The sequence below is a fragment of the Sinomicrobium soli genome, from assembly GCF_003285545.1.
Classification (GTDB): Bacteria; Bacteroidota; Bacteroidia; order Flavobacteriales; family Flavobacteriaceae; genus Sinomicrobium.
Window position 1 is genome coordinate 1 of sequence record NZ_QLNV01000003.1, and the last position, 115,343, is coordinate 115,343.

Annotated in this window: 87 protein-coding genes, 1 tRNA gene, 1 other RNA gene and 1 pseudogene (1 of these 90 running past the window's edge); 46 read left to right on the forward strand and 44 right to left on the reverse strand. The window is 48.4% G+C overall.

Annotated elements, in window-relative coordinates; translation table 11 throughout:
• The 7 genes and pseudogenes from DN748_RS03915 to DN748_RS03955 form a co-directional block, all read right to left on the reverse strand.
• Positions 1 to 1,172: pseudogene (locus DN748_RS03915) on the reverse strand (hypothetical protein); the annotation flags it as partial.
• A 541-nt stretch (positions 1,173 to 1,713) separates the two neighbouring features.
• Positions 1,714 to 2,793, reverse strand: a complete 1,080-nt coding sequence (locus tag DN748_RS03930) for an efflux RND transporter periplasmic adaptor subunit (protein ID WP_112370481.1) — start codon at positions 2,791 to 2,793, stop codon at positions 1,714 to 1,716.
• A 32-nt stretch (positions 2,794 to 2,825) separates the two neighbouring features.
• On the reverse strand, positions 2,826 to 6,068 hold the full coding sequence (locus DN748_RS03935; RefSeq protein WP_112370482.1) for an efflux RND transporter permease subunit: 3,243 nt from the start codon (positions 6,066 to 6,068) through the stop codon (positions 2,826 to 2,828).
• Between the two features lie 9 nt (positions 6,069 to 6,077).
• Positions 6,078 to 7,463, reverse strand: coding sequence for a TolC family protein (locus DN748_RS03940; RefSeq protein ID WP_112370483.1), 1,386 nt, complete (start codon positions 7,461 to 7,463; stop codon positions 6,078 to 6,080).
• A 113-nt stretch (positions 7,464 to 7,576) separates the two neighbouring features.
• Positions 7,577 to 7,990: a hypothetical protein gene (locus DN748_RS03945; protein WP_112370484.1), complete on the reverse strand. Its 414-nt coding sequence runs from the start codon at positions 7,988 to 7,990 to the stop codon at positions 7,577 to 7,579.
• A 173-nt stretch (positions 7,991 to 8,163) separates the two neighbouring features.
• Positions 8,164 to 9,501, reverse strand: coding sequence for an MBL fold metallo-hydrolase (locus DN748_RS03950; RefSeq protein WP_112370485.1), 1,338 nt, complete (start codon positions 9,499 to 9,501; stop codon positions 8,164 to 8,166).
• Between the two features lie 128 nt (positions 9,502 to 9,629).
• Positions 9,630 to 9,980 carry a 4Fe-4S dicluster domain-containing protein gene (locus tag DN748_RS03955; protein ID WP_112370486.1) on the reverse strand — a complete coding sequence of 117 codons (351 nt, stop codon included), beginning with the start codon at positions 9,978 to 9,980 and terminating at the stop codon, positions 9,630 to 9,632.
• 223 nt (positions 9,981 to 10,203) lie between these two features.
• On the opposite strand from DN748_RS03955, the gene DN748_RS03960 reads away from it, so the two are divergent.
• From DN748_RS03960 to DN748_RS03990, 6 genes are all read left to right on the forward strand, one after another.
• Positions 10,204 to 11,265, forward strand: a complete 1,062-nt coding sequence (locus DN748_RS03960; protein WP_112370487.1) for an acyl-CoA reductase — start codon at positions 10,204 to 10,206, stop codon at positions 11,263 to 11,265.
• 92 nt (positions 11,266 to 11,357) lie between these two features.
• Positions 11,358 to 12,425, forward strand: a complete 1,068-nt coding sequence (serC, locus tag DN748_RS03965; protein WP_112370488.1) for a 3-phosphoserine/phosphohydroxythreonine transaminase — start codon at positions 11,358 to 11,360, stop codon at positions 12,423 to 12,425.
• A gap of 61 nt (positions 12,426 to 12,486) precedes the next feature.
• Positions 12,487 to 13,440: a D-2-hydroxyacid dehydrogenase gene (locus DN748_RS03970; RefSeq protein WP_112370489.1), complete on the forward strand. Its 954-nt coding sequence runs from the start codon at positions 12,487 to 12,489 to the stop codon at positions 13,438 to 13,440.
• A 106-nt stretch (positions 13,441 to 13,546) separates the two neighbouring features.
• A complete protein-coding gene (locus tag DN748_RS03975; protein WP_112370490.1) occupies positions 13,547 to 14,176 on the forward strand; it encodes a DUF937 domain-containing protein in 630 nt (209 codons plus the stop codon).
• Between the two features lie 147 nt (positions 14,177 to 14,323).
• On the forward strand, positions 14,324 to 15,028 hold the full coding sequence (locus tag DN748_RS03980; RefSeq protein ID WP_112370491.1) for an SDR family oxidoreductase: 705 nt from the start codon (positions 14,324 to 14,326) through the stop codon (positions 15,026 to 15,028).
• 944 nt (positions 15,029 to 15,972) lie between these two features.
• On the forward strand, positions 15,973 to 17,187 hold the full coding sequence (locus tag DN748_RS03990; RefSeq protein WP_112370493.1) for an RsmB/NOP family class I SAM-dependent RNA methyltransferase: 1,215 nt from the start codon (positions 15,973 to 15,975) through the stop codon (positions 17,185 to 17,187).
• A 33-nt stretch (positions 17,188 to 17,220) separates the two neighbouring features.
• On the opposite strand, the gene DN748_RS03995 is transcribed toward DN748_RS03990, so the two are convergent.
• Positions 17,221 to 17,619, reverse strand: a complete 399-nt coding sequence (locus DN748_RS03995; protein ID WP_112370494.1) for an acyl-CoA thioesterase — start codon at positions 17,617 to 17,619, stop codon at positions 17,221 to 17,223.
• Positions 17,620 to 17,824: 205 nt separating this feature from the next.
• Between DN748_RS03995 and dnaA the strand changes: the two genes are divergently transcribed.
• From dnaA to DN748_RS04010, 3 genes are all read left to right on the forward strand, one after another.
• A complete protein-coding gene (gene dnaA, locus DN748_RS04000) occupies positions 17,825 to 19,252 on the forward strand; it encodes a chromosomal replication initiator protein DnaA (RefSeq protein WP_112370495.1) in 1,428 nt (475 codons plus the stop codon).
• A 73-nt stretch (positions 19,253 to 19,325) separates the two neighbouring features.
• Positions 19,326 to 19,781 (forward strand): low molecular weight protein-tyrosine-phosphatase, encoded by a 456-nt coding sequence (locus DN748_RS04005; protein ID WP_112370496.1) that lies wholly within the window; start codon positions 19,326 to 19,328, stop codon positions 19,779 to 19,781.
• A 28-nt stretch (positions 19,782 to 19,809) separates the two neighbouring features.
• A complete protein-coding gene (locus DN748_RS04010; RefSeq protein WP_112370497.1) occupies positions 19,810 to 20,538 on the forward strand; it encodes an SAM-dependent methyltransferase in 729 nt (242 codons plus the stop codon).
• A 192-nt stretch (positions 20,539 to 20,730) separates the two neighbouring features.
• Here the strand turns inward: DN748_RS04010 and DN748_RS04015 are convergent, their stop codons facing one another.
• The 4 genes from DN748_RS04015 to dapF form a co-directional block, all read right to left on the reverse strand.
• Entirely contained in the window at positions 20,731 to 21,357 is a 627-nt protein-coding gene (locus DN748_RS04015) for a hypothetical protein (RefSeq protein WP_112370498.1), read from the reverse strand.
• Positions 21,358 to 21,514: 157 nt separating this feature from the next.
• Positions 21,515 to 22,558 (reverse strand): endolytic transglycosylase MltG, encoded by a 1,044-nt coding sequence (gene mltG, locus DN748_RS04020; RefSeq protein WP_112370499.1) that lies wholly within the window; start codon positions 22,556 to 22,558, stop codon positions 21,515 to 21,517.
• Positions 22,559 to 22,703: 145 nt separating this feature from the next.
• The gene (locus DN748_RS04025) at positions 22,704 to 23,228 is read right to left on the reverse strand and encodes a GNAT family N-acetyltransferase (protein ID WP_112370500.1); all 525 of its coding nucleotides are present in this window, start codon (positions 23,226 to 23,228) and stop codon (positions 22,704 to 22,706) included.
• Between the two features lie 50 nt (positions 23,229 to 23,278).
• Complete coding sequence (gene dapF / locus DN748_RS04030; protein ID WP_112370501.1) at positions 23,279 to 24,058, reverse strand: diaminopimelate epimerase; 780 nt, start codon at positions 24,056 to 24,058, stop codon at positions 23,279 to 23,281.
• Between the two features lie 537 nt (positions 24,059 to 24,595).
• Between dapF and DN748_RS04040 the strand changes: the two genes are divergently transcribed.
• Complete coding sequence (locus DN748_RS04040) at positions 24,596 to 25,981, forward strand: trypsin-like peptidase domain-containing protein (RefSeq protein ID WP_112370503.1); 1,386 nt, start codon at positions 24,596 to 24,598, stop codon at positions 25,979 to 25,981.
• Positions 25,982 to 26,213: 232 nt separating this feature from the next.
• On the opposite strand, the gene DN748_RS04045 is transcribed toward DN748_RS04040, so the two are convergent.
• Positions 26,214 to 28,544 (reverse strand): ATP-dependent helicase, encoded by a 2,331-nt coding sequence (locus DN748_RS04045; RefSeq protein WP_112370798.1) that lies wholly within the window; start codon positions 28,542 to 28,544, stop codon positions 26,214 to 26,216.
• Positions 28,545 to 28,694: 150 nt separating this feature from the next.
• Here DN748_RS04045 and DN748_RS04050 point away from each other — a divergent pair, with 150 nt between their 5' ends.
• Positions 28,695 to 29,942, forward strand: coding sequence for a M48 family metallopeptidase (locus DN748_RS04050; protein ID WP_112370504.1), 1,248 nt, complete (start codon positions 28,695 to 28,697; stop codon positions 29,940 to 29,942).
• A 52-nt stretch (positions 29,943 to 29,994) separates the two neighbouring features.
• On the opposite strand, the gene DN748_RS04055 is transcribed toward DN748_RS04050, so the two are convergent.
• The 3 genes from DN748_RS04055 to DN748_RS04065 form a co-directional block, all read right to left on the reverse strand.
• Complete coding sequence (locus DN748_RS04055; RefSeq protein ID WP_112370505.1) at positions 29,995 to 32,385, reverse strand: TonB-dependent siderophore receptor; 2,391 nt, start codon at positions 32,383 to 32,385, stop codon at positions 29,995 to 29,997.
• A 104-nt stretch (positions 32,386 to 32,489) separates the two neighbouring features.
• Positions 32,490 to 33,089 carry a response regulator transcription factor gene (locus tag DN748_RS04060; protein ID WP_112370506.1) on the reverse strand — a complete coding sequence of 200 codons (600 nt, stop codon included), beginning with the start codon at positions 33,087 to 33,089 and terminating at the stop codon, positions 32,490 to 32,492.
• Entirely contained in the window at positions 33,058 to 36,135 is a 3,078-nt protein-coding gene (locus DN748_RS04065) for a ligand-binding sensor domain-containing protein (RefSeq protein WP_112370507.1), read from the reverse strand. Before DN748_RS04065 ends, DN748_RS04060 begins: the two co-directional genes overlap by 32 nt.
• A 501-nt stretch (positions 36,136 to 36,636) precedes the next feature.
• Here DN748_RS04065 and DN748_RS04070 point away from each other — a divergent pair.
• The 11 genes from DN748_RS04070 to DN748_RS04120 all read left to right on the forward strand — a co-directional run bounded on the left by DN748_RS04070 (position 36,637) and on the right by DN748_RS04120 (position 52,053).
• Positions 36,637 to 38,850, forward strand: coding sequence for a RelA/SpoT family protein (locus DN748_RS04070; RefSeq protein ID WP_112370508.1), 2,214 nt, complete (start codon positions 36,637 to 36,639; stop codon positions 38,848 to 38,850).
• A gap of 299 nt (positions 38,851 to 39,149) precedes the next feature.
• On the forward strand, positions 39,150 to 39,608 hold the full coding sequence (locus DN748_RS04075; RefSeq protein WP_112370799.1) for a Fur family transcriptional regulator: 459 nt from the start codon (positions 39,150 to 39,152) through the stop codon (positions 39,606 to 39,608).
• 132 nt (positions 39,609 to 39,740) lie between these two features.
• Complete coding sequence (locus DN748_RS04080; protein WP_112370509.1) at positions 39,741 to 41,012, forward strand: adenylosuccinate synthase; 1,272 nt, start codon at positions 39,741 to 39,743, stop codon at positions 41,010 to 41,012.
• A 222-nt stretch (positions 41,013 to 41,234) separates the two neighbouring features.
• On the forward strand, positions 41,235 to 43,226 hold the full coding sequence (locus DN748_RS04085) for an OstA-like protein (protein WP_112370800.1): 1,992 nt from the start codon (positions 41,235 to 41,237) through the stop codon (positions 43,224 to 43,226).
• Between the two features lie 156 nt (positions 43,227 to 43,382).
• Positions 43,383 to 44,564: an aspartate aminotransferase family protein gene (locus DN748_RS04090; protein ID WP_112370510.1), complete on the forward strand. Its 1,182-nt coding sequence runs from the start codon at positions 43,383 to 43,385 to the stop codon at positions 44,562 to 44,564.
• A 97-nt stretch (positions 44,565 to 44,661) separates the two neighbouring features.
• Positions 44,662 to 46,062 (forward strand): tetratricopeptide repeat protein, encoded by a 1,401-nt coding sequence (locus tag DN748_RS04095; protein WP_112370511.1) that lies wholly within the window; start codon positions 44,662 to 44,664, stop codon positions 46,060 to 46,062.
• Between the two features lie 24 nt (positions 46,063 to 46,086).
• On the forward strand, positions 46,087 to 47,082 hold the full coding sequence (locus DN748_RS04100; protein ID WP_317047401.1) for a DUF368 domain-containing protein: 996 nt from the start codon (positions 46,087 to 46,089) through the stop codon (positions 47,080 to 47,082).
• A complete protein-coding gene (locus DN748_RS04105; protein WP_112370512.1) occupies positions 47,075 to 48,091 on the forward strand; it encodes a DUF368 domain-containing protein in 1,017 nt (338 codons plus the stop codon). Before DN748_RS04100 ends, DN748_RS04105 begins: the two co-directional genes overlap by 8 nt.
• A 45-nt stretch (positions 48,092 to 48,136) precedes the next feature.
• Complete coding sequence (locus tag DN748_RS04110) at positions 48,137 to 48,886, forward strand: shikimate dehydrogenase family protein (protein ID WP_112370513.1); 750 nt, start codon at positions 48,137 to 48,139, stop codon at positions 48,884 to 48,886.
• Between the two features lie 221 nt (positions 48,887 to 49,107).
• The gene (locus DN748_RS04115; protein ID WP_112370514.1) at positions 49,108 to 51,096 is read left to right on the forward strand and encodes a DUF349 domain-containing protein; all 1,989 of its coding nucleotides are present in this window, start codon (positions 49,108 to 49,110) and stop codon (positions 51,094 to 51,096) included.
• Between the two features lie 258 nt (positions 51,097 to 51,354).
• Entirely contained in the window at positions 51,355 to 52,053 is a 699-nt protein-coding gene (locus DN748_RS04120; RefSeq protein ID WP_112370515.1) for a DUF2490 domain-containing protein, read from the forward strand.
• A 69-nt stretch (positions 52,054 to 52,122) separates the two neighbouring features.
• Here the strand turns inward: DN748_RS04120 and DN748_RS04125 are convergent, their stop codons facing one another.
• The 13 genes from DN748_RS04125 to DN748_RS04185 all read right to left on the reverse strand — a co-directional run bounded on the left by DN748_RS04125 (position 52,123) and on the right by DN748_RS04185 (position 71,488).
• Positions 52,123 to 53,853, reverse strand: a complete 1,731-nt coding sequence (locus tag DN748_RS04125) for a RagB/SusD family nutrient uptake outer membrane protein (RefSeq protein ID WP_112370516.1) — start codon at positions 53,851 to 53,853, stop codon at positions 52,123 to 52,125.
• Between the two features lie 19 nt (positions 53,854 to 53,872).
• Positions 53,873 to 57,097, reverse strand: a complete 3,225-nt coding sequence (locus DN748_RS04130) for a SusC/RagA family TonB-linked outer membrane protein (RefSeq protein ID WP_236636782.1) — start codon at positions 57,095 to 57,097, stop codon at positions 53,873 to 53,875.
• Between the two features lie 207 nt (positions 57,098 to 57,304).
• Complete coding sequence (locus tag DN748_RS04135) at positions 57,305 to 58,261, reverse strand: FecR family protein (RefSeq protein WP_112370518.1); 957 nt, start codon at positions 58,259 to 58,261, stop codon at positions 57,305 to 57,307.
• Positions 58,262 to 58,382: 121 nt separating this feature from the next.
• Complete coding sequence (locus DN748_RS04140) at positions 58,383 to 58,925, reverse strand: sigma-70 family RNA polymerase sigma factor (RefSeq protein WP_112370519.1); 543 nt, start codon at positions 58,923 to 58,925, stop codon at positions 58,383 to 58,385.
• Positions 58,926 to 59,137: 212 nt separating this feature from the next.
• Positions 59,138 to 60,700, reverse strand: coding sequence for a ribonuclease Y (rny, locus tag DN748_RS04145; RefSeq protein WP_112370520.1), 1,563 nt, complete (start codon positions 60,698 to 60,700; stop codon positions 59,138 to 59,140).
• A 50-nt stretch (positions 60,701 to 60,750) separates the two neighbouring features.
• A non-coding RNA gene (gene ssrS / locus DN748_RS04150) (6S RNA) lies at positions 60,751 to 60,871 on the reverse strand.
• 61 nt (positions 60,872 to 60,932) lie between these two features.
• Entirely contained in the window at positions 60,933 to 61,226 is a 294-nt protein-coding gene (locus DN748_RS04155) for a cell division protein ZapA (protein WP_112370521.1), read from the reverse strand.
• A gap of 17 nt (positions 61,227 to 61,243) precedes the next feature.
• Positions 61,244 to 61,534, reverse strand: a complete 291-nt coding sequence (locus DN748_RS04160) for a hypothetical protein (RefSeq protein WP_112370802.1) — start codon at positions 61,532 to 61,534, stop codon at positions 61,244 to 61,246.
• Positions 61,535 to 61,681: 147 nt separating this feature from the next.
• Positions 61,682 to 62,575, reverse strand: coding sequence for a DUF72 domain-containing protein (locus tag DN748_RS04165; protein ID WP_112370522.1), 894 nt, complete (start codon positions 62,573 to 62,575; stop codon positions 61,682 to 61,684).
• Between the two features lie 219 nt (positions 62,576 to 62,794).
• Positions 62,795 to 65,140: a S9 family peptidase gene (locus DN748_RS04170; RefSeq protein WP_236636783.1), complete on the reverse strand. Its 2,346-nt coding sequence runs from the start codon at positions 65,138 to 65,140 to the stop codon at positions 62,795 to 62,797.
• Between the two features lie 406 nt (positions 65,141 to 65,546).
• Complete coding sequence (locus DN748_RS04175) at positions 65,547 to 67,295, reverse strand: ABC transporter ATP-binding protein (protein WP_236636784.1); 1,749 nt, start codon at positions 67,293 to 67,295, stop codon at positions 65,547 to 65,549.
• Positions 67,296 to 67,313: 18 nt separating this feature from the next.
• Positions 67,314 to 69,056: an ABC transporter ATP-binding protein gene (locus DN748_RS04180; protein ID WP_112370525.1), complete on the reverse strand. Its 1,743-nt coding sequence runs from the start codon at positions 69,054 to 69,056 to the stop codon at positions 67,314 to 67,316.
• Positions 69,057 to 69,064: 8 nt separating this feature from the next.
• On the reverse strand, positions 69,065 to 71,488 hold the full coding sequence (locus tag DN748_RS04185) for a TonB-dependent receptor (protein ID WP_112370526.1): 2,424 nt from the start codon (positions 71,486 to 71,488) through the stop codon (positions 69,065 to 69,067).
• A 157-nt stretch (positions 71,489 to 71,645) separates the two neighbouring features.
• Between DN748_RS04185 and DN748_RS04190 the strand changes: the two genes are divergently transcribed.
• A complete protein-coding gene (locus tag DN748_RS04190) occupies positions 71,646 to 72,626 on the forward strand; it encodes a helix-turn-helix domain-containing protein (RefSeq protein WP_112370527.1) in 981 nt (326 codons plus the stop codon).
• Positions 72,627 to 73,072: 446 nt separating this feature from the next.
• On the opposite strand, the gene DN748_RS04195 is transcribed toward DN748_RS04190, so the two are convergent.
• The 5 genes from DN748_RS04195 to DN748_RS04215 all read right to left on the reverse strand — a co-directional run bounded on the left by DN748_RS04195 (position 73,073) and on the right by DN748_RS04215 (position 82,130).
• Positions 73,073 to 73,146 (reverse strand) — tRNA-Arg (locus tag DN748_RS04195).
• A gap of 190 nt (positions 73,147 to 73,336) precedes the next feature.
• Entirely contained in the window at positions 73,337 to 76,669 is a 3,333-nt protein-coding gene (locus DN748_RS04200) for a DUF5107 domain-containing protein (protein ID WP_112370528.1), read from the reverse strand.
• Positions 76,656 to 78,086 carry a sugar porter family MFS transporter gene (locus DN748_RS04205; protein ID WP_236636785.1) on the reverse strand — a complete coding sequence of 477 codons (1,431 nt, stop codon included), beginning with the start codon at positions 78,084 to 78,086 and terminating at the stop codon, positions 76,656 to 76,658. Before DN748_RS04205 ends, DN748_RS04200 begins: the two co-directional genes overlap by 14 nt.
• A gap of 104 nt (positions 78,087 to 78,190) precedes the next feature.
• A complete protein-coding gene (locus DN748_RS04210; RefSeq protein WP_112370529.1) occupies positions 78,191 to 81,004 on the reverse strand; it encodes a glycoside hydrolase family 2 protein in 2,814 nt (937 codons plus the stop codon).
• Positions 81,005 to 81,209: 205 nt separating this feature from the next.
• The gene (locus DN748_RS04215) at positions 81,210 to 82,130 is read right to left on the reverse strand and encodes an AraC family transcriptional regulator (protein ID WP_112370530.1); all 921 of its coding nucleotides are present in this window, start codon (positions 82,128 to 82,130) and stop codon (positions 81,210 to 81,212) included.
• Between the two features lie 387 nt (positions 82,131 to 82,517).
• Here DN748_RS04215 and DN748_RS04220 point away from each other — a divergent pair, with 387 nt between their 5' ends.
• Positions 82,518 to 83,450 (forward strand): ketopantoate reductase family protein, encoded by a 933-nt coding sequence (locus tag DN748_RS04220; protein WP_112370531.1) that lies wholly within the window; start codon positions 82,518 to 82,520, stop codon positions 83,448 to 83,450.
• A gap of 19 nt (positions 83,451 to 83,469) precedes the next feature.
• On the opposite strand, the gene DN748_RS04225 is transcribed toward DN748_RS04220, so the two are convergent.
• The 8 genes from DN748_RS04225 to DN748_RS04260 form a co-directional block, all read right to left on the reverse strand.
• Positions 83,470 to 84,753: a chloride channel protein gene (locus tag DN748_RS04225; RefSeq protein ID WP_112370532.1), complete on the reverse strand. Its 1,284-nt coding sequence runs from the start codon at positions 84,751 to 84,753 to the stop codon at positions 83,470 to 83,472.
• Between the two features lie 135 nt (positions 84,754 to 84,888).
• On the reverse strand, positions 84,889 to 85,044 hold the full coding sequence (locus tag DN748_RS19040; RefSeq protein WP_161554464.1) for a hypothetical protein: 156 nt from the start codon (positions 85,042 to 85,044) through the stop codon (positions 84,889 to 84,891).
• A 2-nt stretch (positions 85,045 to 85,046) separates the two neighbouring features.
• Positions 85,047 to 85,769, reverse strand: a complete 723-nt coding sequence (gene ric / locus DN748_RS04230; RefSeq protein ID WP_201741420.1) for an iron-sulfur cluster repair di-iron protein — start codon at positions 85,767 to 85,769, stop codon at positions 85,047 to 85,049.
• Between the two features lie 21 nt (positions 85,770 to 85,790).
• The gene (locus DN748_RS04235; RefSeq protein WP_201741421.1) at positions 85,791 to 88,025 is read right to left on the reverse strand and encodes a nitric-oxide reductase large subunit; all 2,235 of its coding nucleotides are present in this window, start codon (positions 88,023 to 88,025) and stop codon (positions 85,791 to 85,793) included.
• 195 nt (positions 88,026 to 88,220) lie between these two features.
• Positions 88,221 to 88,931, reverse strand: coding sequence for an anaerobic ribonucleoside-triphosphate reductase activating protein (locus DN748_RS04240; RefSeq protein ID WP_236636786.1), 711 nt, complete (start codon positions 88,929 to 88,931; stop codon positions 88,221 to 88,223).
• Positions 88,891 to 89,043, reverse strand: coding sequence for an anaerobic ribonucleoside-triphosphate reductase (gene nrdD / locus DN748_RS04245; protein WP_112370534.1), 153 nt, complete (start codon positions 89,041 to 89,043; stop codon positions 88,891 to 88,893). The genes DN748_RS04240 and nrdD overlap by 41 nt, the downstream gene beginning before the upstream one ends.
• 631 nt (positions 89,044 to 89,674) lie before the next feature.
• Positions 89,675 to 91,801 (reverse strand): ribonucleoside triphosphate reductase, encoded by a 2,127-nt coding sequence (locus DN748_RS04255; protein WP_112370536.1) that lies wholly within the window; start codon positions 91,799 to 91,801, stop codon positions 89,675 to 89,677.
• The gene (locus DN748_RS04260) at positions 91,798 to 92,439 is read right to left on the reverse strand and encodes a thioredoxin family protein (RefSeq protein ID WP_112370537.1); all 642 of its coding nucleotides are present in this window, start codon (positions 92,437 to 92,439) and stop codon (positions 91,798 to 91,800) included. The genes DN748_RS04255 and DN748_RS04260 overlap by 4 nt, the downstream gene beginning before the upstream one ends.
• 235 nt (positions 92,440 to 92,674) lie before the next feature.
• On the opposite strand from DN748_RS04260, the gene DN748_RS04265 reads away from it, so the two are divergent.
• From DN748_RS04265 to DN748_RS04315, 10 genes are all read left to right on the forward strand, one after another.
• The gene (locus DN748_RS04265) at positions 92,675 to 93,178 is read left to right on the forward strand and encodes a c-type cytochrome (protein ID WP_112370538.1); all 504 of its coding nucleotides are present in this window, start codon (positions 92,675 to 92,677) and stop codon (positions 93,176 to 93,178) included.
• Between the two features lie 34 nt (positions 93,179 to 93,212).
• The gene (gene nosZ / locus DN748_RS04270; RefSeq protein ID WP_112370539.1) at positions 93,213 to 95,174 is read left to right on the forward strand and encodes a Sec-dependent nitrous-oxide reductase; all 1,962 of its coding nucleotides are present in this window, start codon (positions 93,213 to 93,215) and stop codon (positions 95,172 to 95,174) included.
• Positions 95,175 to 95,378: 204 nt separating this feature from the next.
• On the forward strand, positions 95,379 to 96,011 hold the full coding sequence (locus DN748_RS04280; RefSeq protein ID WP_112370541.1) for a hypothetical protein: 633 nt from the start codon (positions 95,379 to 95,381) through the stop codon (positions 96,009 to 96,011).
• Between the two features lie 88 nt (positions 96,012 to 96,099).
• On the forward strand, positions 96,100 to 96,588 hold the full coding sequence (locus DN748_RS04285; protein WP_112370542.1) for a nitrous oxide reductase accessory protein NosL: 489 nt from the start codon (positions 96,100 to 96,102) through the stop codon (positions 96,586 to 96,588).
• Between the two features lie 58 nt (positions 96,589 to 96,646).
• On the forward strand, positions 96,647 to 97,858 hold the full coding sequence (locus DN748_RS04290; protein WP_236636787.1) for a nitrous oxide reductase family maturation protein NosD: 1,212 nt from the start codon (positions 96,647 to 96,649) through the stop codon (positions 97,856 to 97,858).
• Positions 97,852 to 98,565, forward strand: coding sequence for an ABC transporter ATP-binding protein (locus DN748_RS04295; RefSeq protein WP_112370544.1), 714 nt, complete (start codon positions 97,852 to 97,854; stop codon positions 98,563 to 98,565). The genes DN748_RS04290 and DN748_RS04295 overlap by 7 nt, the downstream gene beginning before the upstream one ends.
• A 16-nt stretch (positions 98,566 to 98,581) precedes the next feature.
• Complete coding sequence (locus DN748_RS04300) at positions 98,582 to 99,364, forward strand: ABC transporter permease (protein ID WP_112370545.1); 783 nt, start codon at positions 98,582 to 98,584, stop codon at positions 99,362 to 99,364.
• A gap of 66 nt (positions 99,365 to 99,430) precedes the next feature.
• Positions 99,431 to 100,366 (forward strand): quinolinate synthase NadA, encoded by a 936-nt coding sequence (gene nadA, locus DN748_RS04305; protein WP_112370546.1) that lies wholly within the window; start codon positions 99,431 to 99,433, stop codon positions 100,364 to 100,366.
• Entirely contained in the window at positions 100,363 to 101,835 is a 1,473-nt protein-coding gene (locus DN748_RS04310; protein WP_161554465.1) for an L-aspartate oxidase, read from the forward strand. Before nadA ends, DN748_RS04310 begins: the two co-directional genes overlap by 4 nt.
• Positions 101,832 to 103,052: a hypothetical protein gene (locus DN748_RS04315; protein WP_112370548.1), complete on the forward strand. Its 1,221-nt coding sequence runs from the start codon at positions 101,832 to 101,834 to the stop codon at positions 103,050 to 103,052. Before DN748_RS04310 ends, DN748_RS04315 begins: the two co-directional genes overlap by 4 nt.
• Here the strand turns inward: DN748_RS04315 and DN748_RS04320 are convergent.
• Positions 103,043 to 103,639, reverse strand: coding sequence for a Crp/Fnr family transcriptional regulator (locus DN748_RS04320; RefSeq protein ID WP_112370806.1), 597 nt, complete (start codon positions 103,637 to 103,639; stop codon positions 103,043 to 103,045). The genes DN748_RS04315 and DN748_RS04320 overlap by 10 nt on opposite strands.
• Positions 103,640 to 103,855: 216 nt before the next feature.
• Here DN748_RS04320 and DN748_RS04325 point away from each other — a divergent pair, with 216 nt between their 5' ends.
• Together DN748_RS04325 and DN748_RS04330 are read left to right on the forward strand one after the other, a co-directional pair.
• Positions 103,856 to 104,140: a hypothetical protein gene (locus tag DN748_RS04325; protein WP_112370549.1), complete on the forward strand. Its 285-nt coding sequence runs from the start codon at positions 103,856 to 103,858 to the stop codon at positions 104,138 to 104,140.
• A gap of 86 nt (positions 104,141 to 104,226) precedes the next feature.
• Positions 104,227 to 104,586, forward strand: a complete 360-nt coding sequence (locus DN748_RS04330; protein ID WP_112370550.1) for a DUF488 domain-containing protein — start codon at positions 104,227 to 104,229, stop codon at positions 104,584 to 104,586.
• A gap of 113 nt (positions 104,587 to 104,699) precedes the next feature.
• Here DN748_RS04330 and rpsA read toward each other — a convergent pair whose 3' ends face one another.
• On the reverse strand, positions 104,700 to 106,472 hold the full coding sequence (rpsA, locus tag DN748_RS04335) for a 30S ribosomal protein S1 (RefSeq protein ID WP_112370551.1): 1,773 nt from the start codon (positions 106,470 to 106,472) through the stop codon (positions 104,700 to 104,702).
• A gap of 354 nt (positions 106,473 to 106,826) precedes the next feature.
• Between rpsA and aroB the strand changes: the two genes are divergently transcribed.
• The 10 genes from aroB to galK all read left to right on the forward strand — a co-directional run.
• Positions 106,827 to 107,912, forward strand: coding sequence for a 3-dehydroquinate synthase (gene aroB / locus DN748_RS04345; protein WP_112370553.1), 1,086 nt, complete (start codon positions 106,827 to 106,829; stop codon positions 107,910 to 107,912).
• A 292-nt stretch (positions 107,913 to 108,204) separates the two neighbouring features.
• Positions 108,205 to 109,653 (forward strand): glyceraldehyde-3-phosphate dehydrogenase, encoded by a 1,449-nt coding sequence (locus DN748_RS04350; RefSeq protein WP_112370554.1) that lies wholly within the window; start codon positions 108,205 to 108,207, stop codon positions 109,651 to 109,653.
• A 260-nt stretch (positions 109,654 to 109,913) separates the two neighbouring features.
• Complete coding sequence (locus tag DN748_RS04355; RefSeq protein ID WP_112370555.1) at positions 109,914 to 110,225, forward strand: nucleotidyltransferase family protein; 312 nt, start codon at positions 109,914 to 109,916, stop codon at positions 110,223 to 110,225.
• Positions 110,215 to 110,550, forward strand: coding sequence for a HepT-like ribonuclease domain-containing protein (locus tag DN748_RS04360; protein ID WP_112370556.1), 336 nt, complete (start codon positions 110,215 to 110,217; stop codon positions 110,548 to 110,550). Before DN748_RS04355 ends, DN748_RS04360 begins: the two co-directional genes overlap by 11 nt.
• Before the next feature lie 215 nt (positions 110,551 to 110,765).
• On the forward strand, positions 110,766 to 111,404 hold the full coding sequence (locus DN748_RS04365) for a tRNA (guanine-N1)-methyltransferase (protein ID WP_236636788.1): 639 nt from the start codon (positions 110,766 to 110,768) through the stop codon (positions 111,402 to 111,404).
• Positions 111,405 to 111,416: 12 nt separating this feature from the next.
• Positions 111,417 to 112,094, forward strand: a complete 678-nt coding sequence (gene trmD, locus DN748_RS04370) for a tRNA (guanosine(37)-N1)-methyltransferase TrmD (protein ID WP_112370557.1) — start codon at positions 111,417 to 111,419, stop codon at positions 112,092 to 112,094.
• A gap of 113 nt (positions 112,095 to 112,207) precedes the next feature.
• On the forward strand, positions 112,208 to 113,125 hold the full coding sequence (locus DN748_RS04375; RefSeq protein WP_112370558.1) for a bifunctional metallophosphatase/5'-nucleotidase: 918 nt from the start codon (positions 112,208 to 112,210) through the stop codon (positions 113,123 to 113,125).
• A gap of 76 nt (positions 113,126 to 113,201) precedes the next feature.
• Positions 113,202 to 113,789 (forward strand): superoxide dismutase family protein, encoded by a 588-nt coding sequence (locus DN748_RS04380; RefSeq protein ID WP_112370559.1) that lies wholly within the window; start codon positions 113,202 to 113,204, stop codon positions 113,787 to 113,789.
• A 54-nt stretch (positions 113,790 to 113,843) separates the two neighbouring features.
• A complete protein-coding gene (locus tag DN748_RS04385; protein ID WP_112370560.1) occupies positions 113,844 to 115,034 on the forward strand; it encodes an LETM1-related biofilm-associated protein in 1,191 nt (396 codons plus the stop codon).
• 302 nt (positions 115,035 to 115,336) lie between these two features.
• Positions 115,337 to 115,343: the start of a galactokinase gene (galK, locus tag DN748_RS04390; protein WP_112370561.1), read on the forward strand. Its footprint extends 1,181 nt past the window's final position; only the first 7 of its 1,188 coding nucleotides appear in the window; the start codon lies at positions 115,337 to 115,339; the stop codon falls past the right edge of the window.

A 115,343-nucleotide genomic window follows, 5' to 3' on the forward strand; every position in this document is an offset into this window, starting at 1 on the left:
TAACCACTTGCTCCAGCATTGGTGTCGATGGTTGTGATCGTGTTGCCGGCGGCATCCGTAAAGGTATATACCCCGTCGATTTCCGTAACACTGGTCGTGTTCGCATCAATCGTAATTACTGTACCATCTACGGAAGTATGGGTATAGGTACCGTTGCCATTATCCACTAAAATATCGGACCCGGCATTTAAGATATTGACGATCTCATTATAGATATCGCCCTGGTTGACGATATTGTCTGCAACTTCCTGTACCGGGTTAACCGTTACGGTATCGCCATTCTTATTGATAAAGGTATAAGTGCCATCACCGTTGTCTGTAAAATTTCCGGTATTGGCATCAAAAAGGGTTCCGGTGGCCCCCGGTTTCAGGTTTCCTTCGGCATCGTAATCCTCTTCATTGTAATAAGTAAAAGTACCATCGCCATTATCTACGAGAGTAGTCACGGTTTCATTTGCCTCTACAATTTCCCTGATGGTGACTTCCCTGTTTTCTCCGGTTTCGGTAACATAGGTAAATGTATCACCATCATAATATACATTTCCCCCGATATAGGAGTTGTTTATGGTCTCGAAAAGTTCGTTCCTGACTTCTTCGTTGTTGATGATTTCCTCAAACTGATTGACTACGCTTGCGGGAATATCGATCACTACACCACTACCCGGAACAGGATTACCGGCCTCATCAAAAGCCGCTTCATTGTAATAGGTATAGGTACCATCGGCATTCTCTGTCAACCGGGTTACGGTCTCTGCTTCCCTTACCAGGTCCTCAAAACCGATGGTTACCTGGTCTCCTGATTCATTAATATAGTTAAACTGATTGGTCACCGGGTTATACACCACGATATTGTCCACTACATTTCCCCCGGAAATATCCTGCGGGGTAACCACGCGGTGCCAGCTGTTGTCTAACCAGTAGTAGTAACCGGGTTTTATATCGCCGGCAGTTGCCGTATTAAAGACCAGCAGGCTTTCTACGTTACCACTTGTTATGGTCATCACGTCTTTGGTGCCGGTCAGCGCTACCCGGGGGATCAAGATCCCCTTGTCCTGTGCGACTATATCGAGCTGTGCCGAGTTGTCGGGCATGGGGGTCCCGATACCTACCTGCGCATAGCCGGAATAAACCATTGTCAGAAAAAATACTAAAGCGTATAATTTTTTCATCATACATCGATTAAGTTAGTTAGCAATCTTTTATCCGCGAGTTTCCCCGCAGCCCTTATAAAAACTATATTTGAATGAATGTTTTTGCCTTAAAAACAGGCAATAAAGAAGAGGGGCATTACTTCCGGTCGCGTAGTAACACCTCAAACTTATTCGGTATGAAAAAATGTGAATTAAGTAGTTCTCTCCCCTATATGCTATTTTTCAACAAACTTAGACACGGCAATTTCCTGCAATGGTGGGGTACCTCCTACTTTCGACAAAGTGCATTTTTATCCGATAAAATGTGTCAGTATGAGGTAGGGTGTAAACAAAAAATGTCATTTTGAAATGTGGAAAAACAAAGTGGTATGTTATTTTTGGAAACCGGCCTGGAAAGCCCTCTCCCTACTCCTCACTTATTCTGTTTATTGCTGTAAAAAACCGGGAGAAGAAGGGACAGGCACAACAACAGGGCAGAACACGAGACCCCCTCAGCGGGGGGTCGTGTATCTGCTTTTTATTAAGTTATATAGTTATATCGTCGTATTCCCGGATTATCCCGTTACCTGATTTCTTCAGACGGATTGCTCAGCACCTGCTCTCCGGGTGAAATATCTCCGAAGACCTCTACAATACTGTCCAGGCGTATGCCCTCTTTTACGGGAATACGTTTGATCCCGTTGCCGTTCAATACCATCACAAAAACACCCGACTGCGTGTTCAGTACACTTTGCAGGGGTACCCAATACGAAGGGTCTTTACGCTGCAATTTTAAGCTCACCTGTGCATAATCCCCGCCTTGTAATACTCCGGAAGAATTGTCGATATCAAATTCCAGTTTAAGCGCACGGTCCCGCTGGTCGAGCAATCCCGAACTCCGGGAAAGCCGGGCATTAAAAATCTTCCCCGGCTGCGAACTGACCGTGAATTCTGCCTGCATTTCCTGTTTTACCGAAGCCGCGTGTTTTTCCGGAAGGGATAATGTCAGACGCAACCTGTTCTCCTGCGCCATCTCAAACAACGGCAGCTTGTCTCCCGTACCCGTCAACGCTCCTACCGAAACGTTCCGCCGGGTGATCACGCCGTCAAAAGGTGCAGTAATACGGAGGTATCGCTGCAATTGCAAGGTCCGGGCAGTACCTGCTTGAGATGCTTCATAGGCAGACCTGGCACTTTCCAGGGCACTTCTGGCCCGGTCCAGTTCGAGTTCTGCCACTGCCCCGGTTGTTTTGGAGGCTTCTGCCAATCGCTCATACGCCTGCCTGGCATAGCGGTAATCGCTGTGTACTTTTTGCTCGGTAGATTTATCAGACAGGTATTGCTGTTCCATTTCCGGAGCTTCCAGAACCGCCAGGAGCTGCCCTTTGCGCACATAATCGCCACGGTCTGCCTCCAGGCGTTTTACAAATCCGGAAACCCTGGCATATACCGAAACCTGTTCATAAGGTTTCAGTTCTGCCGGCACCGAGATCTCATATTCGGGGTTACCTGATCTCACGGCTGTCGTGGGATAGGTAACCGGCCCTGTTATTTGATCCGGTTGCTGTTCTTTTTTCTTTTCCTGTTGCGAACAGGACGCAAAAGTCAAAACCAATACGGAAGCTATTACCGATGTTATATTTTTTGAAATACGATGATTCATCTGTTCTTTTTTTAATTGAATAAATATTGGTGCTACGCTTTTTGTCCGGAAAAATACCTGCTCTCTTTATCATAGGGGTCCAGTGACGGGCTCACGATACCCGACCTTGACATCACGGACGAAAAGAAGTGTGGTAGCAGCAGGAGGATGGTTATCGTAGAGGCTATAAGCCCCCCGATCACCGCCCTGCCCAGGGGAGCTACCTGTTCGGCGCCATCCCCTATTCCCATGGCCATGGGCAACATTCCGGCAAACATGGCCCCGGCGGTCATCAATACCGGCCTGAACCGGGACGACGCGGCCAGTCTTGCCGAATTGACCGGTTTCAGGGCGAGTTTTTTCCGGTAATATTCTGCCTGGTTTACCAGTAATACGGCATTCGATACCGATACCCCGAGCGACATGATGATCCCCATATACGACTGGAGGTTAAGCGTGCTTCCCGTCAGGAACAACACTATAAGGCTTCCGGCAATTACGGCCGGCAACACCGATAAAATGACCAGGGGTACCCTGAACGATTGGTAATAGGCCGACAACATCAGGAAAATCACTGCAATGGCAACCCCCAGCCCGGTCAAAAGACTGTCCAACGTCTCGTCCAGCAGGTTCAATGTGCCTTCAGTCCATACTGTAGTCCCCCGTGGCGGTTCTCCCGCATCGGCAATGGCTTGTTTTACTGCCACGGAAGCCGTTCCCAGGTCTTTTCCGTACAGATTGGCTACCACGGTTACATAACGGTTGGGGCCTTTCAGGTTTACCTGTGCGGGGGAAGTCACCCTGCGTACACTCGCCACATCTTCCAGAACAGGGCGCATACTTCCTTTTTTCAGCGGAAGTGACCGCAGTTTTTCTTCCGAAGCCATTACGTGTTCCGGTATTTGTACCTGCACCTGGAATACACGCCCCGACTTCGGGTCTTTCCACAGGTTTTTGTTCGTATACCGGGTAGATGAAGTAGCAGTGACCAGGCTCCGTGAGATATCCTGCATGGTGAGTCCGAACTGCCCGGCAAGGTCACGGTCTACCTCTATTTCCAGGGTCGGGTAATCTATGGGCTCGGCAATACGGACATCCCGAAAATAGGGCACTTCTTTCAGCTTGTCCTCAATTTTTGAGGCATGGGCAAAAGCATTTTTAAGCTGTCCCGATCCTACTTTTATTTCAACAGGCGTCATGGCTCCCTGTCCCATAATTTTTTCGGTCAGCTCCATCGGTTCAAAATTGAACGTAGCCCCGGGATGTTTTTCGGCCATCATTGTCCGGATATCTTCCTTTAAATTTTCCATAGACCCGGTAAAGACCTCCCGGTTTACCGAAATCTGTAAAACCGCTTCGTGCGGTGCATTGGTAAAAAGAAAAATGTAATTGATGGGCGATCCGGGAGGGTGCATCCCCACAAAAGCCGAAGTCAGGGAAATACCATTCTCCGGAAGCTGCATTTTTATATCTTCGGTGATCTCCCTGACGAGTTGCTCGGTTTTTTCCAGCCTGCTCCCCTGTGGCGCCTGAATGCGCAGCTGGAGATCACCGCTATCGGAAACCGGCATTACATCTGTACCTACCACGTTGAGCAGAAGTGCCGCCGCTCCCCCGGCGATAACTACATACAGCAGGAACAACGGTACTGCCCTGCCGGACCACTTACGCATCCGGTAGGAATAGCCCAACCTGATCTTTTCAAAAAGGGCGCGCTCTTTCCGTATTTCGTTTTTTGTCCTTTTGCGAAGGAAGTAATATGTGATCCTGAATTTTTCAAAAAAAGCCCGTTTTCCCGGCGTACTGGCTTCTTTGCCGTGCTTGTCTTTCATCAACCGGTTGGCAAGTACCGGCACAAAAGTCTGCGACGCCAAAAACGAAAATATCATGGCAAAAGCGACGGCCATAGACAAAGGCATAAACATATCTTTTGGAATACCGGTCATAATAAACGCAGGGGTCAGCACCGCAAGGATACAGAGTAAGATCAGCAGCTTGGGAACGGAGATCTCATACAGTGCATCCGTGATGGCCAGTGCTTTACCTTTACCCATCTCCATATGCTGATGGATATTTTCTATGGTTACGGTGGCTTCATCCACCAGAATACCGATAGACAAGGCAAGTCCGCTCAGCGTCATGATGTTGATGGTCTGCCCGAAAAGATAAAGCATCATTACTGCGGCAAGAACAGCTATCGGGATGGTGAGCACCACGATTACCGCCCCGCGGGTATCGCCGAGAAACAGCAATATCATCAATCCTGTAAAAACAGCGCTCAGCAGGCCTTCGTGGATCAATGTGGAAAGCGACCTTTCGATGTATCGGGACTGGTCGAACTCATAACGGATATCCACATCTTCAGGCAATTGTCTTTTCAGTTCCGGGATAGCTGCTTTCAGGTTCTGCACAGCATCCAGTGTAGAGGCATCCGCCTTTTTGATAATGGGAAGATAAACCGATCGTTTGCCATTGACCAGTGCATAGGCCACGGTTTTGTCGGCCGCATCTTCCACACGGGCTACATCCCTGATGTATATGGTCCGGTCTCCCCTTGTGGTTACCGGCGTATTTAAGAATTCCTCCGGGTTTTTGGCAATGGAATTGAGCGGGGCCATCAGGTTTTCGTCACCGATAAGGATATTCCCGGAAGGAGACGGAAGACTGTTTCTGGTCATCGCTATGGTTACTTCCTCCGGGCTTAGTCCGTTGGCCTGCAAGGCTTCCGGGTCTAAGCTGACGACAATAGACCGGATATTTCCGCCAAAGGGTGCGGGCGATGTTATACCGGGGATTTCCGTAAACATGGGCCTGACCCTGGTAATGGCCAGTGTCTGTAATTCGTTTACAGAGCGCAGGTCACTTTCAAACACCAGTTGCCCTACCGGAAGCGAACTGCCGTCGAACCGGACAACCATAGGAGGTACGGCCCCTTCGGGCAGGAACCCCATAGCGCGGGAAACCGATGTGGATACTTCCCCGGCTACCTGTGCCATGTCGGTCCCGGGATAGAAGGTCAGTTTCATCAGGGTCAGGCCCTGTACACTCTTGAAATCAATGTTTTTTACCCCGCTGACAAACAGCAGGATCTTCTGAAATTCATTGGCCATAAAACTATTCATATCCGACGGAGAAAGTCCTCCGTAAGGCATGGCAATATATATCGCCGGTAATTCCACTTCGGGGAAGATATCTACGTTGATCTTCTTTATGGTACTATAGGAAAAAAAGACAATGGTCAGGACGCCAACCATAATGGCGACGGGCTTTCGCAATGCAAATCTGATCAGGTTCATATCTGAAGGTTAAAGATTGTTAAACAAAAAGTCGAAATCTGCCGTCAGTTCCGCCTCGTAAGCCAGCAGCATCCAGTAATCACGGGAAGCCTCTATATGGTTGCCTTCCGCCTGTTCCAGCAGGCTGCGTATCTGCAGGAGTTCACTCAGGGCAATAAGGCCGGTTTTATACCGTGCCAGGTACATGCCATAGGCCTCCTGCGATTGTTTTACGGCAAGGCTTGTTTTCTGAAGTCTTTCGTATTGTTGCAGTACCTCAGCCCGTGAAGCCGATAAGCCGGCCTGCATCGCCTGTTCGTGTTCCAAACGGAGCAGTTTTGTGCTTTCGGCAGCCTTAAAAAGGCTTTCCCCTTTTAAACGGTTGCTATGCAATCCGGTAATATTCCAGGTAATACCTATGCCGACAAGAATATTATCAGCCGTATTGGAAAAACCGTCTCGCCATTTTGAGGATATTGTTCCGGAAGAGGCAATTCCCGTTCCGCGATAGGCATACCCGCCTATCAGCCGCAACGACGGAAGTGAAGCTCTCTTCTGCGCTTTTCCGCTAAGAGCGTAGTATTCGGATTGCCTGTTTAATACACTTAGAGCGGGATGTGCCTGATCTACCGTGTTTTCCCCGTTAAAATGGTTTCCGGCAGGATCTGAAAAACGCCTCGAAGAGGCCCCGTAATCAACGGTGTCGCCCGGATAAAGTTCCAGTAACCTGATAAGGGCCGCTTTCCGGTACCCGCTCCACCTGTCGTATTCACCCCGCGACTGCACATAAGACGACGATGCGAGCAAACTGTCTGCCGCCGGCCTGATCCCCGCCGCTGATAACCCGGACGTGATGTGTCGTATATCGTCGAGGCGTTCGGTGTTCTTTACTGCCAGGTTTAGCCGGGCGTCGTTGTACAACAAGGAGATATACCGTTCTGACAATACTTTTTTAAGATGGAGTATATAGGCCTCCTTTTCACTCACCCTTTTGCGATACCGGGCGCTGGCAGCTTCGTTCCTCTTGTGAAGTCTCCCGAAGGAGAACAGCTCCCACTCTACCGTAGCGGAACCGAAACTGTTGGGCGCCATAGAACTGCTTCCTTCCGGAACATCTGCAGCACCGCTTACATTAAAGAAACCGGGTTGGGGGAAAAATGCACCTGCACTTCCTTCATAAGTAGCATAAGTGTTCTGTGCCTGGGCCTTTACCTGCGGGAGCCTGTCGCTCCTTACGGCCCTTTCGCCGAACTTCGCCGCATCCATGGCCGATATTTTTGCGCCGATACCCGGATAGTGCTTTTCCACAACCGGCCATAATTCACCGAGAGTATGTTGTTCCGGCTGCGCGTGAAGTTCCGGAGCAAACAGTGTCAGCCAGGAAATATATAAGGCTGACAGAAAAAATCTGATCATATTAAAACGGAATTGATACCGGGGTAAGCTGTCCCGGTATGTAATTATTAGATACAATAACAGTTATGGCCAGTTCCCGGGGGAAAAGGCCTGAAAAACGGTATCGTATTATCCTATATGATCAGTTTCCGGTGCCGGATAAAGATAGGTGTGGCACCTGCTATGCGATTGCCGCCATACCCCGGATGTGCCGTAAAGGAACCCGGGACCCTCCCTGCAAAAAGAAAGTACAGCAGGGTACACGACAAAAGCAGGGCTGCGGTATACAGTGATAGCCCGGACTGTTCCTGCTGTATCACGGAATGGCCGGTAGCGGCCTGATAAGTACAATTTGCCGTAAAACTGCCGGTAAGTACCTTACCAGACCTTTCGGCGGGCACATGCTGTGCGGTAGTGTGCCGAAGCCCTAACAGGTCCTTTAACCCGGATTTTACGGTACAGGAAGACAAAACAATACAGCAAACCGATACAACGGCAAAGAACAGCCTCCATACGTTTACCTTATCCTTTCTTGCTTTTGCTTCCATACGCTGCAATAGTACTGTTTTTTTCTTTTCCTCCCAAACAAGGAATGCCTAACACTTTGTTAAAACCCAAAAATGATCTCCCTGTCATTATTCATCGGCACCCTGCATAATACCGGGGTTTACACATTGTAAAGGAAAAAAACTATACTATTCCAATATTCATTTCCCCGTTGTCACTTCCTGAAATCCTCAATACGGTCGCCCAGGTCATAAACCGGTATGCCCGTTATGTTCCCTGCGGCAATACTGCTGCCGGCAGCACTGCGATAACCTCCGGCACAGTGTACCACCAGGGGCTTGTCTGCCGGTATTTCCTTTACCCGGTCGCGGAGTTCAGGCAGCGGGATATGGATCGCATGCCCGAAAAAAGGCTGCTGTGCCACTTCCGCCTGGTTCCGGACATCCACAACGGTAAAGTCTTCAGGATTTCTGCGGAATGCTTCATAATCAAAAGCATCGGAAGCCTGCAATCTTCCGGTGCCGGGAATGATCACGGCTACCATCTGTTTTTCATACCCGATTTTCACTACCCGGTTCATTACATCCCGCTGGTGGTCTACATCCGGCACTACGAGATAGAAAGGCTCTCCGGGCTTTACGATACTTCCCAGCCAGGTCTCGAACTTATCATCTTCCGTCCTGGCCATGATATTAATGCTGCCGGGAAAGTGTCCTTCCCTAAATGCTTTCCCGTCCCGCACGTCCACAAAGGTAAAAGCATCTGTTTTCTGCGGATCGAGAAACCGGCGAACCCCGGCAATGGCTCCTTCAGCACTTTCCGCCCCGTTTCTGTTGAGCTCCACATCATACCCGAAATACGCCGGAATAAAGGGCTGGTCTTTCAGAATGTTCTGCACAAAGGTCTCCTCATCCACAGTCCTGAACGCCCAGTTTCCCATACGTTCATTTCCGAGCGTACCGGAGGCTTCACTGCCGAGGTTCTTGCCACATAGCGACCCTGCTCCATGTGCCGGGTATACGACCGTAGTATCGGGCAGATGGTTGAATTTGTTGTGAACGGTACGGTACATGTCTCTTGCAAGTGCTTCCCGCTTTGCCTTCATGTTCCCGGCGTGCTCCCTCAGGTCCGGCCGCCCGACATCGCCGATAAACAGGGTATCGCCCGAAAACATGGCATATTCTTCTCCCTCACGGGCTATGACGGTAATACTGTCCGGCGAATGCCCCGGGGTATTTACAGCACTGAACCGGATCTGCCCCATCCGGAAGGTATCGCCCTCATCGAAAGGAATATGAGGGTAAGCGGCACCCACCAGCCTGCTCACATAAATACCGGCCCCGGTTTCCTTGTGAACCTGCAGGTGACTGCTGACAAAATCGGCGTGGGGATGTGTCTCGAACACGGCCACTATCCTCGCCTTCTTTTCAAGGGCATACCTGTAATAAGGCCCGGGGTCCCTGGAAGGGTCTACCAGGGCCATCTTGCCGTCGCTCACTATGGCATAGGAATAATGGGCGAGCGGTTTATCCTGAAACTGTTTTACATCCATAACGGTATATTTTTGATATAAAAGTAATGGATAAATACCTTATGCAGGGTAACCTGGGTTACACAAAAAAAGCCGCCCCCGAAACAGTCGGGGGCGGCTTTCCATAGTTAAGAAAAATATCGCTATACCTACTCCGGGTGCATGAAACGCTGTTTCCCGAGCAGTTCTTCTTCGCTCTCTACGTGATCGTCGTCCGGCACACAGCAGTCTACCGGGCATACCGCGGCACATTGAGGTTCTTCGTGAAAACCTTTACACTCCGTACATTTGTCCGGAACAATATAATAGATCTCATCAGACACCGGTTCCTGCGCATCATCGGCATTTACTTCACTCCCGTTGGGAAGCACAACATCACCGGACAGCGAAGTACCGTCGCTGTATCTCCAGTCGTCTGCCCCTTCGTAAATAGCCGTGTTCGGGCATTCCGGTTCACAGGCCCCGCAGTTTATACATTCATCTGTTATGATAATTGCCATGTTTCTCTCTTTTTGGTGTAACTTTGTGAAGCAAAAATACGGCGAAAAGGAATTCTATACAAAAAAACTAGACTTTTCATTTTTACGGGTTTTTCCGGGAACGCCCCAACCCGGCATAAGTTCCGGTTTTGCCTGTTTTTTGCCTGTTTTTCAAGATCTGAAAACACGATGAAATAGTCGGAAGTCGGAAGTAAATTTACTTCGGGCCTCGAAAACAAACAATATGAATGCTATGCAGAAGAATACAGACGCTTTTGTACAACTGGGGGCTTTTATGGCACAGTTCGGAACGGAGGTCCCCGTTCGCAATGAAAGTGTGGCGCACAATGATCTCTTTTACGAAGCCTTTAAAAAGCAATTGCAGCTTGCAGAAACACACAACGGGTGGTTTACCCCTTCAAACCTGGCTTTTGCCCTGGACCAGTGGGGGGCGGCACTGCGCAGGGAAAACCTGCTGGACTGGCTCTCGGCATATCCCCTGGAAAAAGCCACCCCGCAGCGTATCGCGGTTATCATGGCCGGGAATATCCCCCTGGTCGGTTTTCACGATTTTATGAGCGTACTGCTCTGCGGACATTCGGTGATCGTAAAACAGTCTTCAAACGACCGCCACCTGCTGCCTTTCCTGGCAAAGTACCTGGAACACGTCAACCCCGGATTCCGCGGAAAGATCCGTTTTACGGAAGACCGGATAGAGGACTACGATGCCGTAATCGCTACGGGGAGCAATAATACGGCGAGGTACTTTGAATACTATTTCGGAAAAAAACCGCATATCATCAGGAAAAACAGGAATTCGGTAGCCGTCCTGAACGGCAGCGAAACCCCGGACCGGCTGGAAGCCCTGGGAGAGGATATTTTCAGGTACTTCGGACTCGGGTGCCGCAACGTATCGAAATTATTCGTTCCGGAACACTATGATTTCGATATCCTTTTCAGGGCTGTATACCCCTATAAGGATATTATCGAAATACAGAAATACGCCAACAATTACGACTACAACAAGGCCGTATACCTGATGAGCCTCTTTAAATTACAGGACAACGGATTCCTGATGCTCAAGGAAGACGAGAGTTACGCTTCCCCTATTGCCACCCTCTTTTACGAAACCTATTCGGACCCCCGCGGGCTACAGGAAAAATTACGGGAAGATGCGGAGCACATCCAGTGTATTGTGGCCGAAGGATTTCCGGATTCCGGTATCCCTTTCGGACACACGCAGAAACCCGGACTGAAAGATTATGCGGACGAGGTGGATACGGTTGATTTCCTGTTAAAAATATAACAAATATTTATTGTTCTTTTGTTCTGATTTCATTGTAATTTTAGCATTTTTGCATAGAACTCATTCAACACAACATTTGTCAAATCTACATAATGAAAAAACACAATTTTAGTGCCGGCCCCTGTGTACTTCCACAGGAAGTCATGAAGAAAGCTTCCGAAGCGATCCTCAATTTCAACGGACTGGATCTTTCGCTGATAGAAGTATCCCACCGCAGCAAGGATGTTATCGAAGTCATGGAAACCGCGCGTTCCCTCGCTGTCGAACTGCTCGGCCTGGAAGGCAAGGGATACAAGGCACTCTTCCTCCAGGGAGGTGCCAGCCTCGAATTTTTAATGGTAGCCTATAACCTGCTGGAAAAGAAGGCGGCGTATTTAAATACCGGTACCTGGAGCAGCAAGGCCATTAAAGAAGCCAGAATGCTGGGAGACGTGGTAGAGGTAGCCTCTTCCAAAGACGCCAATTTCAATTATATCCCGAAAGGGTACAGCATTCCCGAAGACGCCGATTATTTTCACTGTACCAGCAACAACACCATTTTCGGTACACAGATCAAGGAATTTCCCGAAACCGGGGTTCCGCTGGTCTGCGACATGAGTTCGGACATCTTTTCCAGGCAGCTTGATTTCTCAAAATTCGATATCATCTATGCCGGGGCCCAGAAAAATATGGGGCCTGCCGGGACTACCCTGGTAGTGATAAAGGAAGACGTACTCGGAAAAGTTTCCCGAACCATTCCTTCTATGCTCGATTACCGGGTACACCTCGACAAAGACAGCATGTTCAATACGCCCCCGGTATTTGCAGTATATGTATCCATGCTCACCCTGCAGTGGCTCAAAGACCTCGGAGGTGTACCGGCCATTGAAAAGATAAACAATGAAAAAGCTTCCCTCGTATACGGTGAAATAGACCGGAATCCGCTCTTTAAAGGATTTGCCGCAGTAGAAGACAGGAGCCCGATGAATGCGACCTTTAATCTGACTGATGAAGCCCATAAGGATGCTTTCGACGCACTCTGGAAAGCAGCGGGCATCAACGGCCTCAACGGTCACCGCAGTGTAGGAGGATACCGTGCCTCCATGTACAATGCGCTTTCCGTGGACAGCGCCAGGGTACTGGTGGAGGCCATGCAGGAACTGGAGAAAAAAGTAGGATAACCCGAATATAAACAACAACATCCTGTTCCCGAAGCGGAACGGGAACACAAAACAGCATAACATGAAAGTATTAGCCAACGACGGGATTTCCCAAAGCGGGATTGATGCCCTGGAACAGGGAGGCTTTGAAGTGATCACCACCAAAGTAGCCCAGGAACAGCTTGTAACCTATATCAACGAAAACAACATCGATGTTATCCTGGTCCGCTCCGCCACCAAGGTGAGAAAAGACCTTATCGATGCCTGTCCGGGTATCAAGGTTATCGGGCGCGGTGGCGTAGGAATGGACAATATCGACGTGGAGTATGCGCGTTCCAAAGGGCTCAGCGTTATCAATACTCCCGCGGCCTCTTCCGAGTCTGTTGCCGAACTGGTATTTGCACACCTGTACGGCGGAGTGCGTTTCCTCTATGATGCCAACAGGAATATGCCGCTGGAAGGAGAGACCAAATTCGGCCAGCTTAAAAAAGCCTATGCCGGAGGCGTGGAACTTCGCGGAAAAACCCTGGGGATCATCGGTATCGGGCGTATAGGTCTGGAAGTGGCCAGAATAGCGCTCGGTGTAGGGATGAAAGTTGTCGTTGCCGACAAATTCGTGGAAGAGACCGAGGTTACCGTCGATTTCTTTGACGGGCAATCTGTTTCCGTAAAACTCAAAACCATATCTCCCGAGGAAGTTTACCGGCAGGCAGACTTTATTACGCTGCATGTCCCCGCCCAGAAGGAATATGTGATCGGGGAAAAAGAACTGGGGCTTATGAAAGATGGTGCGGCCATCGTGAATGCGGCCCGGGGAGGCGTTGTTGACGAAGTGGCACTGGTAAAAGCCCTCGACAGCGGAAAGCTGGCTTTTGCAGGACTTGATGTTTTTGAGAACGAGCCCACTCCTGCCGTCAAGGTGCTCATGCACCCCAAAATATCGCTTACTCCCCATATCGGTGCCGCTACCAACGAGGCACAAAGCAGGATAGGTACGGAGCTTGCAGAACAAATTATCAGCATTTTAAAGTCATAATCGGTACGATAATCGACATTATAGCAATTTCAAAAAGTCTCCTCGAATCATTTGAGGAGACTTTTTCGTATCTTGGGATGGCATAACATTCAAAAACATCAAACACATGGCAGGTATAGCAGACCTTTTAAACAGCGATCTGGGCAGACAAATTATAGGCGGGGTCAGCAGTGAGGCCGGAACTTCACAACAGGAAACCTCCAGCGTACTGTCTATGGCGCTCCCTGTGCTTATGGGAGCCATGCAGAAAAACGCCTCTTCACCCGAAGGAGCCTCCAGCTTGCTCGGCGCCCTCTCGGGCAGCAAACACACCGGGGGAATCCTCGACAACCTCGGAGGGTTTTTCGGAGGCGGGGTCAACCAGGAAGACGAACAGGACGGCGCCGGGATCCTCGGGCATATTCTGGGCAGCAAACAATCGACCGTAGAAAACGCGATCAGCCAGAAATCCGGGGTGAGTTCGGGTACGGTAAGCAAGATCATAAAAATAGCCGCTCCTATTCTTATGGGATACCTGGCCAAACAGGCCAGAAACCAAAATGTAAATTCTACAGAGGGCCTGTCAGGCCTGTTAGGTAACCTTATGGGGGGCCAGGGAGACAAAAACCAGAGCCTGGTCACTTCCCTGCTCGACTCCGACGGAGACGGAAGCGTCCTCGACGATATTGCCGGCATGGCCTTCGGAGGAAAAAAAGGCGGTGCAGGAGACCTGCTCGGCGGACTGTTCGGGAAATAAGCCCGTCTTTTACAGCACATATAAAAATCACCCCGCAATGTTTTTGCGGGGTGGTATTTTTTTATGATATTTCGGGGGTAGTAGGTTAATAAGTTATTTAGGCAAGCCGTAACTCAATAACCCAATAACTCAACATAAATCATCACCATGAAAAACAAGACAGCATACATTACGGGAGGCTCCAAAGGCATAGGCCTCGGCATTGCACAGGCATTACTGAACAGCGGCATGAGGGTCGCCATCAGTTGCAGGGACGTAAAAACGGGAGAAGAAACCATGAAAAGCATTACCGATAAGAGCGATAGCTATATGGTGATCGCTTCCGACGTTCGTGAATTTGCCTCGGAGGAAAAAGCCATCGACAAGGTTCTCGAAGCCTGGGGACAGCTGGATGTAGTGGTGGCCAATGCCGGAATAGGCCGGTATGCCCCCATAGACGAACTTACCCCTGAACAATGGCAGGACACTATAGACACCAACCTGACAGGCGTATTTCACACGGTAAAGGCTTCCGTAGAAGCATTGAAGAAGAGCAAGGGCTACCTGATCACCATTGCCAGCCTGGCCGGAACAAATTTCTTTCCCAAAGGGGCCGTGTACAACGCCAGCAAGTTCGGGCTCGTAGGGTTTACACAGGCCGTAATGCTCGACCTGCGCCCGTATGACGTAAAAGTCTCTACCATCATGCCCGGATCGGTTGCCACCTACTTTAACGGGAATATCCCCGACGCTTCCGATGCCTGGAAAATACAACCGGAAGATATCGGGCAAATGGTAGCCGATCTGCTCCGTATGCCTGCCAGGACACTGCCCAGTAAAATAGAGGTACGGCCGAGTAAGACTTCGTTGTAGTAGTTGATTAGTTCTTAGTTCGTAGTTTGTTAGTTGTTGTCATTCCGACGATAGAGCCTGTCCCGGCCTTTTCGGTCGGGGAGGAATCTCCGGTGCTTCCTTTATGCTGTTGAAGTTCCCTTGCTCCTGGGTTGAGATTCTTCGCTTCGCTCTGAATGACAAGCATTGTCATTCCAACGAAAGGAGGAATCTCCGGGCTTTCGGTTATGCTGTTGAAGATTCTTTGCTCCGGGGTTGAGATTCTTCCCTCCGCTGCGCTTCGCTACCCATGACGTGTCTATCGTAAGTTGCTCCATTTCAAAAACTCCCCTCTTCAGACGAAGAGGGGTGGGCAGCTATGCTGGCCGGGGAGTTTTGAACGGCCTGAACTTTGGCGTATATTCCCAAAGGTTTGGGATTATCCTTATGATCCGGGCTTTCAAAACCCTCCGTCTCATCGAAGATGAGCCACCTCCCTTCGTCTGAAGGGAGGAGTTATGTGTGGGTTTATCACATTTGATCTATGAAGACAAAAACGTCATCTTCATTTATGCGGTTGCTTAAACGTTAGGTCTCTGAATGACATTGTTGTCATTCCGACGATAGGAGGAATCTCCGGTGCTTCCTTTATGCTGTTGAAGTTCCTTTGGGCTATGGTAGAGATTCCCTGCCGGCCGGACAGGCGGGTTCGCTTCGCTCTGAATAACACTTCCAACCCCGAAATATACATTAAAACCAGTATTCGCAAAATGAGAATATACATTTCTAAAAAAACATTACATATTCATTACCAGTTTTTTAAATATGATTACCTAAACTTATAATATAATATAAATATCACGGCTTAATAGCGACACAATCACACCATTACAAGCTGTAAAAATCGCTACTTTCACCGGATATTGTGGCAGCTGAACAACTTAATCACTATCTTTGCCCCCTGAAAAAATTAATGACCTATGTCTATGCGCCTGCACAGAAATCTTGTATTTACCGTAATCGATGCACTTAATGCCGTTTTTAATGAAGACGAATACGCCGACAAGGTGGTGGCACGCGCGCTTAAAAAAGACAAGCGGTGGGGAAGTTCGGATCGCAGGTTTGTGGCGGAAACCATTTACGACATTGTAAGGTGGAAGCGGCTGTATGCGGAGATCGCAGACGTAAAAGAGCCCTTTAACCGGGATAAGCTGTGGCGTATTTTTGCCGTATGGGCCATATTGAGAGGATACAGGCTCCCCGACTGGAAGCAGCTCGGGGGCACCCCGGCCCGGCGGATCAAGGGGCGTTTCGAAAGCTTGTCAAAAATACGCGTATACCGGGAATCCATCCCCGACTGGATCGACAACACCGGGGTCGAAGAACTCGGGGAAGCTGTCTGGGAAAAGGAAATAGCTGCCCAGAACCAGCAGGCCAGGGTGGTCTTACGGGTCAATACCATAAAGACCTCGAGGGAAAAACTCAAGGCCCTGCTCGACAGCGAAGGCATCGCTACCGATACGCATAAAGACTACCCTGATGCCCTTATCCTCAGGGAACGGACCAACGTATTCCTGACACCGATGTTCAAGGACGGACTGTTTGAGGTGCAGGACGCCTCATCCCAGCTGGTGGCGCCCCTGCTCGACCTTCAGCCCGGCATGAAAGTAGTGGATGCCTGCGCCGGTGCGGGAGGAAAAACACTGCATATCGCAGGGCTTATGCAAAATAAGGGGCAGGTCATTGCCATGGACCTGTACGAAAGCAAGATGAAGCAATTGAAGATCCGGGCCAGGAGAAACGATATTCACAATATAGAGTACCGGATCATCGAAAACAGCAAAGTGATCAAGAAACTGCACGGCAAGGCAGACCGCGTACTTATCGATGCCCCATGCAGCGGGCTGGGCGTACTGAAAAGGAACCCGGATTCCAAATGGAAATTACAACCGGAGTTCCTCGACAACATAAGAGAAACCCAGCAGGAACTCCTGCAAAGCTATTCCAAAATGGTCAAACCCGGCGGTAAACTGGTTTACGCTACCTGCTCGGTGCTTCCTTCCGAAAACCAGGAACAGGTAAAAAAATTCCTGGATTCGGAAAACGGGAAATCCTTTGAACTGGTTAAAGACAAAAAAATACTCGCTTCGGAATCCGGCTTTGACGGATTTTACATGGCGCTGCTCGGGCATAAAGGGTAGGAAAAAAATTCCGGGACGGTTTCGGACCGTTTCCTATTCCCTTATTTTTTCCAGGATATGCCCCGGGCATCTCATCGGCTTTCCGGTACGCTTGTCCACAAAAACCAGTACCGTATTTCCCAGGGTCAGTACCTCGTCATTTTTTCCCAGGATCTCGTAGTCAAACTCGATCTTCACCCCCGGCTCCGAACGGAGCGAAGTCACCACCCTGATCACATCGTCATACCGGGCAGGTTTTTTATAATCGAGTTTCAGCGATACTACCGGGAGCATAATACCCTCTTCCTCCATAGAACGGTAGGAAATTCCGATATTCCGAAGCCACTCTACCCGCCCCATTTCCAGGAATTGCGCGTAATTGCCGTGATACACCACCCCCATCTGGTCGGTTTCGCCATATCTGATTCTTATGCTGATTTCATGTGTTTTCATAAAAAATTATCGTATATTTCAGGTGTTAAGATAACGTAAAAATGCTGTTAACAGGCATGAGAAAAAAAAAGTGAATATTCAACCGGTATTTGATTTTTTTTTTCAATTTTTTGTTCACATATTTGTTCAACCTAAGACGGGAAGATATATTATTTTCGATCTTCTTTATAATCACTAACCTAACAAAAAAAACTATTTAGAGGTAATGAATTTAACTGCGCAATCGGTATGGGATAACTGTCTGTCTTTTATTGAGGATAATATTCAGCCCCAAGCTTACAAAACCTGGTTTGCCCCGATAAAGGCTGTCAAACTTACCGATAACGCTTTGAGTATACAAGTACCGAGTAAGTTTTTTTACGAATGGCTGGAGGAACACTATGTAAAGCTGTTAAAGGTTGCGCTTACAAAAGAGCTGGGAGAAAATGCCAAACTGGTGTACATTATCAAGATGGAAAACACTTATGGCAACCAGCGCCCGTTTACCGAAAAGATCCCGAGCAGTAACCGTACCCACCTGCAACCGCAGGAACTGGACGTACCGGTAAAGCACAAGAACCCGGAATTAAAAAATCCTTTTGTCATTCCCGGGATCCGGAATATAAAGATCGAATCCCAGCTCAACCCGAATTACAATTTCGACAATTTCCTCGAGGGCGATTCCAATCGCCTGGCCCGTTCCGCAGGGCTGGCCGTGGCAAACAAGCCGGGAGGGACCTCGTTCAACCCGCTTCTTATATTCGGAGGTGTGGGGTTGGGAAAAACACATCTCGCCCATGCCATCGGCGTGGATATCAAGGACAAATATCCCGAAAAGACCGTACTCTATATTTCTGCCGAAAAATTTACCCAGCAGTTTATAGAGTCTGTCAAAAAGAATACCAGGAACGATTTCATTCACTTCTACCAGCTCATCGACGTGCTGATCATAGACGACGTACAGTTCTTTTCCGGAAAGTCCGGAACCCAGGACGTGTTCTTTCATATATTCAACCACCTGCACCAGAACGGGAAACAGGTGATACTGACCTCCGACAAGGCGCCGGTAGACATGCAGGATATCGAGCAGCGACTGCTTTCGCGCTTTAAATGGGGGCTCTCCGCAGAATTGCAGACTCCCGATTACGAGACCAGGATATCCATACTTAAAAACAAACTGTACCGCGACGGGGTGGATATGCCGGAAGAGATCATCGAATATGTGGCCAAAAACATCAAGACCAATGTCAGGGAACTGGAAGGCGCCATCATTTCGCTTATCGCGCAGTCTTCCTTCAACAAGAGGGAAGTCACCATAGACCTCGCTACCCAGATCGTCGAGAAGTTCGTAAAGAACACCAAACGGGAAGTCTCCATCGACTATATCCAGAAAGTGGTATCGGATTACTTCCAGATGGATGTGGCCACCCTGCAGTCCAAGACCCGCAAGCGGCATATCGTACAGGCGCGCCAGCTGGCCATGTTCTTTGCCAAGAAATTCACCAAAGCCTCCCTGGCAAGCATAGGGTCACAGATAGGAAAAAGGGATCACGCTACGGTACTTCACGCCTGTAAAACGGTAGATAACCTGGCCGAAACGGATAAACAGTTCAGAAAACACCTGGAAGACCTTTCCAAAAAGCTTTCGCAGTAGCTCAGGTTAACAGGTTATTGAGTTAATAAATTATCCAAACTAACAACTAAGAACTACAAACTAACAAACTAAAATGAAAACCAGGATCCTGATGGTATGCCTTGGCAATATATGCCGGTCTCCGCTGGCCGAAGGGATATTGCGTTCTAAAATATCTCCCGAAAAGGCAGAGATCGATTCTGCCGGAACGGCGGGGTATCATATCGGGGAAACCCCGGACCAGCGTTCGGTAGCTATTGCCCGGAAAAACAATATCGACATCAGCAGTTTGAGAGGAAGAAAATTCGGGGTGTCCGATTTTGATCGTTTCGACCATATTTATGTCATGGACCGTTCTAATTACGACAATGTCATAGAAATGGCACGGCACGAGGGCGACCGGGAGAAAGTGGCACTGATCCTCAACCTCAGCAACCCCGGCAGCAATACGGAAGTTCCCGATCCCTATTACGGAGGAGCGGAAGGCTTCAGCGATGTTTACAGGATGCTGGACAAGGCCTGTGATGTCCTGGCGGCCAGTATCGGATAACCATGTACCGACAAATCCCACTTTGAAAATGACCACACCGGACACGCATAACGGTACCTTGTTCCTTATCCCCGTAACGCTGGGAGAACAGCCTCCGCTGGAGGTGCTCCCGTTATCGGTAAAAAGGGTGATCGGGGAAACCGATCACTACATCGTCGAGAACCAGAAATCCGCACGCCGTTTTATTAAAAAAATATGCCCGGACAAGGTTCAGGCCGACCTTCACCTCTATCCCCTGAACAAACGCACCGACCCCGGGGAGCTCCCCGGTTTTCTGCAACCCTGCCTCGAAGGCAGGAACATGGGGGTGATCTCCGAAGCCGGTTGTCCCGGTATCGCAGACCCCGGCGCAGATGTGGTGGCCCTCGCACACCGGAAAGGTATCAGGGTCGAACCCCTGGTGGGCCCGTCGTCCATTCTGCTCGCCCTGATGGCCAGCGGAATGAACGGACAAAGTTTTGCGTTTAACGGCTATCTTCCCATCGACAAGGGACAGCGGAAACAGGAGATCAGGAAACTGGAGAAACGCTCCGCCGAACTCAACCAGTCACAGATATTTATCGAAACCCCCTATCGCAACAACCAGATGCTCGCCGACCTGGCCTCAACATTACAGGACAACACCCTGGTTTGCGTAGCCTGCGACATTACCCTGCCTACCCAGTATATCCGTACTCAAAAAGCTTTACACTGGAAAAAAAACCGCGAAGACCTTCATAAAAGACCCTGTATATTTATAATTCACGCCGGGCGATAAAATTGTGTCATCCCGACCGCAGTCCCTCTCCCGGCCTTCCCCGATGCCCGGAACAAGTTAGTCGGGGGAGGGATCTCCGGCTTTTCGCTGCTGCTGTTGAAGGTTCTTTAAGCCGGGGTGGAAAAACAAAACCCCGGGCTTCATCATACTGAAACCCGGGGTTTTGCAAACAATGTTTAATTTAAACCACAATCAGATCTTCGCTCTTCTGTCCGGAAGGATATAAGAGGTATCATATCCGGAGAACTTCCTCATATAATAACGGATGGAAGCCCCGTTGGCATCCTTAAAACCTTGTAATCCGCCGGAACGCAGGAATGTTTTTACATTTCCCGGGCCGGCCAGGTGGGCGGCAGCCAAAATTCCCGACTCGGTAATATATACTCCTCCTATCTGCTGGCCTACACTTCTCTTTATATCCCTGCGCAATATCCACTTATTCCGGGCCGTATTGGCCACAAAAGCGCGTTCCTGCAGCTCGGGGTCATTCAGAAAACCGGAAGCATTACGAATTCCTATCAACCTGAGCGTGGAAGCACCGAACTGGTATTTCCCCATATAGCCCAGATGATTGGTCACAAAATAATCTCCGCGGGATTCCTTGAAGCCCAGGGCTTCCCTGAATCCTACGAATGATTTTCCAAGAAACGGGGGAGTGATTTCGGGAGCCTGTTCCCCTCGCGGGACTACAGTATACATCACCGGCTCGTAAACCCTGAAATTCTCATTCAGGATCACCTGTTTTTCGGGGGAGAACCCCAAACTGATAAAGGTTAAAAGAATAACTAAAATAACATATTTTACTACATTCTTTACCATTGATTTTTATTTCTTCGAGATTTACGGGAGCGAATCACTTTCCGGAAAAACGATCCGATACCTGGGGTATCCCCTACTCGAAATTAGCGCCTGCAAATATACGACTTTTTTTAAAAATCATAAAATCAACAGTTTAAGTCACAAACCCCCGGTAAACCTACCGGTTTATCTGCTGCTTGTTGACCCAGTCTACATAATCCCTTTTATTGATATTGTGCTGCATCAGTGTCCTGGAAAACTTGTGATATCCCGGGTTTTCCACATCGGCCACAAAATAGAAATAATCGTGTCTTTCCGGGTTAAGTACGGCATCTATAGACGAAATATCGGGCATGGCGATAGGCCCCGGGGGCAGGCCGGCGTACTTATAGGTATTATACGGAGAATCGATCTCCAGGTCTTTATACAATACCCTCTTTATAATGGTGTCGTAGTTCCCGGTATGTTTTTTCAGCGCATAGATCACGGTAGGATCGGCCTGTAGCAGCATATTCCTGTCCAGCCGGTTCAGGTAAACCCCGGCAACACGCGGCCTCTCGTCCGCTTTTGCGGTTTCTTTCTGCACTATGGCCGCCAGGGCCATCACCTGGTGTGGTGTCAGTTGCAGCGCACGGGCTTTGGCCAGCCGCTCTTCATTCCAGAACCTCTTGTATTCTTTCAGCATCCTGTCGCGGAATTCACGGGCAGAAGTATTCCAGAAAAACTCGTAACTATTCGGGATGTACAGGTTTAATGCCTGCTCGCCGGTAAACCGGATACTGTCCAGGAATGCCGTATCCCCGAAAGCTTCCAGCAAAGATGTGCTATCGGCCTCGATCTGTCCGGAAATACGTCCTGCAAGCCTGGCCAGGCTTTCCTGGTTGTTGAAAGAGATATTGACCGGGGTATTACGGCTTCGCAGCGAATTGACAATGTCGTTATTGCTCATTCCCTTTTTGACCACATACCTTCCGGCCCGGGGTGCCCCCGTGTACCCTTTTTTATCGGCTACCCTGTCGAAAGTGCGGATATTTTTCAGCAAAGGCTCCAGTTGCTCCCTTACCTCCCCGTAAGATGCTCCCGTAGGAACATACACATACGCTTCCTTGTTATCAAATGCCGTATTCGGGGCAAATATGGACGTGTAGATATTATAAACAAAAAACAACCCCCCGGCTACCCCCAGGAGTAAAACAACTACTATGATCTTTCGTATGTACATGCGTTTACAAATTTAACTGTCGGTTGTTGGGTTTTTAGTTCTTAGTTCGTAGTTGTTAGTTCGTAGTTTGGGCATGCCTGAATATGGCTATAATTACCGACTACTCAATACTCAATACTAACTACTCAATACTAACTACTAACTACTAACCACCAATCTTCTGATATAATACCTCGTCCCTGAACTCTCCTTCTGAAAATATCCAGTCTTTTTTCACTCCTACCTTTTCAAATCCCTGCCTGGTAAACAACCTTATACTCGCGGTATTATCTGCCGTGATATTGGCATAAAGCTGGTGTACCCCAAGGCGTGTAAAGGCGTAATCGGTGAGCAACCTTAAGGCTTCCGAACCTATGCCCCTGCTTCTTTGCGCTTTTTCAAACACAACGATCCCCACCCCGGCCCTCCTGTTTTTCGGGCAAAAATCAAAAAGGTCTATAAATCCCAGGAGGTGAAGGCTATAGTCTGATATGGCCAGCCGCAACTGCTTGATCTCGTAAATGTCCTTATGACTGTTCTCGAGGTATTGCCGGAGCAGGTAACGGGAATAAGGGGCCTGGGTCTCGCTCACCTCCCATACCGTCTCATCGTTTTCCAGCCGGTACAGGAAATCCAGGTCCTCCGGTTCCAGTGCCCTTAAAAAAATCCCTTCTCCCGAAAGTGTTACCATAAGCTTATTCCTTTTACCTGTCTCTGCCACTTCATACCGCAAAAACTGTGCTATACACGATCAACCTCGCCCCTGAACACTTTTTTGGCCGGCCCTTCCAGAAATATATTCCGGTACTGCCCGCCTTCCTCATCAAAATAAACCCGGAGTACACCACCGGGAGTCTGAAGGGTCACCGTATTCCCTTTTGTTTTCCCCGTGCGATGCATGGCTATGGCCACAGCCGTAACCCCGGTGCCACAGGAAAAAGTTTCGTCTTCCACTCCCCTTTCGTAGGTCCTTACCTTAAATACGGCATCATCTACCTTACTGACAAAGTTGATATTGCTCCCGGCTTTTCCGTATTTGCCATAACGCAGTTTTGCGCCCTGCAATTTCACGTCAAACCGGTCTATCTCCTGTACTTCCTGTACGTGATGCGGCGATCCCGTATCCAGGAAAACATAATTGTCGAATACATCCACACGATCCACATCAGTCATCTGCAGCTTTACCTTTCCATCTCCCAAGGTGGCCCTGTGCACCCCGTCTACTGCCATGAAACGGGTGTCATTTTTTATAATCCCGAGAAAACCTGCAAAGGCCACAATACACCGTCCCCCGTTACCACACATGGTACTCTCGTTACCGTCGGCATTATAATACACCATCCTGAAATCATAACCGGGTTCATCCTCAAGCAGGATAAGTCCGTCAGCCCCGACCCCGAACCTCCTGTCGCACAATCCGCCGATAAAATCAGTATCGTCTTTGGGAAAACCTCCTTCCCGGTTATCTACCATGACAAAATCGTTCCCGGTTCCCTGATATTTATAAAATATAAAACCCATCGTGTTTCTTTTTAGACCGCTTGTAAAGTCATTTTTTCAAATACGACAAATATACGATTTACCGGCAATTGCTGTGCTTTTAACGGTTTTTAAAGTGGAAACACTCTGAATATCCACCCGGAAACCGGAAGCATCCGGACTTGCTATCCTTCCTTTCTGCCAGTTTTTCCGTTTTACCCCCCGCAAACAGTTTGGTATTATTTTTGAAAATAACCCTCCCGCAGGAAAACCGTAAATTTCGGGTAACGCGTGATTTTTCTTAAAACACTGCACACATAACGTTTACCGGAACGCTGTTAAACTGTCGTTAAAGTCGAAATGTTAAAATAATAAACTCCTAAATTTGATCTGCAAAACCCCGGGAACCTGTCCCGGAGATCGATCGGGAAGTTTTAGTATAATAAACCCCGGCAAAAGGGATATCAGCCTTTATCCGGTCTTTGGATAAACAACGATACCGGGTATTACTCCTGCTGTTGCCGGAAAGACAGATATATTTTATAAAACAGATTTGTAAAAATTTAAATATCAAAACCAATGAAAAAGTTTATCGGTTTACTTTTCGTATCCATACTCGGTGGTTTTATAACCCTCGGGATCTACAGGGCTTTTTTTGAAAAAGAGCAGGTTGTCGTGGAACAGCGTACAACCACGCCCAATTTTGTCACGGCAAGTTATGACGCTTCTCCCCTGGCTGCAGCCGAGACCACGGATTTTACCGGTGCGGCGGAAAAGACGATCCACGCTGTGGTTCACGTTACCAACCGCATGACCAGCAAGGCCCCCACAAGCTTCCAGGACCTTTTCTTCGGAGGAGGGCGCGAACGCACCCAGGTGGGAACAGGTTCGGGGGTCATTATTTCTCCGGACGGGTATATCGTGACCAATAACCACGTTATAGACGGCGCCACGGAACTGTCGGTAACACTGAACAACAATAAGACCTACGACGCAGAACTCATAGGTTCCGACCCCTCTACCGATATTGCACTGATCAAGGTGGATACGGATGAAGACCTCCCCTACCTGGCTTTCGGGGATTCCGACAATGCCAGGGTAGGCGAATGGGTACTGGCCGTGGGTAACCCCTTCAACCTGACCTCCACCGTAACCGCAGGGATCATCAGTGCCAAATCGAGAGACCTCAGCGGTAGTAACAGCCAATCGTTCATACAGACGGATGCTGCCGTAAACCCCGGAAACAGCGGCGGTGCCCTGGTAAACAGCAGGGGCGACCTCATCGGTATCAACACCGCCATTACCTCGCGCACGGGTACCTATATCGGCTATGCCTTTGCCGTGCCCAGTAATATCGCCAAAAAAGTGGTAGAAGACCTTCTGGAATACGGCAATGTACAGAAGGGACTGCTCGGGGTTTCCATTATACAGAAAAATTCGCCCTATGCCGTTGAAAACGGGATCAACGAGATCGAAGGATTGTATGTCGGTGGTGTGGAAGAAGATTCGGGTGCCGAAAAAGCAGGTATAGGAGAAGGCGATATCATTAAAAGTGTAGACGAGATCAAGATAAACAAGTTTGCCGACCTCACCGGTTACCTGAATTCAAAACGCCCCGGAAATACGGTTCAGCTGACCATCGAAAGGGACGGGAAAACAAAAACAGTACCGGTCACCCTCAGCAAGATCAATTCGTATACGCTGAACGAACTGGGCATACAGGTCAAAAACATTTCAGACAAGGACAGGAAGCAGTACCGTACCGATCACGGGGTAAAGATCACCCGTACGGCACCGTATCTCAACAATGCCAACCTGGAAGGCAGGATACTGGTAGAGATCAACGGCAAGAAGATCCGGAACGGGGAAGATGCCGAGAAAATAGTTTCCGAAATAAACCCCAACGAAAGAAATGTTATTGTGATCCTCAACGAAAAAGGGGAAGCAGAGAGGTATTTGTTCTAAAACACAGCCCTCAGAGCTTGTTTAAACTAATTCCAATTGGCTGCAAAATGATCTTTTTACCCCATATTTCATCTTTTTCTTGCTCCATAGCTATGGCTATGCAGCGCAAAAAAGCCTTCATCTGGGGCAGAAATCTCTATTTTTCGCTACAATCAAATCAATTTAAACAAGCCCTCAGAACGAGATCAGCGGCGGGAAGTTCCCGCCGCTTTTTTTATGTCCCTCGAAACCGCTACTCCAGTATCTCCAGCCTGGCAAAACGCAGCAACAGTTTTTTCAACTGCCCGTTATCGAACTTTATCTCTGCCTTTTTATCATTCCCGGCCCCTTCGAGTTTCACGACCACCCCCCTGCCGAAACGGGTATGGGACACACGGGTTCCTACCTCGAGAGCTGCGGTAGCGGCCTGCCCGTTCCCTACGGGAGTAGACAGCTCCGGTTTTATTTTGCGCAGTTTCCTCAACTGGTTTTCCGTGGGTTTCTGCCGGGAGGGCGGCGTACTGCCCACCGGTTTGTGCTGTCTCAGTTTACTCTTGTCCACATCGCCGAAAATATCAGCGTCAATCATGGGTTTGTAACGGTATGAACCATCCAGGGGCGGGGTCAGGTATTCCAGGTATTTCTCCTCTATTTCCTCGATAAACCTGCTGGGTTCGGCATCGATGAGTTTCCCCCAGCGGTAACGGCTTTGCGTATAGGTCAGGAAAGCCTGTTTCTCTGCCCGGGTAAGGGCTACGTAAAACAGGCGCCGCTCCTCTTCGAGCTCACTCCGTGTATTCATGCTCATGGCCGACGGGAAGAGGTCTTCTTCCATCCCCACTATATATACGTAAGGAAACTCCAGGCCCTTGGCCAGGTGAATGGTCATCAGTGCCACCCTGTCGTCATCCCCGGTATCGTTGTCGAGGTCGGTGGCCAGGGCCACATCTTCCAGGAATTCCGGCAGCGACCCGGTAGCCCCGTCAATTTCCTGCTGCCCTTCCACAAAATCGCGGATACCGTTGAGCAGTTCTTCCACATTCTCCATACGCGCTATCCCTTCCGGGGTACCGTCTTTCTTGAATTCGTGCAGCAGTCCCGTTTTCTTGGCCACGTGTTCTGCAAGCACAAAGGCATCTGCAGTCTGCGCCGTTACCTGAAAACTCTGTATCATGGTCACAAAATCCTCCAGTTTCCTTCGGGTACCTGCATTGATCTTGAGATCTATCCTGTCCAGGTGCTGTATCACTTCAAAAATGGAGCGTTTATAGTGATTGGCCGCTACGGTAAGCCGTTCCATCGTGGTCTGCCCTATACCCCTGGCCGGGTAGTTGATCACCCTGTTCAGGGCCTCTTCATCCTGCGGGTTGATAACAAGCCGCAGATAGGCCAGTACGTCCTTGATCTCCTTGCGCTGGTAAAACGACAACCCGCCGTAAATGCGGTAGGGAATATCCCTTTTCCGAAGGGCATCCTCTATGGCCCTCGACTGGGAGTTGGTGCGGTACAATACGGCAAAATGATTGTTGGGCAACTGTTCCTGCATCCTGAGCTCAAAAATAGAACCCGCTACAAACCTGCCCTCTTCCGCATCGGTAATGCTGCGGTGCACCTTTATCTTTCCCCCGTCTTCATTGGCGGTCCACACCACTTTTTCGAGCCTGGTCTGGTTTTTCTCGATCACCGAGTTTGCCGCTTCCACGATATTTTTGGTGGAACGGTAATTCTGTTCCAGCCGGTATACCTCCACCCCGTCGTAATCGCGCTGGAAGTTCATGATATTACTGATATTCGCCCCGCGGAACGCATAAATACTCTGGGCATCGTCGCCCACTACACATATATTCTGGAACTTATCGCTCAGTGCCTTGACGATCAGGTACTGCGAATGATTGGTATCCTGGTACTCATCGACCAGGATATACCGGAAACGCTCCTGGTATTTGGCCAGCACTTCCGGAAAACGCGTAAGCAGTTCGTTGGTCTTTAGCAGCAGGTCGTCAAAATCCATGGCTCCGGCTTTAAAACAACGCTCCACATAAGCCGCGTAGATCTCCCCCATCCTCGGCCTTTTGGCCATGGCATCGGCTTCCACCAGGTCGGGATTGTTAAAATAGGCCTTGACCGTGATCAGGCTGTTCTTATACGACGATATCCTGTTCTGTACCTGCTTGTACTTGTATACATCCTTGTCCAGTCCCATTTCCTTGATGATGGCATTGATAAGCCGCTGGGAGTCCTGGGTGTCGTAGATGGTAAAATTGCCGGGATATCCCAGTTTGTCTGCTTCGAAACGCAGTATCCTGGCAAAAACGGAGTGGAAAGTACCCATCCACAGATTCTTTGCTTCACTGTTCCCTACTATACCGGCAATACGGGCCTTCATTTCACGCGCGGCCTTATTCGTAAACGTCAGCGCCAGGATATTAAAGGCATCGACCCCCTTGTGCATGAGGTAGGCGATACGATAGGTAAGCACCCGGGTTTTACCTGATCCGGCACCGGCAATGACCATCAGGGGGCCTTCCAGATGTAATACGGGAGCCCTCTGGGCCTCATTCAGTTCTGCTAAGTAATTTTCCACCTTGCTGTTTCTTTTCAAATATATGACTCTCACCGGCAAATATAAGAATACTGCCCAGGTTTTGTTACCGTCTTTAACAAATGATATGCTCCTGCCTCTTGATTATTACGCCTGCTTTCACGAAGTTTGCCGGTACGCTAACAACAATCTATGGAACCGACTACATTAAGCTATATCATAACCGGCATCCTCATCCTGGATTTTGCCATCGACCAGGTCCTGGACTATCTCAATGCCAGGCATTTCAACGATCCTGTTCCCCCGTTGCTGGACGATGTTTACGACAGTGACAAATACAAACGTTCCCAGGAATACAAAAAAGAGAACTACCGGTTTTCGATCGTGTCTTCCGCATGCTCCCTCCTGATCACCCTCGGATTTCTCTATGCCGGTGGTTTTGAGTTCACCGACCAGGTAGCGAGAGGCATTTCGGATAATGACATTGTCATCGCCCTGCTGTTTTTCGGGATGATCCTCCTGGCCAGTGACGTGATAAGTATGCCGTTTACATGGTACCACACCTTTGTGATCGAGGAAAAATACGGGTTCAACAAGACCACCCCGGCCACCTTCTTTACCGACAAGCTGAAAGGATGGCTTATGGGAGCCGTATTCGGAGGGGGCATCATGGCCCTGGTTATCTGGTTCTACCAGCTTACCGGCAGGCACTTCTGGCTTTATGCCTGGGGAGCGGTCACCTTTTTTTCCATCCTGGTCAACATGTTTTACAGCCGGCTTATCGTTCCCCTGTTCAACAAGCAGACCCCCCTGGAGGAAGGAACACTGAAAACCGCCATAGAGGCCTATGCTTCCAAAGCAGGATTTACGCTCAACAACATATTTGTCATAGACGGTTCCAGAAGATCGACCAAGGCCAATGCCTATTTCTCGGGCTTCGGACGGGAAAAGAGAATTACCCTCTACGACACCCTGGTCAAGGACCTGGACACCGAAGAGATCGTAGCCGTGCTGGCCCATGAAGTGGGCCATTACAAGAGAAAACACATCCTGTTCAATCTCGCGGTTTCCACGGGGCTTACGGGCCTCACCCTCTATGTGCTGTCCCTGTGTATAAATTTCCCGGAACTGTCGTATGCCCTGGGTGTGTCGCAACACGGCTTTCATACCGGGCTTATCGCCTTCGGTATACTCTACAGCCCCGTTTCGGAAATCACCGGGATGGTCATGAACTACGTGTCGAGAAAATTCGAATACCAGGCCGATAACTATGCCCGCGATACTTATGCCGCCCCTCCCCTGGTATCGGCCCTTAAAAAACTGTCGCGGAACAACCTGGGCAACCTGACCCCGCATCCGGCATACGTAAAGGTACATTATTCACATCCTACCTTACTGCAACGGGTACAGAACCTGCAGTTTTACAGGCCTAAGGCATAGAATGGCGGACCTCCGGTTCAGGTCCGGAGTTACCGGCGATTTGTCGTCCCTGTCAAAACCTGTAGTTCAGGCTCAGCCGGAAGTTCCGTCCCGGTTCGGCCTGCCAGTATACGTATGTGCCGTAATTCGACCCGGAATACAGGTATTCATTCAAAAGGTTATTGATGTTCAGGCGTACGTCGAAATGGTCATCAGACCAGAAGATCCCTCCGTCCATTCTGAAATAATCGGGCAGTTCCGATTTACTGTCCGCCCCCCAGTTCCATGACGAACGGTCTACCTGGTACTGGTAGCCTACGGAAGCCCCGAAACCTTTTAATGCCGACGAGGGCTTAAAGGCATAATTCAGCCAGCCGTTGGTAATATGCCTGGCGTGGCCGGCAATCCGGTTATTGTCTTTGTCCTTCACCTCGGTAAAGGCGTAATTGAGTATCACATTCAGTTCCGGAGTAATTTTCCCCTGCATATCAAATTCCACTCCTTTGGAAACGACTTCCCCGATCTCTATGGAATACGGGTAGCTCATCCCGTCATTTTCATCAATAACCCCGTCGCCGTTGGTATCCGTGGTGGCAGGAACCCCGTTTTCATAATCCGTGACAGACATATTGTCCTTATTAATGCGATAAGCGGTAAGCGAAGTTCTCAGCCGGTCTTCGAACCAGGATTTCTTTATCCCGGCCTCCAGGTCTGAGGATTTGTTGGGACTTAAGGGTTCTCCCGGGTATTTCACCCCCTGTTGCGGGTAGAAAGACTGGTCGAATAACCCGTAAACCGTAAGATCGGGCATTACATCATAGCTCACACCGATACGGGGGGTAAACTCCGACCCGTCTGCGGGTACTCCGTACGCATATATATCCGCCAGCGTATATCTTCCGGCCAGGCTAAGGCGAAGGCGGTCTTCCAGGAACCCCAGTTCATCCTGTACGTAAAATCCTTTTGTGGTCATCCCGATACCGTTGGAAGCCCCCCGGATCTTGATATCTACAGAGCGGTCGAATACCGGCATCTCCACATCGCCATAGTGCGGGTCCAGGACGTTGAAAGGACGCTCCTCCGTATCTATGGCTCCCCCCTGGTTCCAGTCTGCCCAGTACTGTTTTTCATTAAAATCGAATCCTGCCAGTATTTTATGGGTTACACTTCCGGTCTCGAAATTCCCGTTGACAAAGAACTGTGCTATGTGATAGCGCCCGAGGGCATCGGCACTGGTTACCGACCTTATCATATCCCCGTTCTGCTGTACTTCTCCTGCCGGCCAGAGCGTTACTCCCTCCTGCTCGTATCTCATATGCATGTACTGGGCCTGAAAGGTCCAGTTGTCATTGAATTTATGAGTGAAATTGGTAAAAGTACTGTACTCATCAATATCCATATCCGGATAGTCCGGGTCCATGGCCGTAAAATCGCGGTCCAGTCCTCCGTAACCGATGCTTATGGGGGCAAACACATAGGCCGACCCTGCCTTCATCCTGGCTTTTTGCCAGGTAAATTCTGTGGTTACCGAGGTATTGTCACTGAATTCGTATTTCACCGACGGCACTACCGAAAACCGGCTCGACCTGTCATAATCGCGATTGGTTTCCTGGGTCTGTGCCATGGCATTCAGGCGGAACTGCAGCTTGCCGCCGGCTGCATAACTCCCGAGGTCTACGGCACCCCGGTAGGTATTAAAACTTCCCGTGGTAAAGTTGACTTCGGCAATATGCTCCTTCTTCGGTTTCTTGGTGACCACATTATAGAACCCTCCCGGCTCTCCCGCAGCCAGCATAAACCCGGCAGGGCCCTTTACGAATTCTATACGCTCCACCATGCTCATATCTTCGGCCAGCGGCCCCCATGTCATCTCTACATTCATGCCGTTCCTGAAAGCGGGGATCTTGAACCCCCTCATATTGATGCGGGAAAACCACCCCCAGTGCTCGATCATCTGCGCCCCGCTGACATTCCGGGTAATGGCCTCCATCATCGTAAACGACTGCTGGTCTTTCAGCACATCTTCGGAGATCACCTGTATATTCTGCGGAATCTTAACCGGATCCCGGCCGAGACGAAGGGAGGAAGAAACTTCCCGGGCGGTATAACTTTCCTTTCTTCTGCCGGAAATGGTAACATCCTTCAGCTCACTTACCGTTTCCTCCAGGGCTATATCTGTACGGGTATCCCCGGACACGGAAACCGACAACACCTGCTTTTTAAACCCTATGCTACTGGCTATAAGGGTATAATTGCCGAAAGGAACCTTTTTTATGACAAAATTACCACTGTTATCGGTTGAAGCTCCCAGGCCGGTCCCTTTGAGGATCACATTAATGGCAGCGAGGGGCTCCCCGTTCTGATCCGTGATATTCCCGCTCACACTGGCGGTTCCGTTTTGGGCCTGTAGCCCGAAAATAAGACTGAAGTACAGGAAAGAACAACAAAATATTTTATTGATCATTTTTCTATTATTTAGATTAAATACAAATAGCGCACAAATCTAAACAACAAATACTATTTATCCATACCAAATAAAAATAATATTGTTACAAATCCGTAAAAATATTATATCCAGCCATAGGCCACCGACAGGGACACGAGTTCTATAAGGCTTTTCGCCCCTGTTTTCCGGAAGATATTTTTCCGGTGCGTAGCTACGGTAAGCGGACTGATATACAGCTGATCCGCTATTTCCTCGGTAGTCCTGCTTTGGGTCATCAGCTCCAGGATCTCGAGCTCCCTCCGGCTCAGTTTGATGTCATTCCCGGGCCGGGCATCACCGGGGCTGTGGATGAATTTCTTTTTGTGGTTTGCTATGGCCAGGTTAAGGGTTACAAGCAGGTGGTCCTTGCTGAAAGGTTTGGTAACATAAGCATACGGTACAGACCGTTCGGCGCGTTTCATGGTTTCCACATCGGAATAGGCAGTCAGGAAGATGACCGGCACCTCATCCCCCACATTATTCTCAATCAGGTCGAGCCCGGACACTTCACTGTTCAGGTTGATATCACTGATAATCGCATCATATCTTTTGGTCTCAATGGCTTTTCTGGCTTCTGCCGGGTCGGTGACCACCCTGCCCTGATAACCGTTGCGATCCAGGTGTATTTTTATACTATTGGCAATAATGGCTTCATCCTCGATGATCAATATCTGTTTGGACATCTGTGACGGTGTTTTTGGTAATGGTTAGTATTACGGTTGATCCTTTGCGGTTTACGATCCTTACATGGCCCTTGAGTGCTTCGGTAAGCGTATGAATAAGGTTAAGCCCCATTTTCTTTCCTTCCCTGATCCCGGCAGGATCGAATCCTTTGCCGTTATCGCTGTATACCAGCCTGAGCTGCTGCCCCGTATCTTCGAGGCCGATACGGATACTTCTGTCTGATTGCCCTTCGTCGTACGCGTGCTTTACCGTATTTATGATCAGTTCATTGACGATAAGCCCGATATAGGTGATTTTCTCCGCGGGATATTCTACCGGGACCAGATCCAGTTCCAGTTCGATCTCTTCTCCCGAAAAGCTGATCAGGTCGCGCGCTATCGATGCCAGGAAACGGTCTATCCTGAGGTATTTGTTATCGCTGTTGGCATTCAGAATGTCATGCACCCTCGATACCGTATAGATCCGGGACTGCAGCAGTTTGAATTTCTCCTGCAGCGATGTTTCCGATATGTTGGTATTCTGGATATCGATAAGGCTGGTGATCAGCTGCAGGTTGTTTTTCACCCTGTGATTGAGCTCGCGCATGAGAAAGGCTATATTCTCCTTCTGCTGCCGGGTTACGGCAAGGGAATGGTTCAGGGCACCGTTGGTCTCGGTGAGTTCGGCGGTCCTTTCGTCGACCATTCTCGACAACCATTCGTTCATCTTTTTCTGCTGCAGGTTCTTATACAGGAAAAAAAGTGTAATGCACAGCAGCACAAACGATATGGCGACTACCTTGAACCACAGTGTTTTGTACCAGGGCGACTCGATCACCACTGCGATATTGTCGGGTGCTCCCCAGAGCAATTCGTTATTGCTCCCCATGACCCGGAACACATAAGCACCGGGGTCCAGATTGGTATACGTAGTGGTGCGTTCATGGGTTACGGGACGCCATTCCCGGTCAAAGCCTTCCAGGATAAAACGGTACTGGTTTCGCCCGGGCCATAAATAGTTGAGACTGGAATAATCAAAGGTGATCACATTCTGGTCGTGCGAAAATACAAGGGTGTCGGAATACAGTATATTATTAGCGATCGGTTTGCCGAACAGTTTCACCTGTTCCACCAGGGTCTTGCCTATTTTCCTGTTGACCTTCACACTGTCCGGATGAAACATATTAAATCCGTTCATCCCTCCGAAATACATGACCCCCAGGCTGTCCTTATAGGCTGCTTTGCCGTTAAATTCATTATTCTGCAAACCGTCGTCCTCCGTATAATTCCTGAAGGTATTGCTTTTCCTGCTGAGCTCGGAAAGGCCGAAATTGGTAGATACCCAGATATTCCCCTTATCATCCGATTCCACCCCGTAAATAAAGTCATTGGGCAGACCGCTCTGTGCCATATAATGCCTGATCGCCCCGCTTTCAGGATCGATCCGGTTGAGTCCCTTTGCCGTTCCTGCCCAGATATTCCCGAACGGATCTTCCGTAATACAGAATACCCTGGTATTGGACAATTCGTCGTCGTAATACGTAGTGCCGTCGTCACCGATCCTGTACAGTCCCTCGTCGCTCGCTATCCACAATGCACCCGAAGTATCCGTATAACTGTTCCTCGACCTTACCAGTGTCTTGCCCCCGATGGCCCTGGGCCTTACCCCGTAATCCAGGGTATTGAGGGCATAGATCCCGCTGGACCAGGTATGCACCCATATCGTATCCCGGTGTACCGGAGTAATGTGTATAATATCGCTGTCCTGGAACGGCAAGGGAACGGGGTCAAAAACATCCTTTTCCCGGTTGTACTTTACCAGGCCGCTTTCAAATCCGCCTCCCCATATATTGCCCCGGAAATCCTTTTCTATCACATATTCCAGAAAACAGTTGGTCATATACAGCTTATACTCGTCTTTTTCGGTCCGGTAACGCACCCATCCCAGTTCGGTAGCCATCCAGATCGTCTTGTCATCCCTGAGAAAATTGAAAATACTGATAAAATCCTTCTTGGGAGATCCCGGAGCTTTTATACGATACGGACTGAATTTTTTGCGGTCGGGATGGTAATAGAAAATTCCGCGTTCCTGGGTGCCGATCCACATCCCGTCCTGATCGTCCTTTTTCGCACATAAAACCCCGGATTGCAGGTACTTTCCGTCGGCACCTTTGAAAGCGACCTCATGCCACCCCGACTCACGATCCAGCAGGTAGGTATTCAGAAATCCCCCTATCAGCAGGGTCTCCTTATCCCATTCCATAATGCTTCTCACGGCAGGTTCGATATCGGGAGGATGATCTATACGGCTGATCTCCTTTTCATTGCGATCATACATAAACAGGCCTTCCTGCATGCCGACCAGTACCCCGGTATCGGAAAACGGGTAGAAACAATTGATCTTGCTTTCCTTGAAACGATCGAATACCCTATCGGTACTTACCGATTTCTGATGGAGATCGAACTTGTAAATACCGCTGAAATTGGTCCCGATAAGAAATTCATTATCACCAATATCCTGTATGGCGGTAACATAATCATTTTCCCTGGACTGGGGGATGGGAATTACCGTAAAGTCGAGCTTTTTCCGGTCTACCAGCAGGCAGCCCCCTATGGCTCCCACCAGTAAATACCGGTCGTCGACAACATACAGCACACTGCTGTACCTGGCCAGCGGATACGTATCAAAATCGATTTGATCTTTAAAATCCAGGAACCGGTCTTCAGAGAGTACATAGGCCACCAGCGAATAGGTAGTTGTGGCAAGCCACAGGGTATCCCTCTCGTAAAACAGGTCGCTTACGTCGTCGTCGGGAAGGCCGCCGGGTTCGTCACCGGCGCGAAAAACCTTCATCTCATACCCGTTAAACCGGTTCAGGCCGTTTTCCGTAGCCCCCCAGATATACCCGTTGTCATCTATAGCTATGGCTCCCACTCCCAACTGGGACAACCCCTGTTCCTGGGCAATATTTTTAACCGTAAGCGTGTCTGTCGGAATAATTTGTGCCTTACATATCCCGGTGACTACAAGAAATACTGGTAAAAAAAAGCGTAGTTTTTTATTCATTGGCAAACAGACAAAATTCCCTTTTAACAAACTTAGTAAAGGAATCCGTAAAAAAGGATACCCTCTCCAGGGTATTTTTTGTGATATTTCGGTAATGTACCGGTTCCGGCGGTGGTGTAAACAAAGACATGACCAAGGGATTTAAGACATAAAACCGATCGTCAGTTTGCAAACGGGGAAATGACGGAGAACCAAACGTTAAGAAAACAGCTGGTAGCTGTTTTTGGTGAAGGGGCCAGCTGGCGCATTGGCAACATAAAGGAACCGAAGGATAAAATTCGGACAGTTTCTAAATCTATTCGTGAGAAAACAAGAATATCATTCCTTCCCTGAAAAGCGGGGGATTTCACGGATCCCGCTGATTTTTCGGTTCCGGAGTTCCTAAGGCATGAAATTTGTAACGAATTTAAAAAAGATTTTTATTAACTTTATGTAAGGCCCCGTTTCCGGAGCTTCAGAAAAAATGCGAATTTTGCAACGACCACAGAACAACAGGTGTATATGACAGTAGTTATCGATACGGAAAAAGAAAACAAGGAAATTGCCAAGCAGTACAAGGAACTGTTGCGCATCAGTTATCAGACGCTGAGCGATGAAGACAAAAAACTCATCCGGAAAGCGTTTGACACTGCTGTCGATGCACATAAGGACCAGAGGCGAAAGAGCGGGGAGGCCTATATATTCCACCCTATTGCGGTAGCCAAGATCGTGGCTTCGGAAATTGGGCTGGATGCCACTTCTATCGCTGCTGCCCTGTTGCACGATGTGGTGGAGGATACCGATTATACCCTGGAGGATATCGAAAAAATGTTCGGAAAGACCGTAGCGGTCATTGTAGACGGGCTCACAAAAATATCGCACCTGAGCAAGGAAAAGGATATTTCACTACAGGCGGAGAACTTCCGCAAAATGCTGCTTACCCTCAACGACGATGTCAGGGTGATCATCATCAAGATCGCAGACCGGTTGCACAATATGCAGACCATGGCGTCGATGCCGGAGCATAAACAGGTTAAGATCGCCTCCGAAACCCTGTATATCTATGCCCCCCTGGCCCACCGGATAGGGCTTTACAACATAAAAACCGAGCTGGAAGATCTCGGCCTCAAATATACCGAACCGGAGGTATACAACGATATCCTCAACAAGGTGGAAGAGAGCAGGGAAGACCAGAAAGCTTATATAGAGGCCTTTTCGGATATCATACGGGAAAGCCTCGACAAGGAAGGACTGCATTACCAGATCAGGGGAAGGCCGAAGTCTATCTTTTCCATCAGGCGGAAAATGAAGGCGCAGAGTGTAAGTTATGACGAGGTTTACGACAAATTTGCCATCAGGATCATCTACAAATCGGATTCGGCCAATGAAAAATTCCTCGCGTGGAAAATATACTCCATCGTTACCGATCACTTCCGTCCCAATCCCGTACGCCTGCGCGACTGGATCTCTTCTCCGAAATCCACCGGTTACGAAGCGCTCCACATCACCGTAATGGGCCCCAAAGGACGCTGGGTGGAAGTACAGATACGCAGCGAACGCATGCATGAAATTGCCGAGAAGGGGTATGCGGCACACTTTAAATACAAACACGGAGACCAGAAAGAACAGGGTATAGAAATATGGCTGAACCGGTTGCAGGAAGCACTGGAAAACCCCAATGCCAACGCAGTGGATTTCGTGGAAGAGTTTAAACTCAACCTCTATTCGAAGGAAATTTTCGTCTTTACCCCCAAGGGAGAACTGAAATCACTGCCCAAAGGGGCTACTGCACTCGACTTTGCCTTTAACATCCATACCGAGGTGGGAATGCACACCCGGGGAGCACGGGTAAACAGCAAGCTGGTACCGTTGAGTTATACCCTTAAAAGCGGAGACCAGGTAGAGATCATTACCTCGGAACATTCGAAACCCAATGCAAACTGGCTGGATTACGCCACTACAGCCCGGGCAAGGGCCAAAATAAAGACCTCGCTGAAAGAGGACAAAAAGCTTATCGGGGAAGAGGGTAAGGAACTCCTGAGGCGAAAACTGAAGCAGCTCAAGATCACCCTGAACGAAAAGGTGGTGAACGAGCTGGTGGTTTATTTTAAGCTCAAGACCAGCCTGGACCTGTTCTTTCGTGTAGGTATAGGTACCATAGACAACCAGATGCTCAAGAATTTTGCATCGAACCGGACCAATACCTTTATCAATTTCTTTAAAAACCGTATCCGGAAAGTGCCTTCGGCCCCGCAGGAAGAGGTGGAAAAAGACGAGGTCACCGCAACCTATGACCTCCTGGTATTCGGCAAGGAAGAAGAAAAGCTCAGTTATAAGCTGGCCAGTTGCTGTAACCCGATCCCCGGAGATGACGTATTTGGTTTCATTACGGTCAACGAAGGGATCAAGGTGCATAAAAAGGACTGCCCCAATGCCATAGCCCTGCAGTCCAACTACGCCTATCGCATTATCCCTGCAAAATGGGTAGACTCCAGCCAGCAGGAATTTGTGGTCATGCTCGGACTGTCGGGGATCGATAATATCGGGCTGGTCAACAATGTGACCAGGGTCATTTCCAATAATATGCACGTAAACATGAAGAATATCAAGTTCGATTCCAACGACGGTATTTTTTCGGGCAAGATCACCGTGGTGGTCAAAAACAATACCATCCTCAAGAAACTTATAGATAATTTAAAGAAAATCAACGGAATAGATAAAGTTTCAAGATTATAACACCATATCGTCATCCCAAATTATCCCCGAATTTCTTACTGGCCTAAACAAAAATCTTTCCGTACCTTTGTAGCTTGACCGCTACCCGGGTACAGAAGGGATATGCTGTAAAATGCAATATTCCGGTCCGTGCGGGGTAGCTGATGATACATTTTAATATAAAAAAGTTAAAAAGGGAAAAACCGTTTCCCGTTACCTGTTTGTTTTTAGAATCTTACATATTTCACGAATTATCGGAATAAGAAGGTACGAAAAAAAAATATGTAAGTTTGTATGTTAATTTTTTGATGTCCTATGTTATGGCAAACGATACCACAAATAAGAAAAACCAGGAGATAGTAAAAAATGTCTTTACACGCTTCCTGGAAGATAACGGCCACAGGAAAACTCCGGAGCGTTATGCGATCCTGCAGGAAATCTACGACAGTGATGAACATTTTGATATAGAGTCGCTGTACATCAAGATGAAAAACAAGAATTACAGGGTGAGCCGGGCAACCCTGTACAATACCATAGAATTATTGCTGGAATGCGGACTGGCCAGAAAGCACCAGTTCGGGCAGAACCAGGCGCATTACGAGAAATCGTATTTCGACCGGCAGCACGACCATGTCATCCTTACCGATAGCGGGGAGGTCATGGAATTCTGTGATCCCCGTATTCAATCTATCAAGCAGACCATAGAAGAAGTATTCAATATCAAGATACACAACCACTCCCTGTATTTTTATGCTACCAGGGAAGAGGAAAAATCATAATTCGGAAAAAAGAGAAAAACGCAGTAAGGCCCCCTCGGGAACAACGGTAAGAGCCGTTATCATGTGAAAATTTCCCGAACGGAGGCCAGTATTTTGTATTAACATCAAGACCAGATAAACACAAGTAACACCATGGCAGTAGATTTACTACTCGGACTTCAATGGGGAGACGAGGGCAAAGGAAAGATTGTTGATGTACTCACCAGAAACTACGATATCATAGCCCGTTTCCAGGGCGGGCCCAATGCGGGACATACCCTTGAATTTGACGGTATAAAACACGTGCTCCGCACCATCCCTTCCGGAATCTTCCATCCCAGCGCTGTCAATGTTATCGGCAACGGCGTTGTCATAGACCCGGTAGTACTGGTCCAGGAGCTCGAGGGACTGGAAAAATTCGATATTGACTACAGGAGCAAACTGATCCTCTCCAGGAAAGCCCACCTTATCCTGCCAACACACCGGCTGCTGGATGCGGCTTCCGAAGCTTCAAAGGGAAAAGCCAAAATAGGCTCCACGCTAAAGGGGATAGGCCCTACCTATATGGACAAAACAGGTCGTAACGGCCTGCGTGTAGGCGACCTGGAACTCGATACGTTCGAAACGCGATACCGCGCCCTGGCCGAAAAGCACGAGACCATGATCCGCCATTACGAAGTAGACCTGGAATACGACCTGCCCGAAATGGAAGCGGAGTTTTTCAATGCCGTGGCCAAACTGAGGGAGCTGACTTTTATAGATAGTGAAGCCTATCTTAACGATGCCCTGAAACAGGACAGGAAAATCCTTGCCGAAGGTGCTCAGGGGTCGCTGCTGGATATCGATTTCGGTACTTACCCGTTTGTTACTTCTTCCAATACTACTGCTGCCGGGGCCTGTACCGGGCTTGGAATCGGCCCCAACCGTATCGGCGAGGTATACGGAATATTCAAGGCTTATACTACCCGTGTGGGCAGCGGCCCCTTCCCTACCGAACTGTTTGATGAGACGGGAGAACGTATGGCCAAAACAGGGAATGAATTCGGAGCGGTAACCGGACGCCCAAGACGTTGCGGGTGGCTCGATCTCGTAGCCCTTAAATACGCCGTACAGGTGAACGGTGTTACACAGCTCATGATGATGAAAGCCGATGTACTGTCTAAATTCGAAACCCTTAAAGTATGTACCGCATATGAATACAACGGGGAAGTAATAGAACATATGCCGTTTTCCATAGAAAAAGAAAATGTGACCCCCGTATATACCGAACTCAGGGGCTGGGACCAGGACCTTACGGAACTCACCTCGGCAGACCAGCTGCCACAGGAACTCCAGGATTATATCACCTTCCTGGAAAAGCATCTGGACGTTCCCGTAAAAATAGTATCCGTAGGCCCCGACAGGACACAGACCATATACCGGTAAACGGTTATTGTAATTCCGGGCCGGAGCCTCGATACATTCCTTTTTTAGTTCAGAGTTCGGAATGCAGGGTTATGCGTTCAAAACTGTAAGTTATCGTTAGTTTTACCATAAACTTTATGCTCCGTGCTCTGTCCTTCATCCTCCTTAAATTCCTCTTAAAAGCAGTCCCCCCTCTGCAAAAAAGATTATTTTTGACATAAATTCCAGAACGTGCCCGCATATTTGAAACACATAATTTACACTTTTGTATTTCTGTCGTCTCTCACTGCCCCGGCACAGGAAAAGGCAGAGAAGAAGGAAAAGATAAAAGTCGTTTACGGAGGGGTCTACAATGAAGACAACCAGAAATATCCCGGGGCTACCGTACTGACCAAAAAGGAACGGCAGGTGCAATTTGAGCACGAAGGGGTAGACCTCTGGTGCGATGTTGCCGTCTTATATCCCGGCGACAACCTGCTCAAGGCTTTTGGCAACGTATTCCTGCAACAGGGGGATACCCTTCAACTGAACAGCGGTTACCTGGAATACAGCGGTAACAGCAAACTGGCGATGGCAGAAAAGGAGGTGGTCCTTCAAAACCCCGACATGACCCTTACCACAGACAAGCTCTATTTCGACCGGAATATCCAGGAGGCCTATTACAACACCTCGGGTACCGTAGAAGACTCCACCAACGTGCTGACCAGCAAGGAAGGCAGATATTACCTGACCCCGAAAAAAGTCAAGTTTGTCAATGATGTTACGGTCACCAATCCCGACTACACGCTTCACTCGCTCCGGCTGGATTATTATACCACCACCAAACACGCCTATATGTTCGGCCCGTCTACCATCATCGGAAAAGATTACACCATATACTGCGAAAGGGGTTTTTACAAGACACAAAGCGAAGAGGGGTACTTTGTCAAGAATTCCCGGGTAGAATACAGTGACCGTATTATCAACGGGGACAGCCTTTATTTCAACAAACCCGACAATTTTGCATCGGCTACCAATAATATCAAAATAACCGACACCATCAACAAGGGGATCGTAAAAGGGCATTACGCTGAAGTATTCAAGGAAAAAGACTCCGTATTCATCACCAAACGCGCCGTGGCGGTAAACCAGATAGAGAACGATTCGATCTATATTCACGGGGATACCCTGATGGTTACGGGAGAACCGGAAAACCGTATTATCCGCGCTTATTACGACGCGAGGTTCTACAAGACTGACATGAGCGGAAAATGCGATTCCATACACTCTAACCAGAAAACCGGGATCACCCAGCTGATCAGGCGGCCGATACTATGGTCGGGCGAAACACAGATGACCGGAGACAGCATTAACCTGCTGAGCAACCCGGAAACCGAACAACTGGATTCGCTGAGGGTATGGGACAATGCCTTTGTCATACAGAAAGACACCCTGACCAAAAACGGCTATAACCAGATCAAGGGAAAAGAACTGCTGGGATATTTTGAAGAAAACGAACTCCGGGTGGTCGATATCATCAAGAATGCAGAATCCGTATACTATACCCGCAACGACAAACAGGAACTGATAGGTATCGACAAGCACGTGAGCGGTAACATACAGTTCACGCTTGCCGAGAATGAGATACAGGACATCTCGTATTTCATCAACCCGGATGCCGTGCTGTACCCCGAGACAGACCTGCCCGAAAATGCGAGAAAACTGAGGGGTTTTGTATGGTATGGTGACGAGATGATACGGACAAAGGAAGATATTTTTGACGAGAACGACAATAATATCGAACTCGTGAAGATCAGGGGGATCGACAATCCCATCGATATCGAGGCGGAGGAAGAAGAATACCGCAGGGCCATGATGGATTCCGTTCCGCAGCGGCTGCCTCCGAGGAAAGCCCCTCCGCAAACTTCCGGGCAGGGAAAAAGGGACAGTATCCCTCCTTCGACGGTTGACACGCTTGCCATAACAGGACAAAATGACAAAAACACCTCCGGTACCGGTACCACAGATACTACCGGTATCGACACTACGACGGTGAATACCTTTATAAGAGACAGTACCGGCATCCATATTCCCGATACAACGGCCACGGACACTCTTCCGGCCGCACCGGTTCCGGCAGACAGTACGGGTATCCCCCGGAAAACGGATTCGGTGCCTCCCGGTAAAAAACCGGTTCCGCTTCCCCCCGATCGCCAATCCGGGGAAACCACAAATCCGGAAGAAGAACCTCAGTAACATTGGACCAGTAGTGAGTAGTGAGTAGTGAGTAGTGAGTAGTGAGTAGTGAGTAATGAGTAGTGAGTAATGAGTAATGAGTAGTGAGTAATGAGTAATGAGTAGTGAGTTTAAGCTGACCATTAAGAACTACAAACTAAAAAACTAAAAAACCAAATGAAAAAGGATTTTTTACGTTACCAGGCACAGACCTCTCCCCACCCCATCGCACTGGAAGTAGCCCGGGCCGGGGGGAGTTATATTTACGATACCGAAGACAATGCCTATCTCGATTTTATTGCGGGAGTCTCTGCCAATACCCTGGGGCATGGTCATCCCAGGATAGTAGAAGCGGTAACACGGCAGGCGGCACACTACATGCATGTCATGGTATACGGGGAGTTTGTACAGGAACCGGCGGTGAAGCTGGCCAGGCTGCTGGCCGAAAACCTTCCCGGTCCCCTGGATACCACCTACCTGGTAAACTCCGGTACCGAGGCTACCGAAGGGGCGCTGAAACTGGCCAGGAAGGTTACGGGACGAACCGGGATCATCGCAGCACACCGGGCATATCACGGCAATACCCAGGGCTCCATGAGTGTCATGGGATATGAAGAAAGAAAACGGGCCTTCCGCCCGCTTATTCCCGGGAACAGGTTTATCACCTTTAACAAGGAGGAAGAGCTGCAAAAGATCACAGACAGGACGGCTGCCGTAATCCTGGAAACCATACAGGGTGGCGCCGGGTTTATCGTGCCGGAAGACAACTACCTGCAAAAAGTGAGAAAACGCTGCGACCAGACCGGGGCCCTGCTTATACTCGACGAGATACAGCCCGGTTTCGGAAGGACGGGAAAACTGTTTGGCTTTGAGCATTACGGCATTGTTCCGGATATCCTTGTTATGGGCAAGGGTATGGGAGGCGGAATGCCGGTCGGGGCCTTTACGGCTTCCGGAAAACACATGGCCCTTTTAACAGACAAACCCTTACTGGGGCATATCACGACGTTCGGCGGAAACCCCGTAATAGCGGCCGCCTGCCTGGCAACCCTGCAGGAACTTACGGAAACCTCCATCATGTCCGGCATACCCGCCAAAGAGGCTCTTTTCCGTTCTTTACTGGTACATCCGCTGATTTCGGAAGTACGCGGCAAAGGACTTATGCTTGCCATTATGACAGCTTCCGCGGAACTGGCAGCCCATATCATGCAAGAATCGCTGATGCGCGGCCTGCTGTTATTCGGGCTCTTGTTTGAAAGAAAAGCCGTGAGGATCACCCCTCCCCTCACCATTTCGGAAGCCGAAATACGACAGGGCTGCAACATCATACTGAACATCCTTGACGAATGGCACGATTGATGTTAACTACTTTGTTGATAACAAATACCCGCAGAGACCAGATTTTAGGGCATCAAGCCCTAAATTTATTATAGTGGAATTCTAAAAAAGCATGCTTATGCCATTTAGTTCTGACGAAGACCGGAATTTCCCCGTTTCGAAATTCGAATCCATGCTGAAAACCAATGATGTGTATTTTTTTGATGCTGATGATTTTGAGAATATCATACATCATTATCTGGATACCGGCAAAGTAGCTCTCGCCAAGAAAGCCATACAGATCGGCCTGGGGCAGCATACCTCCTCTACCAATCTGAAGCTGTTGCAGATCGAGGTGCTTATTTTCGAGAACAGGTTTGATGTCGCCGAAAAAATGCTCGATGAACTGGCAGCCCTGGAAACGTCTAACGAGGAGATCTATATCCAGCGTGCCAATATCTATTCCAAAAGGGACAAGCACGAAATGGCTATCCGCTTTCTCCGGGAAGCCCTGGCATACACCAGTGACAATGCCGATATCTATTCGCTCATAGGTATGGAATACCTTTTCCTGGACAAATATGCCGAGGCCAGGGATTGCTTTATAAAATGCCTCGACGAAGATCCCGAAGACTATTCGGCCCTTTACAATGTCATTTACTGCTTTGATTTCCTGGAAGACCACGACGGTGCGATAAGCTACCTGAACTCCTACCTGGAATACAATCCGTACAGCGAGGTGGGATGGCACCAGGCAGGCAAGCAGTACTTTCAGAAGAAAATGCTTAAAGAGGCGCTCGCGGCCTTTGATTTTGCGATTATTTCCGACGATACTTTCGTAGGGGCATACCTGGAAAAAGGAAAGGTTCTGGAAAAAATGGGCCGCTACGGGGAAGCCATAGAAAATTACGAGCTCACCCTGCGCCTGGACGACCCCACCTCGTTTGCATACCTCAGAATGGGGAAATGTTACGAAAAACTGGGCAATGACAACGAAGCCAAAAAGTACTATTACAAAACGGTGCACGAAGACCCCCTGCTGGATAAGGGATGGATTGCCATTACCGATTTTTACCTGAAACAGCTCAACTATCAGAAAGCAAAATACTACATCAACAAAGCACTTCACATAGACAGTGAGAATATCACCTACTGGAAGCGGTCGGCAGAGATCAACAGGGAACTCCATCTCTACGAAGAAGCCGATATATCCTATCAGAAAACCATAGAGCTCGGAAACTACGAACTCGATACCTGGACTTCCTGGTGTGATATCCTCATCAAGATCGGGGAGTATGAAAACGCCGTTCATGTCCTGCTCCAGGCGCTGGAATTCTACCCTAAGGAAGCCCTGCTGGAATACCGTATCTCCGGACTGTATTTCCTGTTGACAGACCCCCTTAAAGGCCAGCAGCACCTGAAACGTGCCCTTGCGGAAAACTTTGACCAGCATGCAGTTATCAAGGAGCTTTTCCCGGTCGTGTTCCGGTCGAAAACCGTTAAGAGTATTATAACAGATTTTAAAAAGGCTTCTATCTGAGAAACTGTCTAAAAATGCCTATTTTTGTTCACCAAAGAACAGAAAATGCGCAGAAAACCTTTAGATTATTTCTTTGTGACCCTTAAGGGAATGGCCATGGGAGCCGCCGATGTGGTACCGGGGGTTTCGGGAGGAACCATTGCCTTTATATCCGGCATTTACGAAGAACTGATAAGCGCTATTAACAGCATTAAACTGTCTTCCCTGAAAATATGGAAGACGGCAGGCTTTAAAGCCATGTGGAACAGCTTTAACGGAAATTTTCTGCTGGCACTGGTTACCGGCATAGCCATCAGCATATTTTCCCTGGCCCGGCTTATTACCTGGCTGCTCGAAACACATCCCATAGCCGTCTGGTCGTTCTTTTTCGGTCTCGTCGTAGCCAGTATCTATATCATAGGAAGGCAGATCTCTTCCTGGTCTGCCGGCGTCATCACGGCAGTACTGGCAGGTGCCGCCCTTTCCTATTACATTACCATTGCCCACCCGGTAAGCTCTCCCGACAGTTACCCCTATCTTTTTCTCTCCGGGTTTATCGCCATTATCGCCATGATACTCCCGGGAATATCCGGGGCGTTCATATTACTCTTAATGGGGTCGTACAGCATTGTCATGAACACCATAAACCTGCTCAGGGAAGGAATTTTTCAGGGCGATCTCCAGGTGGCGGGACAGGCTTTCAGCAAAATGGCTGTCTTCGGGATCGGGGCGGTCATGGGCCTGAAGGTATTCTCGGGAATACTCAACTGGATGTTCAAACACCACAAGAATACGACCCTTGCCCTGCTGACGGGTTTTATGATAGGGTCGCTCAACAAGATATGGCCCTGGAAGGAAACCCTGTCATGGCGGATCAATTCGCATAACGAACAGGTACCCCTGCTGCAAAAAAGCATTTCTCCCTTTCACTTTGAAGGTGACAACCAGGTGTTCCTCGCCGTATTTGTGGCCATAGCCGGGTTCCTCACCATATACCTGCTGGAAAGAATCGCCGTAAAAGCTCAAAAGGCAGATGAATAGTGCCAGAACATTAGGCGATAAGATCTTCCTGGTGGTCAAGGGCCTGGCCATGGGGGCTGCCAACAAGGTTCCCGGAGTGTCCGGAGGTATTGTTGCCTTTGTTGCAGGTTTCTATGAGGAGTTCATCTACTCCCTCCAGAAAATAAACCTCAAAGCCTTCAGGTTACTTATAAATGGCAGGTTTGTCTCTTTCTACCGCTATATCAACGGAAAGTTCCTGGGCCTGCTGATACTGGGTATGCTCATAAGCTATTTCAGTGTTTCCCGTATTCTCGATTATTTCATAGCGAAAAAGGAACTCTATGTATGGGCTGCATTCTTCGGAATGATCATCGGGTCTATCTACTATATCTCAAAGGGATTTCAATGGAACCGCAAAACGGTACTCTGGGCTGTTCTGGGGCTGGTGTCGGGGGTATCCATCAGTTTCCTGAACCCGGCTCGGGAAAACACCAACCTGGTCTTCGTATTCCTCTGTGGTATCATCAGTGTGTCGGGAATGACACTTCCGGGCCTTTCCGGGTCGTTTATCCTTATTCTGCTGGGCAACTATGTCCTGCTCCTGGTAGATTCGGTAAACGCCCTTTATTTTACCATGTCGGAAATATTCACCGGTGATTTTTCCTTTGTGAATGACCCGGACCGCATGGATATGCTTACGATTCTCGTCGTATTCACCCTGGGGTCGGCCACCGGGCTGGTCACGCTGTCTCACCTGCTCAACTACGTCCTCAAACACTACCGCAATGTCACTACGGCCATTATCATAGGGTTTATTTCAGGATCATTGGGCGTGGTATGGCCCTGGAAGCGCACCGTGTTCCGTACAGATGCATCCGGCAGCGTCCTGCTCGACAGCGAAGGCCATCCCATTATCCTGAATTACCAGAGGTACGTTCCCGATTTTTCCGGCCGGGAGACCTGGATCGCCATTGCTTTTATTATATTTGGGGTACTTGTTGTTCTGGGGCTCGACTGGTACGGCCGGCGCTCGCGGAAGATCAGATAGACCAATAATTTACAGGGGATAGCCCCGAAATATCACTATTACGTTATGCCATTATTCGGACTTGTCGGAAAAAACATTTCATACTCCTTCTCACAGGTATACTTCAGGGAGAAATTTCAGAAACTGCAGCTTCAGGATCATTCCTACACAAATTTCGATATCCCAGAAATAGGGGAATTCCCTTTACTGGTAAAAAGACATCCCGACCTCGGCGGAATGAACGTCACCATCCCGTACAAGGAGGCGGTTATCCCCTATCTGTCTGCGCTCAGTGACAAGGCTAAACGCATAGGGGCGGTCAATGTCATCAAGGTATCCCGATCCGGGCTCACCGGTTACAACACCGACTATTACGGTTTCCTGGCCTCCCTGCAACCCCTGCTCCAGCCCCATCACAGGAATGCACTTATCCTGGGTACGGGAGGAGCTTCCAAAGCCATTGCTTTCAGCCTCGAGGAGCTGGGCATAGCCTATACTTTCGTATCCCGGAGCCCCGCTCCGCAGCAACTCTCCTATAAAGACCTCGACAGGGAGATCATGGAAAAATACAGCATCGTCATAAACTGCAGTCCCATAGGCACATTTCCCGACACCGGACGGAAACCCGATATCCCTTACGAACATATAGGCAGGGGACATCTGCTGTACGACCTGATATACAACCCTTCGGAAACGGCCTTCCTCAGGGAAGGCAGGAACAGGGGGGCCGCCACGAGCAACGGGTTAAAGATGCTGGAACTGCAGGCGGAAAAAGCCTGGGAAATCTGGAACAGCCCGGAACAGCAGAACAAATAGCTGCATCTCCCTTCCGCCGCAGGGAAATACCCCGGCAGGAACAGCTTTCAAAAGTACCTTATCATCCCTTTTAAAGCAGTACAGGCTACTTTTCCCGGAATATATCCCGGTCGAAAATTTGCTGTTTTACACGCTCGTAAAAGCCGTAAAAGTTTTGCCAATTTCCCAGTTGTTAGTATCTTTCACATTCTAAAGCAATGATGAACCTTAAACATTTCAAGATGTTAGACCAAAACGAAAAAGATCTGCACCGGCCCGATGAACAGGAAGAGGTAAAAAATACGGGAGGAGAAGCCGGAAACGTCAGCCATACCGAAAACACTGCCCCGGAATCACCGCCGGAACCACTGCCCGGAGCGGCATCTGACGATACGACCGGGCCTGAAAAGACCGCTGCTCCAACGGGGAACGGCGATGATGCCAGGGCCATTGATGAAATAGATGAATCCAATGCCGAGGATGCCGAGGATGAAGATAATGTCAAGAGGCACTCCATCCCCATGCCCGATTACCATGCCATGAGCGTGGAAAAACTGGTCTCTGAACTGGAAAAACTCCTGCGCAGTGAAAAGGTACAGGCCATCAAGGAACATGCAGACCATATAAAATATGAATTCGACCAGAAATTCCAGGAGATCCACGACGAAAAAAAAGAGGAATTTCTCCATGACGGCGGTAATGAAATAGATTTCCGTTACCACCCTCCCATAAAGCAGAAATTCAACAAGGTTTATGGCGAATACAGGGATAAAAGAAACCAGTATTACCAGAACCTGGAGCAAAACCTCAAGAACAACCTGGCTAAGCGCCAGGAGATCATAGAGGCCTTAAAAGGTCTTATCAGCGTCGAAGAAGATATCAACACCACGTACAAACACTTCAAGGAGCTCCAGGACCGCTGGAGGGTGGCCGGACCGGTGCCGAGGGTAAACTACAACGATGTGTGGCGTACCTATCATCACCACGTCGAGCGGTTCTACGATTTCCTCGACCTGAACCGCGATCTCAGGGACCTCGATTTCAAACACAATCTGGAGGAAAAGGAAAAGATCATATCCCGTGCCGAGGAACTGGCGGCAATACCCGATGTAAACATTGCTTTTCGCGAACTGCAGTCACTACACAAAATATGGAAAGAGGATCTCGGCCCGGTAGACCGCGAACACCGGGAGGATATCTGGAACCGGTTCAGTGCAGCTACCAGGGTTATCCACGAAAGGAGACAGCAGTATTTTAAGGAAATGGACAAGGTTCATGAACAGAACCTGGAGCGCAAGCGGGGAATCATAGAAAAGATCAACACCATCGTCCGCAATAAGGCCGGTTCTCACAGGCAATGGCAAAAACAGATCGGGGAGATCAAGGAGCTGAGAGAAGCGTTTTTCAATGCGGGCCGTGTACCTCGCAATGTCAGTGATGAAATATGGACGGCCTTTAAAACGGCTACGCGGTCGTTCAACCGGCAGAAGAACGAATTTTATAAAAACCTGAAAAGAGAGCAACAGGAAAACCTTACCCGGAAAAAGGAGCTGATCCGGATCGCCAGGGAAAACATGGACAGCGAAGACTGGGAAGTCGTTACCCCGCTCATGAAAAAGATACAGAACGACTGGAAAAAGATAGGGCATGTGCCGAGAAGGTACTCAGACAGGGTATGGGATGAGTTCAAGTCCGCGTGCAATCATTATTTCGATCGGCTTCACACCAACAGGAACCGGGGGAGCAAAGAAGAAACGGAAGCCCTTCAGAACAAGGAAAAACTGATGGACAGGCTCAGGGATTTCCAGCTCGGCGACTCCCGGCAGGACGACCTGGAAACACTGAGTGGAATTGTATCGAACTGGAGGTCGTACGGAAAAGTTCCGCATTTCAAGCGAAACATAGAAAGCAAGTTCAACAAAATTATCGATGCCCTGCTAAAAAAACTCCAGGTCAGCCGGCAGGATATTGAACTTATAAAATACGGCAATAAGCTGGAAGAACTGGCCAATTCTGATAAGGACGGACTTATAGACAACGAAAAAATATTCATACGCCGCAAGATCGACGAGGTAAAAAACGAGATCCGGCAGCTGGAAAACAACCTGCAGTTCATCAATGCCGATGACGATAATCCCATAGTAAAAGAGGTGAACAGGAACATCGACAAGCAAAAGGAATCCCTGGCCCTGTGGAAAGCCAAACTGCAACAGCTCCGGAAAATAGACTGACAGGCCACCCTTTACTTTTCCCGGGCCCGATATTCTTTTTCAGCCCGACCTGTACCGGACATCGCAGGCGGGAAAAGGCCTTCCCGGCCCGGGGTCCCGGCACAGGCGGGCCATTCCGTTATTCCCGGCAACCTGAAGGCGACAACTACCTGCCGGGCACCGCGTTGCCGGAAAAGAACAGGTCCTGAACAATCAAGTGACTAACCGTTATTGCCCAATCAATCTCTAATCTTTAAACTCATAAACCGTAAATTCACAATGAGAAAAACAATGTTTCTATGGCTTTTTGCAGCCTGTTTGCTCCTCCCCGGGCTCTCCTCCGCCCAGATCAACAAAAACAAGACCGGAGGCTGGTACATGTATTTCTGGAATACCACGTTGCGCGAAAGCCGTTTCGGTTTCCAGGGAGATATCCAGTACCGCAACTGGGATGTCATGGGAGATCTCGACCAGTTGTTATTACGCGGGGGGCTCACCTACCGGCCGGAAAAAGCCAATGTCAAATTCACCCTGGGGTACGGATACATACTGTCCGGTGCCTACGGAGACAGCAACGACACTTCCGACGAAAGCCGCATATACCAGGAAGCGCTCATGCCCCATAAAGTGGCGGAACGCTTTTACCTGACACATCGTTTCCGGTTTGAACAGCGCTGGGTGGAAAGCCAGGACTTTCGTACCCGGTTCCGGTACAACCTCTTTCTGAACATCCCCGTAAACCAGGTTTCCCTGGATAAAGGGGCCCTCTATATCGCATTGTACAATGAAGTATTTATAAACGGCCAGAAAGATACCGGAAACGGCAATACGGTAGATATTTTCGACCGCAACCGGCTGTATACCGCCATAGGCTACAGCATAACCGACAATCTGAAGATACAGGCAGGTTATATGAGGCAGTCTACCCCTGTCATAGACAAGGGGCAATTGCAGTTAAGCCTTCATCATACCCTATAAATATACCAAAACCCCCGGCAGAAATTCTTCCGGGGGTCATATCATTATTAATTTTCAGGAAACCTCGACCTAATATCCGTCATTCTGAACGAGATATCCCTCTACTCCCGAGGCACCGTCGATGGCCGATTGCGGAATGGGAAAAAGCCGGTGCCTCACATCATTGTCCGTCTTTTCCGTCCAGCTGTCTTCATAATGCCCGAAACGGATCATATCGGTTCTCCGGGACATTTCCCAATAGAATTCAAATCCCCTTTCCCTGTACAGGGTTTCCAGGTCCAGGCTTGTAAGCGGTGCAGGCACGGGCTCCCTTGCCGAACGTGAGGTCCTTACCGTGTTTACATCGGCCAGGGCCTGCCCGGTGTCTCCACCTTTTCTCAGGCGCGCCTCCGCCCTCATCATAAAGATCTCGGCATAACGCAGCAACACGAGATCGACATTGCTGTAATTATTTCCGTTGGGGGAGGTATGGCTGAACTGGTATTTGGAGACCCTGTAGCCACTGGCATAGCCATTATTGTCGGTAAAATCGATCTCCAGCGTATGATCTACATAATATTCCATATCCGCTTCCCTTCGTTCCCCCAGCGCGTAGATCCTGTATCCGCCGTCGCAGGTATAAAAATTGCCATCGGAATCTTTCCGGGGGCCCCAGGGAGTCCCCCTCAGAATTCCCCGGTCTATTTCAAAGCCTTCGGCAGGAATACAGATATAACGGTCTGCATCATTCCTCGGGGTATACCCGGTAAGATCTCCGTATTCGGCAGGGACATCTACATTGCGCTGATAGAACCTGGCATCTGCTTCCGCAGGATCGGCAGTTCCGTAAGCATCTGCCCAGGTCTGGTAAAATTCGGGAGTAATGGCCGGACCGTCAGTACCGTCTGCATTCGGATATTCGGGTCTGGGAAACAGCGAACCTGACATCGACCAGTAAGCCCAGCGGCTATGATCATTATTGAGAATGCCCCGCTGGTCCAGGGCAAATATCAGCTCCGGATTGTCGTGATTATCATCGTTGAAGAGGTCGAAATATTCCGGAGAAAGGGAGAACTTTCCCGAATCGATAATACTGTCGGAATAGGCGATGACCTTGTCCATTTCCTCCAGGCTGAAATCAGGGGTTCCGTAGGGGTTGCGGTATATTGCGGCATTGAGATTCAATTTAGCCAGAAAACCCCATACGGCAGCCCTTGTCATCCTTCCCGGGCCTCTGTCGTCATTGATAACACCTGCCACTGCGAGAAATTCACCCTCGACATAGTCTACGGCATCCTGCCCGCGAAGTATTTCGGAAATTTCATCCGGTCCCTCCTTTTTAAATACCAGTCCCCAGCTATCCAGCACCAGCATATTGAGATAGGCCCTCAGGGCCCTCATTTCATACAGGGCCTCCCTGGCTTCTGCGTCCTCTTCCGCCAGGGGCGTTAATACCTCAACGGCCAGTACTGCCCTCGAGATATTGGTGGTCAGGTAATTCCATGTCTCCCCCACCAGTCCGTTGCCGGGAGTAATGTTATGTGTATGAACTTCAAGGAATTTTCCTCCGTCATACCACTGGTCGCCTCCCCGTGCCGGGAGTATGGCTTCATCCGAAGGTATCAGCTGTAACCCGTAATACGCGGTGTGCAGGAAGGTCTGCGGAAGAAGCCCGTATGCGGGAGCAATAACCCCGCTTACAGTTTCAGATTGCCCACTCCCCTTCAGGGACTCGTCCAGCACCTCTTCTTCCAGATCGGAACACCCCGGGACGATCAATACGCTGCATGCCAGTAAGGCCGTAAATATCTTATTTTTCATTTATCTCTATTTAATCGTATTAAAATGATATGTTCAGGCCAAAGAGGAATGTCCTGGCCTTGGGATACGTATACCGGTCAATACCAAAAGTCTGGATACCTCCCGAAGCGCTTCCCGTATTCACTTCAGGGTCAAAACCACTATAGTCTGTAAGTACGAACAGGTTTTGCCCCGTGACACTGAGCCGGATGGCATGGACATAATCCCTGATCCCGAGCATTCCGGGGTCCAGGTTATATCCCAGGGTAGCGTTGTTCAGCCGGAGAAAATCACCGCTTTCCAGGTATCGGTCCGACACCTCGTTAGTATTGTTAACCACTTCTTCGGGATACTCGACTGCCTTGTCGGTTGTATTGAACGAGAGGGCCAGGCTTCCTTTGGTAAAATTGGACATGGCGGTATGATTATACACCTGATTTCCGGCTACTCCGTTAAAATTCAATCCGAGATCGAAGTCTTTGTAGGAGAAATTCATATAAAAGGCATAAATAAGATCGGGAAGTGCCTTGCCTACCACCAACCGGTCGTTATCGAGGATCTCGCCATCTCCGTTAAGATCCCGGAACCTGCTGAATCCTTCTTCATTGATGCCGATAAAATCCTTCATATAAAAAGCGCCGATAGGCTCCCCGTTGATGTATCCGTTGATGGTAGCCCCGGTCTGTCCGGCTCCCTGAGCTGCCCCGGTAGCAAGTACCTTATAGGGAGAATTGGCCACCCTGTTCCTGGTCAGGGACAGGTTTCCCCCGATATTATAGGAAAAGTCACCTCCGGAAATATCACTCCTGTAATCCAGGGCGACTTCTATCCCGGTGTTGCGTATCTCCATATCCGGAATATTGGTCCAGAACGTATTGGTAGGCTGTATGGGATCTGAAGGAACTACTTCCAGCAATACATTTTCAGATACTTTCCTGAAGACATCGAGCGTACCTGTCAGCCTGTTATTAAGCACACCGAAATCCAGCCCTATATTGGTCTGCGAAGATACTTCCCATTGTATATCCGGGTTGGCCAGACGGGTGTATACCGTACCGTAAGGATAATCGCCCAGGCCGTTTATATCATCGCCCAGGGGATAAGTGTTATCATCCGCCCGGCTATCGGTATAACTCAGCTGGGTGATCTTGGAAGGGATCTCCTGATTTCCTGTTTTCCCCCAACTGGCCCGCAGTTTGAGGGATGAGAAGGGACTATCATCCATAAAACCCTCCCGGCTTATATTCCACCCGGCAGCTACCGAAGGAAAATATCCGTACTTGTTGTTCTTGCCGAACTTGGACGATCCGTCGGCACGCATGGTAAGGGTAATCAGGTACCTGCCATCGAATCCGTAATTTATCCTCCCGAAAAAAGACTGTAATTCGTTTTTAACAGCTTCCGACCACCGGGTTAACGAATTCCCGGCCGCCTCTATCTGGTACCTGGGTTCAATACCGTTATCCGGAAAGTTCTCATAGGTCCATCCCCTTACCTTGTAAAAGGTTTTCTGGTAGGTATGCCCTAACAGGAAACCTGCAGTATGCTTGTCTTTCTCAAGATCATAGGTAATATAATTCTCTACCAGGGTATTGGAATTGCTGGTATAGTTGATCTCCAGATTCCCGATCTCATCTTCCCGCACGGTATACGGCATATTCTGCTCTTCTCTTTCAGTCGACGAATAATCCACTCCCAGGTTCAGTTTATAGGCAAGCCCTTCTGTGATTTCGAAAGAGGGAGATATATTTGCCAGTATACGGTTATTATTGGCAAAATCCCCGTACAGCTGCTCCCTTATCAAGGGATTAAACTGGTCTCCGCTCAGTACGGGAACCGGTATACCGTTGGCATATGCCGGGTAGGTGGGATTAGACCGCAACATGTCTGAAATAATGGTAGTGGTCAGCGGGCGCTGGTTTTCGGTACGGGTACCGGAAAGGTTGAGCTCCACCTTAAAGCGGTCATCCAGTCCTTTTTGGGCCAGGTTAATACGCCCGGAATAAGTTTTCAGTTCACTGTTTCTCAGGATACCTTCCTGGTCATTGACTCCTGCCGAACCGAAATAGGTGAATTTTTCAGTGCCCCCTCTCATCGAAAAGTTCATATCTTTCGATATGGCTGTCCTGGTGAGTACATCCTGCCAATCGGTACTGCCTCCTTCATCTCTGAGCTCCCCGCCTATGGCATTCACCCGTTCCCTGAATTCAGAAGCACCGAATACATCAATTTTATCAGCCAGCGAGGAAATTGCCGCAGATACCGAAAAATTCATCTCCGTCCTGCCTTCCTGTCCCTTTTTGGTGGTTATCACGATTACGCCATTGGCGGCCCTTGCCCCGTATATGGCTGCTGCAGAAGCATCCTTGAGTACATCTATCTTCTCGATATCGTGTGCATTGATAAAATTCAGCGGATTTGCCGGCACCCCGGTATCAGTATTGTCCAGGGCAAACCCGTCCACCACATAAAGCGGGGTGGTACCGGAACGCAGACTCCCTATCCCGCGGATAATCACATCCTGCGAGGCCCCGGGTTCTCCACTTACGGCAGACACATTGACCCCTGCCACCTTGCCCTGCAATAACTGCCCCGGATTGGATACGATTCCCTTATTAAAATTTTTCTCGCCCAGGGAAGCAATGGCTCCTGTCACATCCGTCTTCCGCTGTGTACCATACCCTACCACCACCACATCTTCCAGCAGGGCCATATCCGGAATCATCTGTATATCAACCTCCCGAAGGTCGTTTACAGGGATATACTGTGTTTTATAACCTATATAGGAAATTTCAAGTACGGCACCCTCTTCTTCTACCTCTAAACTAAAAACCCCGTCAAAATCAGTACTGGTACCGTTTGATGTTCCTTTTTCCACGACGGCCGCCCCGGCCAGGGGAACACCGTTTTCATCGGTTACCGACCCGCTTACCGTACGGTAGGCCACCTCCACCACCCTTTCGGGAGCTGTACGGTTGACATCTATGGATACAGTCTGGTTCACCCTCCTGAAAGTAAGCCTGCTCTCACGGGCTATCAGTTCAAGGACCAAACGCAATGATATATTGCGGCCCGAAATATCGTAGGTATCACTTATTCGTGCCACTTTCCTGTCATAGACAAACCTGAAGGAAGTCTGTGCTTCTATATCCCTTAATATTTCTACAACTGTAGCATTCCCGACAGCTATGTTTACATTATAGCTTTCCAGCTTCTGTCCCCTCACACCGGCAGCCAGTACCGGATTGAACAGTGACAGCGCCATAAACAAGAAAAAAGTTTGGAATGTCAATGTGATAAATTGTTTTAATGTTGGCAATTTCATATTTTCACATAAGGTTTAATGATTATTTTTTCTGAATTGTTAAACATCAGGTGGCCCGTTACCGCTCGCCAAAGTGTTTCGGGCTGCCTTTTTTACGGTGGATATTCTCTCATAAGCATGTTTATTTAGTACGGTTAGTTTAGGTTGTTATTCGGCACACGTCCCCTTTATCAGGATCTTATGATCTTCGCCGTATTCGAACCGTATTCCTTTTTTGGCATACCGGATACTCTCCAGGACTACCGCCAGTAACTGATTGTCATAGGTTGCGGTGAGGTGGCATTCCTTCAGTGCCCTGTTTTCAAAAATAAACCTTACCCCGTACCATCGTTCCAGCCGGGAAGCTACCTCTTCCATTGTGGCATCATCAAACCTGATAATCCCGTCTTTCCAGAGCAGGAAAGAATCCGGGTCTACGGTATCCTTCGAAAATGTCCCCGAATCCCGGTCGTATACACCCTGCTCATACGGGTCGAGATACATTTCATTTCCGGCAGAAGCTACTTTCACCTTACCGGTAGCTACGGTTACCACTACCTGCTTTTCACCGGGAAAGGTGCTCATGTTGAAAGAGGTCCCTAAAACGGTGGTCTCTACTTCACCCGAACTGATAACAAAGGGGCTTTCAGTATCTTTGGCTACATTAAAGAAGGCTTCCCCGCTAAGCTCTACCCTGCGTAAGGGAGCCGTAAAATCTTTCGGAAACCGGATCGTACTCCCGGAATTCAAACGGACTTCCGTCCCGTCTGAAAGGGTAAGATTCAATTTCTGCCCCCAGTCGGTACTCTTTTCTACCATTACCGGTTCCGCCTCGTTTTTTACATCAGCCTGCTGATACCATATCCTGATCCCGAGAAATACAACCAGCAATGCAACGGCGGCTTTCCATATGGCAGTATGCCGAAGGCTCCTCTCTCTTCTTTGCCATTGTATTTTGCGCTGCAACCGTTCCCTTACCTGCCTTCTGTGCGCAGCATCCCTGAAAACCATTTTCCTGCCGGTTATCAGGATACCGTCAAACTGCTCCAGGAGCATTTCTTCCTCTGTCGTAATAGTACCCTCAAGGTACTTGTCCATCAGCTTTTTTATTTCCTTTTCAGTCATTGCAGATACGTTACAGTTAATAGTATCTGAAACATCCTGTCACGCACATCCGGTGAGCAAGGATTAACAATTACTTAAAATTGGGGATCCCGGGGTTAACATTTAGATAAAAATGACCTTGTTAAAGAAGAAACAAAATAAACAGGGCAAGATCTTCACGGAACTTACGCAGGGCAAATGAGATCTGGTTTTCTACGGATCGTCTTGAAATATTGAGTATTCCGGCAATTTCCCCATTACTCATATTATTTACACGGCTCATGATGAAAATTTCCCGGCAGCGGTCAGGCAAGGTAGATAATACCGCGTCTACACGACCGGCGAGATCAGTGAGGTCTTCTTCAAGAACAGCTTCAGAAGGGGTGGTCAAGGCATATGCAGCCTCTACCTGCGTCCTGTCAAATCTGCGGTTTTTCAGGGCATAATAACAGCGGTAACGAATCGCCTTGTAAAGATAAGATCTGATATTCCGTATCTCTGTCTCCTTTCTCCGTTCCCAGTAATCAATCCAGACTTCCTGTACCAGGTCTTCTGCCACGGCACTGTCGGCAACAACAGAACAGGCATAGGTATACATCGGCTCCCATAACAGGTCGAACAAATTGCTAAATGCAGTTGTATCCGAGTTGCGCACCCGTACGGCATATTTGTCTGTGATATCCATAAATTTTTCAGATGCCTGCTTACACGCAAATTACTTAAAAATAAAACATACGGATATTACGTTATTGTAAATTCGGGATCAGGAATGGCATACTTTCCCGGAAAGACTTAAGGTAAACCATGCCCTTCCTTCACCTCTCCGATATCTACAAAAACAAAAACGGCAGGAATGTGCTATTACACTCCTGCCGTCATCATATACGGTGGCTCTTCTTATTTGGCAATATTCACCGACCTGGTTTCCCTTATTACGGTGATCTTTACCTGTCCCGGATAGGTCATATCGGTTTGTATCTTTTGCGATATCTCAAAAGAGAGCTCGGCTGCCTTGTCGTCATTTACCCTTTCACTTTCCACAATTACCCTCAGCTCCCGGCCCGCCTGTATGGCATAGGCTTTCTTAACGCCGTTAAACCCGAAAGCTATGTCCTCGAGATCCTTAAGACGCTGTATGTATGAATCCAGCACCTGCCTTCTGGCCCCGGGCCTTGCACCACTGATCGCATCGCACACCTGTACTATGGGGGCTATCAGCGATTTCATCTCCACCTCGTCGTGGTGCGCCCCGATAGCATTGCACACATCGGGCTTCTCCCCGTATTTCTCCGCCCATTCCATACCGAGGATGGCGTGGGGCATTTCGGTTTCCGATTCCGGCACTTTTCCTATGTCGTGAAGCAACCCTGCCCTTTTGGCAAGTTTCGGGTTGATCCCCAGTTCAGCCGCCATTACGCCACAAAGCTTGGCCACTTCCCTGGAATGCTGCAACAGGTTCTGTCCGTATGAAGAACGATATTTCATACGCCCCACCATCTTTATGAGCTCAGGATGAAGACCGTGGATACCGAGGTCAATCACAGTTCTTTTACCCACCTCGATGATTTCCTCCTCGATCTGCCTGGTTGTTTTCTGCACGACCTCTTCAATACGTGCCGGATGTATCCTTCCGTCGGTCACCAGCTTGTGCAGCGACAAACGGGCGATTTCCCTTCGCACGGCATCAAAACAGGACAATATAATGGCTTCGGGCGTATCATCAACAATAATTTCAACTCCGGTAGCCGATTCCAGTGCCCTGATATTACGGCCTTCCCTCCCGATAATCCGCCCTTTGATATCGTCAGATTCCAGGTTAAATACCGATACGCAGTTCTCTATGGCCTCTTCCGTACCGATACGCTGTATCGTGTTTATGATCAGTTTTTTGGCCTCCTGCTGTGCAGTAAGTTTTGCCTCTTCCAGCGTATTCTGGACATAGCTCATGGCATCAGACCTGGCCTCCGACTTCAGGGATTCCATCAACTGGCTTTTGGCTTCTTCCGCCGGTAACCCGGAGATAATTTCCAGCTGTTTTACCTGGCTCTTGTGCAGTTTGTCTACTTCCGCCTGTTTCTTTTCGAGAATTTCCAGCCTGTAGTCGTAGTCCTTTGATTTTACCTCCAGCTCGTCGTTGAGTTTTTTGTTCTTCGAAAGCTCCCCGTTCACCTGGGCCTCCTTGTCGCGGGTACGCTTTTCTATCTCTGCAATTTTCTTGTCCTTTGCCACGATCACCTTTTCGTGCTCTGCCTTCAGTTCGAGAAACTTTTCCTTGGCCTGGAATATCTTGTCCTTTTTTATACTCTCACCTTCCGCCCGGGCTTCCTTTACTATGGAAGCAGCTTCTCCCTTTGCATCGGAAATAATTTTGGAAGCGTTTTTCTTCTCCATAATCTTCGCGAAAACGATCCCGAGGGCTACTCCAATTATACCCGCTACAATAATCATAGTTATATCCATCTTATTATCAGTTTAATAAAAAAAAGCCTACATCGGCAAGGGTTATGTATAAACTCCTATAGACAAGTTTAGGGCTAACCGGCTGATCAAGGATCCGTCCTGTCCGGAAAACCGGCAACGGCATGCTTTTACAACCGCAACTCACCCTTTTTAATTTGAATAATGTTGAGTTTATCAAACTATAATACCAATGTAGGCAGTACCTTATTTCTATTTAAAGAACTTCTTTCATTTATGAACTAAGTTGAGAATGAAGCAGTTCGTTCAACGCCTCCAGGCGTTTTACGACCTCATCATCCCCTCTTTCCTTATCTATACTTTTCTGCTCCAGCTGCGAGGCAAACTGCAAGGCACACATGGCCAGTACATCCTGTTTGTCCCTGACGGCATAGTTCTGTTCAAACTGTTTTACAAGCCCCTCTATACTCTTGGCCGCCTTCCTCAGTCCCTCTTCCTGGGAAGGATCTATGGTAAGCGGATATACCCTGTCGGCTATGGATATTTTTATTCTGAGCTTGTCATCCATGTTTTTTACAGATCGCCTTATTCCGAGAGTTGTGCAATACAACTGTCAATCTCCCGTATTAAAGTATTTATCTTAAGCTTAGTTTCTGTTTTGCTTTCACTACTGCCCAACATTGCATTTGCCAGCTTGAGGGCCTTATACTTTTCCTCCCAGTCGGTTATGACGGTCTCTTTTTCCGCCAGAACCTTTCGGGAGAGGGTTAATTCCTTTTCAAGTTTAAGATTGTGTTGCCTTAAAATCTCCATTTTGTGAAGCAGCTTACTGATCTTATTTTCCAAGGAATCAACTATTTCGGTAATATTCCCCATACCTGCAAATAACAATTCATCTGTCTACAAAGTTAACATACCTGTTTATACTTCGCAATAGTTTATCATTTTTTTATCGCATTTCATCAACGGTCCCCGGAGTAAAAAACGGGGTTTCTCCTGTCCTGAAGGGGCTAAACACCGGCTCTAAAACAGTTTCTGTTGTTTATCAGCAAGGGTTTGGGGTATTTTGAGTCCGGCCTTTAGAGCACTGTTAAGCTGCTCTATAAGATACGCTGATAATAAGGGGGAAGCCTGCTCGAGGTTCTGGTGCACAAAAAAATGTATGCGTTTTAATCCCTGGTCGGTCCATAGCTTTAAACGTTTTACCCAATCGTCCAGCCTGTCGTAATCGCTGGGGTGATTGGCACCCACATAACGTACAAAGGCTTCATTATTGGTCAGTCTCATATGCATGAGATCCCTTCTGCCCGCAGTATCCACTACAATATTGGCCACATTGTTCTCCCGTAGCAAATGACAGAGCTCATCGGCAACCGCAGCATCGTTGAACCAATCGGTATGCCGGAACTCCACGGCAAGGGGAATCCCGGCAGGCCACTGTTCTATAAAAGGGATTACCCGGTCAAAATTTTTAGGTGCAAAATTATTGTGCATCTGCAAAAATACCGTGCCGAGTTTTTCCCTGAGGTGCACCACACCTTCCAGGTATTCTTCCAGCGGGGCTTCGAAATCGAGCAAACGCTTAAGATGGCTTACCCGCTGGTTGACCTTCGGAAAAAAACGGAAGTCCTCCGGCACCTTATCATACCATGCGGAGAATTGCGACGGGGGAAAATTCCTGTAAAAGGTAGCATTCAGTTCTATAGCGTTAAATTGCGTAGCGTAATACGCCAGTTCGTCTTTTGTTCCCCTCGGGTAAAAGTTCTTCAGGTCCTGCCGGTTCCACTTGGCGCAGCCTATACAGATCTCCGGGGCTCCCTTCCCTTTGCCGGATGCCAGTACCCCTGCCGTATCCGGATGGTCTTCCGGGAAAGAGAAATTAACGTTTTCGGGATGGTCTACTTTTCCAAATTTCATGTATGCGGTTTTAATCAGTTTTTTACAAAGTACGGATAATTCTTTAAAAGCAGACGGAACATTGGCTTTTCCATGAAGAGAGCTGTATGCCGGAACACGACCCCACACCTCCGGAGGACGAGCTTGTATCTGATCCTGCCACTTTTCCTGAGCGGCCGTCAATGACATTGCCCCCAAGGTGTGCAGAGATTTCAGAATACTATTAAACTCTGATCCGGTTTACTGTAAACTGTTGTGTTCCAAAAAATAATTGGTGATCAGGGTATATAGGTGAATTGAAGTATTTGTTCCTTCAGAAATACCGTGGGATCGGTTTGGATAGGCCATCATGTCAAACTGTTTGTTGTTTCTTATAAGTTCATTCACCAGATATTCCATATTCTGATAATGCACATTATCATCCCCTGTACCGTGAATGAGCAATAAATTTCCTTCCAGGTTTTTCGCATAAGTGGCCGGAGAGCCTTCAATAAACTTCTCTTTATCCATACCCGGCAACCCCATGTAGCGTTCCTGATAAATATTGTCGTAAAACAGCTGATTCGCCACACCGGCCACGGCCACACCTGTCTGGTAAATTTCAGGATATCGGAAAAGCAGGTTTTGCGTCATGGACCCCCCACCGCTCCAGCCCCATACATTCACACGTTTTTCATCTAAAAAACCGTACTTGTTGAGTACTTGTTGCGCTGCCAGTGCCTGGTCGCGGGTATTGAGAACGCCTACTTTCCGGTAAATGCTTTTACGCCAGTCACTTCCTTTTAAACTCGGCGTTCCCCTATTGTCGATGTTTATAACCACAAAACCTTTTTGTGCCATAAAAATCTCATATAATCCAATCCACTGATCTATCGCCACCGCTCCCCAGGGTTCCCCGTATACATGAAATAATACCGGATATTTTTCAGAGTCCTCGAAATTGGCAGGTTTGGTCATCCGGCCATCCATCTGAATGCCTTCTTCTGTAGTTACCTTAAAAAATGAAGTTTCGGGTAGCGCCAGTGTTTGCAGTTTATCTTTTAACTCTTGATTACCAACCAATGTTTTTATGGTCTTATGGTTGGGCAGGCTTACTAAACTCACGGTATTCGGGATGCTTACATTTGAGTATTTATGGATCGCGTATTTGCCATTTGGCGAAACATCATAAATGTTTACACCTTCAAATTGCCGGGGGGTAATTTTGGTGAGTTTCCCTTTTCCGTTTAGCGGAACACTGTATAAATAACGTTGTGTAGCATTGTCCGGGGAAGCTATCAGGTATAAGTTTTTCCCATCGGTTTCGTAATAAGCCGCAACATCATAATTTCCGGGGGTCAATAAAGTTTTCTTTCCGGTTATCAGATCAATCTTGTAAATATGTCTCCAGCCGTCATTTTCTGTCATTCTCAAAAAGGCCCTGCCATTATCTACGATCAACTGATCGTTATTTCCCCACTGATTTGAAGAAATATCCGGATAGCGCAAATCCACCCAGGTTTCTTCAGTTTCCGTATAAATTTTATTTAAGCCGGAAGTCGAGGGTTTATACGTATAAATATTAAGTTTATTCTGTTTTCTATTCATCTGCTGGATCAATAACAGGTCTTCATTGATCCATTGCATTGCCGGTATATAATGCTGGACAGGGTCTCCCGGAACCGGAATCCAGTTAACTTCCGAAGTTTTAGTATCCACCAGACCGATTTTTGCCGAAGAGGGATCAAATCCTGCCTTTGGATATTGCAGGGCAATAGGTTCGGAATATACCGAATCTGTGTTATTGATCATGTAAAAGGTACCGATCTCAGAAGCATCTAATTGCCAGAAAGCTATTTTCGATGCATCAGGACTCCACATAAAGCCATCACGCATCCCGAATTCCTCTTCATAAACCCAGTCAAAGGTACCATTGATAATATCTCCGTTACCCTCCCGGGTTAACTGTATAATTTCTCCGGTTTTAAAATTTTCCTTATAAATATTGAAACCCTGAACGTAAGCTACAAACTGATTATCTTTAGAAAACTTCGAAAACATCAGGGATGAAGCGGGAAAATCCTTTCCTAACTGCATTAAACTACCGGTATCAAAATCATATACCCAAAAATCTCCTTTGGTGTTGGAGCGCCAGACTCTGCCGGAATTGGTAAAAATCATCACCTTACTTTCATCTGGTGACAGGGAGAAATCTTCAATATTCAAATATTTGCCATCTACTGTTAAATTTTCGGCAGGAAGGTAACTGCTTCTTTTATAGTTTTTACTTTCATAACGTACAAGCTCATCATGCCCGTTTTTATTCCTTTCTATACTTACAAAGGCATTACCATCTTCAATCCAGAAAATTGGTCGTTGATAATCACTGCTGAATTCCCCGGAAGAATAAATACGATCTAAGGTGAGAAGAGAATCATTCTCCTGGGCCTTTCCAGAAAGAGAAAGTGCCGTGAATAACAGACCAAAATACAGATATCTTAAGCTGCGAAAGTGGTTCATGACAGAGTGTGGATATTCACCTCTTTGAGCGTATAAGGTAAGTTGAACTGAAGTAAAAAATATGGACATAATAATTTTTTTCATCATACTCCGAATCTGGCTTTGCAACAATTAAAAGATGGAAAAGTTTCCATTTCCATGCCAGAATAATTAAAAGGAAATTTTTCAAGAGTTAAATTTGTAAATAATAAAGAAAAAAAGCAACCTGTTTACCTTATAAAGATAATATAGTACCATATAAGGATAATATCTTTAGTATGGAGAAACACATTGATTCATTTTATTTTTTTATTATTTACATATTGTCCACTAGCAACACGTTGAATTTATGTCTGTCAGGGTCAGCAAATACAAATCCATAGTAATTATTTTCGTCCCTGTGTAAGTCTCGAAAAACCTAACCACCTGCTTTTCTTACTTTGGCTTCAAATTCCTGTACCTCTTCCTCTGCGGAAAGTGTAAAACAATTTCATCGGTTTTAGGTTATATACTTCTACACCATCTCAGCCAGCTTCTCTTCTGCCTGCCAGAGCTGAAAGTATTTACCTTCCTGCTGCATAAGCTCTTCGTGTGTCCCTTCTTCGATCAGCTCACTTTCCTGCAGCACACAAATCTTATTGGCGCCGATAATGGTTGATAACCGGTGCGCTATAACCAGGACCACTTTATCCCTGACCAACTCGTCAATAGCCTTCTGTATGGCCAGTTCGCTAAGCGAATCCAGGGAAGAAGTCGGCTCGTCCAGGATAACGACAGGTGTATCCTTGAGCAATGCACGGGCTATGGAGATCCGTTGCTTTTCCCCTCCGGAAAAACTGTTTCCCATTTCACCTAATTTTGTTTCGTAGCCTTTTGGAAGCTGTGTGATGAAATCATGGCACTGCGCTCTTTTAGCGGCGTCAATCACTTGTTCAGGTGTAGCATCCGGCTTGCCCATTTTTATGTTTTGTTCAATGGTATCATCAAACAGATACACATCCTGGAACACGACGGAAATCTTGTCCATCAGGTCTTCGGTTTTGAAATACCGTATGTCTTGTCCGCCGATGTAAACAGAGCCTTCCGTGGGGTCGGCATATCGCAAAACCATTCGTGTCAAGGTGGTTTTTCCCGAACCGGAAGGTCCTACAAAAGCCACAATGGATTTTTCGGGAATGTGCAGGTTGATGTTTTTCAATGCATATTCACCGGAATCTTCGTATTGAAAACTCAATTTTTCAAACCTGATATCAAAGCTTTCGGTTTTTGCAGATGTCTCCGGCTGTGATAATGGTTTGACTGAAAACAGGGCGTTCATCTTTTTTACGCCGGCTTCCATCAGGCTAAAGAACATCGTCATCGGCACCAGGATGGAAATCACCTCGGTAAACCGGATAACGATAATCATCATAACGATAACATATATCGATTCGGAACTGCCACCAACCACAAAAAGAATACCTAAAGCCAGTATTACCAGGATACCTATTTCTACAGCAGTTGTAATGATAAGATTGGGCCTTCCTCCCTTTCCGTGTCCGTAAGCTTGTACCTGATGGACTTTATCTACGGTCTTGCCGAGTTTCTCTACGGTTTTTTCCACACCTTCGGATGCTTTCAGCACAGGCAAACCCTGTATGTATTCGATACATTCGGTGCTCAATTCGTTGTTGACATCATTCAGGTATTGCATTCCCCTGTCAAATGCGGGTTTCCGCCAACGATAAAACGGTATGATGGCGGGAAAAATAATCAGTATCGCCAGTCCGAGTTTCCAGTCGACAAACAAGGTGGCTATGCCAACCGTTACCGGGATTACAATGCCCATCATCATTACCGAACAAACGGTGAACACGAACAAGGTGACTTCTTCTACATTGGCACTGATGATTTCTGCCAGGTCACCGGAACGCCGGCGGGAAAGGAATTGCATAGGTATACGCCGCAACTGCATACCCAGGTTTTTACGCATCCGGTATTGGGCTTCGGACGCATGGCCGTTGAAATCGTAATTGTTGGCTATCCAGCTGAACAGGGTGCTTATGATAAAAAAGGCGGCCACGAACCACATTAATTCCATAGTATGTTCGTATTCTTTGGCAATAATGCTTTTGAAAACCGGGTAAAATACCGCATAGGCCAATCCCTGAAAAACATAAGAAACGGCCATTAGCAAGAGTGATGATCTCAATTTGGATTTATGGGCCCCGGCGGCATTGATTAAATCTTTGAAAACCTGTATATCGGATTTGTTTGTTGACATAACTGCAATAAGTAGGGGTTAAACATTTTTGATGTGCCAATTCCGGGCTTCCTGATATGAAGCCCAAACCTGCCGATAGCTGCCTTTCTGCGTGATGAGTTCGGAATGATTGCCCCGCTGGATGACTTTTCCTTTTTGTAGAACCAGAATCTGGTCGGCTTTTTTAATGGTTTCCAACCGGTGGGCAATCATAATAACGGTTTTGTCCTGCATCAGGTTTTTGAAAGCCTGCATCAGTTTGTACTCGTTTTCGGTATCGGAAAAGGATGTGGCTTCATCCAATACCAGAATTGGCTTATTGCTCAATATGGCCCTTGCTATGGCCAAGCGTTGTTTTTGCCCTCCGGAAAAATTGATACCCCGTTCCTGGATCAATGTGTCATAACCATCGGGCAGTTGCATAATCTCATCATGGATACCTGCAGCTTTGGAGGCGGCTGTCACCTGCTCCCTGTCGGCTTCTTCCATTCCTTTTTTGATATTGTTTTCTACGGTATCATGAAAAATAAAGGAATCCTGAAATACAAATGACAATTGCGCCATCAGCGTTTCCAGCTTCATATCCTTCACATCTACGCCTCCGATTTTAATACGGCCTTCCTGTACGTCCCAGAATCTTGGTATCAATCTCAATATGGTGGATTTTCCCGAGCCGGAACTGCCGATGATGGCGGTAAATGATTTTGGTGCTATAGTAAAACTGATGTCTTCCAATGCTTTTTCTTCCCTGCCCTCATAAGTAAAGGAAACATTTTCAAACACCACCGAAGCATCGGCGGGTTTCAGGTCTTTGTCCGATGGTTTTATCGGTTTTACATTCAGCACTTCTTCAATGCGTTTGGCACTGATCTCTGCCCGGAAAGTCAGGTTCATAATGGATCGAAACGTGTGTAATGATTCAACCAGTGCGGTACCCAACAGCAAGGAAATGATCAATGTCAAAAAACCGATCTGGCCGTTCATATACCAGAAAGAACCCACCAGCAGTAATACGATAAACGTAGGCAGCGGATTCAGGATAAACATAGAAATACGCATCCCCAGGCCATATTCTTTATAGTAATCGGTCAGTATTTTCTTGTAATTTTCCAGCGCATCGTCAAATCGTACAAAGGAAGTTTTTCCTCCGTCAAAAACCCTTACGATAGGCATAGCCTGTACATACTCGATCACCGATACATTGATGGCTTCCTTGGAATCATTGAATTTTTTGTAAACGCCTTTATTGCGGCTCATAATAAAAATAAAAATGAGGACACCCAGCAATACAATTCCAACGGAGATCAATGCCACCCTCCAGTCAAAATAAAACAGGATAATCAGTGAAACAATAGGAAAAACGTAAGCGCGCGCATATAACGGCGTGGCATCTGCCACAAAACCGTGCAGGGAACGCACATCGTCGTTGAGCACTTTAGTCAATCCGCCCGAACCTTTTTCGGTAATATAGCCGAGAGGCAAAATGGCCAGGTGCCGTGCAACCTGCATACGCAAAACGGCTTCCAGCTCAAAAGCCGCATAATGCGACCTATCGAACGCATTGAGGCGGGTAACATAACTGATAACGGTGGATATAAGCATTCCGCCGAGGAAATACAGCACTTGCCGGGTATCGCTGTTAAACAGTGCATTTATCAGAAACGCCAACAACAGCAGGTTAATAATGCTGAATACGGATGATAACCCGGAAGTGATCATAGCCATATTGATTTTCCTGCGTACAGGGCCGATGATCTTCCAAAGGATATTTTTCTTCTCCATGGTCTATTCTAAAATTTGAATGCCAAACTTCCGACAACATTGGCCAGCGCCTGAGGATTGGCCGTTTGGTACCCTATCCAGTAATGTTTATTGGTAATATTATCGTAACGCACCCCTATACGAAACCTCTTGGTATCGTAAAAGGCATTGGCGTTCAGGATAAAATATTCGGGCAGTATAAAGTCTCCGGTAACATTGTTATCACTGGCATAATTTCCACCCAAACCAAATCCCAGGCCCTTGATGTTACCATCCAGGAACCGGTAATTGACATTGAAATTTGCCAGCCATTTAGAACCGGCATCAACCGGTCTTGTGCCAACAAGAGCCGGATTGACCTTGTTTTCAGTGACTTCGGCATCGTTATAACTAATCCCCCCGATAAGCGAAAACCCTTTTACCAGATACGCATTTACTTCAAGCTCAACTCCCTCGCTGGTCAATTCGCCGGCCTGTGCCTGTACATATTGCATACTGCTTGTCAACTCTCCGGTGAGTAACAGCGAATTTTTCACTTTGATATTGTAATAACTCAATGTGGCATTGATCCTGTTTTGAAGCACGTTCATTTTCAATCCGCCTTCCCATTGATTGCCTTTTTCGGGATCTGATAATAGAGCGTTGCCATCTGTATCGGCTATATAATAGCCATTGCTTTTGAAACTGTTCTGGTAATTTCCGAATACCGAAAATTTATTGCGAAAAATCTCATACACCACTCCCAGTTTAGGCGACCACGCCGACTGGCTGTAAGCCGGTGAAATACTGTTTGATGTCATTGTATAACCGCCACCGAAATCATTGCTTTCATAGCGGATTCCTGCCATAATGTTCAAGCCTTCAACCGGTGTCAGTACATTGGATATGTAGCCACTGTACGTATTCAGGTTTCCTGTGGACAGATAGGTGGCAGGATTGGGCGTATTATCGTAGATGGCCTGTACCGCTTTACCATTAAAACCGGAATAATCCGCACCGCTGAACGGGACCCAGTCGAAATAGGTAGATATGAATTTCTGGTCGTCCTTGGTACGCATATAATCAAAACCGGCCACCGTACGGTTTCTTACGTTACCGAAATTGTAATCCAAATTGAAATTTTGCTGCACCTGGAAATAAGTCTTTTTGCTGTTAACGGTGGACTGGTCAAATCTCAAAAGCCCTATCTCGGTGTCGGCCGGATCCTGGGTAAATGTGCCTTTGGGAACGATGTAAAAGGCAGGGTTAGGCCCATCCGAAAACGTATAGGAGGTACTGATATTGGTAGAAGACCGGATATGGTTATTGATCTTGTAGTTCACCTGTCCGGATAAATTCCTGACTTTGGCTCTCGTTTTCAAGCCATCGCCTATATAAGACTGCTTGTAGTCCAGTCCCAGAATATCTTCGAGATCGTTCATATCAGCTATTCCGAGAGCAGGTACAGAAGCAGGGCTGAACAGGATCTGTTCGGGGATTGCTTTGGTGTCAAACATTTCAAAATCAACCTGAATGTCCAACCTGTCATTGGGTTTGTACAACAAAGAAGGCGTGAAGGCGAAATGTTCATTTTTGGCATCTTTCTTCTGGAAATTGCCGCTATTGGTATAGGCGGTATTGATACGGAACATCAGTTTGTTGTCTTTCGTAACCGGCGTGTTGACATCTGCTCTTGCCCTGTAATAATTATAACCTCCTGCAGCCACGGTTACATTCCCGGCAAAGGTTTCAAATGGTTTTTTAGTTATCCGGTTGATGACACCACCATAAGAAGTAACGTTACTCCCAAAAAGCGTGGCAGAAGGACCTTTAAGCACTTCCACTTTTTCAATATTTATGGCGTCAATCGCCGTAGTAACCGGAGCGACAAGGCCGTTCCGCAAGGAGTTATTGGCAAGAAAACCCCGTAACACAACATACGAACCTCCATCACCGGCCCGGTTGGTTGCGTTCCATTTTTTCTGCAATCCGGTAACGTTCCGATAGGCATCATCTACCGTGAACAGAACCTGGTCTTCCAAAACCGATTGATCAATACTGGAAAAGGCTTGAGGATTTTCTATAAAGTTTAACGGCATCTTATTAGATGTCGATGTGTTTTTTTTGATATAGCCATCGATCACCACCTCTTCCAGTTCCAATGCATTTTCTCGTGGGCTAAGTACTATAACCAATCCTATTGCGGGAAGATTCACCTCTTCTCTGTCTATGTGATATGCCGTATGGTCAAAGACCAGAGCAGCCTTTTCCCCATTAATGTCCGGAAACTCAAAATAACCGTTTTCATCGGTTAATGTGGTTAGGGATGTCTTTTCTATTTGGACCTGTACCGATCTCAACAGTTTTCCATCGTCGGATTTTACTATACCCGAAATTTTGTGTTGTGCACAGAGAGGGCTAAGACAGCCTGCGATTACTATGAAAATGATGGTGGAGAATACTTTTCTTGTCATATGAATATATCCTGTGTTAGTTTAAACCATATTTACAACGATCATTATTTAGAAACATTATAAATAAATTATCTTTGCAAAAGTAATTGTTAAATACTCGGGCGCCATAACGCAAAACCAAGTAAAAAAGACGTCAAACTTGATAACATAAGAGGGTATGAAAGTTTCGATAAGTACCGCCGACGGAATAGAATTGAGATCTGAAAACTATTCATTCCATGAATTAAAAAGTGATGAACCCGTACGGGATACAATAACCACGTACAACAACGGTTATTTTAGTGGCACAGTACGCGAAATATCGTTTGGGGGCGTATTTATTGCCCACAGCAATTTGGCCGTGGAAAATTTAATGATAGGTGATTTCATCAGCGATACCGAAGCCATAGAGATCCATTTTATGCTGAAAGGACATAGTTATGTGAAGGACAAAAATTCCGGATACCATATAGACGTTAATGCCAACACACATGATATTTTTTATATGAACGGAGTAGAAGGCCGCACTGAATCAATTGGTGCTCCTATGGAATTCTTCCAGATCATTCTTTTGCCATCTTTTTACAAAAAACACTTCCCGTTTGATCTTCCGTCGATGGAAAATTTCCGGAATGCGATAGAAAACAAATTGACGTATAAGATTATCTCTGATCACAAAGTCGCCATCAATTACGAAATCTATAAGGTTATTAATGATATACTGCAATGTCATAGAACTGACGGGTTAAAAAAAATATATTTGGAATGTAAGATATTAGAACTTTTAATCTTGCAGATAGACAGCCTCACAGGGAATTTAAATAAGATGGTAACCCCAAAAGCTGAAATAGAAAAAATATACGCCGCCAAAGAATATATTGAAAATAACCTGAACGAAAACTGTACGCTTATGGATATGGCACACAAGTTCAACACCAATGAGTTTTCACTGAACAGTGGCTTTAAAAAACTTTTCGGAACAACGATATTTCAATACTGGTTAACGTGCCGATTAAAAAAAGCGGTCCATTTAATAGAATATGAAAATCTAAATATCAATGAAGCTTCATACGAAGTTGGCTATAAAAACCCTCAACACTTTACAGCTGCATTTAAGCGTAAATATGGTTTTCTCCCGAGTAAACTCAAGAAAGAATAGATACTATAGATACTTCGCAAATACAGTTTTTGATTCACCTTGATTGCATAGGGCGGCTGGCATAGGAAAGCCATTCACTATCAACAATACTATTTTCTCCAAACTTTACACCGAAGTTTTTCCACAGTTTTCACCACAGTCCTGTGGTAAACATCCCTTCCGTTTTAAATACCGAATTTGACAGATAGGTTTGTTTCATTAGTTTTTTTATCTGACTATTACACTAATTCCACAAACTCTTTTTCAATCTCTCTAATCACTTTTTTCTGTATCTGTAGATCGGAGGTGGCTTTTTTCCATTTTCAAACTTTTGGATTGTAAAGCGTGATAGGTCTAATGCGTCTGCAGGGATCAATCAATTCAAATCAAATGACTGCCCAAAAACAACAAAACCCTGCAAATCATAGATTTTGCAAGGTTTTGATAAGCATTGTAAATTTTAAAAGTGACCTCGCCAGGATTCAAACCTGGAACCTCTTGAGCCGTAATCAAGTGCTCTATTCAGTTAAGCTACGAGGCCATTTTGCGGGTGCAAATATATGTATATTTCCATCCCAAACAAAGAAAAACATATAGAAAAGCAGAAGTTTTACTGCAGGTAAAAAGCACGCCTTCCCTATTTCCCTGAGAATAAATCAGAAGCAGGAGTTATGCCGGTATTTTTTGAATGGCCTGACTTATCCTTATTACCGGGATTCCTTGCTACCCTTCTAATCCGGTATTGCCACAGACGGTATCCCCAACAGACCGTTGTTTTCCACCAGTTTCTTATGGAGCAGTCCGCCCAGGTGGTACCTGTCTTTTTCCAGTACCCGAACAAATTCTTCCGTGGCCCGGCTGTACTCCCCTAATCCCAGTTTACCAAGACCTATAAGATAATGGCAGTGGATCTGGTTGCGCACGTTCAGATCTTCCTCCCAGATAAGCAGGTCGGGAAGTGAAACCGCAAAATAATCGATCTTTACCTGGTCTCCGGTATGCTGTTCTCCGTATTCGATAAGCTTTTGAAATCGCTGTCCGGCTTCTCCGGAATTGCCGAGTTTAAGGAAAGCTATTCCCTGGTAAAAGATCATGTCGGGCTGCTGGTCGTTATAGTAGAAAGCCGGCAGGGGTTCGGAGCTTCCACGGGTAGCTTTCTCCCAGCTCTTACGTGCCTTGTCACGATCTCCAAGAACCTCGTAGGCACAACCTTCCCAGTAATGGATATCGTTCTCCTGTGCTCCCTGTAACTTGCCTTCCCCGAGATTATGGGGATAGGACCTGGCGGCCTGCAAATGCTCCAGGGCTTCCCTGCCCTTCTGTCGGTACAAAAGGATCTTGGCCCGTTCCACATGCGCAGTAACATACTGCCCCGTAATTTTACCTTCTCCTCCTTCCCAGGGATGGAATTTTCGCGAGGCCAGAAGTTCAAGGGCCTTCTCATGAGCACCCGTAATATTGTACAGGGAAATTCGCTCCAGATAGAGGTCATCTCTCGTATCCACAAGTTCCAGGTTTGTTTCGAGAAACTGCAACCTCTCTTCTACGGGCCTGTTTATCTTCTTGTACAACTGGTCCAGTTCCATCAGGACACGGGCATTCTTATCCAGTTCGAAAGCGCTTTCCAGGTATGTTACGGCATCTTCCGGCCGGCCTGCCTTGTTGTAACAGATCAGGGCGAGGTTCCGGAGCACCAGGGGAAAATCACCATCCAGTGCACGGGAACGCTCCCAGCATTCGAGTGCGTCCTCATACTGCCTGCCGGCATACCAGAAGTTTCCCAGGTAATAGCCGGCCCTGCTGTCTTCCGGGTTCGCAGCCAGGGCAGCCTGCAAGGCTACAGCTTCTTCCGGCCTGTTCGGGAAACAATAGTCCGGGCTCATCAGGGATGCTTTTTTATACCACTCCAGGGCCTCCGTATCCCGGCCTGACAGTGCCTTGTACCAGCCTGTGAAATAGCATACCATAGGGTACACCTGCTCCTTGTCGCCAATATGCAGTGACAGCAGGCCGGCCGCCTCTTCATAAAAGCCCGCCTGGGCGTAATCCAGGGAATATTCGATGTAATTATGAGGATTGTCCCTGATCAGTTCCTCAAATTGTTTTTTTACGGCAAGACTGTTTTCAAGCAGGTATTTTTCATACAGCGCACCGAAATTAAACCGGTCGATCCCGAGGGATTCCTCAATAAAAGCCGCAGCTTTCTCTCTCCTGCCGAGCTTTCGGAGCAGCATTACCTTCAAATGCCTGGCCTTGTGATTATGAGCATTCTTTACAAGCGATTTTTCTACCAGTTCCAGGGCATTTTCAAAATCCTGCCGGGCAGCATCGATCTGGGCTAGGTTAAAATACCCGGCATGCTGCCAGGCATCGTTCCAGCAAGCTTTATAAAAAGCTCCGTATGCCCGGTCCGTATCGCCGGTAAACCTGCAGGCCACCCCAAGGTTAAAATACGGTTCCCCGTCATAAGGATTGGGGTTTCTCTCCGTCAGGGTTTCGATAGCCCTTTCAAAATATGTTATCGCCTCTTCAGATTTTCCGCGTCTCAGAAGCCACAGTCCCATCGCGTTATTACAACGCACATCCCCTTTATCCCTGCGCAGGGCTTCCTTGTAATAACTGGTAGGGTCATAGGTAGCGTGACGATACTGTTCCAGGTGCAGCCCCCTGAGGAACAGTTGTTCATTATGTGCTATCTCGGAAGGTGCCTTCGCAGCCCTGGCCGGCTCGGGCACTTCCCTTTTTCCGGGTTTTTCCGGGGTCCAGCTTACCAGTTTTTTTCCCGCATTGTTCTCTACCGTTACGGTGAGTTCGTGCAGTTCCGACGGTTCGATATCGAATTCAACTTCATATCCGGGACCGGGCTGAAGGTCGACGGTCTCGCTGAACAGACCCCGGGAAGCTTTCCGGAGGGTGATACGGCTGGCGGGATACGCCCCGGTAACATACACTTTCAGCATAACTCTTTTCCCGTGCAGCTCCAGGTTTACCAGGGCATCCCTGGTCGCATTTTTCACCATTCCTACCGTCTGATAGGGCATGAAATATTGCCGGAACGTTTTTTCTTCATAAGGCTGTAACCAGGTAAAATCCGGCTGGTTATCGGTATAAACCCCACACATAAGCTCTATATAAGGGCCGTCGGTATCCGTTAGGTTTCTGTCCCAGGCATGCCCGAAATCCCCGTTGCCCCAGGTCCACTGTTTTTTACCCGGAGATACATGATGATCTGCCACATGCAGTAATCCTGCCCGGGTATCATTTTCATATCCTCCCACGAAGTCGTAATCAGAAGTAATAGCCATATACGAGGTAGGCACGGGGATGTTCTTGTATTTCGAAATATCCACTCCTGCCGAATAATCCACTTTGTAATAGGTACCGGTAGCGATGGGAAACTCCGAAACATCCCTTTTTCCATGATCAAAAACAGCATTTACATCGGGCGGAAACACCGACTGGTACTCATCATTCACAGCTACTGCCGGGTTGGCCCACCACAAAAAGGTTTGCGGATGGGGCGTGCGGTTATACACCTGTCCCCTGATCTCCAGGTAGGCCTTGTCCGGATAGAGTGTAAACCCGGCCATGCCCTTGGTGCGGAACATGCGCTCCACTTCACTGACCCACACGGTTTTACTTCCGTCTTCATTCTCTTCGATAGAAAAATCCACTGCATCATAGGTACTCGGACGGTGGTGCTGGGGCCAGTTAAACTCTATCCCTCCCGAGATCCACGGACCCGTAAGCCCTACCAGGGCAGGCTTTATAACATGGTTGTAATAGACAAAATGACGTTCCTTCAGCTTGTCGTAAGCCATCTGTATCCGTCCTCCGAGGGCAGGCAGGATCATGATTTTCAGAAAATCATTCTCCAGGAAAATAACCTCCCATTCCTTATCGGTCTTTTCATCGGCAATCTTTTCGATCACCGCATTGGGATATACGGCTCCGCTGCTTCCCTGGTACACCCGTTTTTCCAGAAAAATAGGATATTTCTCCGGCTCTCCCACCTCATAGGTGGGAATGACCCGTTTTTCCTTCCATACCTTAACTGTCTTCATTTTCTTTTTCGTTTTGTGTAAATTGTTGTTCTATATCTTCAAGGCTTTTGTTTTTGGTTTCCGGGAGCCGCCTCCTGATATAAAGGAAACCGGCAATGCAGATAACGCTGTACACCCAGAAAGTACCGTGTGCCCCCAGCTTACTGTTTAACAATGGAAAAGTATATGTCAGCACAAAAGAGGCTACCCATAGGCTCAGGGTAGCCAGCGACATGGCCACACCTCTTACCCTGTTCGGAAATATTTCGGACAGTACCACCCAGGTAACCGGTGCCAGGGACATCGCATATACTGCTATTCCGGCTATGACCAGCAAGAGTACGGGCCACCCTGTAAACTCCATGTAATACATACTCCCGATAAGAATATAGATCACGGCAAGCCCTCCCGATCCCACAAGCATCAGCGTTCTCCGCCCCCAGTGATCCACGGTACGCATGGCGACAAAAGTGAATATGAGATTTACACTTCCGGTGATCACGATGTTCATGAACATGTCGTTAATATCATAACCCGCCGCCGAAAAGACCTCCTGCGCATAATTAAAGATAATGTTGATACCGCACCACTGTTGAAATACGGCCAGTACGATCCCGATAATAAGGATGGGGGCCACCCCGGAGCTCATGAGTTCCCCGTAGCGCACTTTGCCCCGGCTATCGCTGCGAAGTACCCGCCTGATATGTTCCAGTTCTGTCCGGGCGTATTCAAGTCCTCCGATCCTGCCAAGTATGACCTCCGCTTTCCGGTCTTTGTCCAGTCTCGCCAGGAAGCGCGGACTTTCCGGAACGAGAAACATCAGTCCCAGAAATAAAAGCGACGGGACGAGTTCTGCCCAGAACATCCAGCGCCATCCGTGTTGTACGTTCCACGAGTCCAGAAGGGCCGTATGAACCTGTGTATCTTCCACAGGCCGGGCAATCATCAGGTTCGTGATCTGGGCTGCAAGGATACCGATCACAATGGTCAGCTGATTGATCGATACGAAACGCCCCCTGAATTCAGCCGGAGAGACCTCGGCGATATATATGGGCGACAAGGTAGAGGCAAGCCCTATACCTATGCCCCCGACGATCCTGTAAATAATAAAGTAGTTAAAATTATCCGTATATCCTGTTCCGTATGCCGAGACCGTAAACAATATGGCGGCCAGTATCAGCAGCGGTTTCCGGCCATACTTGTCCGACAGCACCCCGGAAACCACGGCACCGGCTATACAACCTGTCAGGGCACTGCTCATCGCCCATCCCTGAAGTGAGGGAACAGCGTCGATGTCGAAATAAATTTCGTAAAACGGTTTGGCTCCCCCGATCACTACCCAGTCGTACCCGAACAGCAGCCCTCCCATGGCGGAAATAACAGCCAGGGAAAAGACATATAACATGTTATATCCTTTCCTTTTATACATCTGTTCCATAAAATCCTTATGATTTATACTTAATAGTCTTTCCTTCGCGCCCCCGTACCTGCAGAACGGAACAGCGAACTGCCACAACTGCGATACTCCTTAATGGGGATCGGTTATTCATAAATATCGTATTCCCGGGTTTCCAGTTCCCGGTCTGAAAATATGAATTTCCTGAACCGGTCATAATCCATTTCCGTATCCGGATCAAATCCGCCGGATGCCATATATTTTAGCAGGCTGTATTTCAGTTGCCGGGCTACAGGACGATGCTCCAGCTTGTTCCTGAGGTCGATACTGCTGAAGATCAGCTTCCCTTTCCCTACCCTGCATTCGAAGACCGTAGCCATATTCCTGTTCTTATAAAAATTATCGATCATTCTTACCAGGGGGCGTACCTGCAGGGAATCGAACCGGACAGACCGGGCATTGACACTCGGGTCCCACCATTGCCAGTCGGAATGAAAGCCGGTTGGAAAATACTCGAAAGCCTTATGATCGGGATCTACCAGTACGCCCATAGTACCCGGCTGGTTCGGAAAATGGACAGGGCTCCAGAACACAGGCAGGAATTTCCCGTCTACCCCCTTAATATGACGCAAGTCAGGGTTGAGCAGGACATTTTTTCCCTCTTTCAGTGCTTTTTCGGCTTCGTCATACGAGCCGGTAAAAACCGTCGCTCCCGTCTCCATGTCCAGCTCCCTGGGATATACCCAGATATTCCAGTGGTTCCTGTAGGGTGTTCCCGCCAGGGATATTTCCAGCTCAAGCTGTTTTGCTTCACCGATCTGCGAAAGGTCACAGGAAAACTCTCCTATACCGATCACATTATCTACGGGCAGATGTGCTGCTTTAAAATCCTGTCGGGCCACCACCTTTTTTCCGTCCTTCAAGGTCAGTTGTATATCCTGATCCTGTAATTCCTTATAAAAATTGGCGATCTCTACCGTTGCAACAAACTTTTCATCGTTACCGTAAACCGCTTTCTCAAACCTGGCCAGGGGCACAAGTTCGCTATTGAACCGGCGGAATTCTTCCGGGGTGATGACGCCCTTAGACTCCCAGAAAGCATTCAGCAATCCCACAATAGCGGTACCCTGACCGGGAAAATCCTGTAACTGCAGTAGCTGAAAACCGTCGAACCCCCTGGTCTTTAATGCGCGTTCTATCTCCTCCTTATACAAAATCGCTGCGAATTTTCCGGTAGCCTGCAGATAGTCTTCCGCCAGGGGTAACAGCCCTTTCCGCTCCATGTCTTCTCTGATCGCCGTAAAATTCACGGGCTCCAGGTTACCTGTATACCGGTCTATTTCGGAAAAGTCGGGAAATACCGTGTACTGGCCGATCTCGTGAGAAATGACCGGAACACCGACATTCCGGATGTTTTCGGAAAAATCCCGGTTGAAGGCGGGGCTTTCATCATTGAATATTTTCTGTCCTCTCACCCAGCCGTCGTCCGTCCACTGCGTCACAAGATAATCGTCATGAGGACGGGGCATTGCGCCGAAATCTTCCTGAAACGAAAAGGTAGTGGCCGTATACAGATGCCTGTTGTCTTTTTGTTTTAAATGCTCCACAAAATCGGTCATCCACCTGGCATCACCCTGTAATTCATTGCCCAGCGACATCAATACGAAAGACGGATGATTCCCGTATTCTTCCAGCAAACGATCGGCCTCGGCCTTCAGAAAATCATTGGTTTCTTTATCTTCCCCCACCTTCAGGCTCCACAGCGGAAGCTCCACCTGCAGGTAAAAACCGGCTTCATCAGCCGCTTTAAAGGCTGCCGAAGGCGGACAATAGGAATGAAACCTGAGATGATTAAGCCCGTAACTCTTAGCCGTAGCAATAAGTTCTTTCCATTCCTGCTCACCCGTCGGAGGATACCCCGTAAGGGGAAAAATGGCGCATTCCAGGTTTCCCCGAAGAAATATCCGCTGCCCGTTGAGCATCAGCACACCGTCTTTACGGGAAATCCGGGAAAAACCGAATTTCTGCTCTTTCCTGTCCAGTACCCGGCCGGTATCGTTCAGGGAAACATCAAGAGTATATAACAGAGGGGTAAATTCATTCCACAGTTCCGGGTCTGCAACCGGGATCGTGAGATCAAAAGCAGCTCCGCCGGCCACTTCACCGAAAGCTTTTTTACCTGTTACCGGCACTTCTTTTCCCGAAGGGTCCGTCAGCCCGTACTCCAGGGTTCCGGAAAAATTTTCGCCTCCCGATATCCTTCCCCTTATCCTGATCTCCGATTGCTCCGGGTCGGGGTAGACCTGCAGGCTTTCTATCCGGACGGGATCGGATGCCTTCAGCACCATATCGCCCAGGATACCGTTCCATTTTACCTGGGTATGATTGGTATAGGCATGTGCCAGGCTCTGCATTTCCTTCTCCGGGTAGGTATCGCTGTGCACATTGATGCCGGGCAGTTTGTCTCCATTGTCTATCCTTATGGCAATACGGTGTTTTCCCGGGCTGAGATCATCCGAAAGGTCGTACCGGTGAGGAGCTATCAGGCTGTTCCGGGAATCCACTTTTTTACCGTCGATCCACACCGTCGACTCCCAGAGCACCCTTTCCAGTTTCAGTTCGATATGCTGCCCTTCCCAATATTCGGGGATCTCTATCTCCCGCTGATACCAGGCTTTACCGATATAGGAATGTTTCTGGTGAAGCCCGGTCAATACATGCCTGTTCATTTCGGGCTTGAGGTCGAGTACCGTCCCGATATCATTATCTTCCAGGGTTCCGGGCAACTGTAGCTTTCCTTCGTAATTCCCGGTGGCCCAGCCTTCGCTTTCACCGGTGCCCTCAGGGTCCGGCCTGTATTGCCATGTTCCTGCCAGGTCCAGTTCGGATATCCGGTTTTCGGTACAGCCCGTGAAAAACAGTAATAATAAGGACAGGGAGATAAAAAATTCTGGTCGCATATCAAATTGGTGTTAAAATACAAATCGGTTCTGACCCGGTTTATGACGCTTCCGTATAAGCATCATACGATATTACGAAGATCAAAATTCCCTGCTACCCGCGGAATAGACAAAAATCAAATATTCATGGACAATCCTATTAAAAAAACAGGATTTATCAAAAAAACACCCTCTGATATGAAAAACCCTTTTAAAATCCCTTTAATTATTTCCTGTTCCTCATCTCCTGGGAATAGGTATTCCGGTACTGAAGCGGAGACAGATCCATCACTTTCTTAAAGATCCTGGAAAAATACAACGGGTCTTCAAATCCGATCCTGAAGCTGATCTCCTTAACACTGAGCCGGGTAAAAGTGAGATACTGGCATGCCGCCTGTATTTTCATCTGGTTGAAGTACTGTAAGGGAGAATATCCCGTCCTCTTTTTAAAAACCGTAAAATAATGAGAGACCGAGAAACTGAAATGGTTCGCTATTTCCTCAATGCGGAGCGGCTTGTCGAGGTTTTCCTTCATATACCGGATCGATCTGTCCATCCTGTTCAGCTCTTCATTCGGGCCGGCAGTACTGTACAGCTCATGATATACAAAAGACCCGAGGAGTTCCCACAGTACTACATTCAGGTACTCCACATTAGAAATGCTGTAACCGCTTTCCAGGAATGAAAAAATAGTGTTGAACAAGTCTATTCTCTTTTTTTCCAGCGGTATACTCACCGCAGTTTCTCCGGAATTTTGCTTATATCTCTCATAGAATACCCGGGCCCTGTCTCCGGTAAAATGTACCCAGTATATGCTCCAGTAATTATCGGTGGAGGAACCGTAACTGTGCGCCGTATTTCTCGGAATGATAAAATAGCTTCCGGGCCCCAGGATGTGTTCACCGGATTTCATCCGGACCACCCCCTCTCCCTCGATACAATAAATAAGTATATACTCTTCACAATCCCGCTTCCGTTCCCTGTAGTGATGGGTCGCATGCGGATAATATCCCACATCGGTAAAATAGAGGGAGTTTATAAGCGGATTCCCTGTGATGACCTGCCGGATATTCCGGGGAACCACATACATCTTTTGCCCTATAAATCCTTCTTTTATTCTCCGGCTTTTAGAAAGGTCATTTTCCATGGTCTCCTTTTTGGACTGAATTCGGAAGGTAAAGTAACAACATTTTCCGGCTCTTCAAAGATCAGAGAGCATTTTTCCGAAAATCCGGATTACGGAAAGCTGGTCAGCAAAAAAGCATATAAAAGGAGCAAGTTCTTTTTACTACTCCTTAATTTTCGTATTTTTAAACCATAAGTTCTTCTATGCTTGTGAAATCCTCATAACGGTGCAAAAGATTTTAAAGGGATCCCTCCTATCCGACGGTGGCAGGCGGGCGTCATAAAAAGGAACGAATGTATGGAGCGGGAAGACATGAGGTTACAGATTAAAGAGTTGTTGCAACCTGCAACTTGAAACCTGTAATCCTGATAATAGGAATAACTGATAACTTAATTTAAATTCATTCGCGTGAACATATTGATCTACGGTATAGGTGGTGTCGGCGGGTATTTCGGGGCCAGACTCGCTGCAACGGAACATCACGTGACTTTTATCGCCCGGGGAAAACACCTGGAAGCCATACGGGAAAACGGCCTGCTGGTAAAAAGCTTTCTGGGCGATTTCCGGGCCCGGCCGGACCTGTGTACCGATACCCTGAACACCGTACCCCAGCCAGACCTGGTTATCCTGGGTGTTAAAAGCTGGCAGCTCCCGGAAGCAGCCAGGGCACTCCGTACCATTCTAAAACCCGGGACCCTGGTATTGCCGCTGCAGAACGGCGTGGACAACTCGGAAAAACTCAGACAGTTTATTCCGGAACAGCAGATACTGACCGGGTTCTGTAACCTGATCAGTTTTGTGGAGGCCCCCGGGATCATCCGCCATGCTGCGTTTAACCCGAGGCTTTCCTTCGGGGAAACCGATAACCGGAAAACGGAACGTGCCCTGCAAACAGACCGTGTTTTCAGACAGGCCGGGATCAACAGCAGTATCCCGGAGGACATTCATCGCGAGATCTGGAGAAAATTCATGTTCATTACCACCATCAGCGGCCTGGGAGGGCTTACCAGGGTGCCGATCGGGACCATCCGCCAGAGTGCATACCTGTACCGGATGATGCGCGATACTGCAGAGGAAATACTGGCTGTGGCCAGAGCCGGGAACATTGACCTGAATCCCTCAGACGTAGACGACGTCATGGATATCATCAACAACCAGGCCCCTGAGAGCACAGCCTCTACACAGCGGGATATTATGGCCGGAAAACCGTCGGAACTGGAAAATTTTAACGGCTATATCGTAAGGGAAGCCAAAAAACTGGGCATTCCGGTACCGGTCAACGAGATGATCTTCGAATGCCTGCTCCCCATGGAAAAAAAGGCCAGGGAAACCAGCCTGTAAAATACGGGAAGCCTGTTCGTTACGATCGCAGGCTGAATGAGATACCGTCCTTTTTTCGGTTATACGTATATACGGTATAGCGGCACAGATAACCGGCCACATACCTGGCGGTAAACACCCCTATCAGCACCGGGATAAAGAGGTTAAACCCTCCCCCTGCCAGGGTACAGGTCAGGAATAATGCCGTTAAGGGAGCGTGAATGGCAGCACTCAGCATGGCGCCGGCCCCTATCAGAGCAAAATTAAGAGGGATGAGTTCCGTATGAAAATAATGGTTGCAGCACACAGCCACAAGAATACCCAGCAATGCTCCTGTAACAATACTGGGTGCAAACACTCCTCCGTCTCCCCCGGCTCCCAGTGTCAGTGAAGCTGCCAGTGGCTTCAGTATAATGATACAGAAAAGCGTCAGCATAAGCCCCAGGGAGAATGTCATATAGTCATGCGCGATCCATTCCGACACGGCGTGATAACTGTCTCCGTATAAAGCCGGAAAGATGAATATACCCGCCCCGACCAGTATGGCCCCCAGGTTTACGCGTATAAAATCACTTTTTATAACAGAAAACCTCTCCTTTATAAAAATGACGCTCCGGGTAAAATAAACCGCTGCAATTCCGGCCAGTATACTCAACAAGATCATAAAAGGAATGGCTTCGGTCTTCCACAGGGAAACACTGAAATCAAAAAGCCTTCCGCTATCAAAAAAATATACAAATCCCCAGGCCGGTACTACGGCCGTCCCGCAACTCAGGAGCATTGTCCTGTTCGCTTTCCTGGAGATTACCTCTATGGCAAATAACAGGCCCGCAAGCGGACTTCCGAACAATACCGTGATCCCGGCAGCCACCCCGGCACATATGAGTTCTGCCTTATAGCTGTTGGCCACGCTTTCCTTTCTGCGCGCAGAGGCCCCCAGGGCAGCCGTAGCTACTACGGTAGAGACCTCTATACCGGTAGATCCCCCGAAGACGACGGTCAGAAAACCATTGATATAATGTGAGGGCACCTTGTAAAAGGGCAGTTCGTCCCTTCTGTGGTCGAGGGTGTGAAATATCTCGGCGATCCCCTTGTTTTTCTTGCCCTTAAAAAGATACTTTCGGGTAAAGTATATCAGCGTTATTCCCACGGAAGGCAATACGACAGACCACCACGGCCATGTATAAACCAGCCCGAGAAAATGTTCTTCAAAAAACTCCGTGATCTTTTTGAGCGAATACCCCAGCAGGGTAGCCAGGATACCTACCGTGATTGCCCCGGTAATCAACCCGTAGTAACTCTTCCTGATCGTCTTTTTCTTCATGGCACCGAAATATGCGTTTTTCCGACAAAAATTCCGGTACAAAATTAGAATAACACAACCAATAAAGTGCAGGCAGACCTGATTTTTATTCCCTCCGGACCCATATATCCCGATCCGTCCCGAAAACGAAAGCAATTACCATCCCATCCGGAAGGAAACCCCCATAAATACAAAGGCCAGGGACAACAGGGTTACGGCTGCAATATGGCAGACCAGCAGGACCAGGTGTCCCCCGACCCAGATACATGCCCCTACCATATGAAAGAATATCAAAAGTCTGACATACCACATGGCTACGATAATGTTTCCTGGAGCTTTACGGCCCCGGGAAAAAGAATATTGTTTTCCAGGTGAATGTGCAGGTGCAGGTCCTTTTCGAATGCTTCGAGTGTGGCATAGGCCACCCTGTAGGTTTTGCACGCATCTTCCGGGGGGGTATACCGGTCGGTGATACGGGCGATTTCCCGGAAACGGGTCCCTTCCTCGTCATGTTCGTGTTTCATGGTGTCAATGGGATTTTCCACACTCCCGAAATGCGCCCGCTCCGGCACACTTCCCGCCTGTTTTGCCTTTACCATTTTCCGGATAAAGGGAAACAGTACCAGTTCTTCCTTTTTCATGTGCTGGCTGAGGGCCCCGGCTGTTTCGGTAAACAATCCGTACACCTGCAACAACTCGGGGTGCCGCTGCCCGTGTACCTTTCTGAGTTTGTCCAGGTACTGCAGCAGTACGGGAACGGTTTCTTCCACATACCGGTGATGTTTTTTCTCTATATAATCCGCAAGCAGGTCCAGGGGCCATGACTTATAGTCAACAACCTGTTCCGCAACGGTATCCCGTACGGTGCCCAGGTCGTCGAGCAGAGCCTGCTGATCCACCCCTTTTTTGGCACAAACCTCACCTATGGTACGGTGTCCCTTACAGCAAAAGTCAATGCCGTACTTTGAAAAGACCGCTGCCGTTCTGAAATCTTCAGCAACAAATTCGCCGATCTGTTTATTGATCAATGTTTCCATGTCTACAGGTATTTTTATAATTTATTTCCGTTTTTGTAATGTCAATTGGTATACAAACACTCCAACAGCAATGATCCCCACACCGAAAATGGTGTCCCCGACAGCGCGCAGCCATTTGAGTGCGATCATGCCGGGATGCTGCATAAGCTCCGAAGAGCGGGCAAACCACATACCGTGTTCTATACTTTCCAGTGCCTGCCACACCCCTATGGGCAGCAAACTGAGCAGGGCCATCCCCAGCAGTCCGGTATTAAGCGACCAGAAAGCGAGTTTCAGGAGTTTTTCATTCCAGGTCACGTTCCTGTACAGGCTTCTCAACACAAACAGCATCAATCCTATACCCAGCATGCCATAGACTCCGAACAAGGCAGTATGACCGTGCAAAGGGGTAGTATTAAGCCCCTGTATATAATAAAGCGCAATGGGTGGGTTGATAATAAACCCGAATATTCCCGCACCGAGAAAATTCCAGAAGGCCACGGCCAGCATAAAATAGATAGGCCATTTATAATCTTTCAGCCATCCGGCTGCCCTGGACAGTTTGTAATTGTGGTAAGCCTCATACCCGATCAGGGTAAGGGGCACCACCTCCAGGGCACTGAAAGTGGCCCCCAGGGCCATTACCGCGGTGGGCGTACCGGAAAAATAAAGATGATGGAAAGTCCCGATAACCCCTCCCGACATAAAAACAATGGTAGCCAGCAGCACATTGAGCGTAGCCGTCCTGGTTTTCAGAAGTCCCAGCCGGACAAATAAAAATGCGATGACCACCGTGGCAAATACCTCGAAAAATCCTTCCACCCAGAGGTGAACCACCCACCATCTCCAGTATTCGGCTATGGCGAGGTTGGTCTGCCGGCCCCACATCAGGCCCGCCGCATAAAAGGTGGCAATGGCCGTACAGGAGATCAGGAACATGATAATCAGGTTTCTTTCCGGCGTTTTCGCCCTGAGCAGCGGTACCAGCGGACGAACCATAAGGGCCAGCCACAGGAAAAGCCCGATCAGCAGGAAGATCTGCCAGAACCTTCCCAGGTCAACGTATTCATATCCCTGATGACCGAACCAGAAGTTACTCACCAGGTCCATTTTCTGCATGACCCCCAGCCACTGCCCCGCCATGGAGCCCAGAACAATGACCAGCAGGGCCACAAAGAGAAAATTGACCCCCAGAGCCTGATACTTCGGATCTTTTCCGGAAACCGCCGGCGCTATGTAAAGGCCGGTGGCCAGCCAGGCTGTTGCGATCCAGAAAATGGCGAGCTGGGTATGCCATGTCCGCGATACGGCATAAGGCAGGATAGTGTCCAGGGGAAGGCCATACAAGCCGCCACCTTCAACCCCGTAATGGGCCGTTACGATACCCAGCAGCATCTGGAGTATCATAAGCAGGCTTACGATCCAGAAATATTTTTTGACCAGCAGCATGGAAGGTGTGATGCCCTGTCTGAGCAGGGGGTCCGTTTCCGGTGCGGGCACGTTTTCCTCTTCCCCCGATCTGACATGATAAAATACCATGATACCGATACAAAGGATAAGCAGGATAATGCTGACCCCCGACCAGGCCAGCAGGTCACGTGTCGGGCCGTTCCCCACCAGTTCGTCGGCCGGCCAGTTATGGGTATAGGATACCGTGCTTCCCGGCCTTTCGGTTACCGTGGCCCAGGTAGCCCAGAAGAAAAAGGCATTCATTTTACGCATACGGGCTTTATCCCGTATACTGTTTTCCGGAATGGCGTAATCGTGGCGCAGCTTCCCGAAACCGGGATCATCGGTAAACAGCCCTTCGTAATAGCCACAAAGGTAATCAACAGCCTTTAACCTGGTATCCGAAATCGTAATGGTCCCCGATTCCTCCTCATAGGTATTGGTCCGCAATTCTCTCTGAAGCCGCACTTTTAATACCGCCTGTTCTTCAGGCGACAGGGCCTTGTAGCCCGTACCGTACTCTTCCTCTGCAAAAATGTCGAGTATAAACAGTGCCTCCCTGTGCAACCAGTCGGCAGTCCAGTCGGGAGCCACATACGCGCCGTGACCCCAGACCGACCCCACTTCCTGGCCTCCCATACTTTGCCAGATATTCTGGCCGTCCATGATGTCCTGCCCGGTAAATACGACCGTGCCATCCGCTGTCCTGACCGTATCGGGCACAGGAGGAGACTGCTGGTATATTTCACTGCCGTAATAGATCAATACTCCGAAAGACAATAGCATAACCAGGGCAAATGCTATCCACAGTTTTCGTTCTCTGCTCATTATTTCTTATAAATTGGAATTGACAATTATTTTTTCCCTCCGTAGAGAAGGCTGAACTTTACGCTGCAAAGATGCCATACCCCTGCTTCCTGTTTTATGAGGGAGATCATATTGCCATATACGGCCCGTTTCAAACGGATAACGGGCAGCCGTAAACCATTTTACAACTGCCCGTTATCAGGAAAAAAAAGAGTCTTATGTTCTTATCTGAACCGGCACACGGGAGGTTTCCGCCAGTTTTTCGGGAATATCCGTACCATCGCTTTCCATATCCCCGAGTGTCGGTACACCCGACCTGAATTTCTGGAGGTAATACACTCCTCCGTAACCTTTATCTTTGAGAAAGGCACTCATGGCAAACAGGTCGTCATACTTCAGGAGATCACCGTGAACGGTGGTCCGTACCTCAAACGGAACAGGGCCGGCCATCAGCAGGTCGAGACAGTGTTCGAACGCTTTGAAATACCTGCGCCCGGTAACGGCAACTTCCCTTTCGGGAAGGGCCTTAAAATCCAGGGCCACATAATCCACCAGTCCTTTCCGGAGCATTTTGTCCAGTATCACCGGCCTGCTGCCATTGGTATCTGCCTTGACCAGGAACCCCATATCCTTTATCCGGCCGGCAAAATCCGGAACCCCGGGATGCAGCAGGCATTCTCCCCCACTCATCACCACACCCTGCAACAAGCCCTGCCTGCTTTCCAGGAACTCCAGGGCCGCAGTGTAGGTATACTGTCCTTTTCCGAGTACAATTTCCGGGTTATAACAATACACACACCGCATATTGCACCCGGCAAACCACAGGATACAGGACGGATGCCCGGGATAGTCCAGCAGGGTAAACGGGGTTATTCCGTAAATGTTCCTACTGCTTTTCCCTGAAATGCCTGCGCTGCCTGTGTTCACCCTTTTTTCCGGTATTAAAGCTTTCTACGGGCCTGTGGTATCCCATGACGCGGGTATACACCAGGCACCGGGTCCGGGATGCCTCCGGCAATTCCTGTGCTGTTGTTTTCATTGTTTTAGTTTTTTAGTTCTTAGTTTGGGCATGCCTGAATACGGTTGCCTTTTTTCTGATTAATAATTAATTGTTACTATTGGTCTTTTGCTTCCTTTATGCTCTTGAAGTTCCTTTGCTCGTGGATTGGGATTCTTCGCTTCGCTACCCATGACGTATCTATCCTAAGTTACTCCATCTCAAAGACTCCCCTCTTCAGACGAAGAGGGGTGGGCAGCTATGCTGGCCGGGGAGTTTTGACAGGCCTGAACTTTGGTGTATATACCCAAACGTTTGGTATTATCCTTATGATCCGGGCTTTCAAAACCCTCCGTCTCATCAAAGATGAGCCACCTCCCTTCGTCTGAAGGGAGGAGTTATGTGTAGGTTTATCACATTTGATAAATGAAGACTAAAACGTTATCTTCATTGATGCGGTTGCCCAAACGTTAGGTCTCTGAATGACAGGCATTGTCATTCCGACGCAGGAGAACCCCGAAGGGCTCAACGCAATTAAATCTCCGGGGCTTCCTTTATGCTGTTGAAACTCCTTTGTGCCCGGGTAGTGATCCTTCCCCCAACCTGCTTCGACAGGCTCAGCAACCTAAAGCCGGGGCAGACACTTCGGTCCGGATGACAATTTTCTATCATTTCAGTATGTACTTTTCTGCTTCAATGCCTCCGCTTCTTCCCGTTTTTTCCGGAGCAGTATGTCATCGCATTTTGGGCAGAATTCATGTTCTCCCTGCAAGTAACCGTGCACCGGGCAAACACTGAACACCGGGGTCACCGTGATATAGGGCAGCCTGAACCGGCTAAGCACGGTCTTGACAAACTGCCTGCAGGACTCCGCGGAGCTTATTCTTTCGCTCATATACAGGTGCAGTACCGTACCCCCGGTGTATTTACACTGTAGTTCGTCCTGCATGAGAAGGGCCTCAAAAGGATCGTCGGTATAATCCACCGGAAGCTGGGAACTATTGGTATAGTAGGGGTTTTCTACCGTTCCGGCCTGGATGATCTCCGGGTATCGCTTCCGGTCTTCCCTGGCAAACCTGTAGGTCGTACCTTCTGCAGGAGTGGCTTCCAGGTTATACAGGTTCCCGGTATTTTCCTGAAATTCCTTCAGACGGTTCCGTATGTGATCGAGTATTCCCATTGCCATTTCATGCCCGTAACCGGTAGTGAGATCGTACCGGTCCCCGCTAAAATTCCGTACCATTTCGTTCATCCCGTTTACCCCTATGGTCGAAAAGTGATTGCGGAAATGCGGCAGGTACCGCCTGGTGTAGGGATACAGCCCGCGGTCGTACATTTCCTGTATAAAAGCCCTCTTTTTCTCCAGGGTATTCCCGGCAATCTCCAGCAACCGGTCCAGGGCCCTGTACAACTGTTTCTGCCTGCCGGCATACACATAACCCAAACGGGCCATATTGATGGTCACCACACCGATACTTCCCGTCATTTCGGCACTCCCGAACAGTCCGTTGCCCCTTTTCAGCAATTCCCTCAGGTCGAGCTGCAACCTGCAGCACATACTGCGTACGGCATTGGGCTGATAGGCATCCGGGTTGGGTACCCGGTGCCCTTCTTCGTCTACCAGGTACTGGCTGCCGATAAAATTCTGGAAATAGGAAGAGCCCATCCTCGCCGTATTTTCAAACAGCAGGTCGGTATTTTCCCCGTACCAGTCAAAATCTTCAGTAATATTGACGGTGGGAATGGGAAAGGTAAACGGCTGCCCGCCGGCATCTCCTTCGGTCATCACCTGGTAATAGGCCCTGTTGATCAGCTGCATCTCTTCCTGGAAATGGCCGTATTGCAGGGAAGTCAGCCCGGACACTCCCCGCTCCGCGGCTTTCCGCAGGAGCCCGGCATCACGGACCCCTTCAAAAAGCGGCCGGTCTCCCCTTGTGGGCACCTGTGTTCTCAGGTCTTCCGGCACCACCCAGTCCAGGGTAATATTGGTAAAGGGCGACTGCCCCCAGCGGGCCGGAACGTTCAGGTTATAGACAAAACTGCGAACGGCCTTATACACCTCTTCATACCCCAGTTTATCCTTAAAGACATAAGGAGCCAGGTAGGTGTCAAAAGAACTGAATGCCTGTGCCCCGGCCCATTCGCTCTGTAAGATCCCCAGAAAATTGGCCATCTGCCCCAGGGCTTCCCTGAAGTGGTTCGGAGGCCGGCTCTCCACTCTTCCGCGAACCCCGTTAAACCCTTCGTTCAGCAGGACCCTGAGGCTCCACCCCGCACAATAGCCGGTAAGGCAGTCGAGATCGTGGATATGGAGGTCTCCGTTCCTGTGCGCATACCCCTCTTCCCTGGAATATACCTGGTCCAGCCAGTAGTTGGCAATGATCTTCCCGGCCACATTGTTCACCAGCCCGGCATTGGAATACGAGGTATTGGCATTGGCATTAATACGCCAGTCTTCCCGATCGGTATATTCCGCCACAGTCTGCGAACTGTCTACATAGGTGGTATCGTCATTTAGTCCGCCCACATGTTCCCGCTGCATCTTTCGCGTATGCCGGTAAAGCATGAAGGAGCGCATCACCTCAAAATACCCGGCTTCGTACAGTATCTTTTCTATGATATCCTGAATGTCTTCCACGGCCAGGAGAACGTTCCCGTCCATACGTATCATAAGCCTTTCGTAAACCTCCGGGTCCGTTTCCTGTCCCACACTGTTAAACGCCTTCTCCAGTGCCGTACCGATCTTATGTGCCTCAAACGGGGCGTAGTCTCCGTTCCTTTTGATGACCCTCCTTCTCATGATTTCCCGTTTGAAACCATCTGTCTGTCATTTTCCGCTTTTGCACCTGCCCACTGTAACAGGTCGTCCACGATCGAAGCTCCCCGGTCGCTGACATACCACCGTTGCAGGGATTCCTTGAAGGCTGCATCCGGTTTTCCGTGCAGCGCCCTGTAATCGTTTACCATTGCTGTCGCAGCCCCGGAACGCGGTCCCCAGGTATACAGTACCTCCAGCGATTCATCAAGTACGATAAGCCTGGGAATGGAGCGCGTACCTCCGGTAAGGAAAAGCTCCATCAGTCCGGGGTTCTCGTCCCGGAGTACGATCTTCAGCTCTATTCCTGGTATATTACTGCATATCCTGTTAAATACCGGCAACGCCTGTGCCGCATCCCCGCACCAGCTCTCGGCGATCACCAGCCAGGTCTGTTTTCCCGTTATTTTTTCCGAAATCGCCTCTATATCCTGTGCGGAAACCTCTGCTTTCTTATCCATACGACGCATCCTGCTCGAGTTTAGCCTGGTATAGTGCACGAGCTCTTCCGTCTGTTCCGTACCGGTGGTCTTTCCTTCGGCTACCAGCCGGTCTGTCATTTCCCGGTATGCCTCATAGGAGAGGGCTTTCTGAAGACTTTTTTTTATAACGGTTCTTTTCATATAAACAAATTTAAATTAAGGCTTCTTTAAAAATTTTGAATTCTGAATTTTAAATTAAAAAAGTTTCCGTTCTTCATTTTTTCATTTTTCCTTCCTCATTTTTCATTCTCTTCCCCCTTACATCAGAGACAAAAATAACCTCCTTAATCTGCCCAAAACATGACACATGTCATAATCCGGCCAAAACGCACCATCTACTTTTGCGGTATCAAATTATTACAGAAAAACAAAGATCATGAATGTTATCAGAACAACCGTTTTCATTCTCCTGGGAATACAACTCGCTGCCTGCGGCGGAGCCCCGGAAAAAAAAGAAAAATTCACCTATGAAAGGGTTCCTTCCGAGAAGAAAGCCAATACGGAGCATAACGTCGCTGCAACCCCATCCGCCGACGCCATGACCGACCTGGAAAACAAGGGGGTCGGCCCGGTTAAAAACCTGACCCTCGACACCGGCATAGACCAGGCCATGGTTACGGCAGGGCAGGAACTGTTCAAAACCAAATGTACAGCCTGCCATAAACCGGATAAAAAATTTATAGGTCCGGCCCCCAAGGAAATCCTGGACCGCCGCTCCCCGGAGTGGGTCATGAACATGATCCTGAACCCGGAGGTCATGGTCAAGGAAGACCCCATTGCAAAGCAGTTACTGATAGACTATAACGGCTCACCGATGGCCAACCAGGGACTTACCGAAGAAGAAGCCAGAAAGATCCTGGAGTATTTCAGGACGCTTTAACCCCTACCCCTAAAACAATGTAAACACAAATAATATGAAACTAACGATCAGCAATTTATTGGTTACACTCGCTGTAGTATCCGGAATATCCGCCGGTTGTAACAATAATAAGTCTTCCGGCAACCGTGGAGCCCTGGCCTCTTCTGCCGCAGAAAAAGTATACGTCGCCCCGGGAGAGCACGACGAATTCTATGCCTTCTTTTCGGGCGGGTACAGCGGAAACCTCACGGTCTATGGCTTGCCTTCGGGCCGGATGTTTAAGGAAATCCCCGTGTTCTCCCAGTTTCCCACCAACGGATACGGGTATTCCGAAGAAACAAAGGCCATGCTGAATACTTCCCACGGGTTTATACCCTGGGACGACCTGCACCATCCCGATATTTCACAGACCAACGGAAAGCTGGACGGACGGTGGATCTTTGTGAACGGCAACAACACCCCGCGTATCGCGAGGATCGACCTCAGTACTTTCGAAACCGAAGAGATCATTGAGATCCCCAACAGCGCCGGGAACCACAGTTCTTCCTTTATAACCGAAAATACCGAATACGTAGTGGCCGGTACCCGGTTTTCGGTACCCGTACCCCAGCAGGACATTTCCATCAGCGAATACAAGGGAAATTTCAAGGGAGCCCTGTCGTTTATCTCCGTAGCACCGGAAACGGGAAAGATGGACCTGAAATTCCAGATCATGATGCCGGGCTTCGACTACGACCTGTCGCATCCCGGGCGCGGTAAGTCTCACGGCTGGTTTTTCTTTACCACCTATAATACCGAAGAGGCCAATACCCTTCTGGAAGTCAATGCTTCCCAGAATGACAAGGATTTTATTGCCGCCATCAACTGGAAAAAGATCGAAGCCTATGTCAATGAGGGAGGGGGAACAAAAATGCCTGCCAGCTATGCACATAACGAATATGACGACAGCACCCACAGTGCCACCACTACTGTAAAAAAAGAAGTGCTGACCATAGACCCTACCGAAGTACCCGGTGCCGTTTTCTTTCTTCCCACCCCGAAATCACCCCACGGTTGTGACGTAGACCCGACAGGGCAGTATATCATAGGGAACGGAAAACTCTCGGCAGACCTTACCATTCATTCCTTTGACAAGATGATCGCAGCCATCGAAGCGGAAAAATTTGACGGGGAGGCATACGGAATTCCCATATTAAATTTCGAGGACGTCCTGGCCGGCCAGGTAAAAAGCGGCGGACTCGGGCCCCTGCACACCGAATTTGACGGAAAGGGAAATGCCTACACTACCTTCTTTATTTCTTCGGAACTGGTTAAATGGAATGTAGAGACCCGGGAGGTCATAGACCGGCAGCCCAACTACTATTCCGTAGGCCATGTCATGATCCCCGGCGGGAACTCCGCAGCGCCTTTTGGCAAATATGCCGTTGCGATGAATAAGATCACCAAAGACCGGTACCTGCCCACCGGTCCGGAACTGGAACATTCGGCCCAGTTGTTCGATATCTCAGGAGACAAGATGCAGCTGCTGCTGGACTTTCCCACACACGGAGAGCCGCATTATGCCGCCGGTATCCCTGCAGAGATCCTGGCTCCCAGGTCGAAGAAAATATACAAACTGGAAGACAACAAACACGAATTTGCCATCCTCAGCAGCGAAGATAGCCGGGTAGAGCGGCAGGGCAATGAAGTGCATGTCTATATGTCCATGATACGAAGTCATTTTACCCCCGACAATATAGAAGGGATCAAGGTAGGCGACAAGGTGTATTTCCATATTACCAACCACGAACAGGATTTCGACGTGCCTCACGGCTTTGCCGTCATCGGGGCCAATAATGCCGAATTGCTCATCATGCCGGGACAGACCAGGACCCTGGTCTGGGAACCAAAACAGGTAGGGGTTTGGCCCTTCTACTGTACCGATTTCTGTTCTGCACTGCACCAGGAAATGCAAGGGTATATTCGGGTTTCTCCGAAGGATTCCGATATCCGGTTACAATGGTCTCTCGGGGAATAAGCTTGCCGGCAACAGGTGAATGAATAATTCATATTGTTTCCGGAAAAGGCGGGGATATACGGGGTTTTCTCCCCGCCTTGTTCCCGGAGACAGATCGCGGAAAACGGAACAGGCATGCTTTACCGTCAGCAATCCCGGTACGGGTACGGTGCATGTTACCGCTGACTCAGTACGTAAACCCAAGAATTTCAAAAAAGACAAACCATGAAAAAAGCTGGACTATTAATGATCGCCGGCTCGGTACTCCTCCTGGGGCTGTTTCTCTTCCCCTTGTGGAACATCATGCTGGGGGCGCCCCAATACCCGGAGCCCCTCGGGATGAATATTTACATAAACGGCATTGAGGGTGTCAATGAATTCGATATTCAGAATATCGATGGCATCAATCACTATATAGGTATGAAAACCATTCCGAAACCCGAAGAGATGTGGGAGTTCACGGTTTTCCCGCTGGTGATCGGTATCATGGCGGTATCAGGTATTGTGATAGGACTGCTGGGGTTCTTTAAGAAAGTGGGTTACGGGTGGTTTGCAGGCTGGTTTGTCCTCATGGCAGTGCTGGGGGTCCTGGGGATGTATGATTTCAACCTGTGGCTGGCTGATTACGGGACCGACCTGGACCCTCATGCCATTATGAAAATGACATTCCCCGACGGTACTCCCATGACCTATAAGCCCCCTCTTTTAGGACACCGGAAAATGCTGAATTTCGATGTGGATTCCTGGCCCCATACAGGTGCCTTCCTGATGTTCGGAGGCCTGCTATTAACGCTGCTTGCCTTTTTTACCGGAAGACGAAGCCTGAAAAACAAAACCTGTTTAACCAGACCATTATGAATTTGAAACCCGCAGGTTTATATCAGGCCAATAGTCCGGTTTTGCCGCGGATATACGAATAATCATCAAACCACTCATACCTGTATTCATGTTATCAGAAATCATCAATATTATCAGGCCCTTCGCTGTCCTGTGCATTACTGCCTGTTTTTCAACTTCCTGCGAGGTAAAACCGGCTCCTATCGATTACGGGACCGATAACTGCCAGTACTGCAAGATGACGATTGTAGACCGGCAGCATGCCGCCCAGATCGTAAGTGATAAGGGCCGTGTATATAAATTCGACGCTATCGAATGTATGCTCGGTTACCAACAGGAAAATACCTCCCTGCCGGTATCGATCTGGCTGATAAATGATTACGAAAATCCCGGCAAACTTATCGACGCTACCAAAGCCGCCTACCTGATAAGCACGGAAATACCGAGCCCCATGGGAGCCAACCTTTCCGGGTTCAATTCGGAAGAGGCTGCCAAAAAAGCACAGGCCGCTCACCCGGGCACACACTATGACTGGGAACAGCTGCTCGAACATTTCAGGGAACAGAACAGGCACCACCACCGTGAAACCTCTCCATAGCATAATAACCCGGTAACCTGACCATCCGATGAACCGATGGATTTTACATATAACAACGATGATCCTTTTAATTCCTCCTGCCGTATACGGACAAAAGACAGAAGTCTGCAATACCTGCCAGACCAGGACAATTACCGGGGCCATAAAAAAAGCCGCACCGTTTGACACCATTGTGGTAAAACCCGGTACTTACAGGGAATTCAATATCGGTATTACCAAACCGCTTACCATTATAGGCGAAGGCAACCCCGTTATCGACGGGGAGAACAAGGGGGAGATCATTACGGTGCAGAGCGACCATGTCACCATTGACGGATTTACGATCGTCAATGTCGGCACCAGCTATACCACCGATTACGCCGCGGTGCGGGTGGTTAAAAGCAGGCATTTTAATATCCGGAACAACACGCTCAGAAAACTGTTCTTCGGGATATATCTCGAAAAATCCGCCGAGGGTAAGGTGGTAAACAATACCATTGCAGGAGATGCCGTAAACGAGTACAATTCGGGCAATGGCATACAGCTCTGGTATAGCCGCAAGGTGGAAGTCACCGGCAATACGGTTCAGAACGTACGCGACGGGATCTACCTGGAATTTTCGGACGACATCGCTATAAGCCACAACAAAAGTACCGGTAATCTGCGGTACGGCCTGCATTTTATGTTCTCGAACAACGACATCTATACCGACAACCTCTTTGAAAATAACGGTTCGGGGGTCGCCGTGATGTTCTCAAAATTCATAAAGATGCACCGGAATACGTTCCGGAAAAACTGGGGGCCGTCTTCCTATGGCCTGCTCCTCAAGGAGATCACCGACTCCGAACTGTCGCACAATACCTTTGAGAACAATACCTCGGGGATCCATGCGGAAGGAATTTCCCGGGTGACCTTTACCGAAAATGATTTTGCAGATAACGGCTATGCCGTGAAGGTACGCGGGGCCTGTTACCACAATACCTTCTCGCACAATAATTTCCTGTACAACACTTTCGACCTCTCGTATTCCGGACATATCAACGAAAACAGTTTCAACAGCAACTACTGGAGTGATTACCGCGGCTATGACCTGGACCGGGACGGTACCGGCGATGTGCCCTACCGCCCCGTTAAACTCTTTTCCTATATGACCGGCCAGGTGCCCGAAGCCATTGTTTTGCTTCGCAGCACCTTTGTCGGACTGCTGGATTTTTCAGAAAAGGTCTCCCCTGTTTTTACGCCTGCAGGCCTGTTGGACCACACTCCCGAAATGAAAAAGAACACATGGTAGATATCAGAAATATAAGCAAATCTTTCGGCAGGAACCAGGTCCTGAAAGATCTCTCCCTGAACATTACACAAGAGGGAGTTACCGCCATTCTCGGCCCGAACGGTTCGGGAAAAACCACCCTGCTCAAGTGCATCCTCGGCCTGACCATCCCCGACCGGGGGAACATCACCGTACACGGCAGAGACATCCGCAAAGACGTAAAATACCGTGAAGACCTGGATTATCTCCCCCAGATCGCTGATTTTCCGGCCAACCTGAAAGTGAGGGAACTCATAAAAATGATCGGGGAACTGCGCCACAGGACGACACGGGAAAACGAGCTGATCCGCTTTTTCGAACTGCAACCCTTCCTGGACAAAAAACTGGGTACGCTGTCCGGCGGGACCCGGCAAAAAGTAAACCTGGTACTCGCCTTTATGTTCAACAGTCCGCTGGTGATCCTGGACGAACCCTCTTCCGGGCTCGACCCGGTATCACTGCTTCGCCTGAAGCAATGGATACACGAGGAAAAGGAACAGGGCAAGGTAATATTGCTCACCTCGCATATCATGAGCCTGGTAGAGGAAATCGCCGAAAACATCGTTTTTCTCCTGGACGGAAAAATATACTTCTCCGGGACCATAGCCCGGCTGAGGTCGGAAACGGAGGAACAAAACCTGGAACACGCCATTGCCGCACTCCTGTCCGGAAAATGCCTGGTCCGTTAAACAAAAAACAGTCGCCATGCTCAAGATCATCAAATACAGTTTTTTCGACCTGCTGCGAAGTAAGTGGAGCTATGTCTATTTCCTGTTCTACCTGCTGCTGGGCAGCGTATTGCTGTTCCTTAACAACGACCTTTCGGGGGCCGTCATTACGCTGATGAACGTCAATATCATTCTCGTGCCCCTTATCGCTACCGTGTTCGGGGTGATGTACTATTACAACTCCGGCGAATTCACCATTCTTCTCCTGGCGCAGCCTGTCAGGCGGCGTACCGTATTTACCGGGCAATACCTCGGCATTGCCGGTTCCCTTGCCCTCAGTCTTGTACTCGGGCTCGGGATCCCCTTTGCCGCATACGGGCTGTTCCGCTCCGCGGCGATATGGGACTTTGCCGTACTGCTCCTCACCGGGGTGGCACTAACCTTTATTTTTACCCTGCTGGCATTCAATATCGCCCTTTCCAACGAAAACCGCATCAAGGGATTTGGCTATGCCATACTGTTATGGCTGCTGCTGGCTATCGCCTATGACGGTATTTTCCTGTTGCTGCTCGCCCACTTCCAGGAATACCCGCTGGAAAGGTTTGCCCTTACCGCCACAGTGCTGAACCCGGTAGACCTGGCGCGTATACTCATCCTCCTCAAACTGGATATTTCTGCGCTTATGGGATATACCGGGGCCGTATTCAAGCAGTTTTTCGGAACCGGTGCCGGCAGCCTGCTCTCCGGGCTGGTATTGCTGCTCTGGATCTTTGTTCCCCTGTGGTGGTTGCAGAAAAGCGCCCGGAAAAAGGATTTCTGAGCCGGCCGATCCCCCTTCTGCCCCCGACCTCCATGCCGTAACCGTACCGATATAAATACCATACCCATGTACGATCATACTTTTTACCAGGAAGAAATTAAAAAATTATTAAAGGATAAAAATGCCATCCTCCTCGCCCATTATTACCAGGACCCTTCCATACAGGACCTGGCCGATGTGGTCGGGGACAGTCTTGAACTGGCCCGGCACGCTGCAAAGACCGATGCCCCGGTTATTGTTTTTGCCGGGGTCTATTTTATGGCAGAGACCGCCAAGATCCTCAACCCCGGAAAAAAGGTCCTGTTGCCCGACCTTTCGGCAGGATGCTCCCTTGCCGACCACTGTACGCCCGAAGCGTTCACGGTGTTCCGCCAGCGCTATCCGGACCACCGGGTGGTGAGTTATATCAATACCAGTGCAGCGATAAAGGCCCTGAGTGATTACGTATGTACCTCCTCCAATGCCGAAAGGGTGATCCGCTCCGTTCCGGAGGATCAGCCGCTTATTTTTGCACCGGACAAAAATCTCGGAAAATATCTGATAGAGAAAACGGGAAGAGATATGGTCCTCTGGGAAGGGTCGTGCGTGGTTCACGAAGCTTTTTCCATGGAAAAGCTGATCGCACTGGTCCGGAAATATCCCGGAGCCAGGATCGTGGCCCACCCGGAATCGGAAATGTGTATCCTTCGGGCCGCCCACTATACGGGCTCTACTTCACAGATGAGGAGATATGTTCGTAAAAGTAAGGCTTCCGCATTTATCATAGGGACCGAAGCAGGGGTAATCCACCAGATGAAAAGGGAATGCCCGGAAAAAGAGTTTATTCCCCTTCCCTCCCGTGAGGACAACAGCTGCGCCTGCAGCGAATGTGCCTATATGAAGGTGAATACGCTGGAAAAGCTTTATCGCTGCCTCCGGAATGAGGCCCCGGAGGTTCACATAGGAGAAACCCTGAGAAAAAATGCCCTTCGTCCCATCCGTAAAATGTTCGAATTATCGTGAAACCCTGTGATGTACTTGTTCTCGGCTCCGGAATTGCCGGGTTGTCTTTTGCCATAAGCCTGGCTTCCCGCCGGCCTGACCTGTCTGTCCGGATATGCAGTAAAACAGGGCAAACCGCATGCAATACCTGGTATGCCCAGGGTGGAATTGCCGCTGTGACCGACCGGGACAGGGATGCTTTTGAAGATCATATCCGCGATACCATACAGGCCGGAGGCGGATACTGTAACGAGCAGGTAGTAAGGGCTGTCGTAGAGGATGCCCCCGGCTGCATTGCCAGCCTCAGTCAATGGGGGGTCCCCTTCGACCGTACGCCGGCAGGGGCATGGGACACCGGGCTGGAAGGAGGGCACTCCTATCCCCGCATCCTGCATTGCGCAGACCGGACAGGGGCATATATCATACGAAGCCTGCTGCATTACGCAAAAAGGCTTGACAACATCACGTTCCACTCCGGATTTTTTGCGACCGATCTCATCATCCGGGACCGGCAGTGTTTCGGGGTGTACTACCTCGATGAGCGATCAGGCATCCCGAAGAGCTGTCCAGCAAAGATCACTTACCTCGCTACGGGGGGAAGCGGGCAACTCTTCCGGGTAACCACCAACCCCGCGATCGCTACCGGAGACGGGGTGGCCATGGCGCACCGCGCCGGGGCACGGGTAGAACATATGGGCTTTTACCAGTTTCACCCTACGGCATTTTCCGGTGCAAAAAGCAACCCGGCTTTCCTCATATCGGAAGCCGTACGGGGATTCGGGGCACACGTTATCAACAGGCAGGAAAAACGCTTTCTGTTTGAGTACGACCCCAGGGGGGAACTGGCCACACGGGATATCGTGAGCAGGGCGATATGGCTCGAATGCCGTAAAAACCATACTGCCCATGTATACCTGGACTGTCGCCACCTCAACAGGAAAGCCTTTTTGCACGCTTTTCCGGCAATTGCAGCACATTGCAGGCAGGCAGGCTACGATCTCTTCAAAACACCGGTACCCGTTATGCCTGCCGCGCACTACCAGTGCGGAGGTATCGCCATCGACCTGCAGGGAAGAACGACCATCGGAAACCTGTATGCTAACGGAGAATGTGCCTGCAGCGGGCTCCACGGCGCCAACCGGCTCGCCTCCAATTCCCTGCTGGAAGCGGTGGCCATTGCCCGCAGGGCTGCGGGAAACGTGCTCTCCGGTATAGACGACCTTGCCTCCCCTGTAATACACCAGGAAAAAAAACCGGGGATTTCCGCTTCCGCCGAAACCGGGCCGGACAAAATTATTTATCTTCGGCAACAGTTGCAGAAGGTGATGTACGATGCTTATGTTTCCGGGATTACCGGGACAGTTCCGGCGGAAAACACAGGAACGGAACAGCTTTCGCAGGAAACCGACAAGCTGTTACGGCACCGTGCCCCGTCAAAGTCATCATACGAATTACGTAACCTGCTCACAGTAGCCCGGATGATCTCATGAAAACAATAAAGTTCCAGACCCGTATTGCCCTGGCCTGTTTTTTTCTGGCCACCCTTATGGGGGTTCTGCTTCGCGCCTTCCCTCTTGCCGACCCCGGGTTTACCTACAGGTATATGGTACACGGGCACTCCCATATTGCCCTCCTCGGGTGGGTATACCTGGCGCTGACCACACTGATGTGTTTGCTGTTCCTCCCGGAAAAAAAGCTGAATGCCGCTTTCCGGAAAATTTCGGGCGTGACCTGGCTGTCCCTGGCTGGAATGCTGGTCACCTTTCCCCTTGTGGGGTACCGCCCTGTTTCCATTGTCTTTTCCACCCTGTTTATCCTGGTCAGTTATGTATTTGCCTGGTTCTTTATAAAACATACTCCCAAGGCCTTACGGCAGCGGAATTCCTGGAAATGTCTCCGGGCGGGGCTGTTCTATATGATGCTTTCCAGTCTGGGCCCCTGGTCCCTGGGGATAATCATGAACACCCTGGGCAGTACTTCCGTATGGTATAAGACAGCCGTATACTTCTACCTGCATTTCCAGTACAACGGATGGTTTATCACAGCACTTTGCGGCTTCCTGTTCTATATTCTCGAAACCGGGGGCATAAAAATACCGAAATCCCGCTTCCGCCTTTTTTACAGGCTGTTGAATGGCGGGATCATTCTCAGTTTTTTCCTCTCGGTACTCTGGACCGGGCCCTATACCTCCTTTCATGTGCTGGGGCTCACGGGTGGCCTGCTCCAGGCCGCAGCTTTTATACTGCTTTGCAATATGCTCAGGAACCGGAAGGGGCGGCCAAAGCCCGGAAATCGCCTGTCCGGCCGGGTACTGTTCCTTTTCCGGTTCAGCGGTGTGTTACTGGCAGTGAAGCTGTTATTACAGTACCTGTCGGGTATGCCCGTACTCTCAGATGTGGTCTATCGCATCACCGAATTCGTGATAGGCTACCTGCACCTGACGTTTCTCGGGGTCATTTCGACAGCGCTGCTTGGGCTCCTGCTTCATTTCCGGCTTATAAGAATACCGGCGGTTGCCATGCCGATCTACCTGCTTGCATTCCTGGTTACCGAAGGGCTTATTTTTTACAAGGCCGTAGCCCTGTGGCAAAACTGGCCCGTACCGGGGCATTACTACCTGCTGTTACTGGCGGGCAGTTTTCTTTTTCCGGTGGCTACGGGTATATTGCTTCTGAACAACCGGAAAAGCCCCTGGCATTACCGGTAGATTTTCCGGTTCACCAGTTTGAGCTCTCCTTTCTGCTCCAGCGATTTCCCTGCGCGTATCACGGTTTCCACCCGGAGCCCGGTAAGGTCGGCTATTTGCTGGCGGGTGAGGTCTACCCTGAAGGAAAAGGTACCTTCCAGATGGTATACATGCTTTTTCAGGTAGTCCAGTATCCTGAGGATACGGTGTTCGGCCTCCTGTCCCGACAACTCGCTGGCCATGATGGATTTGTAATACAGCCTTCCCGCCAGGGCCCGGGTAACCTTGAGGTGCTCATCGGGATACGACTCCAGGAGGCGGTACAGCCCGGTACGGGAAAGACGGTATACACTGCAGTCGGTAAGAGCCTCGGCATTGGCGGGATAACTGATGTCGACAAACAGGGGAGGCTCACCGAAACTCTCTCCTTCCGAAAACAGCCCCTGGATAAACTCTTTTCCATCCCCGGTAAAATTATTCATTTTAACCTGCCCGGTAAAGATCTGAAAGTAATTACTGGCCCGCTGCTTTTCGTGAAAAATAATATCCCCCTTATCGTAAGAGACGAGTTCCGCGCCGAAATCGAGAAGTAAATCAGGATCTATCATATCCCACATTTATGGTATTGGTCGTTCTTGTATTATGAAAAATCCAAAGGTGAAAATTCAAAACCGGGCATCCTATGATATTTATCATTTTTTACGGCGGTACACCGGAAATTCACAGGCCCGGGCAGGCCATTGCCTTTTATGATCCGGATCATAAAATCTCCCCGGATCAACATCTAACTTTACAGCAGTTTTAATAGTTTCAAAATCACTGTTATGTCTTATTACCGGAAACTTTACGACGCTTTTGAAAAATCCTTTTATTTATCCGTTACAGCAGGAATACTGGTATCGAGCTGCCTGGGCGGCATTACTGCCATGATCGTACTGATGAAAGGTTTTGGCCCGGTGCAAATGGTGCAGGTATTCCTGATCACCTGTGTATGTATGGGGTATAATACCGCGGTGCTGGCCGGGCTCAAACCCAAACCTGTCTATCATATACTGTTGGCAAGTGTCCTGACCAACCTGTCGGTCATACTGTTCAATGCAGTGGTATGAGGCATGTACCGGCAAACGGGTTATTACACCGGTTTTTCCTATCTTATGAAATATTTTCAGGGAACATGTAATAAAAATCAGAAAAAATGCCGGGAATACACCCTTACATCGTTAAGCGTATATACGAACATCCTGCTCCGGAAGACGGGTACAGGATACTGATCGACAAGCTCTGGCCCAGGGGCGTAAAGAAGGAAGCTGCCGGGCTGGATGAGTGGGACAAGGATATTGCCCCTTCCGACGAACTGCGCCGGTGGTTTGGTCACCGGGACGACCGTTTCGAGGAATTCGGGCGGCGTTATAAGGAAGAACTGAAGCAGAAAAGGGAATCCCTCGACCACATCAGGGCCATAGCAAAAACAAGACAGGTATGCCTGCTGTACGGAGCCAGGAATACGAAATCCAACCACGCCATCATTCTCAAAGAGGTGCTTGAAACCCGTTAGCAACGGATCTCCGCAACCTGTACGGGCACAGAACATACTTCCTGTAAGCATAAAAACCTGGCATGATCGCGGGGACCAGCCAGGTTTTCATCCAACTATTATGAACAAAAAAATTATTTGCTTTCCTTATCCATCTTTTGTTTGAGTTCTGCCAGGGCATCGAGATCACCAAGTGTGGTTTTCTCTACAGTGTTACTGTTGTTTGCAGCCTTGACATTTCGCTCTTCCTGCTCTTTAAAGATGGCGGTATGAGAAGCCACTACCCTTTTGAATTCCTTGTTGAACTCAATAACCTTGAATTCGGCAGTTTCTCCTTTTTTCAGTTTCTTGCCATCTTCTTTTTCCATGTGACGGGAAGGTATGAAAGCCACGATATCCTCGTTCAGGTTAATGGTAGCTCCCTTGTCAACGATCTCATTGACTTCGGTAGTGTGTACCGTACCTACTCCGAACTCGCTTTCGTATTTGTCCCACGGGTTCTCCGTAGTCTGCTTGTGACCGAGGCTCAGTTTACGTCCGTCCACATCCAGTTCCAGAACTTCTACCTCAAGCTTGTCTCCCACGGATACGAATTCAGACGGGTGCTTGATCTTTTTGGTCCAGGAAAGGTCGGAGATATAGATCAGCCCGTCAATTCCTTCTTCCAGTTCTACAAACACACCGAAATTGGTAAAGTTACGCACAATACCCTCGTGTTTTGATCCTACGGGATACTTGCTGGTGATATCGGTCCACGGATCGGGAGTAAGTTGTTTGATACCGAGAGACATCTTGCGGTCCTCCCTGTCCAGGGTAAGTACCACAGCCTCCACCTCATCTCCTACAGAAACAAAGTCCTGGGCAGAACGCAGGTGCGTAGACCATGACATTTCAGAAACGTGGATAAGCCCTTCAACACCTTCGGCAACTTCGATAAAGGCACCGTAGTCGGCGATGACCACTACTCTTCCCTTCACCTTGTCCCCGATCTTGATATCGTCGCTAAGTGCTTCCCACGGATGTTTCTGAAGCTGCTTCAGACCGAGCTGGATTCTCGACTTGTTATCGTCAAAGTCAAGGATAACCACATTCAGTTTCTGATCCAGTTCAACAACCTCGCTCGGGTGGTTGATACGGCTCCATGAAAGGTCGGTAATGTGGATAAGTCCGTCCACACCTCCGAGGTCGATAAATACCCCGTAAGAAGTGATGTTCTTGACCACACCTTCGAGTACCTGTCCTTTTTCGAGCTGACTGATGATCTCTTTTTTCTGTTCTTCGATATCTGCCTCGATCAGCGCCTTGTGCGAAACTACTACGTTCTTGAATTCGTGGTTGATCTTAACCACCTTGAATTCCATGGTCTTGCTCACATACTGGTCGTAATCCCGGATAGGTTTCACATCGATCTGCGATCCCGGAAGGAACGCTTCGATACCGAATACATCCACGATCATACCACCTTTGGTCCTGCATTTCACGAAACCGTTTACGATCTCTCCGTTGTCATAAGCAGCATTTACCCTGTCCCAGGCTTTTATCGTACGTGCCTTTCTGTGAGAAAGCACCAGTTGTCCGCTTCTGTCCTCGCGAACGTCGATAAGGACCTCTACCTTGTCACCCACCTTCAGGTTGGGATTGTAACGGAATTCGTTGAGGGAAATAACACCTTCAGACTTGGCATTGATATCAATGATAGCTTCCCGGTCGGTAAGGTGTACCACTTCTCCTTCCACCACTTCCTCATCGGCAGTGTCTACGAAATTGTCCTCTACGAGTTTCTCAAACTCCTTGAGCTTGTCATCTTCAACCTTTTCAATACCTTCTTCGTAGTTGTGCCAGTCGAAGTTCGCTAAAAATTCTTCAGGATTCTGAACATCCTGAGCTGTTTTTGTTGTGTCAGCCATTGCTGATTAAAAATTTGTATTCCGGATTCACACAAGAGGTAAAGCTATGAATACGAAAGAAATTAATAATGAGATTAATACACCCTTTTCCCTCCTGACTTTTGCTTAAAAAGGAGTGCAAAATTACAATTATATTTTTGATTTTCAAAAGTTTGAAATCTTTTTATTTAAAACAAAATACATGCCAGGCTTTACAGTATACGGATATTTTTATATTTGCCTGATCAAGGCTACTGATTTTGTTGGTTTTCCGGAGTATTTTAATACAGGACTTACAACCGTAATATACCCGGAGAGGATTTAAACAATATTTAATACCTTTACGCCCTATTTTCGGTAAAAACCACGATACCCATGTTAGCACCCATTTCATGTAACGGCTATTCCATCTATTTCAACGAAGACGGTTATGAAAAGCTGAAACACTATATTGTGGAACGCAATCCGTCGCGGATATTTATCCTGACGGATGAAAACACCAATGAACACTGCATTCCCGTATTCATGGGGAAAATGCCGGCCGATTTTACCGCGGAGATCATCGAAATAGAAGCGGGGGAACCCCATAAGACCATAGCGACCTGCAGCCAGGTATGGCAGGTCCTGTCTGAGCTGGGGGCCGACAGAAAGAGCCTGCTTATCAACCTGGGGGGAGGGGTCGTTACCGATCTCGGGGGGTTTGTGGCTTCCACCTTTATGCGGGGCATCGATTTTGTCAATGTCCCTACATCTTTACTGGCTATGGTAGACGCCTCGGTAGGCGGAAAAACCGGGGTCGACCTCGGTCCGCTCAAAAACCAGGTGGGGGTCATCAATGTGCCCGGCATACTGATCGCAGATACGTCCATGCTCATGACCCTGCCTGCAAACCAGATGCGCAGCGGACTGGCAGAGATGCTGAAACACGGGCTGATACAGGACAGGAATTACTGGGCGGCCTTTCGCGATCTTTCGGCACTGGATATGAACGACCTGGATGTCCTAATCCGGGATTCCATCATGATCAAGAACAACATCGTTATGCAGGACCCCCGGGAAGCGGGATTGCGAAAATCCCTGAATTTCGGCCACACCCTGGGCCATGCCATAGAATCTTATTTCCTTCAGGCCCCCGAAAAAGACACCCTGCTCCACGGAGAAGCCATCGCCATAGGCATGATACTGGAAACCTGGCTGTCGGCAAAGACCCGGCAGTTCCCGGAAGATACCCTGGAAGAGATAACCCGGATCATCCTGTCGTACTTCCCCAAAGTAACCATCGAAAAGGAAGACATAGCCCCCATCATTTCATACCTCAAATACGACAAGAAAAATGCGCACGGCCATATCAATTTCCTCCTTCTCAAGGATATCGGTGCACCGGTAATTGACGTACGCGTGCCCGACGACCTCCTTATCCGGTCTTTTTCATATTACAACGGACAGCCACAAACGGTTTAAGCTGTTTTACAGTTATGAGTTCAGAGTTATGATGCAACCTGTTACCTGCAAACCATAAAACTATAACCCTTCATACTTCGGACTTCGTGCTTCGAACTCCCCCCCTCTCTTTACACAAAAAAACCTTTACGAAAACGTTTGAAATCCATATTTTTGTCCCCGAACACAAACACTAAACATCCACCGGTTACAGGTACAGGCAAGAGGCAAAATAACCGGTTTCATGGCAGGACCGTTTTCTGGCCTCTCCTAACAGGTACACCGGTGGGCACACAAAAAACACACTACAAAAATGAGCTTTACAGAAATCTATGAAAAGGAACTGGCCTTCCAAGCCGACCGCCGCAGGGCCTCGGTCGAATTCATCAAGACCGTAAGCGACCTCTGGTATGACAACTCGGTGGAACTGGTCCTTTTCCGAAACCAGCTTATCGACCGGAGCGTCAGTGAGATCATCAACCTGCACGAATACGCCGGGGCCTTTGTGGAAAAACCTATTTCCATATTCGATACGGTAGAGATCGCACATGTTATCAAACAGATGAACCTGCCCCCGGCCAAAATAGATATCGGAAAACTCACCTACGAATACCACCTGGAAGACGATCAGTACAACAATGCCACAGCCTTTGTTTACGATAAACTGAAAAGAGCGCGGAACAGCCGGGAAATACAACCCAGGGATGTGGTTCTGTACGGTTTCGGGCGGATTGGCCGCCTGCTGGCCCGGGAGCTTATGACCCGGACCGGAAAAGGCAGCCAGCTAAGGCTCAGGGCTATCGTTACCAGGGGAAGTTCCGACAGCATTACCCTGGAAAAAAGGGCTTCACTGTTGCGTAACGACTCTGTTCACGGACATTTTCCCGGTACGGTTTCTGCCGACCCCGAAAACAACTGCCTGGTCATTAACGGTACTACGGTGCACATGATCTCTTCCGATGCCCCCGAGAAAACCGACTATGCCGGATACGGGATTAAAAATGCCCTGGTTATAGACAATACAGGGAGTTTCAGGGATAAGGAACAGTTGGGGCGCCATCTCAAAGCCAGGGGAGTAGACAAGGTGCTTCTCACGGCTCCCGGGAAAGGAATACCGAATATCGTTTACGGCGTAAACCACAAAGAATACAGTCCGGATAAAAACAGGATACTCTCCGCCGCTTCATGCACCACAAATGCCATTACGCCCATCCTCAAGGCCGTAGAAGACGCCTTAGGGATTACCAAAGGGCATATCGAGACCATACACGCATACACCAACGACCAGAACCTTGTAGACAATATGCACCACAAATACCGCAGGGGTCGCGCGGCTGCACTCAATATGGTCATCACCGAGACCGGGGCAGGAAAAGCCGTATCCAAAGCCCTGCCGTCACTGGAAGGAAAGCTTACCTCCAATGCCATTCGCGTTCCCGTGCCGAACGGATCACTGGCCATACTGAACCTGGAAACGGCAAAAAATACTACGAGAGAGGACATCAATACCGTCATAAAAAAATATGCCCTGGAGGGAGAATTGGTGGAACAGATAAAATATTCCCTGAGCAACGAACTGGTTTCCTCCGATATCGTAGGCACTACTGCCCCTGCCATATACGACAGCAGGGCCACCATTGTATCACCTGACGGAAAAAACCTGGTGCTGTATGTATGGTATGACAACGAATACGGATACAGCCAGCAGGTCGTCCGGCTTGCCAAATATATGGCCAAAGTAAGGCGGTATACCTATTATTAGAGCTCACGGAACCACGGAACGTTATAATCAGTTATGAGTTCGGAATTCGGAGTTCAGACACTATAACCTGAAAAAGCCGGAAGAATCCCTCTTCCGGCTTCGTACAAAAACAAGGAAAAGCACACCAGATGTAATTAACTTAAAAGCAATTATTTAACCATAATTCATTCATACAAAAAAGATTATTTCTTTGTAATTCTCCCGATTAGATAGTAATTTGCAGTATATTTTAGATTGCAAAAAAATAAAGGCCGGAACCTATGTCTATTGCCATTTCTAAATACAAAAAACGACTGGATGCTATTTTTAGGAGGCATAAAGTACAACGTGCCTATCTTTTCGGGTCCTCGTTACGAAAGGACTTTAATAAAAATAGTGATCTGGATTTTCTCATAAAGTTCCACGATTCTCTCAAAGACCCTGTAGAAAAAGGAGAGATGTGGTGGAACCTGCACGATTCCCTGCGTGATTTATTCCGGAGAGAAGTAGACCTCATTACCGAAAACTCCCTTAAAAATCCGTATTTTATAGAGGAGTTAGAGGAAAACAAAAAATTAATATATGGATCGTAGCGAGAAAAAGTTACTCTTCGACATCTCAACCGCGATCGAAAACATAGAAAACTATATCGGACCACAAAAGGTTTTCGAAGAATACGACTCTAATGCTATGCTCCAGGATGCCGTAGAAAGAAATATCGAAATTATTGGAGAAGCGGTCAACCGGCTTTTAGGTATTAATCCCGATATTAAGATTACAAATTCCCGGAGAATCGTAGATGCCAGAAATAAAATAATTCACGGATATGACACCATTGAAAACTCCCAGATATGGGGTATTATTATAATTCATTTACCTGTTCTGAAAGCAGAAGTAGACCATTTACTCGCTAAGTGAGATTTAAAATACCCCGAAGCCTGTCGCCAGCAGGTTTCCCTCCATACCGGTACCATATAGATAATTGTATACCAACACTTTGCCAACCCATAATATTCCATATCTTTGCAGCCCCGTGCAGTAATGCAGGGGCTGTTTTTTCAGAAATTACAATAAGTACGGCATTTACGACGTTACGAAGCATAAACAATAATCATCAACAACTACAGTCTGAAATGAAAATGAAGAACGTATACCTCATCTGTATTGCACTTACACTATCCCTGCTCTGCAGTAATTTACTGCATGCCCAGGATACCGGAAATGAAGAGAATCCCGAAGACAAGCTGTCCCTTACGGAGGGAGATGTCAATAACCAGTTCGAATTCGTGATCCAGCGCTCCAACAACTACCAGGAGTACAAGGTCGTGAAAAAAAACTGGCTGTATACCCTTAAAAAAAACACCCTGGATTCCCTGGCCCGGGTAGAAAAGGAATTGTCAGAGGCCATTAATCTTACCAAATCGCAAAACAGCGAAATGGAATCCCTCAAGAGGGAACTGGCCGAAAACCAGGAACATGTAAGTTCCCTGACCGATGAAAAAGACAGTATTTCATTCTTCGGGGCCCTGATCGACAAATCCACTTACAAGGCTACCATGTGGGGTATTGTAGGCCTGCTCGCAGTAGTACTGCTTTTCTTTGTCTATAAATTCAGGAACAGTAATGCAGTGACCCAGAGTGCCAGAAAAGCACTGGAAGAACTGGAACAGGAATATGAAGACCACCGGAAAAAGGCCCTGGAAAGGGAACAGAAGGTGAGAAGGCAGCTTCAGGATGAGATCAATAAACAGAAGATCTCCAAAGCCAAGTAATCCTTTCCGTATATGCGTATCGATATCATCACCGTACTGCCCGAACTGCTCAAAAGTCCTTTTGAAGCTTCCATACTCCGGAGGGCGATAGACAAAGGGCTTGTGGAAGTATACACCCATAACCTCCGCGACTATGCGTCGGACAACTACAGGACCATAGACGACTACCAGTTCGGAGGCGGGGCCGGGATGGTCATGATGATCGAACCCATAGACCGCTGTATTTCGAAACTGAAAACGGAGCGGGAATACGACGAGGTCATTTACATGACTCCCGACGGCAATACCCTGAACCAGAAAATATCCAATCAGCTGTCGCTTGCAGAGAATATCATTATTCTATGCGGGCATTACAAGGGCGTGGATCAAAGGGTGAGGGACCGGTTTATCACCCGTGAAATTTCGATTGGGGATTATGTCCTCTCGGGAGGAGAGCTCGGAGCGGCCGTATTGTGCGATTCCATCATCCGGCTGATCCCCGGTGTGCTGAACGATGAGACATCGGCGCTGACCGATTCTTTCCAGGACAACCTGCTCGCTCCCCCGGTATACACCAGGCCTGCCGAATACAAAGGCTGGAAGGTACCCGGAGTACTGCTGAGCGGGAACTTTCCGGAAATCGAAAAATGGCGGGAAGAACAGGCCTACCTGCGTACCCGGGAAAGACGCCCGGACCTGCTGGACGAATAAATACGGGGGGAGCCTGCAACCTCCAACCTGCAACCAAAGTACAAGGATTCTCTTTCCCGCTTCACGTAAAAAACCTTATCTTTGATCATCATTCACTTTTACGGTCCAAAGAAATGAAAAGACGGGATTTTATTCAGCACACTTCGGCTTCGGCCGCTTTTTTATCGCTCGGGGGATTTTCCCTGTCTTCCTGCACACCGGAAAACACGGCAAAACATATTACCATACTCCACACCAACGACGTACACAGCCATATCGACGTCCTTCCTGATAACGACCCCCGCAACCCGGGAAAAGGGGGAGTGTCCAGGAGAGCGACACTCATAGAACGTATACGCCGCGAAAACCCGAATACACTGCTGCTGGATGCCGGAGATATTTTTCAGGGTACTCCCTATTTCAATTATTACGGGGGCGAACTGGAATTCAAGCTGATGAGTATGCTCCGGTATGATGCCGCTACCCTTGGAAATCATGATTTTGACAATGGTATCGACGGACTTTACGCCCAGCTGCCCCACGCCGATTTTGATTTTATTATTGCGAATTACGATTTCTCCGATACCGTGATGGACACCCATACCAGGCCCTATAAGGTCTTTACCAGGGACGGAATAAAAATAGGTGTTTTCGGGTTGGGAATACAACTCAAGGGACTGGTCAACGACAATCTGTACAAGGAAACAAAATACCTGGACCCGGTTGAAATTGCCCAGGATATGTCAACTGTCTTAAAAAGGGACGAAAACTGCGATGTCGTTGTCTGCCTGTCCCATATCGGTTACCGGTACAGGGACAACAACCGCCCTTCCGATATCATGCTCGCGGAAAATACGGAAAACATAGATATCATCATAGGAGGGCACACCCATACTTTCCTCGACAGGCCCACCATATGCCATAACCGGAAAGGAGAAAAAGTACTGGTGAACCAGGCCGGGTGCTTCGGCATAAATGTCGGACGTATAGATTTTTACCTGGATCACGACAATAAACTCATAGACCGTGAAGGCCGTACCATAATCGTCTGACCCGAGAAATACCGCAATAAATTTGGTGGTATACCCAAGTCACAGTAATTTTATAAGGTCAATAAAAACCTATATTATGAGAAAAGTAGCATTATTAACATTGTCTGTTGCATTCCTTACCGTGTCCTGTAAGGATGGAACAAAGAAAAAGAATGAAGATAGTACAACGGATACCGTGGAGCCGGCACAAACCGAAACCGTAACAGAAACGGCCAGGGAAATTACCGTGACCATGGACCCGAAAAGCGAATCGACTGCCAAGGGAACCGTTACCTTTTCGGAAGAGGGCGGCACCGTGACCATGACCGCCAATTTCGAAGGACTGGAACCCGGAGAACACGCCATACACCTGCATGAAAAAGCAGACTGCTCTGCTCCCGACGGAACATCTACCGGCGGACACTGGAACCCGACCTTTGAGAAACACGGCAAATGGGGAGATGCCGAAGGATATCACAAGGGAGACATAGGAAATTTCGAAGCCGATGAAAACGGTAACGGATCGATTACCTTTTCTACCGACGAATGGTGTATTGACTGTGATGACGAAACCAAAAATATTGTAGGTAAAGGAGTAATAGTTCACGCTGACCCGGATGACTTCGAGTCACAACCGACAGGAAATGCAGGCGGACGGGTAAGTTGCGGGGGGATTATTCAATAATCATATTTAAGTCCGGGGCTTTATCTCTCTTATGAACCAAAACCATTACACCTCATGAATCCCTCGGCCTCCGGTTGGATCACCAAACTTAACTCCCTACTGGGTCACGCAGCTTTCTTCCCCGCAGAGAACGGGACCTTTTACGGGAAACTGCGCGAATCGGGATTTATATACGGCACCAACATAAAACCGGCATTACCGCTGGAGATAGACAACAGGCTTACCGAAGAGGAATTGTCGAAGGTCCATTTGTACATTTCCCTGCTGTCGGCCTATTATACCCGCAACGGAACACTTGATTTCGATCGGGCCATAGATTCCATCATTGCTTTCTATACCGTTATGGAAAGCAATGATGTTTCTTTTTTCAACAAATTGCTTACGGGAAACAAAGGGTCGTCCAAACTCGAGAAGATCATCGGCAACCGGGTGCTGTTCGACGAAAATATTCTCACCAAAAACTTCAACCGCATTCCCACCAATATGCTGTTGTATATCGACACCCTCACCTACAAACAATATCTCGACGGGAACGAAAACTGTATGGAATATGCCGGAAACCTCGAGACCTTTATCATAAACACCATTTACCGTGCCCTCGATACCAAAACAGAAAAAAACGAATACGATATCCAGCTTGTAAAGCTGTTTGAGTCATCCACACGGTATACCGGCACCTACGACCAGAAGGTGGAAGACCTCCAGCAACAGCCTCCCTTCCGGCTGTCCTCTGCCCTGGAAAAAAAATATGTGGTAGACCTCGCATCCCTTGCCGTATGGAACGACCGTACCGTGGAGGAGCAGGAAAAAAAATTCATCGCAGCACTGGCCCACGATATACTGTACCTGCCGGTAGCGGAAGCAGAACGCTCCCTCTTCCTCGTACAGGATTTTTTTAATCTGCACAGGAAGGAGATCCCCATCCTGAACTTTTCCAACCCCGTAAGACAGTTCTACGACAACTCCTCGAGGATGGTGAGCAACCTCATTCTCCGGAACAGGAAACGACTACAGCTGGAGCTCCTGGAAAGCAGGGAACTGGTAGTGCTCCTGTCAAAATCCACCGTCAAGGAACTCAGTAAGGAAGAGAAACAGAAGGTCAGATCGCAATTGCTCGATATATGTAAGTCCATTCCCTCACTGGCCATCTTTTTACTTCCCGGAGGCGGGGTATTACTGCCGCTTCTGGTCAAGTTTATCCCCCAGCTGCTCCCCTCTTCATTCGACGACAACAAACTGGAATAGTCACCCCCGGAAATCCCCTTCTGTTTAATAACATTTCCGGTATTTTGTTATATTCCGCACAGCGTTCTTTATTGACGAAAAAAAACTGTACTTTTAGGCGGCATTTATAATCCGGGATAGCTTTTGGCATTTTGCTCTTTGAAAAATGCTGAAACCTATCTTTTTTTGTGCAGTATCAATCTAAAACCTTGTATGATTTTTTCAATTACAGACATCCTTTTTTTACGAAATAAAAATAATTGCAAACACTAAAACAAACTGTTCCTGCGGAACTGCCCGTTACGGAACAGAGATAAACACCTATGACTA

Bases quoted from the DNA above. Each gene is read 5' to 3' on its own strand.
- DN748_RS03930 (WP_112370481.1), bottom strand. From the start codon at position 2,793: ATGAATCATCGTATTTCAAAAAATATAACATCGGTAATAGCTTCCGTA.
- DN748_RS03935 (WP_112370482.1), bottom strand. From the start codon at position 6,068: ATGAACCTGATCAGATTTGCATTGCGAAAGCCCGTCGCCATTATGGTT.
- DN748_RS03940 (WP_112370483.1), bottom strand. From the start codon at position 7,463: ATGATCAGATTTTTTCTGTCAGCCTTATATATTTCCTGGCTGACACTG.
- DN748_RS03945 (WP_112370484.1), bottom strand. From the start codon at position 7,990: ATGGAAGCAAAAGCAAGAAAGGATAAGGTAAACGTATGGAGGCTGTTC.
- DN748_RS03950 (WP_112370485.1), bottom strand. From the start codon at position 9,501: ATGGATGTAAAACAGTTTCAGGATAAACCGCTCGCCCATTATTCCTAT.
- DN748_RS03955 (WP_112370486.1), bottom strand. From the start codon at position 9,980: ATGGCAATTATCATAACAGATGAATGTATAAACTGCGGGGCCTGTGAA.
- DN748_RS03960 (WP_112370487.1), top strand. From the start codon at position 10,204: ATGAATGCTATGCAGAAGAATACAGACGCTTTTGTACAACTGGGGGCT.
- serC (WP_112370488.1), top strand. From the start codon at position 11,358: ATGAAAAAACACAATTTTAGTGCCGGCCCCTGTGTACTTCCACAGGAA.
- DN748_RS03970 (WP_112370489.1), top strand. From the start codon at position 12,487: ATGAAAGTATTAGCCAACGACGGGATTTCCCAAAGCGGGATTGATGCC.
- DN748_RS03975 (WP_112370490.1), top strand. From the start codon at position 13,547: ATGGCAGGTATAGCAGACCTTTTAAACAGCGATCTGGGCAGACAAATT.
- DN748_RS03980 (WP_112370491.1), top strand. From the start codon at position 14,324: ATGAAAAACAAGACAGCATACATTACGGGAGGCTCCAAAGGCATAGGC.
- DN748_RS03990 (WP_112370493.1), top strand. From the start codon at position 15,973: ATGCGCCTGCACAGAAATCTTGTATTTACCGTAATCGATGCACTTAAT.
- DN748_RS03995 (WP_112370494.1), bottom strand. From the start codon at position 17,619: ATGAAAACACATGAAATCAGCATAAGAATCAGATATGGCGAAACCGAC.
- dnaA (WP_112370495.1), top strand. From the start codon at position 17,825: ATGAATTTAACTGCGCAATCGGTATGGGATAACTGTCTGTCTTTTATT.
- DN748_RS04005 (WP_112370496.1), top strand. From the start codon at position 19,326: ATGAAAACCAGGATCCTGATGGTATGCCTTGGCAATATATGCCGGTCT.
- DN748_RS04010 (WP_112370497.1), top strand. From the start codon at position 19,810: ATGACCACACCGGACACGCATAACGGTACCTTGTTCCTTATCCCCGTA.
- DN748_RS04015 (WP_112370498.1), bottom strand. From the start codon at position 21,357: ATGGTAAAGAATGTAGTAAAATATGTTATTTTAGTTATTCTTTTAACC.
- mltG (WP_112370499.1), bottom strand. From the start codon at position 22,558: ATGTACATACGAAAGATCATAGTAGTTGTTTTACTCCTGGGGGTAGCC.
- DN748_RS04025 (WP_112370500.1), bottom strand. From the start codon at position 23,228: ATGGTAACACTTTCGGGAGAAGGGATTTTTTTAAGGGCACTGGAACCG.
- dapF (WP_112370501.1), bottom strand. From the start codon at position 24,058: ATGGGTTTTATATTTTATAAATATCAGGGAACCGGGAACGATTTTGTC.
- DN748_RS04040 (WP_112370503.1), top strand. From the start codon at position 24,596: ATGAAAAAGTTTATCGGTTTACTTTTCGTATCCATACTCGGTGGTTTT.
- DN748_RS04050 (WP_112370504.1), top strand. From the start codon at position 28,695: ATGGAACCGACTACATTAAGCTATATCATAACCGGCATCCTCATCCTG.
- DN748_RS04055 (WP_112370505.1), bottom strand. From the start codon at position 32,385: ATGATCAATAAAATATTTTGTTGTTCTTTCCTGTACTTCAGTCTTATT.
- DN748_RS04060 (WP_112370506.1), bottom strand. From the start codon at position 33,089: ATGTCCAAACAGATATTGATCATCGAGGATGAAGCCATTATTGCCAAT.
- DN748_RS04065 (WP_112370507.1), bottom strand. From the start codon at position 36,135: ATGAATAAAAAACTACGCTTTTTTTTACCAGTATTTCTTGTAGTCACC.
- DN748_RS04070 (WP_112370508.1), top strand. From the start codon at position 36,637: ATGACAGTAGTTATCGATACGGAAAAAGAAAACAAGGAAATTGCCAAG.
- DN748_RS04075 (WP_112370799.1), top strand. From the start codon at position 39,150: ATGGCAAACGATACCACAAATAAGAAAAACCAGGAGATAGTAAAAAAT.
- DN748_RS04080 (WP_112370509.1), top strand. From the start codon at position 39,741: ATGGCAGTAGATTTACTACTCGGACTTCAATGGGGAGACGAGGGCAAA.
- DN748_RS04090 (WP_112370510.1), top strand. From the start codon at position 43,383: ATGAAAAAGGATTTTTTACGTTACCAGGCACAGACCTCTCCCCACCCC.
- DN748_RS04095 (WP_112370511.1), top strand. From the start codon at position 44,662: ATGCCATTTAGTTCTGACGAAGACCGGAATTTCCCCGTTTCGAAATTC.
- DN748_RS04105 (WP_112370512.1), top strand. From the start codon at position 47,075: ATGAATAGTGCCAGAACATTAGGCGATAAGATCTTCCTGGTGGTCAAG.
- DN748_RS04110 (WP_112370513.1), top strand. From the start codon at position 48,137: ATGCCATTATTCGGACTTGTCGGAAAAAACATTTCATACTCCTTCTCA.
- DN748_RS04115 (WP_112370514.1), top strand. From the start codon at position 49,108: ATGTTAGACCAAAACGAAAAAGATCTGCACCGGCCCGATGAACAGGAA.
- DN748_RS04120 (WP_112370515.1), top strand. From the start codon at position 51,355: ATGAGAAAAACAATGTTTCTATGGCTTTTTGCAGCCTGTTTGCTCCTC.
- DN748_RS04125 (WP_112370516.1), bottom strand. From the start codon at position 53,853: ATGAAAAATAAGATATTTACGGCCTTACTGGCATGCAGCGTATTGATC.
- DN748_RS04130 (WP_236636782.1), bottom strand. From the start codon at position 57,097: ATGGCGCTGTCACTGTTCAATCCGGTACTGGCTGCCGGTGTGAGGGGA.
- DN748_RS04135 (WP_112370518.1), bottom strand. From the start codon at position 58,261: ATGACTGAAAAGGAAATAAAAAAGCTGATGGACAAGTACCTTGAGGGT.
- DN748_RS04140 (WP_112370519.1), bottom strand. From the start codon at position 58,925: ATGGATATCACAGACAAATATGCCGTACGGGTGCGCAACTCGGATACA.
- rny (WP_112370520.1), bottom strand. From the start codon at position 60,700: ATGGATATAACTATGATTATTGTAGCGGGTATAATTGGAGTAGCCCTC.
- DN748_RS04155 (WP_112370521.1), bottom strand. From the start codon at position 61,226: ATGGATGACAAGCTCAGAATAAAAATATCCATAGCCGACAGGGTATAT.
- DN748_RS04160 (WP_112370802.1), bottom strand. From the start codon at position 61,534: ATGGGGAATATTACCGAAATAGTTGATTCCTTGGAAAATAAGATCAGT.
- DN748_RS04165 (WP_112370522.1), bottom strand. From the start codon at position 62,575: ATGAAATTTGGAAAAGTAGACCATCCCGAAAACGTTAATTTCTCTTTC.
- DN748_RS04170 (WP_236636783.1), bottom strand. From the start codon at position 65,140: ATGATGAAAAAAATTATTATGTCCATATTTTTTACTTCAGTTCAACTT.
- DN748_RS04175 (WP_236636784.1), bottom strand. From the start codon at position 67,295: ATGTCAACAAACAAATCCGATATACAGGTTTTCAAAGATTTAATCAAT.
- DN748_RS04180 (WP_112370525.1), bottom strand. From the start codon at position 69,056: ATGGAGAAGAAAAATATCCTTTGGAAGATCATCGGCCCTGTACGCAGG.
- DN748_RS04185 (WP_112370526.1), bottom strand. From the start codon at position 71,488: ATGACAAGAAAAGTATTCTCCACCATCATTTTCATAGTAATCGCAGGC.
- DN748_RS04190 (WP_112370527.1), top strand. From the start codon at position 71,646: ATGAAAGTTTCGATAAGTACCGCCGACGGAATAGAATTGAGATCTGAA.
- DN748_RS04200 (WP_112370528.1), bottom strand. From the start codon at position 76,669: ATGAAGACAGTTAAGGTATGGAAGGAAAAACGGGTCATTCCCACCTAT.
- DN748_RS04205 (WP_236636785.1), bottom strand. From the start codon at position 78,086: ATGGAACAGATGTATAAAAGGAAAGGATATAACATGTTATATGTCTTT.
- DN748_RS04210 (WP_112370529.1), bottom strand. From the start codon at position 81,004: ATGCGACCAGAATTTTTTATCTCCCTGTCCTTATTATTACTGTTTTTC.
- DN748_RS04215 (WP_112370530.1), bottom strand. From the start codon at position 82,130: ATGGAAAATGACCTTTCTAAAAGCCGGAGAATAAAAGAAGGATTTATA.
- DN748_RS04225 (WP_112370532.1), bottom strand. From the start codon at position 84,753: ATGAAGAAAAAGACGATCAGGAAGAGTTACTACGGGTTGATTACCGGG.
- DN748_RS19040 (WP_161554464.1), bottom strand. From the start codon at position 85,044: ATGTGGTATGTCAGACTTTTGATATTCTTTCATATGGTAGGGGCATGT.
- ric (WP_201741420.1), bottom strand. From the start codon at position 85,769: ATGGAAACATTGATCAATAAACAGATCGGCGAATTTGTTGCTGAAGAT.
- DN748_RS04235 (WP_201741421.1), bottom strand. From the start codon at position 88,025: ATGAGCAGAGAACGAAAACTGTGGATAGCATTTGCCCTGGTTATGCTA.
- nrdD (WP_112370534.1), bottom strand. From the start codon at position 89,043: ATGAAAACAACAGCACAGGAATTGCCGGAGGCATCCCGGACCCGGTGC.
- DN748_RS04255 (WP_112370536.1), bottom strand. From the start codon at position 91,801: ATGAGAAGGAGGGTCATCAAAAGGAACGGAGACTACGCCCCGTTTGAG.
- DN748_RS04260 (WP_112370537.1), bottom strand. From the start codon at position 92,439: ATGAAAAGAACCGTTATAAAAAAAAGTCTTCAGAAAGCCCTCTCCTAT.
- DN748_RS04265 (WP_112370538.1), top strand. From the start codon at position 92,675: ATGAATGTTATCAGAACAACCGTTTTCATTCTCCTGGGAATACAACTC.
- nosZ (WP_112370539.1), top strand. From the start codon at position 93,213: ATGAAACTAACGATCAGCAATTTATTGGTTACACTCGCTGTAGTATCC.
- DN748_RS04280 (WP_112370541.1), top strand. From the start codon at position 95,379: ATGAAAAAAGCTGGACTATTAATGATCGCCGGCTCGGTACTCCTCCTG.
- DN748_RS04285 (WP_112370542.1), top strand. From the start codon at position 96,100: ATGTTATCAGAAATCATCAATATTATCAGGCCCTTCGCTGTCCTGTGC.
- DN748_RS04290 (WP_236636787.1), top strand. From the start codon at position 96,647: ATGATCCTTTTAATTCCTCCTGCCGTATACGGACAAAAGACAGAAGTC.
- DN748_RS04295 (WP_112370544.1), top strand. From the start codon at position 97,852: ATGGTAGATATCAGAAATATAAGCAAATCTTTCGGCAGGAACCAGGTC.
- DN748_RS04300 (WP_112370545.1), top strand. From the start codon at position 98,582: ATGCTCAAGATCATCAAATACAGTTTTTTCGACCTGCTGCGAAGTAAG.
- nadA (WP_112370546.1), top strand. From the start codon at position 99,431: ATGTACGATCATACTTTTTACCAGGAAGAAATTAAAAAATTATTAAAG.
- DN748_RS04315 (WP_112370548.1), top strand. From the start codon at position 101,832: ATGAAAACAATAAAGTTCCAGACCCGTATTGCCCTGGCCTGTTTTTTT.
- DN748_RS04320 (WP_112370806.1), bottom strand. From the start codon at position 103,639: ATGATAGATCCTGATTTACTTCTCGATTTCGGCGCGGAACTCGTCTCT.
- DN748_RS04325 (WP_112370549.1), top strand. From the start codon at position 103,856: ATGTCTTATTACCGGAAACTTTACGACGCTTTTGAAAAATCCTTTTAT.
- DN748_RS04330 (WP_112370550.1), top strand. From the start codon at position 104,227: ATGCCGGGAATACACCCTTACATCGTTAAGCGTATATACGAACATCCT.
- rpsA (WP_112370551.1), bottom strand. From the start codon at position 106,472: ATGGCTGACACAACAAAAACAGCTCAGGATGTTCAGAATCCTGAAGAA.
- aroB (WP_112370553.1), top strand. From the start codon at position 106,827: ATGTTAGCACCCATTTCATGTAACGGCTATTCCATCTATTTCAACGAA.
- DN748_RS04350 (WP_112370554.1), top strand. From the start codon at position 108,205: ATGAGCTTTACAGAAATCTATGAAAAGGAACTGGCCTTCCAAGCCGAC.
- DN748_RS04355 (WP_112370555.1), top strand. From the start codon at position 109,914: ATGTCTATTGCCATTTCTAAATACAAAAAACGACTGGATGCTATTTTT.
- DN748_RS04360 (WP_112370556.1), top strand. From the start codon at position 110,215: ATGGATCGTAGCGAGAAAAAGTTACTCTTCGACATCTCAACCGCGATC.
- DN748_RS04365 (WP_236636788.1), top strand. From the start codon at position 110,766: ATGAAAATGAAGAACGTATACCTCATCTGTATTGCACTTACACTATCC.
- trmD (WP_112370557.1), top strand. From the start codon at position 111,417: ATGCGTATCGATATCATCACCGTACTGCCCGAACTGCTCAAAAGTCCT.
- DN748_RS04375 (WP_112370558.1), top strand. From the start codon at position 112,208: ATGAAAAGACGGGATTTTATTCAGCACACTTCGGCTTCGGCCGCTTTT.
- DN748_RS04380 (WP_112370559.1), top strand. From the start codon at position 113,202: ATGAGAAAAGTAGCATTATTAACATTGTCTGTTGCATTCCTTACCGTG.
- DN748_RS04385 (WP_112370560.1), top strand. From the start codon at position 113,844: ATGAATCCCTCGGCCTCCGGTTGGATCACCAAACTTAACTCCCTACTG.